Below are 97256 nucleotides of genomic sequence, written 5' to 3' on the forward strand. Positions count from 1 at the left end.
GCCAACCCACGCGGCAGGCGCACCCGTTCGCCATCCACATCGGCCCCGGCGTCGCGCCAGCGCTCAAGCGCGGCGGGGTTGTCGACGAAATTGACGCCGATCTCTTCCAGCACGGTTTCCGCGTTGGCCTCGATAATGTCGAGCGCCTCGTCGGTCAGCACCTCGAAATTCGGAATGTTCCGCTCGATATATTTTGCGGTCTCGATTCTCACCGCCGAGCGCTCGGCCCGGCGCGCGGCCCCGCCGCCTCCCCGGCCCCTGCGACGCGCTGCTGCTTCTGCCATGGGTCATTTCCCCTAAACTGCGTATTTCTTTCAGTTCTAACGGCTGACGCGACCCGCTCGCCGAAAGATTGCGGCGCAATAGGGGGAAAAGCGACATGGAGGTGCGGTCAGACCCTCAAACTGGTCCCTTCGACCTGATGGCACCGTTTGGTCAGGCACGACTGCATGTTCGTCCTGCGCTCTAAGGAGTTTGAAATCCACGTCATCAAAGCGATTTCTGCATGCAAACCACTTGCCCGTCCAAATCGGTCTCGACCCATCCCAAACCGGCATAGAATCTGCGCGTTGCCGACATGCCGACGTGGGTGCGCAGGCTCAGCCGGCCATATCCAGCCTCACGCGCCATCGTCTCCGCCAGACGCATCAATTGCCCTCCGATGCCGGTGCCCTGCGCCTGGGCAGAGACCGCGAGATTGGCAACCATCAGAGCGTTTTCCTGCCTTACCAGAACAATGACCCCCAAAAGCACCTCCGCCCGTTCGGCCAGTTGCACGATGTCCTCGCGGATATGCGCGTCGAGCCCCTCGGTCACATCCGGGATGCCGCTCAGCCGTGCGCGTTCGGCGGCATAGGCAGAGGTGATCACCTTGACCAGTTGCGGCAAATCCGCAGGCACTGCCGCGCGCAATCGAATATCGGTCATCACCCTCTCCTCCGGCTGTGCCCAAACTGCCTGAAATCCCTTGCGCTTGCCAGCTCTGCGACCTAGTAGCTGGGCCATGAGCCAGACATCCCATGACCGCCTACTTATCATCGACTTCGGCAGCCAGGTCACGCAGTTGATCGCCCGCCGCCTGCGCGAACTGAACGTCTATTGCGATATCCACCCCTATCAGAAGGTCACGATGGATTTCGTGCGTCAGATGGGACCAAAAGCCGTGATCTTTTCCGGTGGGCCCGACAGTGTCACCCGCGAGGGCAGCCCGCGTGCGCCGCAGGAGATCTTTGACTATGGCGTGCCGATTCTGGGCATCTGCTATGGCCAGCAGGTGATGATGCAGCAGTTGGGCGGCAAGGTCGAAGGTGGCAAGATCTCGGGCGGTGGCGGCACGGCGGAATTTGGCCGCGCCTTTGTCACGCCCGAAGACAACCTGCCCCTGCTGGAGGGCTGGTTCACTGACGGCGATGAACAGGTCTGGATGAGCCATGGCGATCATGTCAGCCAGTTGGCACCCGGCTTCCGGGTCTACGGCACCTCGCCCAACGCGCCTTATGCGATCACCGCCGACACCGCGCGCAACTTCTACGCGGTGCAGTTCCACCCCGAGGTGCATCACACGCCGCGCGGCGCGAAGCTGTATGAGAATTTCGTGCGCCTTGCCGGGTTCAGTGGCGATTGGACCATGGGTGCCTATCGCGAACAGATGATCGAACAGATCCGCGCGCAGGTGGGCGACAAGAAAGTGATCTGCGGTCTTTCAGGGGGCGTCGATTCTTCGGTGGCTGCGATCCTGATCCACGAGGCAATCGGTGATCAGCTCACCTGTGTGTTTGTCGACCACGGGCTCTTGCGCAAGAACGAGGCGCAGGAAGTCGTCGCCATGTTCCGCGACAATTACAACATCCAGCTGATCCACGCCGACGAATCCGAGCTGTTCCTGGGCGAGTTGGACGGCCAGTCCGACCCCGAAACCAAGCGCAAGATCATCGGCAGGCTGTTCATCGACGTGTTCCAGAAACATGCCGACACAATTGATGGCGCAGAGTTTCTGGCCCAAGGCACGCTCTACCCCGATGTCATTGAATCGGTGAGTTTTTCCGGCGGCCCTTCGGTCACCATCAAAAGCCACCACAATGTCGGCGGCCTGCCCGAGAAGATGGGCCTGAAACTGGTCGAACCGCTGCGCGAGCTGTTCAAGGACGAGGTCCGCGCGTTGGGCCGCGAGTTGGGCCTGCCACAGAGCTTCATTGGCCGTCACCCCTTCCCCGGCCCCGGTCTGGCGATCCGCTGCCCTGGCGAGATCACCCGCGAAAAGCTGGGGATTCTGCGCGAGGCGGATGCGATCTATATCGACCAGATCCGCAAGCACGGTCTCTATGATGAGATCTGGCAGGCTTTCGTGGCAATCCTGCCGGTGCGCACTGTCGGCGTGATGGGCGACGGGCGCACCTATGACTATGCTTGCGCGCTGCGCGCGGTGACCTCGGTGGATGGTATGACCGCGGATTACTATCCGTTCAGCCACGAATTCCTGGGCGAAACCGCCACACGGATCATCAACGAGGTCGGGGGCATCAACCGCTGCACCTATGACATCACCTCGAAACCGCCGGGCACCATCGAGTGGGAATAACTGGAGCGGCGTCATGAGAAAGTGGTGGTCCCGGTTACGCAAAAGATCGGCGCGTGCCGGGCAATCGGCGACCTCGTCCGCACATTATGACCTTGGCCTGTCTTCGGGCAAATCCGCTGATCAAATCGTTGGCCTCTCGGTGCGCGAATATGGCAGAATGGGGAATAACCTTCTCCAGGTCAGTAGTGCACTTTTGCTGGCCCGTAGCCTCGGGTTGCAATACGTTCAGGTTCCCAACACAGAACTGATCAAGATCGAAGCACAAAAAACGGTCAAGGGTCTGACGTTTCTGCCACCTTCTTATAACACCCAAAAACTTGGGGGATTTCTGACGAGCAACTTCTACCAGGGACCTCGTCTGGAGCGGTTGGGGATACGAATGCCCGAACGTAGAAAAATCCTCAAAAAATATTTGGTGGAAGCCGCCAATATCCCCCTTCCGCAAGCCGAGCCCGAGGGCTGCTTGACCATTCATCTGCGCTCTGGTGATGCCTTCAAGAAGGACCCACACCCGGATTTCGCGCAACCACCGCTGGCCTTCTACCAGATGGCAATTGATGATGCGCGTGAAAGTCAGAAAATTAACAGGGTACGGTTGGTCTATGAGGACACGCGCAATCCTTGCGTGGAGGCCCTGCAAACGTATCTAAAGCAAACAGGATTGACCGTCCTGCTCCAAAGCGGAACGCTGCACGAGGACCTCAGCGTATTGATGTCGGCGCGCCACCTCACCTTTGGCTATGGTACCTTTGGCGTTGGCGTTTGCCTGCTCAGCGACGCAGCTGAAACGGTGCGGGTTTTTGGTGCCAGCGGCCCCGCATATGAACAGTTTGACCATTTGACAAGCACCGAGGCATGGGGTGACATTAGTGGCCGTTATCCCCGCATCGGCGAGTGGAAAGCCTCGCAGGATCAGTTGGATCTTATGCTCCAACTCCCCAAAAAGGAAATCGGTCCGCTCGACCTTTCGGCAAGTGCACAAATTCGTGCACCGGACTGGTGGACACTACCGGATACAGAAATCTGACGGTTCACGGCCGCGATCCAGTACAAGTGATCTGATCCGGACCGCGTCGTCGCTGCAAATCGAGGGAAAACACATGGTCAAGCCGGGTTGGTTGCGACGCAAGCAGGAAAAGAGAAAGAACAAGGGCTACTTTGCTCTCAATGAGCTGGACAGAAAAATCGAGCACTACTTGGATTTCGATGGTGGATTCTATGTCGAGCTGGGCGCCAATGACGGGATCACCCAGTCAAATACCTATCGCTTGGAACGCTCGCGTGGCTGGAAGGGGGTTCTGGTGGAACCGGCACCGCATAACTATCTGAAATGCCTAGCTCAACGTGGCGAGAATAACGCGGTTTTTTGCGGTGCCTGCGTCGATTTCGACTATTCCGACCGGTTTGTGGAGATGGTGTATTCCAATCTCATGAGCGTCAGCCTCGGCCTTGAAAGTACAATCGAAGATCCGTTGGACTATGTGGAGCGTTCCAAGGTTCATCTGCCCAAGGCTGAAACGAATTTTCGATTTGGGGCACTGGCGCGGACGCTTGAAGCGATCCTGACCGAAGCGCAAGCTCCCAAGCAGATCGACTTTCTTTCGTTAGACGTCGAGGGAGCCGAGATCGCGGTTCTGAAAGGGGTCAACCACCAGAATTATCGATTTAGCTACATGTTGGTCGAACATTGGAACTTTGATGAGTTGTCCCAATATCTTGGACCACTAGACTATGTTCTTGAGACGCAGCTTTCCAATCACGATTACCTCTTCAAAGATGCCTCCTGATCCGGTGCAGACCACCGTGCAATACGCATCTGATACGCCATACTACTTAGGCGAAAACGGCCAATGGGGAGCAGCCTTTTGAGCGCCCCAAACGTTCTTTGCGCGGCGCTCTGGATGACAGGGGCAATTGCCTCATTTACCTCGATGGCAATCGCGGGTCGGGCGGCGGCCAGCATCCACGACACGTTTGAAATGATGATGTATCGCAGCCTGATTGGCGTGATCATCGTCTGCGCAGTGCTTACCTGGACCGGAACCTGGCACCGGGTCAGTCGCGACCGGCTCGGGCTGAACATGGCGCGGAACCTGGCGCATTTTACTGGACAGAACCTCTGGTTCTACTCGCTGACACTGATCCCGCTGGCGCAGGTCTTTGCGCTTGAGTTTACCACGCCGCTCTGGGTGATTCTTCTGGCGCCGCTGTTGCTGGGCGAACGGATCACACTGCCCAAGGCGCTGGCGGTCGGGCTGGGGTTTCTCGGCATTCTCATTGTTGCGCGCCCCGGCGCAACCCCGCTCAATTCAGGAATAGTGGCGGCGGCGAGCTGTGCGATTTTCTTCGCGCTCACGATGATTGCGACCAAAAGACTGACGCGCACCGAAGGGATCGGCAGCATCCTGTTCTGGCTCACCAGCATGCAACTTGTTCTGGGTCTGGTTGCCTCGGGCTATGACGCAGAGATTGCCCTGCCAACCGCTGAAACGATTCCCTGGCTGATTCTCATCGGCGTTTGCGGGCTGACCGCGCATTTCTGCATCACCAACGCACTCGCTATTGCACCGGCAACAATTGTGGTGCCATTTGACTTTGCACGGCTGCCTGTTATCGCTATCGTCGGCATGCTAGTGTACAATGAACCAATTGATATTTGGGTGTTTATTGGCGGTCTGTTGATCCTTGCCGCCAACTATGTGAATGTCAGAAATTCCCTTACGTGATTGGTGCAGAAATGCAACCAAACTGAAGTTTTTGCCGTTAGGTAAAAGTTGACCGTGTAATTTTCTTTCTGATAGCCGATTGTGCACAAAACATAAGAACTGCTCAAACAGGGATCAGAGATGAAAAAACCACTCATGGCGCTCGCAGCCGCAGCGCTCGCCCCTACAGTTGCATCCGCTGGCGGACTTGACAGAACGGGTCAGCCTGTCGACCTCATTTTTGAGGAGGGCAACTATGCTCAGGCCTCATTTTTCCGCATCAATCCTGATGTGACGGGGAATGACCTCACGGCTGAACAAACGCCCTCAGGTGACATCGCGCCCGGTTTTAATCAGGTAGCCGCTGGCCTGCGATATGAACTTACTGATCAATTGTCCGTGACACTGATCTATAATCAACCGTGGCAAACCGACGTGGCCTACCAGCTTCCATCAGGAGATCCCTCGCAACCGGGCTCTGTAAGACTTGGTGGCACATTCGCAGAGGCCGACTCGGACGCGCTCACGGCTATTTTGCGCTACAAGTTCGAGAACCGCTTTAGCGTTCACGGCGGCGTACGTTATCAAGAACTTGATGGCAGCCTAGGGCTTCAGGGAACCGGTTACGGAGCATTTAGTGGCTACCAAATCGACCTCGCCCGCGATGGGGCCTTCGGCTGGTTGGTCGGCGGTGCCTATGAGATCCCGGAAATGGCGCTGCGCGTTGCTCTGACTTATCAATCAGCTATTACGCACAATTTCGCATCGACCGAGACATCTCCGTTATTCGGGACAATCAACTCCTCACGTGAAGTCAAGACTCCGCAATCGGTCAACCTGGATTTTCGATCCGGGGTCGCCAAGGACACGCTGGTTTTTGGTAGCATACGTTGGGTAGATCACAGCCAGACACAGTTGAACTCAACACCCGTTGGGCCAATCCCGAGCGTAGGACTGATCGACATCGTCAACACCACCACCTACCGGCTCGGCGTTGCGCGCCGCCTGAACGAAAACTGGGCCGCGTCGCTGGCATTTGGCTATGAGCCGCGCGATTCAGACGATCTTGTTTCGCCGCTTCTGCCCGCGAACGGGTTCAAAAGCGTGACAGTTGGCCTTCAATACACCGACGACAAAATCAAGGTCAGCGGCGGCGTCCAGTATGCGGTGCTCGGCGATGCCTTTGCCGAGACTGGTACTCCGGATCGGGCGCAAGCCGACTTTACAGATAATGACGCGCTTTCCTTCGGCGTAACGGTTGGCTTCAAATTCTAAAGCTCACCATATTGGGCGCCCGGCCACGGGTCGGGCGCCTTTTCTTTGGCCTGAACAACCTGGTTGCGGATGAACTTGACGCAATAAAGGTGTCGGCGATTGACCCTTCCCGTCCAGCCCACTAGCAAAGGCCAAAACTCGGGATTGCGGGATATGCTTTACTCCACGGCTCAGGACTGGCGCGACGCGACGCGCAAGAAGGTGCTGTTTTTCGGTATGTCCGGCTTGGGCAAGACATATCTCAGCAACATCCTGCGAGCGGGCGGCGACTGGTTCCATTACTCGATCGATTACCGCATCGGCACCCGGTATATGGGTGAATATATCACCGACAATGCCAAGGCGCAGGCGATGAAGGTCCCCTTCCTGCGCGATCTGTTGCTGTCGGATTCGATCTATATCGGGTCAAACATCTCGTTTTCGAACCTCACCCCGGTTTCGGCCTATCTGGGCAAGCCCGGCGACCCGTCCAAGGGCGGTCTGGCCATTGCCGAGTATCGCCGTCGCCAGGAACAGTTCCGGCAGGCCGAGATACACGCGCTGCTCGACACGCAGTATTTCATCGACCGGGCCGAGCGGCTCTATGGCTATCCCAACTTCATCTGCGACACGGGCGGGTCGATCTGCGAATGGGTCGATCCCGACGACCCGAAGGATCACGTGCTGTCCGAGCTTGCCAAGGATACGCTGATGATCTGGCTCAAGGGTGATGAGGCCCATACGGACGAGTTGATCCGCCGCTTCGACAAGGACCCGAAACCGATGTCCTATCAGGCCGAGTTCCTGAGCCAGATGTGGGACAGCTACTTGTCAGACCAAGGCTGCGCGCCCGATGCGGTGGACCCGGATGCCTTTGTGCGCTGGACCTATGCCAGGGCGCTGGCCCATCGGCAGCCGCGCTATGAGGCGATGGCGCGCAATTGGGGTATCACCCTGACTGCCGATCAGGTGTCCACGGTGCGGGATGCGGCAGATTTTGACGCGCTGATCGCTGACGCGCTTGCGCACTGATCAACCACCACAGGCCGCCCGCACCTGCCAGATTGCCCCTTGCGCGTTCAGCAAGCTATAGCCCGCCCTGTACACCCCGTCAGGGTCCACGATAGCGATGGCACGTCCCTGCCCCAGCAGATTCAGAAACGGGGCCGAAGGGGGCAGATCACTGGTCAATTCCCCGCGTCTGCTGTGAAAGGCCAAGGGATAGGCACGGCCATCGATGCTGATCTGGAACACGCCCTCGCGCGCCCTGAGGCCATACAGCATCAAATAGCTGTCGCGCCCGGGGATGCACTGGAAATACAGCCCCTGCCCGCTACCATCCGCGGCTGCCAGACCGGCCGACCATGTCTGGCCATCCGCCGCTTTCCCCGCAGACCAGCCCTGAGCCACAGGTGCGGGCGTCACGGGCTGATATTGCGGCCCTGTACAAAGCCTGCTCACGCATTGGTGATAGATCGCGCTCTGGGCCCCCGGAGAGTTCGCCAGACAGCGCCAGATACAGCGCTGCAACTCCATCGGATCGCCATGCTGCGCCATGACAGGCGGCGCGCACAGCATCAGCGCCAAAAAAACCAATCTTTTCATTCCGGTCCCCTCTCGCCGGTCTACCCCGATTGAGAGGCCACAGTCCTGTGCTGTCAAGCGTAACGAGGCTTGGCACCACCGGCTGCCCGGACTATCTAGCCCAGACATGTTCGCAACAGAGCCTCTATCATGCCCATCAAGATTCCCTCAGACCTGCCCGCCTTCGACGTCCTCAGCCGTGAGGGTGTCATGGTCATGGCCGAGGATCAGGCGGCGCGCCAGGATATCCGTCCGCTGCGGATCGGGCTCTTGAACCTGATGCCCAAGAAGATCCAGACCGAGAACCAGTTCGCCCGGCTTATCGGTGCGACGCCCCTGCAGATCGAACTGAGTCTGATCCGCATGTCCGAACACCGCACCAAGACCACTGCCGCCGAACATATGGCCGAGTTCTACCGTCCGTTTCAGGAGGTCAAGGACGAGAAGTTTGACGGTCTGATCATTACCGGCGCCCCAATCGAGCATCTGGAGTTCACCGACGTCACCTATTGGGATGAGCTGGTCGAGGTGATGAACTGGACCCAGACCAACGTGCATTCCACCTTCGGCGTCTGCTGGGGCGGGATGGCGATGATCAACCATTTCCACGGTGTGAAGAAACACATGCTGGACTCCAAGGCATTCGGCTGTTTCCGGCATCGTAACCTGGAACCTGCCTCGTCCTTCCTGCGGGGCTTTTCGGATGAGTGTTTCATCCCCGTCAGCCGCTGGACCGAGATGAAACAGGAAGAGATCGATGCGGCAGATGGCCTGCGCACCCTGTTGGGCAGCGATGAGGTTGGCCCCTGTCTGGTGCGCGACAGGGCGCATCGCGCGCTCTATATCTTCAACCATTTCGAATATGACAGCGATACGCTGAAACAGGAATATGACCGCGACGTCGCCAATGGCACGCCGATCAATGTGCCGTTGAATTATTACCCTGATGATGACCCCTCGAAAGATCCGCAGAACCGCTGGCGCAGCCACGCGCATCTGCTCTATGGCAACTGGATCAGCGAAATCTACGAGACCACGCCCTTTGACATCGGCCATATCGGCCTTACCTCCACCGATCTGAGGGCCTGACCGGAGATGCGCGTGCTGGTGATCATCCTACTTGTTCTTGGCGCCTTCTGGGCGCTGACCCTGTGGCTTGCCAACCGTAACGAGGCGCGGGCCGAGGCCAGCCACCCGCCCCGGGGCGAACTGCTCCAGGTGGATGGCCATCAGGTTCATGCCGAGGTGATGGGCGAAGGCCCCGACGTGGTGCTGATCCACGGCTCGAACGGCAATACCAACGACATGACCTATCGCCTTGCCCCGGCTCTGGCGGATCGCTACCGGGTCATTGTCTTTGACCGTCCCGGTCTGGGCTATTCCGATCCGCTCAACCCCAAGGGCGCGACCATCACCGAACAGGCAACGCAGCTGATGAAAGCCGCAGAGCAGCTTGGTGCGGACAAACCCATCGTGGTCGGTCAAAGCTATGGCGGTGCGGTGGCGCTCGCCTGGGCGGTGGAACATCCCGATCACATCGCCGCGCTGGTACCGATTGCCGGCGCATCGAACCCCTGGGATACCGAGTTGGAGCTGTTCTACAAGCTCACCGCCAACCCGATCGGCGCGGCGGTGGTGAATCCGCTGATCACGGCCTATGTGCCGCAATCCCTGGTCGAGGATACCTTTGTCGATGTCTTCGCCCCGAACCCGATGCCCGAGGATTATGCCGACCACTTTGGCCCCGGCCTCAGCCTGCGCCGCAACTCACTGCGCGCCAACGCGCTGCAACGCTACAACCTGCTGGGTGAGATCGAGGAATTGGCCCCGCATTATCACGAAATCTCGGTCCCGACCGAGATCGTGCATGGCACGGACGACACGGTTGTGGGGCTGGAAATCCATTCGCAGACATTGGTTGAGCAGATCCCCGACGCTGTTCTCACCAGTCTGGAGGGAGTGGGTCATATGCCGCAGCATGTCTCGGTCCCCGAAGTGGTCGACGCCATTGATCGTGCCGCCAAACGGGCGGGTTTGCGTTAAGCCCCTTAACATTCCATAGTGCGTGTACGAGCAATTCAGGAGGCACGGAATGTCTCGCAAAAACAAGGGCGAAATCGCCAAGTTCATCGCCGAGGACGCGCCGGGCCATCTGCGCAAAGCGCTGGAAAAGGCCGCCAAGGACGACATCATCACCGACAGCTACCCCTATAGCGAACGCATGGGGCGCAAAGCCTATGACACGCAGATGGAGGCGCTGCAGATCGAGCTGGTCAAGCTGCAATCCTGGGTCAAGGAAAGCGGGCAGCGCGTCGCGGTGATCTTCGAGGGGCGCGATGCCGCCGGCAAGGGCGGCACCATCAAGCGGCTGCGCGAGAACCTCAACCCCCGTGGCGCGCGCGTGGTGGCGCTGACCAAACCCTCGAATACCGAGAGCAGCCAATGGTATTTCCAGCGCTATATCGAACATCTGCCCTCGGCCGGGGAAATCGTGTTCTTTGACCGCAGCTGGTACAATCGTGGCGTGGTCGAGCATGTGTTCGGCTTCTGCACCAATGATGAGCGCGAGCGGTTTTTCCGTCAGGTCCTGCCACTGGAAGAGGGCCTGGTGAATGACGGGATCAACCTGTTCAAGTTCTGGCTGAATGTGGGGCGCGGCGAACAGTTGCGCCGCTTCCGGGACCGGGAGACCGATCGGCTGAAGCACTGGAAGCTCAGCCCCATCGACGTGCAGGGCCTTGGCAAATGGGACGAATATTCCAGCGCCATCAGCGAAACCCTGACCCGCAGCCATTCCGCCTTCTCGCCCTGGACCATCGTGCGCTCGGACGACAAGCGCCGGGCAAGAATTGCGGCGATCCAGGCGGTGCTGCATGGGCTGGATTACGACGACAAGGACGCGGACGCGCTTGGCGACGTTGATGGCAAGATCTGCGGGGGCCCCGATATCTGGGATGGCTAAACGCGGCTATCATCACGGCAACCTCAAGCAGGCCCTGATCGAAGGGGCGCTGGTGCTGATCGAGGCGCGCGGACCCACCGGTTTCACGCTCTCCGAAGCTGCCAAAACCGCAGGCGTGACGCCCGCAGCGGTCTATCGCCATTTCGAAGGCCGCGAAGACCTGATCGCCGAAGCCGCGCGTCAGGGGTTCGAGATGTTCGCCGACCTGATGCAGTTCGCTTACGACAAGGGCCAGCCCTCGGCGCTGGCGGCTTTCGAGGCCACGGGCCGTGCCTATCTGGCCTTTGCCCGCAAGCATCCCGGCCACTATATCGCGATGTTCGAAAGCGGCATCTCGGTCAACCGCACCCCCGCACTGGCCGACGCCGCCGCCCGCGCCAAGGCGGTTCTGGAAAAGGCCGCGCAAGAGCTGTCGGAACACATCCCGCCGGAAAAACGCCCCCCCGCCTCGATGGTCAGCGCCCATATCTGGGCGATGAGCCACGGCGTGGTCGAGCTATACGCCCGCAACACCGGCACTGCCTCACCTTTCCCGCCCGAGGATCTGCTGGAATCGGGCGTGGGAATCTACCTGCGCGGTCTGGGGCTGATCTCGCCCGACGACTAGGGCTGGAACCGTGAGCGGGTCTGCCCGGCGCGCAGATCGGCACTGACATTGATTAACTCCATCTCGCCCATGCCCTTGATGTCATAGGCACCGATATCAGAGACTTGAAACTCGTCGATCAAGTCGTATTTCATCGATTCCGGCGCCACGATCTTCATCGGGTGGGCAAAGATCTGCAGTCGCGCCGCCATGTTCACTGCCGGGCCGAACACGTCATAGACGTATTTCTGGATGCCCACCACCGAGCCCACTGCGGCCCCTGATCCCAGACCGATCCGGGCGCGCCATTTATGCGGGTGGCTTTCGTTGCGCCGTTCCAGATAGCGCAGGAAACGGATGGCACAATGGGCCACTGCCGTGGCGTGATCGGGGGTTTCGTCGGGCATGCCCGAGACCGCCAGATAGGCATCGCCAATGGTCTTGATCCGCTCGCAGCCATATTGCTCGACGATCCGGTCGAAGGCGGTGAAGATGTCGTTCAACTCGCCCAGCGTGATCGTCGGATCGGTCCTGGCGGCGAAATCGGTGAAATCGACGAAATCCAGCATCACCACCGAGACATTCTTGTAAAGCTGCGGGGTGACCACGCCAAAGGTCTTGAATTCCTCATAGACCGAGCGCGGCATGAGATTGAGCAGCAAGCGCTCCACCCGCTCCTTTTCGCGTTCCAGCTCACGCGTGTTGCGCTCGACCATGGTCGAGTAGCTGTCGATCATGTTTTCCAATTCGCGAATGCGGGTGATGTTCTGACATTCCACGATCAGCAGCGGCTCTTCGGTGCCGCTGGACAGCGAAATATTGATCGCAAAGATCAGCGTCCGGCGGCGCGGCTTGATCTCAAGCTCGACCGAATAGCGCTGACCGGTCTCGCGCACCTGATCCAGCGCTTCCGTGTCAAGCTCTCCCAAGACCGAGGTCAGCGTGGCGTCGGGGTCCGGGGGGCCGAACCATTCCGCAAAGGGCTCATTGTGGAAGACCAGCCGCAAATCCGAGGCTCGCGCCAACGCCACGCCCACGCCAATCGCGCGCAGCAGGTGCTCGTTGATGGCCGAAATGCTCATCCCGCCTCGCGGGTCACGATGACCGAGCGCTTGGCCTCGACGGCGGCCAATGCGGTATCGACGTCACCTTGGGGCATGCCATGTTCCAGCAGAGCCTGCCCCAACAGCCGCGCCACCTCGTCGAAATCCCCATGCGTGATGCCCAGCGTTCGGTGCACCACCTCAAGCCGGTCGTCACTGAACGAGGCCGGCCCGCCCAGAAGCGATGAAATGAACTTGGTCTGATGATCGATCAGGCGCGGCATGTCGACATCGTCGAAATGATGGCCGATCTCTTCGGAATCCAGCACCATCTCATAAAACTGCAGCACCACCCGGCTCACGGTTTTGAAGCCGCCATGCTTTTCGTAGATTGACTGCGCCATTGTTGATGCCCTGATCCGCCCGCCCGGAATTGAGCCCCAACGATAGGTCACTTCTCGCAAAATGTTAAACATTTTGAGCATTTGCCGGATTTTCGCCTTCCGGTTGCGCTCTCGAGGCATCGCCATGCCCCCGCAAAAAGAAAGGCCGCGCATCTCTGCACGGCCTCTCAAAATGGTCAGATGGCTCCGGCTTAACGCTTCGAGAACTGGAAGCTCTTACGCGCTTTGGCCTTACCGTATTTCTTACGTTCCACGACGCGGCTGTCGCGGGTCAGGAAGCCCGCGGCTTTCAGAGCGCCGCGCAGCGACGGATCATAGAGCTGCAGCGCTTTCGAGATGCCATGCTTGACCGCACCGGCCTGACCGGTCAGGCCACCGCCCTTGACGGTTGCGACAACATCGAATTCACCTTCGACACCCGCCACCTGCATGGGCTGGCGCAGGATCAGCTGCAGAACGGGGCGTGCGAAATACACGTCCTGATCTTTGCCGTTCACAGTCACCTTGCCGGAACCGGGCTTGATCCAGACACGGGCAACCGCGTCCTTCCGTTTGCCGGTGGCGTAAGAGCGGCCCAGCTCGTCACGCACGGGTTCGCGCGCAACAACTTCTTCGGCCACGGTTTCAACGCCTGCGACGGCGCTCAGCTCTTCGAGAGTATTGATCTGATCAGCCATCGGTCATTAGCTCCGGGTGTTTTTCTTGTTCATGGACTTCACGTCCAGAACTTCGGGCGCTTGCGCCTCGTGGGGATGCTCGGCACCGGCATAGACACGCAGGTTGGTCATTTGCGTGCGCGCCAGACGGTTGCCCGGCAGCATGCGCTTGACCGCCTGGGTCACGACGCGCTCGGGGTGTGCACCCTCGAGGATCTGCTGTTTGGTGCGCGACTTGATGCCGCCCGGATGGCCAGTATGCCAGTAGAAGTTTTCGTCGCGCTTCTTGCCGGTCATCTGGATTTTGTCGGCGTTGATCACGATGACATTGTCGCCCATGTCCATGTTCGGGGTGAACGACGGCTTGTGCTTGCCACGCAGGCGCATGGCGACGATCGAAGCAAGACGGCCCAGAACAACGCCCTCGGCGTCGATCAGGATCCACTTCTTGTCGATGTCTGCAGGTGTTGCAGAAAAGGTTTTCATGGCAGGATAGTCCTGTTTGATGTGAAAGACCGCCCCCTTACGGAGCGGCCCGAATTCGATGGAGGGGGTTTAGACCTGACCGACATCCGGGTCAATACGCTGCAATCTAATTTTTCGACACATTAACAATGGGTTATAAAATAGGTATTATTTTACCCCATACCTCACTCCATTTTCCTGCCCTATCTGTAGAGTATTGGCCAGCACATCACAGAAACCACTGCCGGAGGCCTCAATGACATCACTGAACGAGACCCTTGCCAGCTATGGCGCGGCGTGGCGGGAAAGCGACCCCGACACGCGGCTCGCGCATCTCGCGGCCTGTTTTGCCGAAACGGGCCGCTATGTCGATCCAAGCGCGGATGTGACTGGGCGCGCTGCGTTGAGTGATCATATCGGAAAGGTTCTGGCAGAGTTTGGTGGCCGTGTGGAGCTGACCAGCGCGCCGCAGCACCATCACGGCATGGTCCATTTCACGTGGCGCATGGTGGCGGGTGATATGGTCATGATCGCGGGTCGCGATTTCGCCCGTCTGGATGCAGAGGGGCAGATCGCCGAACTGGTGGGGTTCTTTGGGGAGCCAGAGGCGCTGGGGTGAAAGGTCAGACCCCGATCCGTTCGGGTGGATTGTCCAGCAGATGGCGCAGGCGAGTCATGGCGGCCTCGAACGTTTCCAGGCTGACACCGGCATTCACCGCCAGCCGGACCGCATGCGGGGTTCGGGTGGTGCGGCTGGCAAATTCCTCGGCCGAGCGGATCTGGATGCCCTCGGCCTCGGCCGCACGGCAGAAGGACGCCGCACGCCAACCCTCCGGCAAGGTCAGCCACAGAAACGGCACTGGCGAGCGCCAGTTCAACTGATAGGCCCCCAGGATATTCACAGCCGCCTTGATATAGTCACCAGTCACGCGCTGCAATTCCTCCAACATGGCGTCCAGTTGCGGATGGGCGAGCAGTTTTGCGGTCAGATCGGTGAGCGGCGTGGCCAGCCCAAAGAACCCGTGCTCAACCGCCCGGCGCAGATCGGCGATATGCCCGTCCGGCGCGACGGCGACCCCGATGCGCAGCGCCGGCGTGATGGATTTCGAGATCGAGGTCACGAACCAGGACCGCTCCGGCGCCAGCACGCGGTAGCTCGGCGCATCGGCGGGCATGTGGCGGTAACAATCATCTTCGAGAATATAGAAATCACGCTGCCGGGCGACCCGCACCAAAGCCTCGCGCCGTTCAAGCGGGGTGAACAGGCAGGTGGGGTTGTGGACCTCGGGCGAGGTGCAGAAGATTTGCGCATCATGGGCGCGCGCGGCAGCGTCCAGCGCCTCGGGTATGACGCCATGTTCATCCATGGCAACCGGCACCACCTCGGCGCGCAGCAGATCGGCGGCCCGTCTGAAGCCGGGATAGGACAGTTCCTCGACCAGAATGGCCGGACGCCTGCCCCGCAGCACCGCCTGCATGATCAGCGAAACGGCATTCTGGCCGCCATTGGTCAGAACCACGTCACCTTCCCGAATGCGCCCGATCGGCGCGCGCGACAGCCATTGCACCGCCGCCCGCCGCGCCGGCAGGGACCCGGCACGGCTGGGGTAATGCATCAGGCCCGAGGGCGGGTCCTGCGCGATCTCGCCCAGCAAGTGCCGGATCAGTTCTGACTGACCCACGCCGGGCAGATGCGGCGAGAACAGATTCACCGTGTACCCGTCACCGCCCTCGCTATTATGTGCAATGACATCGACCTCGATGGGGGCAACACCCACCTGATCAGTCTTGGGAGGAGCCACAAATGTACCCCGCCCGACCTCGGCTTGTAACAATCCCTCATCGGTGAGTATCGTATAGGCCCGCGCAACGGTGCCAGGCGTGATGCTCAATTGATACGCCAGTTCGCGCACCGGAGGCAGCTTTGCGCCGGGTTGCAACACCTTGTCTTCGATTGATTTTCTGATCGTGTCGGCCACAAGTTTATACTTGGGGCCTCTCTCGCGCGGCAGGGTGTCGGGCCAAATTGTACCCATTACAATCTTTCCTTTGATTTGGCACAATACAGAATGTACCCATACATCATATCCTCTATTATTCGCATTGTGTCAATACAATTGAAAGGACCTTACCATGACACACGCTTCGCAGAACCCAGCCCTGACGCTCCTCAACGCCAGCCCCCGGCTGCCGCTGCTGGCCGCCCTGGCGGTCCGTTTTGCGGCGACCGTGACACGGTGGGAACAACGGCGCCGCACCCGCGTCAATCTCAGCTATCTTGATGACCGGCTTCTGTCCGATGTCGGTCTGACCAGATGGCAGGCGGACCGGGAATCGGCCCGCCCCTTCTGGGATTACTGACCAACTCCCCGTCCCGATCCGGGACCTCCAGACTGGCCGGGCTTTGCCCGGCCTTTTTTCAGCCCGCCTGCGCCGCGGCAGACCCGACAGGCGGGATCGAATAGGTCATCGTTGCACGCGCAACCGGCGCGTCGCTGCCCTCGGACAGGATCAGAACATCGCCCACCGCCAGACTGCGCCCAAGCTTGAGCAGGCGGCATTGCGCGATCATCGGCACATCACCGCGCGGCTTGCGCATGAAATCCATCGAGCAATTCGTGGTCACCGCCAGCGCCTGCCGCCCCAGCCGCGCCAACACGATCGCATAGACACTGACATCGGCCAGCGCGAACATCGACGGGCCTGACACCGTGCCGCCGGGGCGCAGATGCCGCTCGGCGGTGAGCAGCCGCATGGTCACGTGATCCTCGGACAGCGCATCGATTGCGAAATCCGCGCGCACCTGCGGAAAGATTTCGGCCAGATACTCTGCCAGTTCTTCCTTGTTCATCTTCAGTGACATGCTTCCCCTCCGCCCTGCTGACGCATAGAGTTGGCGCGGAACAGGGGTGAGGACAAGATGGCAATTCTGGAACGACATGACAAAGATGCGGTCGCGCATCTGCGGCTGAACGCGCCCGAGCGGCTCAATGCGCTGTCAGACGAGATGCTGGGTGCGCTGCAGGACACGCTGGACCGGATCGGCGAAGACAGGACCGTGCGCGCGGTGGTCCTGTCAGGGGCTGGCAAGGCCTTCTGCGCCGGGCATGACCTGAAACAGATGACAGCGGGGCGACAGAACGAGGATGGCGGCAAAGCCTATTTCAAGGATCTGTTCGACCGCTGCGCCCGGATGATGATGACCGTGCAGGCGATCCCGCAACCGGTGATCGCGCAGGTCCACGGCATCGCCACCGCCGCTGGCTGCCAGTTGGTGGCGACCTGCGATCTGGCCATCGCTGCCGAGGACACCCGATTCGGCGTCAATGGCGTGAATATCGGCCTGTTCTGCTCAACCCCCATGGTTGCGCTGACCCGCAACATCCCCCGCAAGCACGCGTTCGAGATGTTGACGACCGGAGAGTTCATCGGCGCCGCGCGCGCCGCCGAGTTGGGGCTGATCAACCGCGCCGTGCCTGCGGACAAGCTGGCAGACGAGACCAACGCACTGGCCCAGACCCTGACCCAAAAGCTTGGCACAGCTGTGAAAATCGGCAAACGCGCCTTTTACGAGCAGCTTCAGATGCCGCTGGATCAGGCCTATGCCCATACCGGAAGCGTCATGGTAGAAAACATGCTGCACCGCGATACCGAAGAGGGTATTGCCGCCTTTATAGAGAAAAGACCCCCAGATTGGAGACAATGAGTGTAACGTCACACAATTATTTTAGCATTGTTTCGAAATTCGCACTTTTAATCTGGGCGAGACTGTGTCAAAGCTAGGGCATGGCGAAAGCCAAGGATAGTTTTGGGTCGTTGTAGGTGGAAGGTCCCTCCTGGTCAGTTCTCTCGCTGACTTCGACATTCCCGCCACGACGACCCCAAATCCTCCCTCCCCTAAAATTCACGTCTGACGGCCGCTCGCAGCGTTGCGTCTGCATGCGCCCTGCCCTATGTGGCAGCCCATGACAGAGAGATTGCATATCGTGGGCGGCGGCATGGCCGGGTCCGAGGCGGCCTGGCAGGCGGCACAAATGGGCGTTCAGGTCGTGATCCACGAGATGCGGCCAAAGGTGGGCACCTTTGCCCACCAGACCGGCAATCTGGGCGAAATGGTCTGCTCGAACTCGTTCCGCTCGGATGATGATGAACAAAACGCCGTCGGCCTGCTGCATTGGGAGATGCGGGCGGCAAATGGCCTGATCATGGCCAGCGCCGATCAGCATCGCCTGCCAGCAGGCGGCGCATTGGCGGTGGATCGCGAACCGTTTGCCGAAACCGTCACCGCGCGGCTGCGCGCGCATCCCAATGTCAGCATCTCTTATGAAGAGGTCACCGATCTGCCCGAAACCGGTCAGTGGATCTTTGCGACCGGCCCGCTGACCTCGCCCGCCCTGGGCGAGGCGATCCGGGCCGAGACCGGGGCCGAGGCGCTGGCCTTTTTCGACGCCATCGCACCCATCGTCTATGCCGAGAGCATCGACATGGAAAAAGCCTGGATGCAGTCGCGCTATGACAAGGGCGAGACCGAAGAAGAGCGTACCGCCTATCTCAACTGCCCGATGGATCGCGACCAGTATGAGGCCTTCATCGACGCGCTGCTGGCCGCTGACAAGACCGAGTTCCACGAAGGTGAAACCGCCGGTTATTTCGACGGCTGTCTGCCGATCGAAGTGATGGCCGAACGTGGCCGCGAAACCCTGCGCCACGGGCCGATGAAGCCGGTGGGCCTGACCAACCCGCATCAACCCGAGATCAAGGCCCATGCGGTGGTGCAATTGCGCCGCGACAACGCATTGGGGACGCTCTTCAACATCGTCGGCTTTCAGACCAAGATGAAATATGGCGCGCAGACGGATGTGTTCCGGATGATCCCCGGCCTGGAAAACGCCAGCTTTGCCCGGTTGGGCGGCATTCACCGCAACACCTTCATCAACTCGCCCACCCTGCTGGATGACCGGATGCGTCTGAAGTCGCGCCCCAATATCCGCTTTGCCGGGCAGATCACCGGGGTCGAAGGCTATGTGGAAAGCGCCGCGATGGGCTTGCTGGCCGGGCGACTGGCGGCGGCTGACATTCAGGGCCACACCCTGCCGACCGTCCCGCAGGACAGCGCCATGGGCGCGCTGATCCATCACATCACCGGCGGAGCCGAGGCCAAGACCTTCCAGCCGATGAACGTCAATTTCGGCCTGTTCCGCCCGGTCGAGGGGCTGAAAGGTGGGCGCCGGGGCCGCAAGGACCGCTACAAGGCCTATACCGACCGTGCCAAATCGGCCTGGCAGGGCTGGCTGGCGCAATGCGCGCTGGACGCGGCGTGATCTGCACGCTTATTCTTGCTGCATGCCAGATAAATTCCTCGCCAAGACCTACGGGCTGAGTTCCGCCGAAGAAACCCGCGACCATTACGACAAATGGGCCGCCAGCTACGAAAGCGAGGTGGAAGAGAACGGCTATGTCACACCGGGCCGCATCGCCGACGCGCTCTGGAGCAAGTTGCCTGAACCGCAAACCCCCATCCTCGATTTCGGCTGTGGCACCGGCCTGTCCGGCCTCGCCCTGCGCCGCGCCGGGTTCGAGGTGATCGACGGGCTGGACCCCTCGCCGGAAATGCTCGACGGCGCGCGGGCCAAATCCGCCTATCGCGCGCTCGACCTGCTGGATGTCAACGACCCTGCACCCGTTGCCAAAGGCGCTTACAAGGTGATCACCGCCATCGGCGTTCTGGGCACCGGTGCCGCGCCACCGGCCACGTTTGACGTGCTGATGAATGCGCTGGAACGCGGCGGCCTGCTGGCCTTTTCCTATAATGACCACACCCTGGCCGATCCCCACTTTACCGGCAAGCTCAACGAGTGGCTTGATTGCGGCGCGGCGCGCCTGCTGTTTCGCGAACACGGCCCCCACCTGCCCGGTCAGAATATGGGCGCCGATGTCTACGTGCTTGAAAAAGCGTGAGCCTGACCACCCGTTTTGCGCCTTCGCCCACGGGACCGCTGCATCTGGGCCATGCCTATTCAGCGCTGTTGGCCCATGACATGGCGCGAGTCGCGGGTGGTCGGTTCCTGCTGCGCATCGAAGACACCGACACCAGCCGCGCCCGCCCGCAATGGGAGGAGCTGATCTACAAGGATCTCGCCTGGCTGGGCCTGACATGGGAAGAGCCGGTGATGCGGCAATCCGATCAGTTGGAACTCTATCATACGGCGCTTGAGCAATTGGCCACGCGCGGGCTGGTGTTCCCCTGCTCCTGCCGCCGCAGCGACATTCGCGCCGCACTCTCGGCCCCGCAGGAAGGCGCGCCGCTGGCACCGGGCGTCTATCCCGGCACCTGCCGCCACCGTCCCATGCGTGAACGCAAGCAGGGCGACGCGATCCGGCTGAACATGCGCGCGGCGGTGCAAGACATCGAGATGCCTGAATTCACCGAGACCGGCCCCAAACATGCGGAGTCGCACCAGTTGGACCCCGAGCGCCTGATCTTGGAAATCGGCGATGCCGTGCTGGGCCGCAAAGAGATTGAGACGGTTTCTTACGTGTTGGCCTCGGTCATTGATGACGCGGCGCAAGGCATCACCTGCATTATCCGCGGCGAGGATCTCTATCAGATCACCTTCCTGCAGGTTCTGCTGCAGGGCCTGCTGGACCTGCCCACACCCGAGTATCACCACCACCGTCTGATCCGCGACGATCATGGCAAACGGCTGGCCAAGCGCGACGACGCCCGCGCCATCGCCAAATACCGCGCCGAGGGGGCCACCCCGCAGGATATCAGGCGGATGGTCGGGCTCTAGAGGCCTCAGGCCATTGGCGCCATCAGCTCGCGTTCGGTCCCGTCATTTACAGAGGTATAGAAACAGCTGCGCCGGTTGGTATGGCAGGCCGCGCCGGTCTGGTTCACCACGGCCAGCAGGCAGTCGCGGTCGCAATCGACCCGCAGATCGACCAGTTCCTGTACATGGCCCGAGGTTTCGCCCTTGACCCAGAAGGCCTGCCGCGAGCGCGACCAATAGGTGACCCGGCGACCTTCGAGCGTGCGCGCCACAGCCTCTTCATTCATCCACGCCATCATCAGCACTTCGCCGCTTGTGGCATCCTGCGCGATTGCCGGGATCAGCCCGTCGGCGTTATAGGTCAGGGTCTTGGGGTCGAAATCCATCTGCGAAAACCTTTTGCATCCCGGAATTGGCCCCTTATGTATGGGGAACGCATAACGAGGGAAAGCCATGTCCGGCGAAACCGATCTGATCAAGCTCTATTCAGGCCGCATTCTGGCGCTGGCTGCCGATATTCCGCATCTGGACCGGCTGGCCGACCCCGATGCCACTGTCAAGAAGCGCTCGCCGCTCTGCGGGTCGACCGTGACGGTGGATGTAAAGACGAAGGACGGGCGCATCGCCGAATTCGGGCAAGATGTGAAAGCCTGCGCGCTTGGGCAGGCCTCGGCCGCCGTTGTGGGCGCGGCCATAATCGGCACCACCCGCGATCAGGTGGAAACCGCCCGTGATCAGCTCAAAGCCATGCTGAAGAATGACGGCCCGGCCCCGGACGCACCTTTTGACGGGCTCGAAGTGCTGATCCCGGCGCGTGAATACAAGAACCGTCACGCCTCGATCATGCTGGCGCTGGAAGCTACAGCCGAAGCCATGGCGCAAGCCGAACAGGCCAACTGCGCCTGACGGTGGCCTTGCCCCTCGCGCTTCGTTAACGTCGCACTGATATCGGAGGGGACGCCTTGGAAGACCTGCTGGACCGTTTCGTGACCTTGTGGGTGGTGATCGACCCGATCGGCACCATTCCGGTCTTTATCGCCGTCACCGCCGGGCTTGATGCCGCCACCCGCCGCCGCACCGCGCGGCAGGCGGCGATGGTCAGCGTGGGCGTGCTGCTGTTCTTTCTGCTGCTGGGGCAGTTGCTGATTGACGCGCTTGATATCGGGCTGAATTCCTTTCAGGTCGCGGGCGGGATCGTACTGTTCCTGTTCGCGCTCACTATGATCTTTGGCGAATCGAAACCCGAATCAGATCAACGCCTGGTCGAGGCCGACAAGGCCGCCCATGTCCGCAAGCAGAACCCGGCTATCTTTCCTCTGGCCGTGCCCTCGCTCGCCTCGCCCGGCGCGATGCTGGCGGTGGTGATGCTGACGGATAACGAACGGCACGGCATTGTCGATCAGGGCATTACGGGGCTGGTGATGATCATAGTCATCGCCGCCGCTTATGTGCTTATGTTGTTTGCGGAGCCGATCATCCGCGTGATCGGTCATTCCGGTTCCGCCATCATCAGCCGGATCATGGGCATGATCCTGGCCTCGGTCGCGGCCAACGCCGTGTTATCCGCGCTGATCAACATCATCCAGACCGGCAAGCTCTGATCCGTACAGGACCTCCAGATGATAAAAAAACCGCCGCTCCTCCCGGGCGGGAGAGGGCGGCGGCAGGAATGCGTTTCTCGTGTTGGGACCGAAGCGCCCGGCGGGGGAACGGGACATCCCCCTAAAGGGTTAAGGACAGGCAGGTCACCCTTTGCATCGGGATCGAACAGGATGCAGGGGCTTCGGCACGAGATCGCAGGCAGATACGGGTCAAAGACCGGGCATGTGCAGGGCAACCATCAGCATGACAACCAGCGAGGCCGCACCCAACGCATCCTGCAGGATGGTATTGCGGGAACGGGTCAGTGCAGTTTTGATCTGGGTCAGCATGGGTCACCTCCGGCTCAGGTCTTAAGTATTTGTTGACCTTTTGTTCTCATTTTCGGCGCCCCGTGTAAAGAACTTTATGAGAACATTAGTGAACTTTTTGCGATTCTGCACGCTAACCGGTTGAATTCATGGTTCTTTCATTCGGGCAGTTCTGGCCCCGTAACGGGGCTCTGCCCGTTCACCCCTGGAACCGTCCACCAGACGGTTTCCAAGACGCGGCTCACCCAACCGATATCAAACGGATCGCCTGATCCTGCCGCATCAGCCAGAGCAGCACGCGCGCCGCCTGCCCTCGCGCGCTTACCAGTTCCGGGTCGGCCTCAAGCAACGCGCGTGCATCCCGTTGCGCGACCGCCATCAGCGAGGCCTGCCGTTCAAGATCAGCGATGCGGAACTTTGGTAGGCCCGATTGCGCGGTGCCGATCAGGTCTCCCGCGCCGCGCATCTCCAAATCGGTTTCGGCAATCCGGAACCCATCCTCGGTCTCGCGCAGCACCTCCAGCCGCCGCCGCCCGCTTTCGCTGACCGGGGCCTGATACATCAGCAGACAGGTCGACTCGGCCTCGCCCCGCCCAACGCGGCCGCGCAGCTGGTGCAACTGCGCCAGACCGAATATCTCGGCCCGCTCGATCACCATGATGGTGGCATTGGGCACGTTCACCCCCACCTCGATCACCGTTGTGGCCACCAGCACCTTGGTCTGGCCGCTCTGAAAGGCGGCCATTGCAGCGTCTTTCTCGGCGGGCGGCATCTGACCGTGCACCAGACCCACAATACCTTCGCCAAGGGCTGCGCGCAGGCGTTTGAACCGGTCCTCGGCCGAAGTCAGATCGACCAATTCGGATTCCTCGACCAACGGGCAGACCCAATAGCATTGCCGCCCCTCACCGATGGCCTGCCGCAACCGGTCAACCACCGCATCCATGTTCCGCGTGCTGATCACCGCCGTCTTGATCGGTTTGCGACCGGGAGGCTTTTCGTCCAGTACCGAGACATCCATATCGCCATATTGCGCCAGCGACAGGCTGCGCGGGATCGGCGTGGCGGTCATCACCAGCACATCCGCGCCCATGCCCTTTTCCGCCAGTTCCATCCGCTGACGTACCCCGAACCGGTGCTGTTCATCAACAATCGCAAGGCGCAGGTCGGAGAACGAGACATCCTCCTGAAACACCGCATGGGTGCCGACGAGGATCTGAATATCGCCCCGCGCCAGCGCATCAAGCTTACCACGCCGTTCCGCCCCTTTGTCGCGCCCGGTCAGCAACTCCAGCACCACGCCCGCCTCTTCGGCCAGCGGGCGCAACCCCTCCAGATGCTGGCGGGCGAGGATTTCGGTGGGGGCCATCATCACCCCCTGCCCGCCCGCCTCGACCGCGACCAGCAGCGCCATGAAGGCCACCAGCGTCTTGCCCGCGCCCACATCGCCCTGCAACAGCCGATTCATCCGGGTCTGAGCCGCCATATCGTCTGAGATTTCGGCGATCGCGCGGGTCTGCGCCTCGGTGGGTTTGTAGGGCAAACTGGCCAGCACGCGTGACTGCAACGCGCCGGTAGCGGCGCTGGAAATCCCGCGCCCCCTACGCTCGCGCCGCCGCGCCAGGGCCAGTGTCATCTGATGGGCAAACAGTTCATCATAGGCCATTCGCGCCCGCGCCGGGGCGTGTGGCAGCATGTCGTCCAGCCCGCGCGGCGCATGGCCCGCCTCGATCGCGGCATGCCAGTCCGGCCAGCTCTCGCGTGTCACCAAGGCCGGATCGATCCATTCCGCCAGATCGGGCGCACGGGCAACCGAAGCGCGAGCGGCCTTGAACATGGTCTTTTGCGTGACACCCTGCGTCAGATGATAGACCGGTTCGAAATCGGGAATATCCCCGGCCTCTTCCACCGGCAGCATATGGTCGGGATGCACCATCTGCGCCATGCCATCGAACAGTTCCAGCTTGCCCGAGATCACCCGCCGCGCGCCTTGCGGCAGGATGCGCTTGAGGTAGTCGCCGCGGGCATGAAAGAACACCAGTTGGAAATCCGCCTGCGCATCCTCCACATGCACCCGATACGCCCCACCCTTGTTGCGCGATGGGCGATGGGCGCCCACCGTCACCTCAACGGTCAGCGTCGCAGGTAGATCGACGCCCTTGATCGTGTCACGGCGGCGGCGGTCTACCACCGCATAAGGCAGGGAGAACAGGATATCGCGCGGCGCGGTGATCTCGGCCTGCGTGAGCAATTGTGCCGTTTTCGGTCCGACACCTTCCAGTGTCTCAAGCCCGGCAAAAAGCGGAAAAAGCTGTTCGGGACGCCCGCTCATGCGTCGCCGATGAGGTGCAGCCAGCCGTCCTCGTCCAAGGTTTCAATGCCCAGATCAGCCGCCTTCTTGGCTTTTGATCCGGCCCCCGGCCCCGCCACCAGCAGATCGGTCTTGGCCGAGACCGAGCCCGAAACCTTGGCCCCCAGCGCCTCGGCCCGCGCCTTGGCTTCGGCGCGGGTCATTTTTTCCAGCGTGCCGGTGAAGACCACGGTTTTGCCGGCAACCGGGCTTTCTGATGCGGGCGCTTCGGGCGGCACGATGCTCAGATGGGCGCGCAAGGCGTCAAAGGCCGAGCGTTCCTCGGTATTGGCAAAGGCATCCGACAGCGACAGGCCCAGCGTCGCGCCGATACCATCGATTCCGGTCAGATCCCCCCAGGCGGCGCCTGCCGCGTCCGGCACCTCGCATGTGGCCGTGGCGGCATCGCGGGCCTCCTTTATCCGCGCCCGGCGTCCTTCAGCCGCCGCCGCGATCCGTTCGGCCTCTTCCGCCTCATCAGCGGCGCGATGGGCCAGCGCCGCCGGGCGGGCCGTATCGACAGCATCAGCCATCGCATCCCAGTCCCGGTAAAACAGCGCCAGATCGCGCGCGCCGACCTCGCCCACATGGCGGATGCCGAGCGCGAAGATCAGCCGCGCCAGTGGGATGGTGCGCTTTTCCTCGATGGCCACAAAGAGATTGCTGGCCGAGGTCTCGCCCCAGCCGTCGCGGTTCTTGAGCCGCGCCAGATTCTGCGCATCACGTGTCTGCAACGTGAAGATGTCGGCGGGCGTGTTGATCGGCAGGACATCGTCGCCGTGGAACATCTCGACCTGTTTCGCGCCCAACCCTTCGATATCAAACGCCTTGCGCGACACGAAATGCTTGAGCTTCTCCACCGCCTGCGCCGGGCAGATCAAGCCACCGGTGCAGCGGCGCACCGCGTCGCCTTCTTCGCGGATCGCCGCGCTGTCGCATTCGGGGCATGTGGTTGGAAACTGATATTTTTCCGAATCTTCCGGCCTCTTCTTCAGGTCCACATCCGCCACTTTCGGGATCACATCTCCGGCGCGATAGACCTGCACCCAGTCGCCCACGCGGATATCCTTGCCGCCCCGAATCTCTGCCCCATTGGCATCCCGGCCCGCGATATAATCCTCGTTATGCAAGGTCGCGTTCGACACCACGACCCCGCCCACCGTCACCGGATGCAACCGCGCGACCGGGCTGAGCGCGCCAGTGCGGCCCACTTGAATGTCGATCGCCTCAAGCCGGGTCCAGGCCAGTTCGGCGGGGAATTTATGCGCAATCGCCCAGCGGGGCGTGGTCGAGCGGAACCCCAGCCGCCCCTGCAGGTCCAGGGCATCGACCTTGTAGACCACCCCGTCGATATCATAGCCCAAGGTGGCGCGTTGCGCTTCGATGTCGCGGTAATGGCTGATCATCTCGGGCACGCTTTCGCACAGCCGGGTCAGCGGATTGGTCTGAAACCCCAGCGCCTTGAGCCGGGTGATCGCCTCCATTTGCGTTTCTGCAAGAGGGCCCGACAGTTCGCCCCAAGCATAGGCGAAAAATTTCAAAGGGCGCGCGCGGGTGATCGCGGAATCCAGCTGACGCAGAGAGCCTGCCGCTGCATTGCGCGGATTGGCGAATACCTTTCCGCCCTCCTGTTCCTGCCTTGTGTTCAGGGCGTCGAAATCGGCATGGGTCATATAGACCTCGCCGCGTACTTCAAGCACAGCGGGGGCATCCGTGAGCGTGGCGGGGATATCCGAAATGGTCTGCGCATTTGCGGTGACATTCTCGCCCACCTCGCCATCCCCGCGCGTGGCGGCCTGTACCAGCCTGCCACCTTCATAGCGCAGCGACAGTGAAAGCCCGTCGATCTTGGGTTCTGCGGTGAACGCCAAATGCGCATCAGTTGAGAGGCCCAGATAGTTGCGGATCGAGGTAACAAACCCGCTCACATCCTCATCGTCAAAGGCATTGCCCAGTGACAGCATCCGCACCGCGTGGGTGACCTTGGAGAACCCGTCAGCGGCGCGGGCACCGACCTGATCGGACGGGCTGTCATCGCGTTTCAATTCGGGAAAGCGTGCTTCGATCGCTGCGTTGCGCCGCTTCAGCGCGTCATACTCGGCGTCGCTGATTTCAGGGGCGTCTGACACGTGATAGGCTTGGTTGGCGCGATCCAGCAAACCGGCGAGTCGCGCGAGTTCACCCTGCGCCTGATCTTCCGTCAGCTTGTCGACCGATATTGTATCTGACATGGCCTCGCCCCCGCTTGTGGATTCGGTCACAAGTGTTAGGACGAGGCCATCGTCAGGTCCAGACGTTGCGTGTGAGTGGTGGGGCCGCTCTGGACGGGCAGCCGGGGATAGTTTCAGGCGCCAACGGCCAGTTTGGATTGTGTCATGCTGTCGTCCTGCGGATCGCGTAGCACATAGCCACGGCCCCAGACCGTTTCGATGTAATTCTCGCCATCGGTCGCAACGCTCAGCTTTTTACGCAACTTGCAGATGAATACATCGATGATCTTGAGCTCAGGCTCGTCCATGCCGCCATAAAGATGGTTCAGGAACATCTCCTTGGTCAGGGTGGTGCCCTTACGCAGGCTCAGCAATTCTAGCATCTGGTATTCCTTGCCGGTCAGATGCACCGGCTGGCCATCCGCTTCGACCGTCTTGGCATCCAGATTGACCGCGATAAGCCCGGTCTGGATGATCGACTGTGAATGCCCCTTGGACCGGCGGATGATCGCGTGGATGCGCGCCACCAGCTCCTCACGATGGAAAGGCTTGGTCAAATAGTCATCCGCGCCAAAGCCGAAACCCTTGATCTTGTTTTCCGTGTCATCCGCGCCGGACAGGATGAGGATCGGCGTTTCGACCCGCGCCAGGCGTAGTTGACGCAGCACCTCATGCCCCTCCATGTCGGGCAGATTGAGGTCCAGAAGGATCAGATCGTAATCATAAAGCTTGGCCAGATCGATCCCTTCTTCGCCCAGATCCGTCGCGTAGACATTCAGGTTGGCATGGGTCAGCATCAGTTCGATGCTCTTTGATGTTGTTGGGTCATCTTCGACCAAAAGTATGCGCATGCACTGCTCTCCGTATCCTACAGAAACTTGCTCTCGGGATCACCGTGGACAAAAATGGTTAATCCAACGTTACCGTTAATCAAACTATCGTGTATCAACCTTAAGTTGTCTATATTTTTTCAGCGCGGTGACCTTCAAAGCCTTCTCGCCATGGGTTGCCGCGGCAGCGACCCAGCTGTTGAATTCCTCTTCGCTCAACCCATAGGTTTTCTGAGCCTCCGACTGCGTGATCAGCCCGTATAACACGCCCCGCACCACCGCGAATTTGCGGGAGGCCACCCATCTGCTTGTGCTTGCTGGCGGCAGGTCGGACCGCGTCATGATCGACCCGTCTGGCAGCGTGACCGAGCTTGGTCCTTCAACTTTGCGCAAAAACATCACCTTATCCCCTTTCTTGGCCCACAAACTGTTGCGCAGCATACTTAACGGCACATGAAACCGCCCCTTGAGAGTATCTAGGATTTTCCTATATTCTGCCGGTCTTTCACCGATCCGTAGGAGTCGCCCGATGGCGCTGGACAACGACACGCAGCTCAACTCGCTTGGCATCGCCAAACCGCCCTCGGAAACACGGGTGGTTGTCGCCATGTCGGGGGGCGTCGACAGTTCCGTTGTGGCCGCCTATCTGGCCGATCAGGGCTATGATGTGGTGGGCGTAACGCTGCAGCTCTACGACCATGGCGCGGCGCTGGCCAAGAAAGGCGCGTGCTGTGCGGGCATCGACATCCATGACGCGCGCCGCGTGGCCGAGGAACGCGGCTTTCCGCATTACGTGCTGGATTACGAAAACATCTTCAAGGACGCGGTGATCGACGAATTTGCCGACAGCTACCTTGCCGGGGCCACGCCGGTGCCCTGCATCCGCTGCAACGAGCGGGTGAAGTTCAAGGACCTGCTGGAAACCGCCAAGGATCTGGAGGCCGATTGCATGGCCACCGGTCACTATATCCAGCGCAAGTTGGGGGTGAACGGGCCGGAGCTGCACAGTGCCGAGGATGCCAATCGCGATCAGTCCTACTTCCTGTTCTCGACCACGCCAGAACAGCTGGATTTCCTGCGCTTTCCTCTGGGACATCTGCCGTCAAAGGACGCGACCCGCGAGATGGCCGCGCAATATGGGCTAGCGGTGGCGGACAAGCCCGACAGCCAGGACATCTGTTTCGTGCCCGATGGCAACTACGCCAGCGTGATCGAGAAACTGCGCCCCGGTGCGGCGGAACCGGGTGAGATCGTGCATGCCGATGGCCGGGTGCTGGGCAGTCATGAGGGCGTCATTCACTACACGATCGGCCAGCGGCGGGGCCTTGGCATCGGCGGGCTGAGTGAGCCGCTCTATGTGGTCAAGCTGGATGTGGATGCCAAACAGGTGGTGGTCGGCCCCAAAGAGCTGCTGGCCACGCGAACCGTTCCGGTGCGCGAGATCAACTGGCTGGGCGATGAACCGTTCACCTCACAAAAGGAATGGCATGTCTCGGTCAAGGTCCGCTCGACCCGTCCTCCGCGCGAGGCGGTGATCCGACCGCTGAGCGACACCAGCGCCGAGGTCGAATTGCTGAGCGCCGAGGAAGGCATCTCGCCCGGTCAGGCCTGTGTGTTCTATGAAACCGGCGGCAGCCGCATCTTTGGTGGCGGCTGGATCTGGCGCGGCTACTGAACCATATCTGTCCAGGTGTTGCTGAGGATGTAGATTCCGGCGCAGATCATCACATACGGCACGATCTTCTCCATCCGGCGGGCGATGCGTTCGGCAACACTGGTGGCACGCGCGCCTGCCAGCGCCAGCGCGGCGAGGGCGCAGACCGCCAGCGCAGCACCGATCAGCCCGGCGACACGGTAGCTTGGCGCGGAATCAGCCAGCAGCGGCGCCATTACGATGAAACTGTCCACAGACATGCTGAGAAACAGCAGCGTCGTCACCACCACCGATGCGCCTGCAGGAAGTGGTGAGGCTGGTGCCTCTGCATGTGAGGAAAACTGACGCCACAGCCCCCAGAGCCCGAGGCCTACAGGAAAGACGCCCAGATACCCTGCCCAATGCGGCACCGCATCACTGACCCCATAGGCAACAGCCATCGCGGCCACCAGCACCAGCATCTGGGCCAGCAGAAAACCCGCGACCGAGCTGGCCGCACCCGACACCAGCATCAGCGCGATCAGTGCCGCCAGATTGTCGAGATTGGTCAGCACCTGCGCCAGCGCGGCGGAGAGGGCAAAGATCACATGATCCAGCATCAGCCCTGCATCCGCTTCAGAACCGCGCCGGCCGCGCGCAGGCCCGGGGCCTCGCCACCCCGGCCCAGACGTTCCATCGTCTGAGTCATCGCCTCAGCCTGACCCGAGGGGTCAGCCTGCAGCGTCGCAAGCGCTGCGGCGACGTTTTCAGGGGTACAATCGAGGCCGAGGCATTCCGGCACAACGCGGCTCTCGCTGACCAGATTGACCAGCGTGACGGTGTCCAGCTTCACCATCCGCTCGGCGATCTTCTGGGTGAGCCAACTGAGCTTATAAGCGATCACCATCGGCGTGTTCTGCGCTGCCAGTTCAAGCGACACGGTGCCCGAGGCCGCCAGCGCCAGATCAGCCATCGCAAAACTTGCGCGTTTGCGCATCGCGGCGGCATCGCTATCCAGCCCGCGCGGGTCGAGGATGACGGGATTGCCCGGCCAATCGGCGGTCTGCGCCTGCACCAGTTCGACCACATGCGGCACCGCCGGGACCACCACGCGCATCTCGGGCCGATCTTTCAGAAACGCGACCAGCGCTGCGCCAAAAACCGGCGCAAGCCGCTCGATCTCGCCCCGCCGCGAGCCGGGCAGCGCCAGCAGCACCGGTGCATCGCCCAGTTCCAGGTCGGTCCGCAGTGCGGCGATCTCCTCCGCGCTGGCCACCGGATCAGCGGCCACGGGATGGCCGACGAAGTCGCATTCCATCCCGGCGCGTTCCATATAGGGCGGTTCGAAAGGCAGTAGCGCCAGCACGTGATCGATCACCTTGGCCATCTTGTCGGCGCGCCCCGGCCGCCAGGCCCAGACGCTGGGGGCCACGTAATGCACGGTGCGGATCGTGCTTTGCGCCTTGACCAGCTTGGCCACGCGCAGGCTGAAATCGGGGCTGTCGATGGTGATCAGCACATCCGGCTTCATCTCAAGCACCGCCTGCGCGGTCTCGGCGATGCGGCGTTTGAGGTGCAAGAATTTGGGCAGAACCTCGGTCAGACCCATGACGCTGAGTTCGGACATGGGAAAGCGGCTCTGCAACCCCTGCCCGGTCATCATCGGCCCGCCAATACCGTCAAACTCCACATCCGGCACTAACTGCCGCAATCCCTGCATCAGCGCCCCGCCCAGCCGGTCGCCCGAAGGCTCGCCCGCAAGGATGAAGACCCGCATTCAGGCGGCCCGTTCGCGCACGGTCAGAAACAGGCCGAGCCGGTTGCACTCCGCCACGACGCGAACCCGGTCCAGCACCATCACGCCGCCTTTTTCGATCACGATTCCCGACAGGCCGGCAGCAACGGCACTGGTCACCGTGTCGGGACCGATGGCCGGCAGATCGACACGTCGGTCCTGATCGGGTTTCGGCGCCTTGAACAGAATGCCGCCGCCCGCATCGGGACGCTGGGTCAGTGATTGCAGCATCCAGGCGGTGCCATAGATCCCTTCGATCGCCAGAGCCTGCCCCTTGGCTACCACACAGGCTTGTCCGACATCCGCAGCGCTCATCGCACGCACGATGCCAGCGCCGCGATCAGCATCGCGCAAATCCGCTTCGCTTGGCTGCACCTCAGTCAATGTGCCCAGCGGCGGCAACAGGTCGGGCGCGATCTCATCCGCTGCATGAACCGTAATACCTGCCTCTTCGAGGATCGAGATAACCGCACGCAAGGCGCTATCATCGCCGGACAGGATCGCCTTTTGCAGGATCGGCACCAGCGGCATGGTGGCGGCATCAATGCGCGACGGATCAATCGGAGGCCGCCCCACGGCACCCGCCATGCAAATCCCCGTCACGCCTTTGGCCTTGAGCTCTGCAATCAGCGTGCCCAACTGCTCGATCACAAAGGGGCGATCCACGTTCAGGTGATCGGGCAGGAACGGCTCCATCGCGCAGATGTAGGGGCGCTCGGGCAGAGAAGCTACAATCTCGTCCGGCAAGGCGCCGGTTCCGGCGATCAATGCCAGCATGGCTCAGCGCTCCGGCGTAAGGAAGGACCGGTCGCTTTGCCCGGTCACGAAATCGACGATCTGCTGGACATAGTCGCTGTCAGTGCGTTCGCCCAGACGTTTGGCCCGATCCTGGAAGGTGCCGTCGCCTTCGGACAGCTCCTTGAACGCTGCACGCAGGGCCGAGATATCGGCCCGTGACAGCCCGCGCCGCTTGAGCCCGACAAGGTTCAACCCGTCAAGCCGCCCGCGCTGCGCCTGCACCAGCCCGTAGGGGATCACGTCATTGGGCACCATGGTCAGCGCGCCGATGATGGCACCGCGCCCGACCCGCACCCATTGATGCAGCCCCGAAATGCCGCCAACGATCACGTCATCCTCGATCACGCAATGTCCGGCAGCACCGGCATGGTTCACCATGATCACGCGGTTGCCCATCTGCACATCATGGGCGACATGCACGCCCGCCATCAGCAGGCAATCATCGCCAATACGGGTCACCCCGCCACCACCTTCGGTGCCGGTATTGATGGTCACATGTTCCCGGATACGGTTGCGCTTGCCGATCACCAGCGACGTATTCTCGCCACCGAATTTCAGATCCTGGGGGATCTCTCCGATCACCGAGAAATTGAAGATCACGGTATCATCCCCAACCTCAGTGTCACCGGTTACGACCACATGGGATTTCAGCTCGACCCGGTCACCAAGCCGCACCTGAGGCCCGACCACACAGAACGGGCCGATGACACAGTCCTGACCGATCTGCGCACCCTCTTCGATGATGGCGCTGGGGTGGATGCCGCTCATGTTGTCTTTTCCATGTCCCAATCGACATAGGCTGAAAATTCGGCTTGTGCGGCCACCTCGCCTTCGACGGTGGCAACGCCGCTGAACTTGAAGATCTTGCCACCCTTCTTGCCGCGCACGGTCTGGACATGCATCTCCATCACGTCACCGGGCACCACCTTGCGGCGGAACTTGCACTTGTCGATGGACATGAAATAGATCAGCAATTCGGTATCGATCACATCGAAACCAACCCCCAGCATAACGCCGGCTGTCTGCGCCATCGCCTCGATGATCGTCACGCCGGGCATGATCGGGGTGCCGGGAAAATGGCCCTGAAAATGTGGCTCGTTCATGGTGACATTCTTGATCCCGCGCGACGAGGCATAGCCGTCGATATCCACCACCTTGTCGACCAGAAGAAAGGGATAGCGGTGCGGCAGAATACGCTGGATCAGCTGAATATCGGCGCTCTTGGTCTCTGATGTCATTGCGCGGTCGTCCCGTGGTTCATTCGTGTTGGAGGCGTCACTAGCAACAGATGCCCGCTTGGGCAAGCGAGCTAGCGTTCGATCTGCGTTTCCAGATCGGAACCATCGCCGATCGTCGCATTGATGCGGGCGATGGCATTGGCAGTAATATCGGTGGCGTTTGCGCTCAGAAACACATCCGAGCGCTCCAGTATCACGCCAGCCCCGGTATCGCGCATCAGTGTCTCCAACACCGGGCGGACGGCTTCGAAAAACACCGCCCGCGCCTTTTCGCGGTTGAGCGTCAAGGCGTCAAGCTTGGCCTTCTGGTTGACGCGATGCTCTTCCACTTTCCTGTCAAAGGCATCGGCAAGCGTGCGGAATACCTCTGGGTCAGTTTCGGCCCGGCGCTGCGTCAGGGCCTCTTCTTCGCGGCTCAGTTCCGCGATGATGCGCTCGTTTTCGGCGGAAAGAACAATACCCTCGGCTTCAAGCTCACTCAGCACCCGCTGGCCGAAATCGGATTCAGCAAAAAGCCTGTCAGCGGAAATGGTCAGAATTTGACCCGTGGGCAGACCGGTGTCCTGCGCGCCCGCTGGCGGTGCCCCCGCTAGGAGTGCAACCGCCAGCAACAGCGCAGCGCAGGGGCCGGATCTGCGCCCAAGTGCCATAGCAGATCAGAACCGCGCCTGAAGCGTCACGTCGAAATTCTGTTCCTTGTCAAAATCTTCTTTCTGCAACGCTTTGGAAAAGTTGAACCTCAACGGGCCAAATGGGGTTGTCCAGAGAATAGAGAAACCAACGACCTGTCTGAGCGACCCATCCGCCCCCACGATCGAGGCGCCGGCGGTGTCCACATTGTCGATGTTCCACAGATTTCCGAGATCATAGAACAGGCCCCCGCGGATCCCGTACTCCTCGGGCAGTCCCAACGGGAAATCAGCCTCAAGCCGTGCGACCGCGTAGTAGTTGCCGCCAATCGCGTCATCGACACCATTAGACAGATCGCGCGGACCGATACCCGCCGGATCGAAGCCGCGGAATGTGCGCGGCCCCAGCAGGAAACGGTCAATGGTGCGGCTGTTGCCATCGCCAAACCAGTGGAACGCGCCCAACTCGAGCGTGGCCTTGAGTGTCACCTCTTCACTAAAGGCCAGCCGCTGAGCGGTACTGCTGACGACAGCTTTGACATATTTGTCATCTCCACCCAGCCCCGCCGTGTCAACGTCCGCCCGGAACAGAACCCCAGCAGTGGGGTCCAATCCACTGCGGCGACTGTCATAGACATAGCTCAGCCCCAGCCCGCTTGCAGTACGCTTGCCCTGTGCGATTTCCGAGGCAATGACCGCTCCGACCGTCTGGTCATCACGCTGGCGCATTTCGCTCTGACCCCAGTCATAGCGGAACTGCATAGAGGACAGCTCGCCCACCGGGAACGTCACACCCGGCGTGAAAAAGACACGTCTTGTATCATAGTTAGAGAAACTCGAATCGCGCGCCGCGTATCCGAGAGCAAGATCACCCTGCAGATCACGACCAAGCAGATTAGGCTCGGTGAAGCTGAAGGTATAACGTTCAGACTCCTGCGCGGTTGACACATTCAGCGAAACCCGTTGCCCGCGACCAAGGAAGTTGTTTTCCGTCAGGCCGACTGCCAGACCAAACCCATCCGCCGCCGAGTAGTTACCGCCGAGGTTGAGCGACCCGGTCGGCTGCTCTTCGACATCCACATCGACAATGACCCGATCCGGCGTGGAGCCTTCGCGGGTTTCCACATCGGAATTGGCAAAAAAGCCCAATGCGCGAATGCGTTCCGCACTTTCACGGATTTCGCGCGGGTTGAACGGGTCGCCTTCGACCGTTCTGAACTGGTTGCGGATCACCCGGTCCAATGTCGTAGTGTTGCCCTCGATATCGATCCGCTCGACAAAGATGCGCGGACCGCGAACAAGCGCGAAATCCACATTGAGGCTCAGGTCGCGATCGTTGCGGGTGATCCGGGGTTCAACGCGCAGGAAATCAACACCGTTGCGCAAGCCGAGTTTCTCCAGGCGCGCTATTTCATTATCCACCAGCGACGGAGAATAGGTCACACCGCGCCGGACCTTGATCGCATCCAGATAGGGCGCAGGATCAAGACCTTCGATCTCGCTGGAGACGGTGATCTCACCAAACGAGAATTGCTGGCCCTCGGTGATGTTGAGCACCAGGAAGAACGCGTCCCGTTCACGGGTGAATTCCACATTCGAGCTGTTGACCCGGAAATCCACATAGCCGCGCGACAGGTAGAAGTCGCGCAATACCTGCTTGTCGAACTCGATTCGGTCGGCGATGAATGTGTCGGCCTGAATTAAGGTGCGCAGCAAACCGGCCTGTTTGGTCTCAAGCACCCGGCGCAGGCGGCGGTCGGAATAGTTGCGGTTACCGACGAAACTGATCCGCTCGACCTCAATCGTGTCACCCTCGGCAATCTCAAAAACTAGATCGACCCGATTATCATTGCGGCGGATGATGCGTGGCACGACCGTGGCGGCAACACGGCCCCGCGCGGAATAAACATCCGAGATCGCAACCGCGTCGCGTTCGGCCTGCTCAGGGGTGTAAACGCGGCGGGATTCCGACGAGACAACCTGGGTCAGAACGTCGTTTCTGATCCGCTTGTTGCCCTCAAAGCTGATCTGGTTGATCGTCGGGTATTCCACGACCTTCACGATCAGCGTGCTCCCGCGCGGGATCATCTCGACTGTTTCAAATACGCCACTGTCAAGCACACGCTGTACGGCGTCATTGAGCTGCCCTGCGCTCACTTCCTTGCCGGGTTCGATTCCCGTTCGGGTGATGATGGTCGAGGTTTCGATCCGCTCGTTGCCCTCGACCTGCACCGAATTGAAGACATAGGTCTGCGCCGCCGCCATGTCGGGCAGGGTTGCAAAAGCCGTTGTCGCCAAAAAGAAAATCGCTGCCAGTGCACGCCACAACATATTGCCGCCGCCCCGCACTCCGCCGCAGGATGTACCCGTCCCCGTGCCAGTCTTCATTTTATGTACTACCCGATTTCAAACCGCTATTTTTGCTTTTCAGTAGCGGGATTGAAGCGCGTTGTCAAAACACCAAAGGCACGCAACCTTTCGGTTTACGTGCCTTTTTGGATTATTGGTCGCCGAGAATCAGAAACTGTTGAGATATGCGCCCATGGCAAGACCCGCCCCAAGCGCGCCCAGAAACAGAAAACGGTCCCAGTTCAGCTCAAGCAACAAGCTGAGGCCGCGATAGGATTGCTGAAGTGCAGGCATGGCAAAACCCTCGAAAACAATGGCAATAGCCTAGTGCCGGAATATGGCGAGACTTGGGCAAGCTTGCGGCAAGATAGAGGATCGCCTCAGCAGAACAGGTCGTTGCTGAGGGCAAAGACCATCAGCCCCAGGATCAGCGAAATGCCTACCGTCATCAGCACCCGCAGCGCCATATCGCTGGGCGGTTTGCCCACGACCGCCTCATAGGCGTAAAAGACCAAGTGACCGCCGTCCAGTGCCGGGATCGGGAACAGATTCATCAGCCCCACCGCCGCCGACAGCACCGCAATGAACCAGATGAAGCTTTGCGCGCCCTGGCTTGCCATCGCGCCCGAAGTCTCGGCGATGCCGATGGGCCCAGAGATATTGCAGGTGCTGATCGCGCCGGTGATCATGTGCCAAAGGCCGGAAACCGAGCCGCGAATGATCCGCCATGTCTGTTCGGTACCCTCACCCAGAGCCTGTACCGGCCCCGCCCGCTCGGTCGCGGGCTCCAGCGCCATGCCGCCGACTATGCCGATCCGCCAATGGGTGACAAAGCCCCCTTCGGGCTGCGGCTCGTCGGTGCGGCGCGGAACAAGCGCGAACTCAAGCGTCTCGCCATCGCGCCAGACATCCAGCAGCAGCCCTTTGCCGTCTGATCCTTCGACCGCGTCCTTCAATTCTGAGAAGGCAAAGACAGGCGTCCCGTCAATGCCGGTGATCACATCGCCGGGTTTCAGGTCGATATCCATCGCGGCGCTGCGCGGCGCAACCGCGCTGACAAGCGGCGGGAAAAGCCAAGGTCCGCGCACCACCATGTCTTGCCCGTCACGTTTGACCGCATAGTCCAGCACCGGTCTGGGCTGGAGATCATCGATGAAATCGCTCCATGCTTCAGAATCACTGAACTGAGGCACCTGCGCGCCGTCAATGGCAGTGATCTGGTCCCCGACCTGCAACTCCTCGACAACATTCGGCAGCGGCTCGATTGCGGCTACGGTCAGCGGGTCGCTGGCAACGCCGCGAAACATGAAGATCGCGCCAAAGACGATGATCGACAGGATGAAGTTGAACACCGGCCCTGCAGCCACGGTTGCGGTGCGCGCCCAGAGCGGCGCGCCATGCATGGAGGCGCGCAAGGCCTTCGGATTGCCCTCGGACAGCGTCTGCATGGCCGCCTCATCTTTGCCAGAGGCCGCATTGGCATCGCCCAGAAACTTCACATAGCCACCAAAGGGCAGCAGCGCGACCTGCCAGCGCGTGCCGTGGCGGTCGACCCGGCTCCACAAGACGGGACCGAAGCCCAGCGAAAACACCTCGGCATGAATGCCGGACCAGCGCCCGACGATGTAATGGCCATATTCATGGACCGCGACGATCACCGAAAGTGCCAGCACGAAGGCTATGATGGTATAAAGAAGTCCGCCAAACTGCGGGATCATCCCAAGAATGTCCAAGTGTCTACCCTGCTCTTACGCCGATGGTTTCATCCGCCCGGATACGTGCGAGATGGTCCGTTTGCGTCACGTTATCAAGTGTCATTGGGGCATCAATAAGACCGGGATCGGCCTCAAACCGGTCAAGCACCGCCTCGACCGTTGCCGCCATGTCGAGAAATCCGATGCGTCCCGCGATGAAGTGATCCAGCGCCCGCTCCTTGGCGGCGTTGAACACCGCCCCTGACAGCCCGCCGCGCCGCATCACCTGCCGCGCCAGCGCCAGCGCCGGATAGCGGGCATCATCGGGCGCACGGAAATTCAGCTGCGCCAGCTGCGCCAAATCCAGCCGCGACACCGGCAAATGCTGCCGGTCAGGCCAGTTCAACGCATAGCCGATCGCATGGCGCATATCGGGTGCGCCCAGATGCGCCATCAGGGCTCCGTCGCGGAATCCGACCAGCGCATGGATGATCGATTCCGGGTGTATAATCACCTCGATCTGGTCAGGTGCGACACCGAAATATTCTTTTGTTTCTATTAGTTCCAGCGCCTTGTTGAACATGGAGGCGCTGTCGATGGTGATCCGCTGCCCCATCGCCCAATTGGGATGTGAGGAGGCCTGTTCCAGCGTCGCCTCTTTCAGCGCCTCCAACGGCCAGTCCCGAAACGCCCCACCGCTGGCGGTGATCACGATCCGTTCCACTGCCGAGATATCCTCGCCCACCAGCGCCTGAAACACCGCCGAATGTTCGCTATCCACCGGCAAGAGCCGCGCCGCGCGACGCCGGGCTGTGTCCAGCACCAGTTGCCCGGCACAGACCAGCGATTCCTTGTTGGCCAGGGCCAGCGTCGCGCCCTGCTCCAGCGCCATAAGCCCCGGCGCCAGCCCCGCCGCGCCGACAATTGCAGACATGACCCAATCAGCGGGCCTCGCGCCCGCTTCGATCAGCGCATCCGGGCCGGCCGCAACCTCGATACCGGTGCCCGACAGCGCCTCGCGCAGCGCCTGATAGTGCCCCTCATGAGCGGTAACGGCCAATTGCGCCTTCAGAGCCCGCGCATCTGCCGCCAGTTGGTCGATATTGGCGCCACCCGTCAGGGCCACCACCTCGAACCGTTCAGGGTTTCGGGCGATCAGGTCCACCGTGTTCTGCCCGATCGAGCCGGTCGCCCCCAGAATGGAAACGCGCCGCATCACATCGGCCCCGGCGCATAGAAAAGCCCCGCGATCAGAACAAAGAGCGCCGCCCCCATCATGCCGTCGAACCGGTCCAGAAAGCCGCCATGCCCGGGGATCAGGTTCGAGCTATCCTTGATGTGGCAATGCCGCTTGAGCGCACTTTCGGCCATGTCACCCGCCTGGCTGGCCATCGAGGCCAGCACCGAGACCAGCACAAATGCCACGCCAAACCCGGCCTGCATGGCCACCACAGCGCCCACCAACGCCGCTGCGATCCAGCCGCCGACAATGCCCGACCAGGTCTTTTTCGGGCTCACACGTGGCCAGAACTTGCGTCCGCCGATGGATTTGCCCACGAAGTACCCGGCCACATCCGTGACCACTACAACGCCAATCAGCCACAGCATCCAGCCAAAACCCATGTTCAGCCGGATCGAGATAAAGCCCAGCCCCGCCGCGCTGATCCACAAGGCAAACAGCGCATATAGTCCGCGCCGCGCAGGCATTTGCAGAGCCCCCACAACCACCGGGGCCAATAGCACCGGCAGTCTGAAGATCACGGGCAGATGATAGCTGAGCAGGATCGCAAACCCGGTCAGAATGCCAAGATGCAGGGCCTCGCGGCTTTTCTCAGGGGCGATGATCCGCACCAGTTCCCAGATCATCACTCCGCAGGCCGCCGCAATGAAGCTTTCAAACCACAGCCCGCCGAGCCAAAGCTCTACAGCGGCGATCGCAACCAGCACGATCGTCGAGACGACCCTCGCCGCCAGATCGGACCATTTGCCCTCGCTCATGCGCGCACCGCACCGAAGCGCCGGTCGCGGGTGCCATAGCTGCGACACAGGTGTCCCAGCTCATCGGCCGTGAAATCCGGCCACAACGTGTCGATGAACTCATATTCGGAATAGGCCGATTGCCAGAGCAGAAAGTTCGAGATCCGCGCCTCACCACTGGTGCGAATGACCAAATCGGGGTCTGGCAGCACGCAGGTATCAAGGTAGCGCGGCAGGGTTTCCTCGTCCACGTCGTCCGGGTTCAGTTTGCCATCGGCCACGTCATGCGCCAGACGCTTGGTGGCGCGGGCCACCTCGTCGCGACCGCCATAGTTCAGCGCGATGGTCAGGTTCACCCGTGCATTGTCGCGCGTCTTTTCCTCAAGCGTGTCCATCAAGGCGACCAGCTTGTTGTCCAGCCGCACCCGGTCGCCGATAAAGCGCACGCAAACGCCACGTTCGGCCAGGGCGCGGGTCTCTTTGGTGATGTAGCGGCGGAACAGGGTCATCAGCCCGGCCACCTCGACCTGGGTCCGCTTCCAGTTCTCGGTCGAAAAGGCGAAGATCGTCAGATATTCGATCCCCAGGTCGGGGCAGGCCTCGACCACCTCACGCACGCGGCGCGCGCCGGCATGATGCCCGAACAGGCGTGGCCGACCGCGCGCCTGCGCCCAACGGCCATTGCCATCCATAATGATCGCGACGTGGCGCGGGCCACCGGCCGTCTCAGATGAGGGATCCTTGAGCATCGGTGACGCGTTCACACCTGCATGATTTCGGCTTGTTTGGTTTCCAGAGCGGTATCGACGGCCTTGATCATCTCATCCGTCAATTCCTGCACCTCTGACTCCCAGAATTTCTGGTCGTCTTCCGACATACCGTCGGCCTTGGCCTTCTTGATCTGGTCCATTCCGTCGCGGCGCACGTTGCGGATGGCGACCCGCGCGCTTTCGGCATATTGGCCCGCCACCTTGCCCAGCTCGCGGCGGCGTTCCTCGTTCAACTCGGGAATCGGCAGCATGATGATCGTGCCGTTGAGCTGCGGGTTGATGCCCAGCCCGCTTTCGCGAATGGCCTTTTCAACCTTGCCGACCAATGACTTGTCCCAGACATTGATCGTCACCATACGCGGCTCGGGCACGTTCACGGTGCCGACCTGATTGATCGGAGTCGTCGCCCCATAGGCATCAACCATCACCGGCTCCAGCATCGAGGCCGAAGCCCGACCGGTGCGCAGCGACGCAAACTCGGTTCGCAGATTGGCCATCGAGCCATCCATGCGGCGCTTCAGATCATCGGTATCCAGTTCGAAATCTTCAGACATGCTGCCCACTCCCCTTGCTTCAGGTGCTGTTTTGACGGGTCATACGCCATCGGCTTCTGGATGTATAGCAATCATGAACCACATTCACAGCAAAGACGAGGCCGACCAGCCGCCCTATCTCCTACACAGATGGCAAACTTATCGTCGCCACCAGTTACGGCCCGCGAGCGAGCCGTTAAGGACCTACGGCTCGCTCCAGCAACCCGGCTTCAGCACTCGAGACCATTCAGGCTTCATGACCAACAGCTGCGGCCGAGATCTGCAATGCGGCTTCTTAGTGGGGTTCGTGAGCGGTTTCTGCCTCAATCCAACGGCGGAACAGCCTGATCTTGTTCAAATTTCTGCGCGCCTGCGGGTAGACCAGCCAATGCGCCATGCCATCTGTTGCAACCAGATCGAAGGGTTGGATCAAACGCCCGGAGGCGAGATCCTGGGAGAAAAACCGAGGCGATAGCATCGCGATCCCGTGCCCGGCCATCGCGGCCTGCGCCGCTTCGGTCTGTGAGGCCATCGAGGTTCCGGTCAGGCGGTCCAGCCCGGACGGGTCGCAGCCTGCAGCCTCAAGCCAGATGCGCCAATAGGAATCGCGCGGGCAGACCAGCGGATACTCCAGCAGGTCCTCGGGCGAGGATGGCCCTGCCCCCAGCGCGGGCCCAAAGACCGGCGTGAATTCGGTGGGCATCAGGCGATGTGCACGCAATCCCGGAAACCCGCCATCGCCGTACCGGATGGCGAGATCAATCTCGGAACGCGCGAAATCCGTTCGTTCCTCATTGGCATAGACCCGCACCGCGATCTCGGGATGTGCGATCTGGAACCGACCGATATTGGGCGCCAGCCAGTTCGCCGAAAAGGTCGGCGTCGCAGAGATGGTCAGGGTGGCATGCTGGTCGGCTTCGACCGTCTGAAACGCGGTGCGCATCAAATCAAACGCCTCGACCACCGATTTAGCGAGCCGTTCGCCATCGCGGGTCAGATGCACCTTGCGCGCCGCGCGGGCGAACAGGCGGAACCCCAGACGCTCTTCCAGCACCCGGATCTGATAACTGACCGAGGCCTGGCTCATGCCAAGCTCTTCGGCCGCGCGCGTAAAGCTCTGATGGCGCGCGGCGGCTTCAAAGGCCCGGATGGCGGCGAGAGAGGGAAGCACCTGCGCCATACATAAATACACCTTATGCTTTCATACTGTCTCTGCGTTTCACAAAACACCTGTTCTCAACAAATATTGAACACGGACCATAGCAGTAAATCAGAAAGCGTACCCCATGCATAGACTGGCTTTGGGCATCAAACGCCGCGTATCTCGCTGGCGTCCCCTGTCAACGCGGCCAAGACGGCGTCGCACGATCCATATCGACCAACTGGACGACCACATGCTCAGGGATGTGGGGTTGCCCCCCAGAAGCGACCGGTAGGCCCGCAGATCAGGCGTCCAGCTCGGTATCCCAATAGAGGAAATCGATCCAGCTTTCATGCAGGTGATTAGGCGGGAATCTCCGGCCGGTATTACGCAATTCTTCGGCTTGCGGCCGACGCGGGGGCTTGCGCAGGCTCATCCCCGCGCGGCGCAGGGATTTCGATCCCTTGCGCAGGTTGCAGGGCGCGCAGGCGGCGACCACATTCTCCCAACTTGTGACGCCGCCTGCTGCGCGGGGCACCACATGATCAAAGGTCAGATCGCCCTTGCTGCCACAATACTGACAGCGGAAACCGTCCCTCAGAAATAAATTAAAGCGCGTGAAGGCCACGCGCTTTTGAGGTTTTACATAGTCTTTCAGAACAACGACCGAGGGTATCCTGATTTCCGTCGACGGACTTCGGACAACCTCGTCATATTCCGCGACAATATCCACCCGATCCAGCCACGCGGCCTTGATGGCGTCCTGCCAGGCCCAGAGCGACAAGGGATAATAAGAAAGCGGCCTGTAATCCGCATTCAGCACCAGCGCCGGGTGCTGTTTCAGGGCGCCTGGTTCCCTGACAAATTCGGTCCTGAAATCGCCATCCATACCTGACTCTCCACTCGTCCTGCTCTGTCCTCTTGTGACATCAGGACGGGGAGCCCCGCCCCTGCCTTTGGTATAACTATATATCGTGGTCAGCCCGTGACAAGTCTTGAATTTCCACAACATATCGCCGTCTTGCTAGCCGGGTTCCGTAACAGGATCGTGACGGTTATCCACATGCTTGCCCACAGCAGCCGCGCCCGCTAGGACAAGGGCATGAGCTGGTTCATCCGTTTCAACAAACCCTTCGATGTATTGTCGCAATTCACCGACAAGGGCACCGAGGGTAGTCCGCGCCGGACCTTGTCCGAGTTCATCGATCTGCCCGGCGTCTATCCGGCCGGGCGGCTGGACCGGGACAGCGAAGGGCTGATGCTGCTGACCGATGACGGGCGGCTACAGGCCCGCATCGCCGACCCGAAACATAAGATGGCAAAGACCTATTGGGCACAGGTCGAAGGCATTCCGGATGACGCGGCGCTGAACGCGCTGAGAAAGGGCGTCCAGCTCAAGGATGGTATGACCCGACCGGCGCGGGCGCGGCTGATCGAGGAACCGGACAGTCTCTGGCCCCGGACCCCGCCGATCCGGGTGCGCAAATCCATCCCCGATAGCTGGATCGAAATCACCGTTCGAGAGGGGCGCAACCGGCAGGTACGGCGCATGACCGCCGCCGTGGGCCACCCGACCCTGCGGCTGATCCGTTGCCGGATCGGCGACTGGTCGCTGGACGGGCTTGAGCCCGGCAGATGGGAGGCACTGGCGCCGCCTGACAGTCCCCTGCGCAGGTGATACAATCGGGCATGACCGATACATTGCCTTCCGCCCCCGCCCCCTCCGCGATCCTCGAAGCGACGCTTTATGCCGAGGATCTGGATCTGGCCGAGGCGTTTTATGGCAAGTTGCTCGGGCTGGAGTGCATCCAGCGTATCGGTGAGAGGCACGTCTTTTACCGGGTCGGCCCTGCGGTGCTGCTGATCTTCAACCCGCACAAGACGGTCTTGCCGCCCAACAACCCGCGTCTGCCGGTGCCCGCCCATGGCGCGCACGGGCATGGGCATGTCTGCTTCACGCTGGATCGCGACGCAATCGAGGCAATGCGCAAGCGGCTTGCGGCCGCAAATGTCACAATAGACACCGAGTTCGATTGGCCCAACGGCGCGAAATCGCTTTATGTTCGCGATCCCGCAGGCAACTCGGTTGAATTTGCGGAAGGTTGGCTTTGGGGGGCCACGGAGTCGGGTTCGCCCGCCTAAACGGGCGTCTTTTCTCCGGCCTCGAAACGCGAGATATCGCGCGAGATGACACCGACAGACCCAAGGGTCGCGCGAAACTCAGCCATATGCGGCGTTTCGAAATGCGCTTGCAACGCGCTCAGGCTGTCCCATTCCTCGTAAACACGGAAGCGCGTTTCCGACCCGATCACCTGGCTGAACTCATAGATTCTGCAGCCGTCTTCCTTGAGGGTCTCGGCGACCATTTTCTGTACGGCTGCTTTCGCGGTTTCCACGCCGTCAGGCGCAATTTCGACAACTCCGGTAACAGTCAACATCCGATCTCTCCCATTCAAATCCGTCAAAGACTCAGTTTGTCGCGCATAAAGGCCAGCGCCACGCTCAAGCCATCCGGCGCGATCCCGTGACCGGTGCCTTTCATGACATGGGCATAGACTTCTTTGAAGCCTGCATCTTGCAGCGCCTCGGCGGCCTCGGGCAGTGATTGCGGCGGCACCACGTCATCGGCATCACCATGCACCAGCAGCACCGGCATGCGGCTGACCGCCTCGTCGCTGAGCGCTTCCGGGTTCAGCAGCCGGCCCGAGAAGGCAACGATCCCCGCCACAGGGTCCTCGCGGCGGGGCGCCACATGCAGGCTCATCATCGTGCCCTGGCTGAACCCGAACAGCACGACCTGCTCGGGCAGCACGTCCTCATCCACCATCAACGCATCGAGGTAGGCGTTCAGATCATCTGTGGCCGCCGTCATGCCACGCATGGCCTCTTCTTCGGACGAGCCGTCGATCCAGGGGATCGGAAACCACTGATAACCGCCCGGCATGCCGGGAATCTGCTCCGGCGCGTCAGGGGCCACAAAAAGCGTATCCGGCAGATGCTCGCCCAGCACATCGGCGAGCCCCAGCAGGTCGGCCCCGTTGGCGCCGTAGCCGTGCAGAAACACCACCACCGATCGTGTGGTGCCCGAATGCGGCTCTTTCCGGCCGGAGGTTAAAACGCGCGTCATCTGATCCCTTCCCTGTCCTTGGCCACGCGGTAATAGGCCCAGAGCACGCGGGCCGCAACCGACCGCCATGGCGACCAGTCCTCGGCCATCGCCCGAAGGTCTTTTTCCTTGGGCCGCTCCGGCAGGCCATAAAGATCCTTGGCCGCCTCCTGCAGCGCCAGATCGCCGGGTGCAAAGACATCGGCGCGGCCCAGCGAGAACATGGCGTAAATCTCGGCGGTCCAGGCGCCGACGCCCGGCACTTCGACCAGCGTTGCAATCACCTCATCGGAGGGTGTCTCGCGCAGGGAGGTGTAGTCTATCCGTGAGTCGGCCAAGGCGCGGGCATAGCGGATTTTCTGGCGGCTCAGCCCCACCGCCCGCAAGTCGTCGTCGCTGGCCCAGAGAATCTTGCGCGGCCCGGTCAGCTTCGCCGCCTTCATCCGGCCCCAAATCGCATTGGCCGAGGCGACGCTGACCTGCTGGCTGACAATGGCACTCAGAAGCTCGGCGAACCCGTCCGGTTTGCGCCGCAACGGCAGCGGTCCGGTCAGCGTCATGGCATGGGACATGCGCGGGCATTGCGCGGCCAGCCAGTCGGCCCCTTCGGCCACGCAATCGGGCGTTTCGATGATCCGTTCGCTTTGTGCCATCCCTGCCCGGTTCCCTTGCGCGTTGCTGCGGCACCGTAACCGCATTCACCGCGCGTGCAAGCGCTTGTCGCGCCACGCAATCGGGGATACGCATGCGGGCATGACAGATGCTCTCGCCCCTGCCGACGACCGTATCGCCCGCCGCAATGTTGTGGTTCTGGTGGCGGCGCAGGCCGTGCTGGGCGCACAGATGCCGATGATCTTCACGATCGGCGGCCTGGCCGGGCAATCGCTGGCCAGCAATGTCTGCCTGGCGACGCTGCCGATTTCCATGATCGTTCTGGGCTCGATGCTGGCGGCCACGCCGATGTCGGCGATCATGCAGCGCTGGGGCCGCCGCGCCGGGTTCATGCTGGGCGCATTGATGGGCGCGCTGGGCGGTGTGGTGGGGGCTTATGGCCTCTATCTGAGTTCGTTTCCGATCTTTCTAGCCGGAAGCCTGCTGACCGGCATCTATATGAGCGCGCATGGCTTTTATCGCTTTGCCGCCGCCGATACCGCCTCTGACGCGTTCCGGCCAAAGGCCATTTCCTACGTCATGGCGGGCGGGCTTGCGGCGGCGATTATCGGGCCTCAACTGGTGAAGCTGACCGCCACTGCCTATGTCATCCCGTTTCTCGGCACCTATGTGGCGGTGATCACGCTCAATATCGTGGGCTCGCTGCTGTTCCTGTTCCTCGACATCCCGCGCCCCGCGCCGCCTTCGGCAGACAGCCCCAAGGGCCGCACGCGGTGGGAGTTGATCAAGACCCCCCGGATCGCGGTGGCCGTGATCTGCGGCATGGTGTCTTATGCGCTGATGAACCTGGTGATGACCTCGACCCCGCTGGCGGTTGTCGGCTGTGGCTATGCCACAAACGATGCGGCGGATGTGGTCACCAGCCATGTGCTGGCCATGTTCATTCCGAGCTTCTTCACCGGCCATCTGATCGCCCGCTTCGGTGTCGAGAAGATCATGGCGCTGGGGCTGGTCATTCTGGCCGCCGCAGGTGTTGTGGCGCTGGAAGGCGTCGATCTGAACAATTTCTTCCTTGCCCTGATATTACTGGGCGTCGGCTGGAATTTCGGCTTTATCGGCGCCACCACGATGCTCGCCGCCTCGCATACACCCAGCGAGCGGGGCCGGATGCAGGGCCTGAACGACCTGCTGGTCTTTGGTGGCGTGACCTTTGCCTCGCTGGCCTCTGGCGGGCTGATGAACTGTTCAGGAGGCAACCCGGTTGAGGGCTGGACCGCCGTGAACCTCGCCATGGCACCGTTCCTGGTGCTGGCGGGCGGCGCGCTGATCTGGCTGATGCTGCGCCCGAAAGAGGAACTGGCCTGAGCAAGCCGCTCATCTTCAGTCACTCTGAACAGGTGCATCGGTCAGCCGCGCGGTGTACGCCCATGGGCAGGCGCTGACACGTTTGTTCGGTGCGATTTATCGTTCCAAGCACATCGCCGTTCGCCGGACAGCACTCCGGTGACAAAGCGCCTGCCCGCCGGAACGGGCATGCGCTGCCCGGCGGCTTCGCCTTGATTCCGCGCGAAGCAGCGCGCCGACCCAACACCTGAAATCAGCTATCACCACCGCCCCGTTGCCGCCTGCCACATCAGCCCGGCGCGTTTGCGAAACTCGCTTTGTCCCAGCGCCCCGTCAGCCACCCGTTCCGGCTGCGCCACCGCCTGTTTGAGAAGCGCCTCGGCCTGCCATCCGGCCAACAGCGCCGGGCGCGCCGCCGCAGAGACCGCATCCCGCTTGCCCCGCGCACGGTTCAGACGATCCAACCCGGTTCTGGCCAGTGCACGCACGCCCGCAGCCGTGCCATCCAGCAAGGGAATGCGCCCGCGCGCCTCAAGCTTGGGCACCGCGACAAGCCAGTTCGCAACCCCCACCGCATAGCCGTAATCGCGGACAACATCCGCATCTGCTGGCCCGAGGCTCTGGGTTGCAGCCACCATCAGTGCCCCGGCGCTGTGCTCCAGATAGGTGGTCAGATGCGCCTCATCCTCAAACGGGTCTTTGTAGATATCCCAGCGCCTTACTGAGATATACTGATCCAGATACGCCGCCAGTTCTGGCGACAGGATGTCTGCCAGCGGCGACACCACTTGATGCCGTCGGATGGTTTTGCCCCCGGCAATCTCTTCCAGCGCGTCGCGCCACCATTGCAGGCGCATCTCAGCGATCATCGCCTCCTGCGTGACCCAGGGCGCGCGCGCCACCTCGACATTCAGCGCATAAAGCGGGAACAGCACCCGGCGCGCCGCAACCGGCGCGGCCATGGCGGCCAGAAACCGGTCCGGATCGGCCTGCTCGACCAAAGCCGCGCAGGCTGTCAGGTCCGGGTCAAAGCTCATCGCGGCCGGACAAGCATCAGCGCATAGGCGATATGCTGGGGCGCGGCCTCCCACAGGGCAACCTCACGCGCGTTCATGTCCAGCATCTCGGCCATGGCAGGATCGGGGTTGGCGGCGCTTAGTTCGGCAATGCGCTGGCGCAGGGGGGTATAATAGTTTTCCCACCCCTGCCCGATGATCAGACGACGCCCAAGAATCTCATACTCCGCCGCCGCCACGCGGGCCTCAATCCCGGCCATATCGGTGATGTCCGGGTAGTCCTCCCAAAACTCACGCGCGGCCTGCGGCATCTCAGCGGCCAGTTTCACCGGCTCGGAAAAGGCCACAAACCCGCCCGGCCTGAGCGCGGAACGCCATGTCTTCAGCCCTTCGGTCACGCCCAGAAAATAGAGCGCGCCCGCGCACCAGATCAGGTCATGCGGGCCACCGGGTTCAGCCATATCCCCCAGCCGCGCCTGCACGCGGTCTCCGAAACGGGCGCAGCGCTGTTGCGCGCTGGTGACAAACCCCTCGTGCTTCTCCAACCCGACCAGCCGCGCTTCGGGCAACCGATCGGCGAGCGTTTCCAGATCAGCGCCGGGCCCGCAGCCCGCGTCACAGACCGAGATCGCGCCGCTGAGCCCGGTCTCGGCCAGAACCCAGTCCACATCTTCAGGGGAGCCCGGCCCTTCGCGCGGCAGGTCTTGATGGACTTTGAAGAAGGACTCCCAATCCATTATTCCGCCGCCTCGACGTGATGGATCAACTTCCAGCGGATCGCATCCAGCAGCGCCTCGAAGCTGGCATCGACTATGTTCGCACTGACCCCGACAGTGGACCAGCGCCGCCCGGCGCCATCCTCGCTGTCGATGATGACGCGGGTGACAGCCTCGGTACCGCCCTGGGTGATACGCACCTTGAAATCGACCAGCCGCATATCCTCCAGCACCGCCGAGTACTGGCCCAGATCCTTGGCCAACGCCTTGGCCAGCGCGTTGACCGGCCCACGGTCACTGCCATCCTCATCCAGCGATTCACTGACCGACAGGCGCTTTTCCCCATCAACCTTCACCACAACCACCGCCTCGGACAGGCTGATCATTCGGTTATACTTGTTCTTGCGGCGCTCGACCGTCACCTTGTAACGCTTCACTTCGAAGAGTTCGGGCAAAAGCCCCAACTCCTGACGCGCCAGCAACTCGAACGAGGCCTGCGCGGTGTCATAGGAGTAACCTTGGGCCTCGCGCTCCTTGATCCGTTCCAGAATACGCCCCAGCGCCGGATCGCCCTTGGTCACCTCCAGCCCGGCCTCGGCCAGACGGTTGCGCAGGTTCGACTGCCCGGCCTGGTTCGACATCGGAATGATCCGGTCATTTCCGATGACGGAGGGCTCCACATGTTCATAGGTCGAGGGGTTTTTCAGGATCGCGCTGGCATGCAGACCGGCCTTATGCGCAAAGGCCGACGCCCCCACATACGGCGCCTGCTTGGTCGGCACCCGGTTCAGGATATCGTCCAGCATCCGGCTGAGTTTGGTCAGCCCCGCCAGCGCCTCTGGTGTGACGCCGGTGTCGAACCGGCTGGCATAGGGTTCCTTCAGCAGCAGCGTTGGAATCAGCGAGGTCAGGTTGGCATTGCCGCAGCGCTCGCCCAGCCCATTGAGCGTGCCCTGAATCTGGCGCGCGCCCGCCTCGACGGCGGCCAGCGATCCGGCCACCGCCTGTTCGGTGTCGTTATGTGTGTGGATACCCAGCCGCTCGCCGGGAATGCCCGACGCGATCACCTCACCCACGATCCGCCCGATCTCGGAGGGCAGCGCGCCGCCATTGGTGTCACAGAGCACGATCCAGCGCGCGCCAGCCTCCAGCGCCGCATGGCAGACCGCCAGCGCATAGTCCGGGTTGTCGCGGTAGCCGTCAAAGAAATGTTCCGCGTCAAACAACGCCTCGCGCCCCTGCGTCACGATATGCGCGATCGAGGCGCGCACGTTTTCTGTGTTTTCCTCCAACGCGATGCCAAGCGCGTCGGTGACGTGGAAATCATGGCTTTTGCCAACCAGACAGACCGTGCCGGTGCCCGCATTCAACACGGCCGCCAACACATCGTCATTCTCAGCCGACCGCCCCGACCGCTTGGTCATGCCAAAGGCGGCAAGCCGCGCGCGTGTCTCGGGCGCGTCGGCAAAAAACGCGCTGTCGGTGGGGTTGGCCCCGGGCCAGCCGCCTTCGACATAGTCCAGCCCCAACTCGTCCAGAGCGCGGGTGATCTGCACCTTTTCAGGGGTCGAGAACTGCACCCCCTGCGTCTGCTGCCCGTCCCGCAGGGTGGTGTCGTAAAGGTAGAGCCGTTCGCGGGTCATCACACGCTCTCCAGCTTGGCGACGTCGAAATCGGGGCCCGGCACCAGTTCCACGCCCGCCTTGCTCATGCGCACCTCAAGACCTGCGGCCAGATAGGCGGTTTTCAGGCGATCCACCTCGGCGAAATCCTTGCTTTGCATCGCAACACTGCGTGCATCCGACAAACGAGCCTCATGCGCTGACAGGTCCAAATCATCAGCCTCGGCCCATGCGCCAAGCGCATCACTCAGCAACCCCAGCAACCGTGCCGAGGCCAGCAATTCCGCGGCCTTTCCATCTGCCGCCAGACGGTGGAGTTCTGCGAGGGCACCCGCCGTGTTCAGGTCATCACCAAGCGCGGCGATGATGGCGGGTGCCGCGCTGGCGGCGGGCTCGATGCCCGCTGTCAGCGCCCGCCACTTCCGAAGGGTTCCTTCCGCCTCTCGCGCCTTCTTCTCGGTCCAGTCCATCGGTTTGCGATAATGCGTCTGCAGGAACACAAACCGGATCACCTCACCCGGCACGCCCTTGTCCAGCAGATCGCGCACGGTAAAGAAATTGCCCAAGCTTTTGGACATCTTCTTGCCCTCGACTTGCAGCATCTCGTTGTGCAACCAATATCGCGCAAACTGCCCCTCCGGATGGGCGCAGCGGCTTTGGGCGATCTCGTTTTCATGATGCGGGAACATCAGGTCGTTGCCGCCGCCATGAATATCGAAACTGTCGCCCAGCAATTCATGCGCCATGGCCGAGCATTCGATATGCCAGCCCGGCCGCCCCCGACCCCAGGGGCTGTCCCACCCCGGCAGATCGTCGGTGGAGGGTTTCCACAGCACGAAATCCATCGGGTCTTCCTTGAACGGCGCGACCTCGACCCGTGCGCCCGCGATCATGTCATCCAACGAGCGGCCCGAGAGCTTGCCGTAATCCTCGTATTTGCGCACGCGGAACAGGACATGGCCTTCTTTCTCATAGGCGTAGCCATCCGCGATCAGCCCGTCGATCATCGCGATCATCTGGGCGATGAACCCGGTGGCACGCGGCATCTTGTTGGGCCGCAGCGCGCCGACCTCATCCATATCCTTCAGATACCAGCCGATGGTTTCATCCGAGCGCGCCTGAACCAGTTCCTCCAACGTGCCTTCAGCCCCGGCCTGTTTGCGCGACAATGCGGTTGCGTTGATTTTGTCATCCACATCGGTGAAGTTGCGCACATAGGTCACGTGATCGGCGCCATAAACCTGCCGCAGCAACCGATAAAGCACATCGAACACCACCACGGGCCGGGCATTGCCCAGATGCGCCCGGTCATAGACGGTGGGCCCGCAGACATACATCCGCACGTTGTCGGCATCGATGGGCTCGAAATCCTCTTTCCGTCGGGTTTTGGTGTTGTGCAGTCTGATACGTGTCATCGTCTCTTCCTCGGGCACGGCAAAGCAAGCGCGGTGGCGCGGGCTTAGCAACTTGTCTCAGGGAAGAAAACGAAAGAAACCGGCCCGCGTGATTGCTCAGCAGGGAATGCAGCAGATAATGGTGCAAATCGGTGTCATGGGTCTTGCATAGCGCCCCTTTGCCGAGATTTCAAGCGTGCTGCCTAGGGGGCTGCGGTGCTGTTTGTTTTGTGCTATCCTGCAACCACAGGGAGCTATGTACCAAATATGAACACCTCAAAAGCGATGTGGCCCACGGGACCGCAAAGGATTGACGACACTGCAGATAATGCCGCTTCGCAATCGCCTGACTCGGTGGTTGTTACACGTGATTCCGACTATTCGGCGCTGGTCTCAGACCTGCGCGGCAAACAGCAAAAATTCGAATCCAGCATCCACAAACATCTGCGCGAACTGGATCAGTGCCTGACCCGCCTCGAATCCGAGCAGGAGCATCTGACCCATTGCCGAACCCAGATTGCCGGCCACGAAAAGATTCTGTCCAGCCATCGTAAGAGCCTCAAAAGGGCACGATCTGACGGTGATAAGAAAAGACGCAAATCCATTGAAAAGACGATGAAAAGGGAAACCCTGGCCTATGAGGACAGCATGCGTCAGGCGGCCAAGCATTCCGCACGTATTCAGCGCGAGCTGAAGGCGGCCAAAACCTCGTTCGAAGCGGCCGGATCGGTGGGCAATCTGATCGCGGATGGAGACCTGAAGCTGCGCACCAACCTCTAGCCCATGTCGCGTGACAAGGTGAACCGCATCTGCGCCGCGCTGCCGGGGGCCGAACTGTCGGACCCTTGGGGTGGCGGTCATGATGCGTGGAAGGTGGGCGGCAAGATGTTCGCCTGTATCGGCACCGCCAATGACGGTGTGTCGGTGAAGACCCCCGATATCGAAACTGCCCAGATGTTGATCGAGGCAGGCATTGGCGCGCGCGCGCCCTATTTTCATCGCAGCTGGATCAAACTGGGCTGGGATACGCCCGAAGACGAGGTTCGACACCGGATCGAGGTTTCTTATGATCTGGTTCGCTCCAGCCTGACCAAGAAACTGCAGGCAACGCTGCCGCCGCGCGGCTGAGATTGACAAATCAGCACGCCTCTGTCCCTGTCCGCTGGACTGGGACTCAGGGAGATCGGGATGAAGCTGTCTCATCGCATCACGAATATCACCGGCGGCGGATCGGATGGTTGGGACGTGTTCAACAAGGCGCGGGCGATGGTGCGCGCGGGCGTGACCGTCACCGAACTGACCCAGGGCGAGCATGATATCCGCACCCATCCGGTGATCCTTGACGCGATGGACGCTGCCGCGCGGGCGGGAAAAACCGGCTATTCCAGCGTTCCGGGTGAGCTTGATCTGCGCGACACGGTTGCGGCCCGCATTCAGGACCGGACCGGCGTGGCGACCACGCGCGACAATGTGCTTATCACGCCGGGCGGTCAGGCGGCTCTGTTCGCCGCCCATAACGCGACCTGCGATCCGGGCGATACCGGCCTGTTCATCGATCCCTATTATGCCACCTATCCCGGTACGATCCGGGCCGCGGGCGCGGTTGCGAAACCGGTTCAGGCCCATGCCGAGGACGGGTTCCAGCCCCGCGCCGCTGATATCGACGCCGCCGCCGGAGGGGCCACCTCGTTGCTGATCAACACGCCCAACAACCCCACCGGCGTGGTCTATTCCCGCGAGACGCTGGAGGGGATCGCCGGGGTCTGCCGGGATCGCGATCTGTGGCTGATCTCGGACGAGGTCTATGACACGCAGGTCTGGGAGGGCGCACATCTCAGCCCGCGCGCCCTGCCCGGTATGGTCGAACGCACGCTGGTTGTCGGCTCGATGTCGAAATCCCATGCGATGACCGGCTCGCGCTGCGGCTGGGTCGTGGGACCCGAAGAGGCCATCGCAAATCTGATCAACCTCGCCACCCACACCACCTATGGCGTGCCGGGATTCGTACAGGCGGCGGGGAATTTCGCGCTGAATGCGGGCCGCTGGCTGGAAGACGAGGTTGCCGCGCCCTTCCGCCGTCGCCGCGCGCTGGCACAGGAGGTGCTGCAGGCCCAGAACGTGCTACGTCCGGGTCCGGCACAGGGCGCGATGTATCTGATGCTGGATATCCGGGCCACCGGCATGAGTGGCGAAGACTTCGCCTATGCCCTGCTGGACGCCCATCACATCGCAGTCATGCCCGGCGAAAGCTTTGGCCGCGCCGCAGCGGGTCATATCCGTGTGGCAATGACGGTGGAGGATGAGGCGTTTGCGACCGCGCTGAAAACGATTTGCGATTTCGCCGTGGATATCGCAAATCAGCGCGCCGCCGAATAGGCCGCGCGCGCTGTAATCACAAGCGGATCAGAACCGGAAAGTTGTGCGCAGATTGAACGTATCGGTGTCGAAATCACCGGACGCATCGTTCAGGTCACTGAAATTATGGCGCAGAATCTCGCCGCCAATCTCCAGCCGGTCGGTCACCGGAACCGCGATCCCGATGCCATAGACCGCGCCAGTGTCGCTTGCACCCGAGGTTTCGGCACGGGCTGCGCCGACCACCACATAGCCCAATGCGTTGCCGAAATCATATCCGCCACGCAGCTTCAGCCGCCCGATATAGTCAAGCTCCCCCGCGGACCCGCCCAGATTGATATTGGTGCGGTTATATTCAAATTCACCGCCCAGGACGAAGCTGCCAAAATCGTAGTCATAGCCGATATGCGGACCAAAGCTGACATCATTGCCGCCAGTGCCACCCGGGCCATCCACATCGGTATACCCCAGCGCAAAGCCGCCATACACACCGGTCCAGTCCTCAGCCAGCGCCGGTGTGGCGCAGGAGAGGGTCAGAGCGATACATATTGGGAGGGCGTGCCTCAACTCCGAGCTCCAATCTCAACCATAGACCCGTTGTCGCCCGACATAGGCGAACACGTCATGGGTGCGTTCCCTTGAAACATGGTTGACCCGAATTGCGCTTTCAAGGAACCGAATCCGCATGTGAACATATGTGAACACTATAGCACGTTTCGTGTGCTGGGCGCAAAAAATCGCTCAAATCCACCGGGTTAATGGTCGCAAACAGAACAGAACATGGGCTGCATTCCTGTCAGGATTACCTGAAACGGGAGGGTCTGAATGCAAGGCGAGTTGTCCAAGATTGGTCTCGTCAGCCGAACCATCGGCGCCGATCGCGGGCGTGCTGCGCGCGGGCGACCCCAATCTGTCTGACGATTTCGCACAGCCTGCATCTCAGACAATTTGGACCCTTCAGACCCATGAACGAACAAACCAGACCCTCTTCGCGCAGTGGCGGACGCGCCGCGCGCCGGGCCGCGCGTGCCAGCGCCCTGCCCGATCACCTCCGCCCCATACGCCCCGGCATGGAAGGCGGAACGCTGAAACCGCTGAGCCGGGACGGTGTTGAAAGCATCCACCGTGCAGCACTCGACGCGCTTGAACAGATCGGCCTGGCCGACGCGCCGCCAAGCGGTGTCGAATATCTGACCAAAGCCGGCTGCATCCTCGGCGACGATGGCCGCCTGCGTTTCCCCCGCACACTGGTCGAGGATACGCTGGCCATTGCCAACCGCGCGGTCACGCTGTGCAGCCGCGATGGCAAGACCGACCTGGACCTCAGCGGTCCGCGCGTGCATTACGGCACCGCCGGGGCCGCCGTGCATATGGTCGATGTGCATGGTCGCGAGTACCGCGATTCCACGGTGCAGGACCTGCATGATGCAGCAAGGATCTGTGACCAGCTCGACAATATCCATTTCGTGCAGCGCCCGATGGTCTGCCGCGATATCGTCGACAACCGCGAGATGGACCTGAACACGATCTATGCCTGCTGCTCGGGCACGTTCAAACATATCGGCACCTCGTTCACCGACCCCGATTACGTCGCCCCGGCGCTGGAGATGCTGCACATGATCGCGGGTGGCGAGGGCAAATGGCGCGAACGCCCGTTTGTCAGCAATACCAACTGCTTCGTCGTCCCGCCGATGAAATTCGCCACCGAAAGCTGTCAGGTGATGGAGCGTTGCATCGAAGGCGGCATGCCGATCCTGCTGTTGAGCGCGGGCATGGCCGGGGCCACCGCGCCCTCGACCGTGGCAGGCGCGATCGTGCAGGCCGTGGCCGAGTGTCTGGCCGGGCTGGTCTATGTCAACGCGGTCAAGCCGGGCCATCCGGCGATTTTCGGCACCTGGCCCTTCGGCCTTGACCTGCGCACCGGGGCAATGTCGATCGGCTCGGGCGAGCAGGCGCTGCTCAGTTCAGGCTGCGCACAGATGCATCAGTTCTACGGTCTGCCCGGCGGGGCCGCCGCAGGTGGATCGGATTCGAAATTGCCCGACATGCAGGCAGGGTGGGAGCAGATGTGTTCCAACGTGATGGCCGGGCTGTCGGGGCTGAACATGGTCTATGAGGCGGCAGGCATGCATGCCTCGCTGCTGGGCTTCTGTCACGAAAGCCTGATCCTCGGGGATGACCTGATCGGTCAGGCGCTGCGCTGCGTGCGCGGGATTGAAGTGACCGAGGAAACGCTTGCGCTCGACCAGATTGCCGAGGTTTGCCTGAGCGGGACCGGGCATTACCTGGGCACGGGTCAGACACTGGACCGGATGCAGGCGGATTATGTCTATCCCACCCTGGGGGATCGCACCTCGCCCAAGGAATGGGCGGAACTGGGCAAGCCGGACCTGCTGGACAAAGCCACGGAGCGCAAAGAGATGATGCTGGCGCAGCCATCGCAAGCCCGTTGGGACCCGGTGCTGGACATGGCGCTGCGGGAGCGGTTCAACATCCACCTGCCCGCTTAAAAAAGAAAGGCGGCGGGCGCAAATAGCGACCGCCGCCGGACCGGAGTGGTGGGTTGTTACCGGCCCCTGCCCCTTCTCTTGGGGATCAGCCTTCGGTCGCCGGGATCAGGCCCGCTTCCTGCGCGGCAGACACTTCGGCCTCATCCAGCGCGCCATCGGCGTTCACGTCGATCGCGTTGAATCCGTCAGCGGACATTTCGGGGAAGACGGCCTGCACCTCATCCAGCGTCCAGACGCCATCGCCATTTGCATCCACTTTTCCTGCGGCCCATGCAAGGGCGGGCAGAGACACGGCAATCGCAAGCAGCGCGGTCGTTTTGGTCGGTTTCATTGGATCACTCCTAATTATCGTTTTTTAACGCGTTCCTTTTTGGAACACGGACAGAGAAACCGAACTGGGAAACGCCGTCACCCACCCGCGTGAGTTGCGACTATTTCAGGCCACTCGCCGCCGGATTCGCATGTGTGACTGCGCGGCAGACCGCACGACCAAGTCAGCGGAGATTTGCTGAGCGGAACCTGACGAATTGCATCGGGGAATTTGGGCAAGCCTCTGCCGAAACCCGCTAGGATTGCGACAAAAAAGAAGGGGGGCTTGCACCCCCCTTTCTGAGTTTCGCCGTTCAGGCTCATCTAGTTTACCGCCCGTGTTTTATTGCCTGCGGCCTGAACGTCGTTAGGGGCGAGCGCACCCGCCCCGGATGAGAGTGGGAGGACCGAACTTCCGCCCCACCCTAGCTCGTCGGGGTCAGGCGAACATGTCGCCTGCACCCCTACACGCCTTCTCTGGCGCGATTCTCTTAAACGTTGTCAGGCGACCCGAGCCATGAGTGGCTTGGTTTCACGGCAGGTGTTTTCCACAGAGTTGCGGAGTTTTCTGAGGTTAAGTCTTGGGACAACTCTGTACTTACCCGCCTGAAATTGATCGCCTGATACGCCCGTGTTTCCTTTCGTCTATCCGACCTCCCCCGGTTGGACCCGGTTCTTCCAAGCCCCCCGCTTGCGGGAGATCCATCGGGGGCCGGTGCATCGCGACACCGGTCCCCTCAGTTTCCTCAGCTACAGCCGCTGGTGCCGCCGCAGGTGTTGCACTTCATGCAGGTGCCGTTGCGCACCAGCGTGTAGTTTCCGCATTCGCCGCAAGGATCGCCCTCGTAGCCCTGCATCTTGGCCTTGGTACGGGCATCCATGCTGACCGTGCCGGTGCTGAGCGCGGTCTCGGTCGCCGCTTCTGGCACCAGCGTGCTGAGCGCCTGCACCGGGTCCGCCGCTCCGTCCAGCGCGACGCCGCCCATGGTCTGGCCGCCGTTCAGCACTACCAGTTCCTGCGGCAGACGTTTGCGCAGATAGCCGGTCGAGCTGATCTGTTTCAGCACTTCCAGCGATTTGGAGGCCGCCGTCTCGCTGATCTCGGTGACGTTGGACACGCCCTCTTCCTCGCCCCGGCCCAGATCGTCAAAGCTGGCGCCTTCGGGTTTCACATGGGCCAGATCGGTGCGGTCCAGATAAGACACGGCAAGTTCGCGGAAGATATAGTCGAGGATCGAGGTGGCGTTCTTGATGCTGTCATTGCCCTGCACCATGCCTGCCGGTTCGAACTTGGTGAAGGTGAAGGCATCAACGAACTCTTCCAGCGGCACGCCATATTGCAGGCCGACCGAGACCGCGATGGCAAAGTTGTTCATCATCGCCCGGAACCCGGCGCCTTCCTTGTGCATGTCGATGAAGATTTCGCCCAGATTGCCGTCTTCATACTCGCCGGTCCGCAGATAGACCTTGTGGCCGCCGACGATCGCCTTCTGCGTATAGCCCTTGCGCCGCTCGGGCATCTTTTCGCGGTGCGATTTGACGACTTCTTTGACCACCACCTTTTCGATGATCTTCTCGGCCAGCACAGCGGCCTTTTCCTGGGTCGAGCCGCTTTCCAGCACCTCGGCCGCTTCATCGTCATCCTCGACCAGCGCTGCCGCCAGCGGTTGGCTGAGTTTCGAACCGTCGCGATAAAGCGCGTTGGCCTTGATGCCGAGGCTCCAGCTCAGTTCATAGGCTTTCTGGCAATCCTCGATGGTCGCATCATTGGGCATGTTGATCGTCTTGGAGATCGCGCCCGAGATGAAGCTTTGCGCCGCCGCCATCATGGTGATGTGGCTGTCCACGTTCAGGAAGCGCTTACCCTTCTTGCCGCAGGGATTGGCGCAATCGAAGATCGCGTAATGCTCCTCGCTCAAGTGCGGTGCGCCTTCCAGCGTCATGGTCCCGCAGACATGGTCGTTTGCCGCGTCGATATCGGCCTTGGTAAAGCCCAGATGGCGCAGCAGGTCGAAGGTCGGGTCATTCAGCTTGGCCGCCGGAATACCCAGCACGCCGGTGCAGAAATCCTCGCCCAGCGTCCACTGGTTGAAGACGAAGCGGATGTCGAAGGCCGAGGCCAGCGCGGCATCCACCTTGGCCAGTTCATTGGCCCCGAACCCATGCCCTGCCAGCGAGGTGTGGTTGATCCCCGGCGCGTTGCCGATGGTGCCGTGACCCACCGCGTAGGACACGATTTCTTCGATCTGGGCGCTGGAATAGCCCAGCTTTTCCAGCGAGGCCGGAACCGAGCGGTTGATGATCTTGAAGTATCCACCGCCCGCGAGCTTCTTGAACTTGACCAACGCAAAGTCCGGCTCGATGCCCGTCGTATCGCAATCCATCACCAGACCGATGGTGCCGGTGGGCGCAATCACCGTGGCCTGCGCGTTGCGGTAACCATTCTTCTCACCAAGGCTCAGCGCCTCGTCCCAGGCGGTCATGGCCAGTTGCACCAAACGCGGATCGGGGCAGTTGTTGTGATCCATCGGCACCGGCTTGACGCTCAGCTTTTCATAGCCGTTCACCGCGCCATGGGCGGCGTTGCGGTGATTGCGGATGACCCGCAGCATATGTTCGGCATTACGCTCGTAGCCCGCAAACGGCCCCAACTCACCGGCAATCTCGGCCGAGGTGGCATAAGCCACGCCCGTCATGATCGCGGTCAGCGAACCACAGAGCGCACGGCCCTCGTCGCTGTCATAGGAATAGCCCATGTTCATCAGCAGACCGCCGATATTGGCATAGCCCAGACCCAGCGTGCGGAAGTCATAGGACAGTTGCGCGATTTCCTTGGACGGGAACTGCGCCATGGTCACGCTGACCTCCAGCGTCAGGGTCCACAGACGGGTCGCATGGATATAGTCCTCGGCCTGGAACTCACCATCCTTGAGGAAGGTCAGCAGGTTCATCGAGGCCAGATTGCAGGCGGTATCGTCCAGGAACATGTACTCCGAACAGGGGTTTGAGCCGCGAATCTCACCGTCTGTCGGGCAAGTGTGCCAGTCGTTGACCGTGTCGTGATACTGTATGCCCGGATCGGCGCAGGCCCAGGCAGCATGGCCGACCTTTTCCCACAGATCGCGGGCCTTGACGGTTCGGGACACCTTGCCATCGACGCGGTTGATCAACTGCCAATCGGCGTCCTTTTCGACGGCGGTCAGGAAGGCATTGGTCACCCGGATCGAGTTGTTCGAGTTCTGACCAGAGACCGAGTTATAGGCCTCGCTGTCCCAATCGGTGTCATAGGTGGGGAATTCGATGCTGGTATGGCCCTGCTTGGCATAGTCCAGTACGCGCTTGATATAGGTTTCCGGCACGGCCACGTTTTTGGCTTGGCGCACGGCGGCTTTCAGACTGTCATTGACCTTGGGGTCATAGGCATCCGCCTCGGCCCCGTCCCAAGTGCGGATGGCCTCGAAAATGCCGTTCAGCATCTTCTCGTGCATCTTCGATCCGGCAACGATCGAGGCCACCTTCTGCTCTTCGAGAACCTTCCAGTCGATGAAGGCCTCGATATCGGGGTGATCGGCATCCACGATCACCATCTTCGCTGCTCGACGGGTTGTCCCGCCTGATTTGATCGCGCCTGCGGCACGATCGCCGATCTTCAGAAAACCCATGAGGCCCGAGGATTTGCCCCCGCCCGAGAGCGGTTCACCTTCGCCGCGCAGGTGGCTGAAATTGGTGCCGGTGCCGCTGCCATATTTGAACAGCCGCGCCTCGCGCACCCACAGGTCCATGATGCCGCCCTCATTGACCAGATCGTCATCGACGGACTGGATGAAGCAGGCATGGGGCTGGGGATGCTCATAGGCCGATTTCGACTTGGTCAGCTTGCCGGTCTTGTGGTCGACATAGTGATGCCCCTGCGCCGGGCCGTCGATGCCATAGGCCCAGTGCAGGCCGGTGTTGAACCATTGCGGCGAGTTGGGGGCTGCGCGTTGAGTGGCGAGCATGAACCGCATTTCGTCGTAATAGGCCTGAGCGTCTTCTTCGGTCGTGAAATAGCCGCCCTTCCAACCCCAATAGGTCCAGGCACCGGCAAGACGATCAAACACCTGCTTGGAGGAGGTTTCGCCGCCAAATTCGGCGTCTTCGGCAGGAACCGAACGCCACAGGAACTCGGGCACATCCTTTTCGCGGACCTTTTTGGATGTGCTGGGAACACCGGCCTTGCGGAAATACTTCTGCGCGATCACATCGCTGGCGACCTGGCTCCAGGAGGACGGGATCTCGATATCGTCCAGGCGGAACACAATGGTGCCGTCGGGGTTGCGGATTTCAGAGGTCGCCGACACGAAATCCAGCTCCGCATAGGCGTCTTGTCCAGCCTTGGTAAATCTTCTTTCAATCTTCATTTCGGCAACCCCGGTTTGTCCGCATTTCTTATGTCGGGTCAGCGACCCAAATCCTCCCGGTCCGAGACCGGTCGCCAAAAACGGGACAAAGCACCCCGGCACCGCAAATCTGACGGTGCAAACGCGATCAGGTCGCGTCTTGCATGATGAATTGGTATTCTGTCCCGCCCGCTTTGCTGCCTCGGTATTTCCTACCATATTTAGTGGCTGCGCTGCTGGCCTACACAACTTGACGTATGTAGTCATATATCGTCAATGGAATTTTTGCATGAAAAGCCAACTATTTTTTGTTGACCGTCAGGTAAGGAATATCCGCTCTAAGCGGGCAGACGATTCCTCCACACCCCCGACCGAAGGGCCTATCTGGGCGTGGCGTAAGAATACCCCTTTAATTACAGAATGTTACTCATCAATGCGGCGCAAAGAACACAAAGATTAACAGTTCCGTTTTTCGAAATTATCCCCATCGTAACTGTTACTATTTTACCCTAGTCTTGGTCTCAGACCGGGACAAAAAGTAGATCGGAACAGCACGTGAAGCACTTCGGAATATCCGCCCTACTGATCCTGCTGGCCGCCTGCGCACCCCAAGATGTTGTGCCCGGGAAGAGCTCAGCCCGGTTCAACGAGTATCCGACACAGCTTTTCGACATCTTCGAACTGGCTTGCGACGGGCCGGCCTATACGTTCAATCGGCCTGAAAAAGACATCTATGAATGCCGCGAGTTGCTGCCCCCGCCCGAGGCTGCAGCCACCATTCTGGCCTATGACGGTTATCCCGAAGACTTGCCGCAACTGGTGATCCGGTTCAGCGCATCGCAATCCGCTCCGGGATATGTGGTGGATGCGGAACTGTTTCTGAATGTGCCGCAGAAAAAGGGGCTGGCGCAGCGCGTGGTCCCAGGTGATCCGCGAATCAATCGCAAGATGTCCAGCCTGCTGCGTATGGCGGGTGGCGTCCCGGTCGCTCCTGACGTGCCAGCAGACCCCGGTTAACGCACCCTGCTCTTGGCGTGACTCGCGCGCGATGCGCTGCCCATCAGTCTTTGAGCGCAATTTGGTCCAGGAACCGGCCCCCAGCGCCTGCACTGCGTGCAAGGCTCACAGCTGAGAATCTTCGGGGTCAGACAGGGAGAAGGCGTTCAGGGTCACGGAGAAGCACCCTCACATGACCAGGCGGCGGGACCATCGGCAAAAACCTCGTGCCGCAGCACGCTACCTGGCGCGATTCCATATTTTCTCGCCAGCCCGCCATTTATTTCCAGCACTGAAAACACGCCGGTGCCGCCATCTATTGCCGTCAGATCGCCGGGAATCGCCTGATGATGCACATGGGTCACGGTTCCGGTCGAATCAACAAAGATCATGTCGAGCGGGATCAGCGTATTCTTCATCCAGAAGGACGCCCGTTGAGGCTGCTCATAGACAAACAACATCCCCGCGCGCTGCGGCAGGCTTTCGCGGAACATCAACCCGCGCGAGCGCTCCTGCGGGGTGTCGGCGAGTTCAACCTGAAACCGCAGTTCCGATCCATCGCTGCGCAACTGAACCACATCCTCACGGCAGGCTTCCGCCCATGCCGAAGACCCCGAGATCATCATGAGGGATGCAAGCAGCGCCTTGAGCGGGGTCACTGGCCACCCTTGGTGGAAATCGCGGTTTCCCAGGCCAGCACCTCAGCCGCCATACGGCCCCGCTTGCCGTCGATCACCCGCATGGCGATCGCTTCTCCTGGTTGCAGATCGGCAAGGCCCGACTGGCGCAGCACTTCGATATGCAGGAACACATCTTCGCCCCGGCCAAAGATATTGGCAAAGCCAAACCCCTTGCCCTTGTCGAACCATTTTACCCGCGCGGGCTCCATCGGCGTTTCCTGAATGATGCCGGTATCGAGATGTTCGAAATCCGACAGCACCAGCGTGTCATCCCGTTCGGGTGGCGCGATGGAGAGCACTTCGACTGCCTGAACGCCACGGTCGGTGCGATGAGTCATGATCTCGATCGCCGCACCGTCAGCGACAGAGCTTTGCCCGAAATTCCGCAACACATTCACGTGCAGCAGGATATCCGGCCCACCTGAGTCAGAGACGACGAAGCCATATCCCTTGGCCGGGTCGAACCACTTCACCCGACCACGTATGTGGGACATCCCGCCTAGATCTTCTGCCACAGAGCGTTCCATAGTTAAGAGAGAGTTAACATTCGTGTTAAGATTTGCAGGATTCTACCCTCCACATTCAAGTTAAAAAAGAAAAGAGCGTACATATTTGTGCATTTACCGTCATATTCGTCTCATGGATTGAGCCGTTCTATCTTCCAGTCTTTGTCCGTGCCTTCGCGCCGCCAGACAAACCTGTCATGCAGGCGAAACGCGCCATCGGCCCAAAACTCTATCTGGCTGGGAATGATCCGGTAGCCACCCCAAAACGGTGGTCGTGGCGGGTTCGGACCCAGCCTTGCTGTCACCTTTGCCACCTCGGCCATCAATGCCGCGCGGCTTTCAAGTGGTTGCGACTGCCGTGATGCCCAGGCCCCCAATCGGCTTTTGAGCGATCGCGACGCATAATATTCATCCGCAAGCAGCCCATCCTCGCGGCTGACTGCCCCCCGCACACGGATTTGCCGCCGTAGCGATTTCCAGTGTAGCACAAAGGCCGCCTTGCCTGCACCGTCAAGTTCGTGGGCCTTGGCGCTGCCGTAGTTGGTGTAAAAGACAAAAGCTGCTGGCTCGATCTCTTTCAGCAGAACCATACGCACATCGGGCAGCCCGTTAGAATCAACCGTAGCGAGTGCGATGGCATTGGCGTCATTGGGTTCCGACGTTTCGGCCTCGGCCAGCCACTGGCGCGCAAGCGCAAAGGGATCGTCCCCCGCAAAAATGCCGCCCCGCTCACTCATTGTCTTCTCCGATACGATCCCGTTTTGAACCCTAAGCGCAGTTGTGCCTGTCGGCAAGCGCGCGTCGCACTTGATGCCCAAAGGTCAATGGCCTAAACCACAAGGTCATAACGACAGGCGGAGAACCGAACATGTCAAATCAGTTGATGGCTGGCAAACGCGGCCTCATCATGGGACTGGCGAATGACAAATCCATAGCATGGGGCATCGCGCGCGCGCTGTCCGAGGCAGGGGCAGAACTCGCATTTTCCTATCAGGGCGAGGCGCTGAAGAAACGGGTGGACCCGCTGGCCGCGCAATTGGGCAGCGATATCGTGCTGCCTTGCGACGTGGGCGACGAAAGCTCGATCGATGCGCTGTTCGAGACCCTGTCAGAGCGATGGGGCAAGATGGATTTCGTCGTGCACGCGATTGGTTTTTCTGACAAAAATGAACTTCGCGGCCGATATGTCGACACCAGCCGGGCGAATTTCAAACTGACCATGGATATCTCGGTCTATTCCTTCACCGCCGTGATGCAGCGGGCCGAAAAGCTGATGAGCGATGGCGGCAGCGCCGTCACACTCACCTATTACGGGGCCGAGCAGGTGATGCCGCACTATAACGTGATGGGCGTGGCCAAGGCCGCGCTTGAGGCGTCGGTGAAGTATCTTTCCGAAGATCTGGGCAAGGACAATATCCGCGTCAACTCGATCTCGGCGGGGCCGATCAAGACGCTGGCGGCCAGCGGCATCGGTGATTTCCGTTACATCATGAAATGGAACGAGCACAACTCGCCCCTGCGCCGCAATGTCAGCATCGATGATGTCGGCAATTCCGCGCTCTACCTGCTCAGCGATCTGAGCTCGGGTGTCACGGGCGAGAACCTGCATGTGGATGCGGGCTATCACGTGGTCGGTATGAAGGCGGTCGACGCGCCGGACATCGAAAAGAGCTGACCCGGAATGGGCTGGGAACATCTGGTTGCCTTCAACCTGACGCTGCTGGCGGCGATCCTCAGTCCAGGACCGGCCATGCTGTATTTCGTGCGCCAGACCCTCAGCCAGGGGCGGCGCACGGGGATCTATGCGGTTCTGGGGTTGGGCAGCATGGCAGTCTGCTGGACCATAACGGCGCTGCTGGGGTTGGATGCGGTGTTCCGTCTCTTTCCCTGGGCCTACGCAATCTTCAAGGCCGCCGGTGCGCTCTACCTGATCTACATCGCGTGCAAGACATGGCGCGCGGCGCGTGATCCGCTGGGCGAGATGCCGGTGCCCCCTGCCCGCGCCTTTCTGGGTGGCGTTCTGGTCAACCTGGCCAACCCGAAATCGATACTGTTTGCCGCCGCCCTGCTGGTGGTGATCTTTCCGCCCGGCCTGACGCTGGCTGACAAGGCGGTGATCGTGCTCAATCACCTGATGGTCGAGTGGCTGGTGGGCGGGGGTCTGGTGCTGCTGCTCTCGACAGGGCGGGCCCGTCAAGGCTATTTGCGCGCCAAACCAACGCTGGACCGGATCGCGGCGGGAATCATGGGCCTTCTCGGCCTGCGCCTGCTGCTCAGCCGATAATATGAGGAACACCCGATGACCGACCGCCTGCCCCACGAAAAAGGCTTTCACATCAGTTGGGATCAGATTCACCGCGACGCGCGGGCGCTGGCCTGGCGGCTGGACGGGCAAGGCCCTGACGATGGTGGCTGGCGCGCTGTGGTGGCGATCACCCGTGGTGGCATGGCCCCGGCGATGATCGTCAGCCGCGAGTTGGACATCCGCACCGTCGACACGATCAGCGTGCGCTCTTACCACCATCAGGATCAGGGCGAGGCCGAGGTGCTGAAATCCCCCGATGCCGCGTTGATGGGCGATGGCGAGGGCATCCTGATCGTCGATGATCTGGTCGATAGCGGCAAAACGCTGGAACTGGTGCGCAAACTCTACCCCAAGGCGCATTTCGCCACCGTCTATGCCAAACCGCAGGGCCGCCCGACCGTGGACACGTTCATCACCGAGGTCAGCCAGGACACCTGGATATTCTTTCCGTGGGATATGGCCCTGCAATATGTCGAGCCCTATCGCGGCACCGATTGAGCATCTGCATGGCCCAGACCCGCACCGCCACGACCTTTGCGCCCCCGGTGATGGAGGCGCGGCGCTGGCTCGAAGGCGTGGAGTTTCCGCCCGAGCGCCCCTTGATTAACGTCAGTCAGGCCGCGCCGGTCGATCCGCCGCCCGAAGCGCTGCGCAAAGCGATGGCGGAGTTTGCCGTGACCGAGGACGCGGCGCATCTTTACGGGCCGGTGCTGGGCAATCCTGAATTGCGGGCGGAACTGGCGCGTGAAATCTCCGACCATTATGACGGGCAGGTCCGCGCAGATCAGGTGGCCATCACCTCGGGCTGCAATCAGGCCTTTGCTGCCGCCATCGCCGCGATCACCGGCGAAGAGGATGAGGTGATCCTGCCAACGCCATGGTATTTCAATCACAAAATGTGGCTGGACATGGCTGGCGTGACCTCTGTACCGTTGCCGACCGGCGATGATTTGCGACCCGACCTCGATGCGGCCCGCGCCCTGATCACAGACCGCACTCGCGCCATCGCACTCGTCACGCCGAACAATCCTGGCGGTGTGGAATATCCCGCAGACCTGGTCCGCGCCTTTTACGATCTGGCCGCTGAGCACGGCCTGCGCCTGCTGGTTGACGAAACCTATCGCGATTTCGACAGCCGCGAGGGCCCTCCACACGGATTGATGGGATTGCCCGACTGGGACAAGACGCTGGTGCATCTCTATTCCTTCTCCAAGGCCTACCGCCTGACTGGGCACCGCGTCGGCGCGCTGGCAAGCAGCCCGGCGCTGCTGGGTGAGATCGAGAAGTTTCTGGACACGGTCGCCATCTGCCCCGGCCAGATTGGCCAATATGCCGCGCTCTGGGGGATGCGGAACCTGCGGCAATGGCTGGCGGGCGAGCGGCATGAAATCCTCGACCGCCGCGCCGCGATCGCCGAGAATCTGCCCCGGCTTGACGACCGCGGCTGGCGGCTGTTGGGTCTGGGGGCGTATTTTGCCTATTTCGAACACCCGTTCGACATCCCCTCGGACGAGCTTGCACCGCGCCTTGTGCAGGAGGCGGGCATCCTTCTGCTGCCCGGCACCATGTTCATGCCCGAGGGCGACCCGGCGGGCCGCAAGCAACTGCGCATCGCCTTCGCCAATCTCGATCGCGCAGGCATCGGGAAACTCTTCGACCGGTTGGCGAATCTGCCCTTCTGAACTTGCCCCCCGCCAGCGCCCGTCGTAGACAGTGCGGCAAGTCAAAATCCCGGTCTGAACCGGAGGTGAGGGAGCGCCATGGCCGCAGTCGCCAAGAAGATGTCGAAAACGTTTGTCTGGATCCTGATGGGTCTGTTGATGGTCGGTCTTGCCGGGTTCGGCGCGGTCGATATGCTGGGCACCGCCCGGACCGTGGCGACGGTCGGCGACGAGACCATCAGCATCGATGAGTATTATCGTGAATTGCAGGGTGAAATCAGAGCGTTGCAACAGCAGACCGGGCGAGGCCTGACCATGTCGCAAGCGCGCGAACTGGGTCTGGATCAACTGGCCCTGTCGCGGCTGGTCGCACTGGCTGCGCTGGATCACGAGGTGACACAGCTGGGCGTATCGCTTGGGGACGAAAACCTGCAGCAGGAAATCATGGAAATTCCTGCCTTTCAGGGCGTGAATGGCGGCTTTGACCGTGAAGCCTATCGCTTTGCCGTCGAGCAGGCCGGGCTGAGCGAATCCGAATTCGAGGACAATCTGCGTAAAGAATCCGCGCGCACGCTGGTGCAAAGCGCGCTGATCTCAGGCGTTTCGATGCCCGACACCTTTGCCCAGACGATGACCGATTTTGTCGGCGCACGGCGCAGCTTTACCGTCGCCACCCTTGGGGCTGACCAGTTGCAGACCGAAATCACCACGCCCACCGAAGCACAGATATCGGACTATTACGACACCAATATCGATCAGTTCACCCTGCCCCGCACCAAGCGCGTGACCTATGCGCTGCTCTCGCCCGAAGCGATGCTGGATCAGGTCGAGGTCGACGAAGAGTCGATCCGCAATCTTTATGAGACGCGCGAAGCCGAGTTCAACCAGCCCGCGCGCCGCCTGGTGGAACGTCTGGTCTTTTCTGATGCCGAGGCCGCGCAATCCGCGCTGGCGCAGATCGAAGTGAACGGCACGAGTTTTGAAAAACTGGTCGAGGATCGCGGCCTGACCATGGTCGATGTGGATCTGGGCGATCTGTCCGCCACCGAACTGGGGGATGCCGCCGACGGGATCTTTGCCGCCGAAATCGGCGCGGTGGTCGGCCCCCTGCCCTCGGATCTGGGCCCGGCGCTTTATCGCGTCAATGGCACGCTTGAGGCGCGCGAAACCCCGTTCGAAGAGGTCGAAGCCGAATTGCGCGATGAGCTGGCCGCAGCCCGCGCCCGGCGCCTGCTGGAAGGCGAGGCCGAAAACCTCAACGATCTGCTGGCCGGTGGTGCCACGCTGGAAGAGTTGGGCGATGAAGCCGGGATGGAGGTTGGTCAGATCGACTGGACCGAGGAAAGCTCGGACGGTGTGGCCGCTTATGACGGCTTCCGCGCTGCCGCGTCCAATGTGCAAGAGGGTGATTTCCCCGAGATCGACTTCCTCGAAGACGGTTCGCTTTTTGCGCTGCGTTTGGACGAGGTGCTGGAGCCGCGCCCCGAACCGCTCGAGCAGGCGCGCGAGAGCGTGATCGCCGCATGGCAACAGGCGGAAACCGAGGCCGCGCTTGCCGAAATGGCCCAAGGGACGGCGGATCAGTTGGAAGCGGATGGCGATTTCACCGCCACCGGCCTGCCTGTCCGTGTCGAGAATGGCCTGACCCGCACTGCTTTCCTGGACGGCACCCCTGCCGATTTCATGACTCAGGTCTTTGAGATGGAGCCGGGCGAACTGCGGGTGATCTCGGGCCCCGATCAGGCGCAGATCGTGCGTCTGGACGAGGTTCTGCCGCCCGAAGAGAACTATGAGTTGAACCAGATGCGTCAGGCACTGGGCGCACAGATGGACCAGACCCTGGCCCGGAACCTCTTTGATGCATTTGTGCGCGACGCCCAGACCCGCAGCCGCCCGACGGTGGACCAGCAGGCACTGACGGCGGTGCACACGAATTTCTAGGGCAACGCAGATGGCCGTCATCCCCGAATACGATGCGTTCGCCCGTGCCTATGAGGCGGGCGAAAATCAGGTGGTCTATGCAAGGCTTGCCGCCGATCTGGATACGCCCGTCTCGCTGATGCTGAAGCTGACCGGCGCGCAGAAAGATGCGTTCATGCTGGAATCGGTGACCGGTGGCGAGGTGCGCGGGCGGTATTCGATCATCGGCATGAAGCCCGACCTGATCTGGCGCTGCCATGGCGAGACCTCGTCGATCAACCGCTCGGCGCGCTTCGACCCTGACGCCTTTCAGGCGCAGGACGGCAATCCGATGGACACGCTGCGCGCATTGCTGGCCGAAAGCCGCATCGACCTGCCCGACGACATGCCGCAGGCCGCAGCCGGGCTCTTTGGCTATCTCGGCTATGACATGATCCGTCTGGTCGAGCATTTGCCAGATGTGAACCCCGACCCGCTGGGCCTGCCCGACGCGGTGATGATGCGCCCCTCGGTCGTGGCGGTGCTGGACGGCGTCAAGGGCGAGGTTACGGTGGTTTCCCCCGCTTGGGTCAGCGATGGCCAATCCGCGCGTGCGGCTTATGCACAGGCCGCTGAGCGGGTGATGGATGCCGTGCGCGATCTGGAACGCGCCATGCCCAGCGAAAGCCGCGATCTGGGTCAGGCGCATGAGGTCGCGCCGCCGGTGTCGAACTTCACCAAGCAGGGCTATCTGGACGCGGTCGAGAAGGCCAAGGAATACATCCGCGCGGGCGATATCTTTCAGGTCGTTCCGGCGCAGCGCTGGACGCAGGAGTTCCCGCAGCCGCCCTTCGCGCTCTACCGCTCGCTGCGGCGCACCAACCCCTCGCCCTTCATGTTCTATTTCAACTTCGGCGGGTTTCAGGTGGTAGGCGCAAGCCCCGAGATCCTGGTGCGGGTCTTTGGCGACGAGGTCACCATCCGCCCCATTGCAGGCACCCGGCCCCGGGGTGCGACGCCGGAAGAGGATCGCGCCCATGAGGTCGATCTGCTGGCCGATCAGAAGGAGTTGGCCGAACATCTCATGCTGCTCGATCTGGGCCGCAACGATTGCGGGCGCGTAGCCAAGATCGGCACCGTGCGCCCGACCGAGCAGTTCATCATCGAACGCTACAGCCACGTGATGCACATTGTCTCGAACGTGGTGGGTGAACTGGATGAAAGCAAAGACGCGCTGGATGCCTTCTTTGCCGGGATGCCCGCTGGCACCGTGTCAGGCGCGCCCAAGGTGCGCGCGATGGAGATCATCGACGAGCTGGAGCCGGAAAAACGCGGCATCTATGGCGGCGGCGTGGGGTATTTCTCATCGGGCGGCGACATGGATATCTGCATCGCCCTGCGCACCGCGATCGTGAAGGATCGCAAGCTCTATATCCAGGCCGGTGGCGGCGTGGTCTATGACAGCGACCCCGAGGCCGAGTTCATGGAAACCGTTCACAAATCCAACGCAATCCGCCGCGCGGCTGAGGACGCGGCGCGCTTTACCGGCGGCGGCAACGGCTAGGGGCCGACCGCCGCTTCGGGATCACTCCGCGCCTTGCGTTAACACGGCAGAAACCGGAGCCAGCGCAACACGGCTGGCGCGGTCCTGCAACCCCCAGAGCAGCAGCGCCGATACCGTGTCGGGCCGCACCCGGCCCAGCATCACGACGGCCCCCTCCTGCCCGGCGCGGAACGCGGCCTGATCAAGGAAGCGCCGCATTACGGTAGGCGTCTGGCCCGCCCCGTCAAAATCGCGGAACACCACGGTCGAGGGCACGCCCTCGCGCGCGGCGAGTTTCTGCACCGTGTTCAGACCCTTGCCTTGCGTGATCAGCCCTCGCCCCGTCCCACCTGCAATCGCGGTGATCTGATCCGACAGCGGACGGTTGCCCTGAATACCCGTGCGCGTGCCTTCCAGCAGCGCGACCGTTTCGGGCACCGCCTCCATCCAGACCGACAGCGACACTTCGGCATCCTGCGCGGTGGCGGCCAGCGGCATATCGGTCAGCATCACCACCTCAAACCCGGCGGCGCGGTGGCTGGCCATTTTTTCGGCGGCGTCAGGCTTGGTCGGATCGACGGCAAAGGTCAGCGGATAGGGAAACTCGCGCAAGGCCTCGACGCCCAGGGCGGCATCATCATCGATCAGCACGATCGACATCAGCGGCTTTTCTTCGGGGTTGTCGAAGCCCACAGCGTAGGCCGAGATCGGAGGCTCACCGCCGAGTTCTCCGACCCCCGGTGCCGACACGGTCTTGTGGCGATCCGTCAGAGGCACAACCGGCGTGCCGATTCGTGTACTTGTCTCTGATCCGGTGCCCTGTCGAACGGGCGGCAGAGCGGCGAGCCGGGGCGAATCACTTTCGGTCTCGGCCGCTTCGGTTTCAACCTCTGGAACCAGCGGCGCTTCGGGCTCAGCGGCGGGCAATTCGGGCGCGGTCGGGGGCTGCTGGCCCTCTGGCGCCTGTGGGGTGATCAAGGCGGGCGGTGTTGCCTCGGCCAGCACCGACGGCTCTCCGTTTCGGGTGACCACGGGCGGTTCGGCAGGTTCAGGCGCGGGTGGTTCCGGTGCCTCGGTCGACACGCTGGGAGTCTCGTCCTGCTCCGGAATTGCCGGGGCCTCGATCGCCGCAGTTTGCGAGACCGGTTTTTCCGCCTCGACCTCCAGTTCAGGGGCGGCGCCCGCTTCGGGGCCGGTCAGACCGGCGGTTGTCTCTGTAATATCTGGCTTGTTTCCCGGTTGCGTATCCGCCCCGGTGCTGGCCGCGATGGTGTCGCTCTCGTTCTCGGGTCCGTCAGGTGCGCGCGGCGCAACATCGACCAGATCGGCGTCCGGCCCGGGCTGGGCCACATCCACCTCTGCCGCCTCCGGTTGCGCAGGCACCGCCGTGGGCGTCTCACTCGCAACCTCGGGTTGGGGCGAAAGCGGCATCAGCAGAGACGCTCCCACGCTTACACATAGCACAACCGCCGCACCGGCCAGCAGTCCTCCGAAAAATCCGCCCATATCCTTGTCGCCTCTTTCGTGCTCTTCTTATGGTATTGCCCGGCTTGCGCTCTTGACGCTGCGCGGCAAGCCTGAACAAGTATGCCCACACTATACTGCGGCGGGGCCGGTCCTCGCCAGCCCTTAATCAACGAGCTGACATGCTGCTGCTGATCGATAACTACGATTCCTTCACCTACAACCTCGTTCACTATCTGGGCGAGCTTGGGGCCGAGATGGTGGTGCGCCGCAACGACGCGCTAGACGTGCAGGAGGCGATGGGCATGAAGCCGGATGGCATCCTGCTCAGCCCCGGTCCCTGCGACCCGGATCAGGCGGGCATCTGCCTGGCCCTGATCCAAGCCGCCGCCGAAACGAAAACGCCACTCATGGGCGTCTGCCTAGGGCATCAGTCCATCGGTCAGGCCTTTGGCGGCAAGGTGGTGCGCTGTCATGAGATCGTGCATGGCAAGATGGGCATGATGCAGCACAGCGGCAAAGGGCTGTTTGCCGGGCTGCCCTCGCCGTTTGAGGCGACGCGCTATCATTCGCTGATTGTCGAACGCGAGAGCCTGCCGGACTGTCTTGAGATCACCGCCGAGCTTGAGGATGGCACCATCATGGGTCTGCAGCATCGCGACTTGCCGATGCATGGCGTGCAGTTTCACCCCGAATCCATCGCCTCGGAACACGGCCATGCGCTGCTGCGCAATTTTTTGGACGAGATGAAGGTTCCCGCATGAGCGACGCGCTGAAGCCGCTGATCGATGCGGCTGCCAATGGTCCCCTGTCGCGGGCGCAAGCCGAAGCGGCGTTTCAGGTTCTCTTTGATGGCGAGGCAACGCCCAGCCAGATCGGCGGGTTGCTGATGGCGCTGCGTACGCGGGGCGAAACGGTGGATGAATATGCCGCCGCCGCCGCCGTGATGCGCGCGAAATGCCATGCGGTGTCCGCGCCCGAAGGTGCGATGGACATTGTCGGCACCGGCGGGGATGGCAAGGGCACGCTCAACATCTCGACCGCGACCGCTTTTGTGGTGGCCGGGGCGGATGTGGTGGTGGCCAAGCATGGCAACCGCAATCTCAGCTCGAAATCCGGCGCGGCGGATGCGCTGGGGCAGATGGGCATCAACGTGATGATCGGCGCGGAAGTGGCTGAAAAGGCGCTGAAAGAGGCTGGTATCTGCTTCATGATGGCCCCCATGCACCATCCGGCGATCGCCCATGTGATGCCAACCCGGCAGGAACTGGGCACCCGCACCATCTTCAACATTCTGGGGCCGCTTACCAACCCTGCAGGTGTGAAACGACAACTGACCGGCGCGTTTTCCCGTGACCTGATCCGGCCCATGGCCGAAACGCTGGGACAGCTCGGATCCGACCGCGCCTGGCTGGTGCATGGCTCGGACGGCACCGATGAGCTGACCATCACCGGCATCAGTTGGGTCGCAGCGCTTGAGGATGGCGTGGTGAAAGAGGTTGAACTACATCCCGAAGATGCGGGCCTGCCGGTGCATGCGTTCGAAGAGATCATCGGCGGAACGCCGGAAGAGAACGCGCGCGCCTTCAACGCCTTGCTCGATGGCGTGCCCTCGGCCTATCGCGACGCCGTCTTGCTGAACGCGGCGGCCGCGCTGGTGATCGCCGAAAAGGCGAGCGACCTTCGGGAAGGTGTTGAAATCGCAGCAGAAAGCATCGATAGCGGTAAAGCGCGCGACAAAATCTCGGCCTTGGCCAAAATCACACAGGACGCCTCATGACGGAAACCATTCTGGACAAGATCAAGGCCTACAAGCTGGAAGAGCTTGCAGCCGACAAGGAAGAGACCTCGCTTGATCGGATGGAGTCGCTGGCCCGCGACGCCGCGCCGGTGCGGCCATTCCTGACCGCGCTGCGCGAGGCCAAACGCAGCGGCTACGGGTTGATCGCCGAGATCAAGAAAGCCAGCCCGTCCAAGGGTCTTATTCGTGCCGATTTCGATCCAGCAGCGCTGGCCGCAGCCTATGCCGCTGGCGGCGCGACCTGCCTGTCGGTTCTGACAGACACGCCCAGTTTTCAGGGCGCAAAGGAGTATCTGAAACAGGCCCGCGCCGCCTGCGACCTGCCCGTTCTGCGCAAGGATTTCATGTATGACCCCTATCAGGTGGTCGAGGCGCGGGCGCTGGGCGCAGATTGTATCCTGATCATCATGGCCTCGGTCGACGATGAGCAGGCCGCCGAACTGGAACAGACCGCCCATGACTGGGAGATGAACGTGCTGATCGAGGTTCATGACGCGCATGAATTGGAACGCGCCGCCAAGCTGACCAGCCCGCTGATCGGCATCAACAACCGCAACCTGCACACGTTTGAGACCTCGCTGGACACCACGCGCACGCTGTCCAAACTGGTGCCCTCGGACCGCACCATCGTCTGCGAAAGCGGGTTGCACAGCGCCGAGGAACTGGCCGATATCGCCCGCTATGGCGCGCGGTGTTTCCTGATCGGCGAAAGCCTGATGCGTCAGGACGATGTGGAAAAGGCCACCCATGACCTGCTGGCCAATCCACTGGTGCCCGGAGCCATGTGATGGCACTGACCCATTTCGACAGCAAGGGTGATGCCCATATGGTCGATGTCTCGGATAAGGAGATCACCCACCGTATTGCCGTAGCCCGAGGTCACGTGAGCATGCAGCGCGAAACCTTTGATATCATTTCAGAAGGTCGCGCCAAGAAGGGCGATGTTCTGGGTGTCGCACGTCTGGCAGGCATCATGGGGGCCAAGAAGACCCCCGACCTGATCCCGCTCTGCCATCCGCTGCCAGTGACGAAGGTCGCCGTTGAATTGACGCTGGACCCGGACCTGCCTGGTGTGCAAGTCGAAGCCACCGTGCGCACCACGGGCCAGACCGGCGTCGAGATGGAGGCGCTGACGGCGGTGTCTACGGCAGCGCTGACGGTCTATGACATGACCAAGGCGGTGGATAAATCCATGCAGATCGGCGGCATTCGCGTGGTTCTGAAAGACGGCGGCAAATCAGGCCGCTACGAGGCACAATGATCTCTGTCGACGAGGCCCGCGCCCATCTGTTTGACCTCGTCTCACCGCTGGAGGTCGAGACCGTCCCGCTGGCACAGGCTGCAGGCGGGGTTTTGGCCCGCGATGCGGTTGCGACCCGCGACCAGCCGCCCTTTGCGGCCTCGTCGATGGATGGCTATGCGATGAATTCGACCGAGGTCGAGCTGCATGCCATGTTCAAGGTGATCGGAGAAGCCGCTGCAGGTAAACGCTTTTCCGGCGGTGTGAAGCCGGGTCAGGCGGTGCGCATCTTCACTGGTGCGCCGATGCCCGAGGGCACGGATTTTGTCGTCATTCAGGAAAATACCGAACAGCGCGGCGATCTCGTCACCATCACCGATGGGCCGGGCACCAAATCCAATGTCCGCCCCGCAGGTGTCGACTTCCGCATAGGCGATCGCCTGACCGCCCCGCGCCGCCTGACCCCGTCGGACGTTGCCCTGCTCGCGGCCATGAACATCCCCGACGTACCTGTGACCCGTCGCCCGGTTGTTGCCCTGATCTCGAACGGCGACGAGTTGGTGATGCCCGGCGATATCCCCGGCCCGGATCAGATCATCGCCTCCAATACCTTTGGCCTGAAGGCGCTGCTCGAAGAGGTCGGCGCGCAAGTCCGGATGTTGCCGGTGGCGCGCGACACCACTCGCTCGCTCAGCACCGCGCTGGAATTGGCGGTAGGTGCCGATGTGGTGATCACCATCGGTGGTGCGTCTGTGGGCGATCACGATCTGGTCGAAGAGGTCACCGGCACGCTCGGGATGCAGCGGTCGTTTTACAAGGTGCTGATGCGCCCGGGCAAACCGCTGATGGCGGGTCGCTTGGGGGATGCGGCGATGATCGGTCTGCCGGGAAATCCGGTCTCTGCCATGATTTGCGGGCATATCTTCGTGGCCCCGCTGCTGCGCCATATGCAGGGCCTGCCCGACCCGCTGCCCCAGATGTACAGCGCCACGCTGACGAAAGCTCTCACAGAAAACGGACCGCGTGCGCACTACATGCGGGCCATGATCGATAGTAACGGCATCGCAGCGGCGGAGGATCAGGACAGCTCACTGCTGCGGGTTCTGGCGAGCGCCAATGCGCTGATCATGCGCCCGCCTCAGGACCCGGCCCGCGAGGTCGGAGAGACGGTCAGCTACATCCCGCTCTGAGTGCTTGTGTCAAACGCATTGACACAAAACAGGAACATGCGTAGAACAAATGTAAACGCATGGAGCAGAGGTGTGCGCAATGCTGACCAAGAAGCAGTTGGATTTGCTGGAGTTTATTCACAAACGTCTACAGGCTGATGGCGTCCCGCCCAGTTTCGACGAAATGAAGGTGGCGCTGGACCTGCGGTCGAAATCCGGCATCCACCGGCTGATCACCGCACTGGAGGAGCGCGGCTTCATCCGCCGTCTCGCCCATCGCGCCCGCGCCATCGAGATCGTGAAGCTGCCCGAAAGCCTGGGTGGTGAATCGACACTCGGATTCCAACCGCGTGTCATCGAGGGCGACCGCCCCGACATGCCGCGCCCGGCCAATACCGAACCGGTTGCCGTTCACGCGATGGAACTGCCCGTGATGGGCCGCATCGCCGCCGGTGTCCCGATCGAGGCGATCAGCCATGTGTCCAGCCATGTCTCGGTGCCCGGCACGATGGTGTCCGGCACCAGCGAGCATTATGCGCTTGAGGTCAAAGGCGATTCGATGATCGACGCGGGCATCAACGACGGCGATATCGTGGTGATCCGTGAAAGCGGCGCGGCTGACAATGGCGATATTGTCGTGGCGCTGGTCGAGGATCAGGAAGCGACGCTGAAACGCTTCTTCCGCCGTGGCAACGCCATCGCGCTTGAGGCTGCAAACCCGGCCTACGAAACCCGCGTCTTCCCGGAAGAGAAAGTGCGCGTTCAAGGCCGTCTGGTCGGGTTGATCCGCACTTACTGACGCCTGCGCCCTGCCCCTTTGGCGCGCGTCCCGTGCCAAAGGCGCTGCTGTGTGGCCTTGCTTGCGGCGATCTCGCCAGTGTTGCTGATCGACAGGCTGCCGGTTCTGCGCAGCTTGGCAGGATCGAAGATGCGGCAGCCGCCGGACAGGTTCAGTGGCACGGCTGTCACGATGATCTGGTCCGCCGCACATTCGGTCACCGCTTTTGCAGCCCGTTTGCCGGAAACATGCATGATCTGCCAGGACCCGAACTGCATCTGTGGCAGTGATCCTTCGCCAGTATCCCAGCGAGTCGCTGCGGCTGCCTGATCCTTGCCGTCGCCATCATTTTCCAACCACACCTTGGCCACGAACCCACTGCCCCTGGCCCGGCTGAGCACCCTACCCGTCTCGGTCATCACGCCGACCAGCTTGCCGCTATCGGCAATCAGCACTTGAGGGCGTTCAGCCCCGGCCCAAATCCCGAAGGCACAGAGCACCGGCAGAACACCCACCCATCGCAATCGACCTTGCCACAAGATCACAAAAAGCGCGCCCAATGACAGGAGCGGCAGAACCATTGGGCCGGGGCTGACCACAAAGCCGCGCGCGCCCTCCAAGCCAGCCACGTAGTGGGCGACCCCCAATATCCAAGTCAGGCCCAGCCCCATCAGCTTCAGCCCGATCCAGCCCAGCCCGAAGGGCGACAGGCAAAGGGCCAGAACCGCCGCAGGAATCACCAAAAGCCCCATCAGCGGCACCGAGAGCAGATTGGCAGGCAGGCCATAATGCGCGATGGCATTAAAATGCGCCGCCGCTACCGGCGCGGTGGCGAACCCCGCCACGGCGGAGGAGATGACGACCCCCGCCGTCGGTTTCAGCCACTTGGGCAACACCGAGACCTCCCACCCCCGGATCGCGCCAAAGACCGCGACCAGCGCGGTGGTTGCGGCAAAGGACATCTGGAACCCGGGGCCGAGCAGGGATTCAGGCCGCAGCGCCAAAACGATCAACGCCGCCATGGCCACGGCGCGCAGCGAAATCGCACGGCGGTCCACCAGCACCGCACAGAGCATGACCGAGACCATGACAAAGGCGCGCTCGGTTGCGACATTGCCACCCGAAAGCGCCAGATAGACCGCCGCCGCCAGCAGCGCGCCAATCGCGGCCAGCTTCTTGACCGGCCAGCGCAGCGCCAAAGGCGGGATCAGGCAGAGCCCGAACCGCAAGGCAGCAAAGACAAAACCGGTCAACAACCCCATATGCAGCCCTGAAATCGCAAGCAGATGCGCCAGGTTGCTGGCGCGCAGCGCATCGAGCGTGGCCAGACTGACGCCGCTGCGGTCGCCGGTGGTCACGGCGGCGGCAAACCCACCGACATCGCCCGGCAGCACCTGCCTGATATGGCTGGATACCGCCATGCGCAGGGCAAAGATCCGCATCCCCAGATGGTCCAGGTCGGGCGGCGCCACAGTCAGAACCGGAACGCGCGTATAGCCCACCGCGCCGATGCTCTTGAACCAGGCATGGCGGCGAAAGTCGAACCCGCCGGGCTCGACCGGGCCTTGCGGGGGTGACAGATGCCCGGTGGTCATGACCTGTTGGCCCGGCACCAGCTGCGCAACGGCATCCCCGTGCAGCGACATACGGACCCGCCGCGGTGTTTCATCCGGGGCGACACGCAGCAGCCGCACCCGGTCCAACGTGACACGTGGCGCATCAGACGCCGATCGATCCAACCCGACCACGCGCCCCTCAACCGGGCCGTAATAGTGCCAATCCAGCACCGGCCCGGCGACCTGATGCGCGCGGTAGCCCGACGACAGGAACCCGATAGCCGCAAGGGCCAACGCCGCGCCGAGCGGCGTCCATGCACCCGGATGGCGCCGCGCGACCCAGATGCCCGAAAACCCCGCCAGCGCCACTGTCAGATAAAATGCGCGGGACGGCTCCTGCGGCAGCAGGAAATAAGCGCCGATCCCCAGCGCCATGCAGACCGGTGCCCAAGGAAACAGGTATCCGCGTTGCGCCAGCAGCGCCGCCTCGATCCGCGCCAGAACGCGCATGCTTGCTCCTGTCCGTCCGGCTCGTTATTCAGACGGCAACGCTATCTCCCACATGGTTACCAAAAGGTAAAAGGCATCAATGTCTGATCAGGTTGTCACCCGTTTCGCCCCGTCTCCGACCGGGTTCCTGCATATCGGCGGCGCGCGCACGGCGCTGTTCAACTGGCTTTATGCCCGTGGCCGGAGCGGCAAGTTCCTGCTGCGGATCGAGGATACCGACCGCGAGCGCTCCACCCCCGAGGCAACAGCGGCGATCCTGCAGGGCATGGCGTGGCTGGGCCTTGACCATGATGGCGAGGTGATCAGCCAGTTCGAGGGGGCCGAGCGTCACGCCGAAGTGGCGCGACAGTTGCTGGCTGAGGGCAAGGCTTATAAGTGCTTCTCTACCCAGGAGGAGATCGCCACTTTCCGAGAGCAGGCAAGGGCCGAAGGCAAATCCACCCTCTTCCGCAGCCCGTGGCGCGAAGCTGATCCCGCGACCCACCCGGATGCGCCTTACGTGATCCGCATCAAGGCACCGCAGGAGGGCACGACCGTCATCCGCGATCAGGTGCAGGGCGACGTGACCATCCGCAACGAGCAGTTGGACGATATGGTTCTGCTGCGCTCGGACGGCACGCCAGTCTATATGCTGGCCGTGGTTGTGGATGATCATGACATGGGCGTGACACATGTGATCCGGGGTGATGACCACCTCAACAACGCCGCACGGCAGATGATGATCTATCAGGCGATGGGCTGGGACGTTCCGGTCTGGGCGCATATCCCGCTGATCCACGGGCCCGACGGCAAGAAACTGTCCAAGCGTCATGGTGCGCTCGGGGCGCAGGAATATCAGGCGATGGGCTACCCCGCCGCCGGGATGCGCAACTATCTGGCGCGGCTGGGCTGGAGCCATGGGGATGATGAGTTTTTTACGGACGCGCAGGCGCGCGACTGGTTCGATCTGGGGGGAATCGGCAAAAGCCCCGCCCGGTTCGATCTTAAGAAACTGGAAAACCTCTGCGGTCAGCATATCGCAATCTCAAGTGACGCTGCGTTGCGGCAGGAAATCGAAGCCTATCTGGCGGCAGCAGAACAGCCCGCATTGACGGAAACACAATCAAACAATCTTGAGCGGGCGATGTTCTGCCTCAAGGATCGTGCGCGCACCTTCCCTGAACTTCTTGAAAAAGCGGCGTTTGTTCTGGCATCACGGCCCATTGCGCCGGATCAGAAGGCCAGCAAGGCCCTAAATTCTGTATCCGACGGTATACTGAACGATTTGACGCCGCATCTGCAAAATGCTAGCTGGTCGCGAGAAAGCTTGGAGGAGACCTTAAACGCCTTCTGCGAGGCGCGCGAAACGAAGTTTGGCAAACTGGCCGGACCTCTTCGCGCCGCATTGGCGGGCCGGTCTGCAACACCTTCGGTGTTTGACATGATGGTCGTTCTGGGTCGTGAAGAAACCCTGGCCCGATTGGCAGACGCGGCGGAACTGGCCCGGTCGTCCTGACAGGGGCTACGCCTCCCCGATAACCCGGCTTGCGCGGCCCCCGCGCGAGCAACATCCGCACGGTTCTGATGCCTCCGTCTGGCACCATTGACGTGTTTAGAAGAGGAAGGGACATAATGACTGAAAACAAGAAATCGGCCACGCTGAACGTACATGGCGAAACCTATGAATTGCCGATCTTCTCGCCGACCGCCGGACCGGATGTGATCGACATTCGCAAGCTTTATGGCACTGCAGGCGTTTTCACCTACGATCCGGGGTTCACCTCAACCGCAAGCTGCGACAGCACCATCACCTATATCGATGGTGACAAGGGTGAATTGCTGCACCGTGGCTATCCGATCGACCAGTTGGCCTCGAAGTCGCATTTCCTCGAAGTGTGCTATCTGATGCTGTATGGCGAGTTGCCGAACGCCTCGGATCTTGAGAAATTCGAAACCACCATCACCCGCCACACGATGCTGCACGAACAGATGCAGTATTTCTATCGCGGGTTCCGCCGGGATGCGCACCCGATGGCGATCATGGTGGGTGTTGTCGGCGCGATGTCGGCCTTCTATCACGATTCAACCGACATTCATGATCCGCATCAGCGCGAGGTCGCCTCGCACCGGCTGATCGCCAAGATGCCGACCATCGCGGCTTGGGCCTATAAATACCATATCGGTCAGCCGTTTATCTATCCGCGCAACGATCTGGATTATGCGTCGAACTTCCTGCGCATGTGCTTTGCCGTGCCTGCCGAGGAATACGAAGTTAACCCGATCCTCAGCCGTGCGATGGACCGTATCTTTACCCTGCATGCGGACCACGAACAGAATGCCTCGACCTCGACCGTGCGTCTGGCCTCGTCCTCGGGCGCGAATCCGTTCGCGTGTATCGCCGCTGGCATCGCCTGTCTCTGGGGTCCGGCCCATGGTGGCGCCAATCAGGCCTGCCTTGAAATGCTGGGCGAGATCGGGTCCGTTGATCGCATCCCTGAATTCATCAACCGCGCCAAGGACAAGAGCGATCCGTTCCGCCTGATGGGTTTTGGCCACCGGGTCTACAAGAACTTCGATCCCCGCGCGACGGTGATGAAGCAATCGGCGGATGAGGTTCTGGATCTGCTGGGGATTGAAGACAACCCCAAGCTACAGGTCGCCAAGGCGCTGGAGAAACAGGCGCTGGAAGATCCGTATTTCGCCGAGAAGAAGCTGTTCCCGAATGTCGACTTTTATTCGGGTATCATTCTTGAGGCGATGGGCTTCCCCACATCCATGTTCACGCCCATCTTCGCGCTCAGCCGCACCGTGGGCTGGGTCAGCCAGTGGAAAGAGATGATTGCCGACCCACAGAACAAGATCGGTCGCCCGCGCCAGCTCTATCTGGGCGAGACCAAGCGCGACTACGTGGATATCGAAAAGCGCTGATCCCGCTTTTACCCTTCCCAAAGGCCCTGCACTATGCGGGGCCTTTTTGCGTGCGCGCGCCCGCGAGCCGGTATATTCGACGAGAAACCAAGACATTTGTGAGCCGTGAAACGGCGTGCGATACTGACCGCATGGCAAAATTTCAACACTCGGCGTGCGGCCGGGCAAGAGGGGTGTGATGGTCGAGATCGAGTGCTTTTGGGAATGTAACGACGGCCTGGGTGAGACACCCATCTGGGTTGCCGAAGAGAACTCGATCTACTGGGCGGATCACGTCGCCCCCCACATCGATCCAACCGACAATCGACGGCCTTCACTGCGCCGGTTGAACGTCGCCACCGGCGCCCGCAACACCTGGCAGATGCCGGAGCAGGTTGGATCATTTGCGTTTCGCGTCGGCGGCGGGCTTGTTTGTGGTGCGAATTCCGGCTTCTGCACCATCGACCTTGAAACCGGTGCGTTCGAGAAAATCCTGGACCCGGAACCCAAGATGCCCGGCACGCGTCTCAACGACGGCAAGACTGACCGCCGGGGTCGGTTCTGGTGCGGCAGCATGGACTCGCATCTCGCCGACGCCTCCTGCCAAATCTACTGCCTTGAACCGGACCTCACCTGCCGCAAGGCCGCCGAGGACTACTCCTTTGTCGTGAGCAACGGGATCGCCTTCGACCCCGAGGACACAAGGATGTATTTCGGCGACACGTTCGGAGGCATGATCTACGTGTTCGACTTTGACATCGACGAGGGGCGTATCCACAACCAACGACCATTCTTTTCGCTTGAGGGTCGCAAGCCCGCCATTGTTGACGGCGCGACGGTCGATGCCGAGGGGTATTACTGGTTCGCCTTGAATCTGGGCGGCAAGATCTTGCGGGTCGATCCCAATGGCCGCCTTGATCGCGAGATCGACATGCCGGTGCGCAGCCCCACCTGCGTGGCATTTGGCGGTGACAATTACGAGACGCTTTTCGTCACCTCGCAACAGGCGTTTCTGACGCCGGAAGAACTCGCGCATCACCCGTTGCCCGGCAGTGTTTTTGCCATTCATGGACTCGGTGTGCGTGGCCTTCCGGAGCCGCGATTTGGAGGCTGACGGCGCGGCTACATCATTGCGGCAGGCGATTGCGAGGTGAATACCCGGATGTAGTCGCCGGGCGACGAGCCTGCCCAGTAGACCCAGAGTCGGAACGGGTCCTCCTCTTCGATCCAGACATAGTCGCCGGGCTCAAGACCGCGCAGGTCGGTGCTGATGTAATTGACCGAGGTGTTGGCCAGAAAATCCGTGGCATCCATCGACGCAGGCAGCGCTGCCACACCGAGAATCGGCGCGTCGAAATCCACATAGCCGTAGTGGATTCCATTATAGCTGTCGAAAAAGACATAGTGGCTGGCGACCACCATGCCCGCCGGAATCTCGCCGCCTTCGCCGCCGATATCAACCCGGATCGGAGCGTCCAGCGTGATGTTCTGATCCTCGTCAAAGGCATAGAGATTGTCGGTATTGAAGTTGTCGGCCCCCACATCGAAGGGCGTGGTCGTATCAAGTTTGACGAACGCCCCCGACCCGCTTTGCCGCAGGATGCGTCCGTCCAGAACTGTCGCAAGCGCCTGCTGGGACCCCATAGCGCAAAGCAGCGCCGCCATCAGTGATCTTTTCATTCGGCACTCCCCCATCTCCCCTTACGTGTTAAGCGGGCCTTGCCTCGCCGACCAGCATCGCTGGCCATTCTCGCAGAAACGTGAAATTCGCCCGCTCAGAACAGGCTCAGCTGATCCCCAGCCTGCGGCGGGACCGCAAAAAGGTCGGTCCTGAGCGGCGGGGCCTCTATCGACAGGCCAAGCCTGCGGCAGGTGGCCCTGAACCGTTGCGCCACCATTTCGGCATAGGGTCCCTGCCCCTGCATCCGGTGGCCCCAGCGCGCGTCATATTCTTTGCCGCCATGCATCTCGCGCAGCCGCGCCATCACGCGTGCGGCCCGGTCCGGGTAATGTTCGGCCAGCCATTCCTGCCAAAGCGCCGACACCTCGCGCGGCAGGCGCAGCATGATCCAGCTTGCGGTCGTCGCTCCGGCCTCACCCCCCGCCTGCAAGAGCGCCTCAAGCTCATGATCGCTCAACCCCGGCACAAGCGGCGAAGTCATCACGCGCACCGGCACACCTGCCTCACTCAGCCGCCGGATCATCGTGAGCCGCCGCGCAGGCGACGGCGCGCGCGGCTCCATCCGGCGCGACAGGTCCTTGTCGAGCGTGGTCAGCGAAACCCCGACCCGTACCAGACCCCTGGCAGCCATCGGTGCCAGAATATCCAGATCCCGTTCGATCAGCGCGCCTTTTGTGACAATTGCCACCGGATGGTTGAAATCGGCCAGCACCTGCAGACAGGCGCGGGCAATGCCGTGATCGCGCTCGACCGGTTGATAGGGGTCGGTATTGGTGCCGATCGCCATGGTCGCCACCTTGTACCGCCGCGCCGACAATTCCCGCCGCAGAACCTCTGCCGCGTTGGGCCGTGCCACCAGAACACTCTCGAAATCCAGCCCTGGCGACAGCCCCAGATAGGCATGGGTCGGGCGCGCAAAACAGTAGACACAGCCATGCTCGCACCCGCGATAAGGATTGATCGAGCGGTCAAACGGCAGATCGGGCGAGCGGTTATAGCTGATCAGGCTGCGCGCCTGTTCCATTCGCAGCTCGGTGCGCAAGAGCGTCGCCTCTTCGGCGATCTCCCATCCATCCCAGACCTCTTCGCGCGCCATCTCGAACCGCCCAGGCGCGTTCGAAACCGCACCGCGACCCGGTTTGCGCTGCGCGGAAAGAGGGGTAGATTGATCCATGCACCAAGATTAGAACAAACCAAGAACAATCACAACAAACACATCATCTTCCTGCAAATTTCTCATTTCCGGATTTTGGAATTCATCTCTATAGGTCGGTTGTAGCGTCGGCAGTGTCGCAATTAACGCAGTCCATTTGCGGCCTTTTGCGCAAAAAGAACCAAGAAATAACCTAGGGTCACACACCCGTAACACCGAGGAATCGCGCGTATGTCGGAAGAAGATGACATCATCCTGTCGGAACTCGACGACGAAGAACTGGTTCAGCAGATGTTCGACGACCTCTATGACGGTCTCAAGGAAGAGATCGAAGAGGGCGTGAACATCCTGCTGGAGCGCAAATGGATGCCCTATGACATCCTGACCAAGGCGCTGGTCGGTGGCATGACCATCGTTGGTGCCGACTTCCGCGACGGCATCCTGTTTGTGCCCGAGGTGTTGCTGGCCGCCAACGCGATGAAGGGCGGCATGGCCATCCTCAAGCCGCTGCTGGCCGAAACCGGCGCACCGCGCGTGGGCAAGATGGTGATCGGCACGGTCAAGGGCGACATCCACGATATCGGCAAGAATCTGGTATCGATGATGATGGAAGGCGCGGGCTTCGAAGTGGTCGATCTGGGCATCAACAACCCGGTCGAAAACTATCTGGAAGCGCTGGAAAACGAAGCGCCCGATATTCTCGGCATGTCCGCCCTGCTCACCACCACGATGCCTTATATGAAGGTTGTGATCGACACGATGGTCGAACAGGGGATACGCGATGACTATATCGTGCTGGTCGGTGGCGCACCGCTAAACGAGGAATTCGGCAAGGCCATCGGTGCCGACGCCTATTGCCGTGATGCCGCCGTCGCGGTTGAGACGGCCAAGGATTTCGTCAGCCGCAAGCACAACCAACTGTCCGCCTGACGGCACGTTTCCGAGAACACGCAGATCGGGGCGGGCCGCAATCGGCACCGCCCTTTTCTTTTGTCCGCCCCAACACCAGATAGGCCCAAAGGAGAGATGACCATGCAACCAAACCCCGTGATTGTCCTGCTCGCCATTGCTGCGATTGGCCTGACGGTCCGGGCTGGCGCCTGATTTCGGCCGAGGGGACAGACCAGCCATGATCAGCGATGCGGAACTGACCCAGAAAGGCCTGCCAGCGCGCGGCGAGGGGCGGGTTCTGCTGATCGCCTGCGGTGCGCTGGCGCGCGAGATCCTCGCCCTGATCAAGGCCAATGGCTGGTCGCATATGACCCTGACCTGCCTGCCTGCGATCTATCACCTCCACCCCGACAAAATCCCGCAGGCGGTTGAAGACGCGGTGCTGAAGAACCGCGATGAGTATGACGACATCTTCGTGGTCTATGCCGATTGCGGCACCGGCGGGATGCTGCATTCGCTCTGCGACCGGCTGGGCGTGCAGATGGTTGCCGGGCCGCATTGCTATTCCTTCTTCGAAGGCAATGATCGCTTCGCCGAACTGGCCGAGGACGAGTTCACCGCCTTCTACCTCACCGATTTTCTGGTGCGCCAATTCGATGCCTTCATCTGGAAACCGATGGGGCTCGACCGGCATCCAGAACTGCGCGACATGTATTTCGGGAACTACACCAAGCTGGTCTACCAAGCCCAGATCGACGACCCGGCGCTGACAGAAAAGGCCCGCGCCTGCGCCGAGCGCATGGGCCTGGAATTCGAGCGTCGCGTCACCGGATATGGCGACCTGAAAACCGCCCTCGCCGCGCTCGACCGCGACCCCGCTTCATCCGGCTGAAAATATCCGAGGAGGCAAAGCCCTCTGCATGTATCAGGCGTTTTCCGCCGCCACGTCCCGGATACGCTCGATCATCGAGCGCAACCCGTTCGAGCGCTGCGCCGACAGATGGTCGTTCAACCCCAACCGTTCCAGTTCGGCCCGCGCATCGATTTTCGGCACCTCACCCACCGGCGTGTCGTTATAAAGCGCGCGCAAAACCGCAATCAGGCCGCGCACGATCAGCGCATCGCTGTCGCCGTCAAACCGGAACATCCCGTTCTCGATCACCGGATGCAGCCAGACCTGACTGGCGCAGCCATGCACCTTGGTGGCGGGTACTTTCAGCGCGTCATTCAGTGGCTCCATCGCCTTGCCCTGATCGATCACATGGCGATAGCGATCTTCCCAGTCGTCGAGAAACTCGAAATCCTCGACAATATCTTCAAAGGCTGGGCTGGCCATTGGCATGCTCCGTCATCTGGCAGGTCTGAACCGTCACCTAAGCGCGCCCTGCCCGCCTGTCCAGACCCGCGATGGGTTTTCAAGCGCCGCCGGATAGGCTAACCGGTTTCAAGGCAAGATGAATTGACCGGGGCGGTTGCAGATGCGGGTTTCATTGACAGTTCTTCTGATCGGATCACTGACGCTGGGCGCGTGCAGCGCGTGGCGCGAGTCGCGTGTGAACCCGTCAAACTGGTTCGGTGGGCCGGAGCCGGCACCGGTCAATGTCGACAGCGAAGGCTCGGTCAACCCGCTGCTGCCGTCCGAGGATGACAGACTCGGCCTCTTCGATCGGCCGGACCCGGTAGACGCCTCTGTCCCGATTACGAAAGTGACCGCAATGCGGGTCGAAAAGACCAATACCGGCGCGATCATCTATGCCACCGGTGTCGCCCAGCGTCAGGGCGGCTTTGACGCGGTTCTGCGCCGCAACCGGTCCGAGGAGAACACCAAGAACGGTGTGCTCAGCTATACGTTCCGCGTGGTCTATCCCCAACAGGCAACACCGCAGGGCGACGAAGATTCGCGCACCATCCATGATGCGGTCTCGGTCTCCAATGAAACGCTTGAGGGTATCCGCCTGATCCGGGTGACCGCCGAGCAGAATGCCTTGGAATCGCGTCGCCGCTGATCCGGGCTCAGAGCGCGACGACCTTCACGCTCTGACCCTTGGCCGAGAGCGCGATCTGCCCGTCACATAACCGCAGCGCGTCCTCACCGAAGACTTCATAGCGCCAGCCCGACAAGGCGGGCACATCGCGCTCGCCCGCCGCGATCAGGTCGAGATCGGCGCTGGGTGCGATCAGCTTGGCAGCCACACCAGCGCTTTCGGTCTTGGCCTTCAGCAACACCCGCAGCAGATCGGCCAGCGCCGGGTTTACCTGCAGCTTGTCGCGGCTGCGATCAGGCTTGGGCATCTGGTCGGGCGGGCAGTTCACCCCGCGCTTGACCGCCGCCAGAATCCCATCGGCGATCGGCCCTTTGCGGGCTTCGCGCAACAGCAGGCGCGAGCCGCCCAGATCTGAGGGGTTGCGCGGCTTGGTCGAGGCCAGCTCGATCAGTGCGTCATCTTTGAACACGCGGTTGCGCGGCACATCCTGCGCCTGCGCGTAGCCTTCGCGAAACTTGGCCAATTCCCGCACCACCGCCAGAAACTTGCCGGAATTGGTGCGCGTCTTGACCCGTTGCCAGGCGTGTTCGGGCTGCACCAGATAGGTGGCCGGGTCGGTCAGAACCTGCAATTCCTCGGTCACCCAGTGGCTGCGACCGGATTTCTCAAGCTCGGCCGCCAGATATTCATAGATCAACCGCAGATGGGTCACATCGGCCAGCGCATAGGTCTTTTGCGCCTCGCTCAGCGGACGGCGGGACCAGTCGGTAAAGCGCGAGGATTTGTCGACGCCCTCTTTTGCGATCTTGCGCACCAGCGTCTCATATCCCACCTGATCGCCAAAGCCGCAGACCATGGCCGCCACCTGAGTGTCGAAAAGCGGCGTGGGAAAGACCTGTGCGTTGATCCAGAAAATCTCCAGATCCTGGCGCGCGGCGTGAAAGACCTTGACCACATCCTCGTTGCGGAAAAGGTCATAGAGCGGTTCAAGCGACAGGCCATCCGCCAGCGGATCGATCAGCACGGCGTTCTCGTCGCCTTCGCCGGGAAAGGCCATCTGCACCAGACACAGGCGCGAGTAATAGGTCCGCTCGCGCATGAATTCGGTGTCTATCGTCACATAGGGATGTTGGGCGGCAGCGGTGCAGAAGGCGGCCAGCTCTTGGGTCGTTGTCAGTGTTTTCATTCGGCTCGGATGCCCTGTTCTTCTTGTTGTCGCATTCGCCCCTGTTCCGACATGCCGGAACCCCAAGGCTGAGCATACGCAGAACGTCGCCTAACTGCAATTGCTCGCGTAACAGTGATTTGAAGGCCGTCAATCCAGAAAAACCGGGCTGCGATCACCTGCCGCATAGCGGCGCAGCACCGCTGGGTAAAGGCGGTGTTCCTGCACCAGGACCCGCGCCGCCAGCGTCTGAGGCGTGTCGCCGGGTTCAACAGGCACCCGCGCCTGTCCCAGAATGGGGCCATCATCCAGCGCCGCCGTGACCTCATGCACGGTGCAGCCATGTTCATCATCGCCGGCCTCAAGCGCGCGGGCATGGGTGTGCAGCCCCTTGTATTTGGGCAAGAGCGACGGGTGGATATTCAGCATCCGCCCTTCGAACCGGGCCACGAAATCGGCTGTCAGCACCCGCATGAACCCGGCCAGACACAGGATATCCGGCGCGCTATCCAGCAGGGGTTGCAACAAAGCGGCCTCGAACGTGGCACGGTCGCCCTTGAACGGCCGGTGATCGACACTGGCAACCGGCACGCCACGCGCCGCCGCTTTGGCAAGCCCGCCTGCTTCCGGGTCGTTGGACAGAACCAGACAGGGCCGCCCCGGATGATCGCCGGCCATGCTATCGAGCAGCGTCAGCATGTTCGACCCGCCGCCCGAGATCAGGATCGCGACCCGTTTGGGACTCACAGCAGCTTGCCCTGATAGGCGATCCCGCTTTCGCCCGTCACATGGCCCAGAACGGCAACGCTTTCGCCCTGTTGGCGCAGCAGGTCCGCCAGGGCGTCGGCGCGATCAGCGGCGCAGGCCACCACCATGCCGATGCCGCAATTGAAGGTCTTGAGCATTTCTGCTTCAGCGATCCCGCCCGTCTGGGCCATCCAGTGGAAGACCGGCGGCAGGTCCCATGCGCCCAGATCAATCACCGCGCCCATGCCCTCGGGCAGAACACGCGGCAGGTTCTCGGTCAGACCGCCGCCGGTGATATGGGCCAGCGCATGCACGCCACCTGCCCGGATCGCCGCCAACACCTGCCGCACATAAAGCCGTGTCGGCGCCAGCAACGCCGCCCCCAGCGAGCCGTCAGCCCAGGGGCAATCGGACTCCCAGCCCAGCCCCGAGATCTCGACCAAGCGCCGCACCAGCGAATAGCCGTTGGAATGCACCCCGTCCGAGGCCAGTCCCAGCAGCACGTCGCCCTCCTGCACGCCCTCGGGCAGCGCGGTGCCGCGCTCCATCGCGCCCACGGCAAAACCCGCGAGGTCAAAATCACCCTCTGGGTACATGCCCGGCATCTCGGCGGTTTCGCCACCGATCAGCGCGCAGCCCGAGCGTTCGCAGCCTGTTGCAATGCCTTCGATGATCCGCGCGGCCTGATCGGTCTCCAGCTTGCCGGTGGCAAAGTAATCCAGGAAAAACAGCGGCTCGGCCCCCTGACAGACCAGATCGTTGACGCACATGGCCACCAGATCAACGCCAACGCCATCTACCAGACCGGTGTCGATCGCGATGCGCAGCTTGGTGCCGACCCCATCGGTGGCAGCCACCAGAACCGGGTCGTCATATCCCGCGGCCTTGAGGTCGAACAATGCGCCGAACCCGCCCAGCCCGCTCATCACGCCGGGGCGGCTGGTGCGCTTGGCGGCCGGCTTGATCCGGTCGACCAGAGCATTGCCCGCATCGATATCCACGCCTGCATCCGCATAGGTGATGCCGTTCTTGCCCGCCGTCATGATCGCGTCCTCGTCATTGCCTGCGCGCGGGTTAGTCCATTGCGCGCGCGCATGCAACGGTCAGGCTTGACGCGACCCGCGATCCTGTTAGGCATGGGCCTCAGGCGGGCCTGTAGCTCAACGGTTAGAGCAGAGCGCTCATAACGCTTTGGTTGGGGGTTCAAATCCCTCCAGGCCTACCAAAATTCCCGCTAACATATTGATAATAAACAAAGTCATTCCCCCATGGGGTGGAAAACCGGGGTTTAAGGAAATCATAGGGTTAGCCGGTCGATTCCCCCATGTTTCCAACCGTCAAAATATTTCCGGGGGTTGGAAGTTAACCCTGCCACGCCTGAGCCGCCTCGCGAGCCACGTGCTTCAACTGCTCACCGGTAAACCGGGCTTTGCGCCGTTTGACCCTCCAGCGCCCGTCACAGGGTCGGTGGCGGTGTCTTTCGCGCGGATCGTGGCGTCAAAGCCGAACTCAACAAGCAATTCATCGGCCACAGCCGCCATTTCCGCATAGAATGTCATGGGAACCCCAATCTTGATCTTTGCGACCGCAGCGATTTCTCCGTCTATCTTCGGCGCTGACGAAGAATAGCCGAGCCCGTAGTCTCTCCAATGGTGGACAGGAATGAGCCCTCAAAGGTGTTGTTTTTCTTGTTGTAAGTAAACTCGAGCTGTCCGTGTCCAAGCCTCGATGAAAACTGTTCTTCGAAGGAGAACCAGACCTTCCCGCGTTCGCGCTTGATCAATTCAAGAGTTAGCGTGGTTCTGTCTGGACCCTTTGTTGGCTCACCTTTGAATTCCTCTTTGGTCCCCCCGCCGAAAATCCTCAACTCGCCCGACTGACGGCTACATGTCTGAAACATGGATAACGCGAATTGGCTAGTCTCATTGGGGTCAACTGCATCAATGTTCGATCTACCCACAGCGGTTTCAAGTTCCCATGGTCCCTGTAGATAGAAATTCGGGCATGCGGTTAGGCTATAGAACAGCCAAAATGTCGCTGCCACGCCTGTGATAGCTGCCCCCAGCAGACCGATTAACTCCACACCTGAACGAAATCGATCAAACCAGATCATTATCAGTCTGTACAAACAAGAAGCTTAGCCTTCAGTTCTTCCAGCGCGCCCACAAGGGCCATGCGCTGCACCTTTGTCAGCCCGGAATAGGCATCCATGTGAACGCCGCCGCCATTCAACAGGGAAACCACAGCAACCGCCGATATCTCCCCGCAATAGCGCTGCCCCTGAAGCTCGTCACACACAGCGCCAATTGCCTCTTGGTCGGGCTTTTCTGCCCTGTCCTGGGCCAACTGGATAACAGGTTTCTCTTTCACACGCGCATATTAGGCACAGAGGCCGCTTTTTGTCCAACTCGCCCAGATGTATAGGGCATTAGCAGCCGATCAACCCCTGTGTACTCAGGGCGCATCAACGCTGAACTGTCTTTGTAGGTCGCTTCGGTCTCGATCACGTCCACTTTCTTTCGCTCAGATACAACTGAGCCGGTCGAAACCGTGGCAAATGGATCAGCGCCGTTCTGGATCAGATAGGCCATCTCCATTTGCGCATTCTTGACCGGCGTCGGGATGCTGTCCGCAGGCACCGGAAAGCCATCGACATAACGCGCGATGTAACGTGGCCACTGAAGTGCCTGATCCGCAGAAACTCGGTAATCCAGCCAATTGTGACCCGCATCATTCACTATCGCTGCGCGACGAAGATTGATCTCGTCTGTGATGTCATTCAGCGTCAGACACCATCCCATGGCCTCCGCATAAGAGCGATACTCAGCGAGGGTTGCATAGCTGTCGGCTGATGCGCCGCCGATGGTGGTGTCTAGGGCCATATCAGAGGTCCGTGAACATCACGTTGGTGAGCAATTCGCGCAGATCGGCAACCTTGCCTTCTGCGTCATCAATGCCGTGCTCTGCCAGATACGCCAGCACCTTGGCCTTCGGCATCTTTGCGATGGATTCGCGTGTGATCGGTTCGACCTGATCGACAGGCCGGAACTTGGCGTCAATGATCTTGAAGCCTTGCTTGCGCAATTCTGCTTTGCGATCCGGCGCAACCGGATGCGGTTCGTATGCAATTTTCATGGATGTCTCCGTTAACGCCAAGTTGGGGACCTGTGCTATTCTTGAAGGAACAGTACGCAGCGACTCATTTGTTCTGATTTTTCTGAGGGATACAGATTATGAGATTAGCCTTGATTGGCATCGCGCTAATTGTCTTTGGGCTCCTTGGGGGCCTTTACCTGTTTTTTGTCTTCGATTGGACTGCCGAAATCCCAGCAGACAAAGGCAAAATGCTCCACGAATTGTTCAAATTCTCGATTGCGACGATGATCGTGGGCGGGGCTGGTTTGCTTTATCAGTACCTTCAGTCCGAATACGAAGCGCGACGGGCACGCAGAAGCTTTCTGGAGGAGTTCCTGAGAGAGGTGACAACATCTTATAACCGAATCAAGTTTATTCGCAGGAAACTTAGACGCGAGATGGTCAGAGCAGACGGAGGCGAATTCCATATTTCAATCGCCGATTATCAAAAGCTCATGGATGAACTGAACCTCGGTCAACTAGAATTGGAGCAATTCGCGAGGATTATGGAAAGCGACCCAGAACCACTGAGAGAGGTGGCAAAAGATGGCGTTAGTCAGGTCAGAACTGCTGAACACTACCTGAGGAAGGTCACCAAAGAGTATGAGAACAGGGTTCTCAATGAAACCGACGACGGAAAATCATACAGAGTGACACCCAACACAAGGCTGCTTAAATGGGCCGCAGCCCGAAAAGACAGAGCGGGCGACGAGTCTGTCCACCAACAGCATTTCACCCCTCTCGACAATTTCTACAAAAAACTTCGCGAGGAGATAAGTGGTCGAAAGGGCAAAGACGCTCCCAATCCCAAAACAACAAAGACCTCCCGTAGCTGGTCTGTATGACCTGGAGAAGGGGCCAGTTACCCGGCCCCTCAGATGCCTTACTGAGTATTCAGCAGAACACCGGCGGTGTTCTTGTCGTCGGTTGCAACCTTGTCCCAGTTGGTTCCGGTCGCAAGCTCGACATCAGTCGGAGACGCGCCGCCGTTTGCCTTGTCCCAGGAATAGCCCTTGACCTTCGAGTTGAAGGTGTATTCGGCTTGGAACGTGCGAGCGATGTTTTCGTTGCCGTTCGAGGTCTCGATATTGGTGAACAGGTCACCGTTATCTTCGATTGCAACAGCGCCAGCCGACAGACCCAGTGTATGGTAGGTGTCTGGCGTACCAGTTGTGATCAGATCCGCACTGTCGGTCATCACCAACGGACGACCGAAGCCATCCTCCATCACGGCGATGGTGCCGATGTCGAACAGACGGTTCGTGTTGGTGAGGTTTTCGCCGTATAGATCAGTCATGACCTTTGAGTGAAGCACCCACACGACGATATCGCCCATGCGGTCACCGAACTTACCAGCGGCAGTCACAAGGCCACCACGTGTGGCGGTACCTGCGGTGCCATCGTGGATAACCGCAGCGTTGTTACCGACAGCGGCGACCGCCGAACGGACGGCGGAGTTGATCATATCGCCAACCATGCCGCGACCGAGTTGTTCGCCGATCACGACGCCTGCCTCATCCGGGGATTTCTGAATCCACGAAAGCTGCTGAGGCTCAAAGGCAATCGGAGGCGTGCCGCCAGCGATCTTGACGCCGGTGTGTGCTTCCTGAGCAAGAGCAACGGCAGCTACGGCCCCGGAGCCATATGCATCACGACGACGGGTCAGGCCCGCAATCTCCTTCCAGAAGGTTTCGGTGCTGTAGTCGCCCTCGTTCTGAGCTGCGACCAGGGTGATTGCGCCACGGGTTGCCTCATTGAAGAGGTCGACCTGCTGCGCGATGGTTTCGGTAGCCGAGCCGTAAGCGTACTGCTCGAATACCTGCATGTTTGAAAGAGCCATTGGTTATCTCCTCAACTGGCTTTTTTCTGTTTCAGGAATTCGGCCTTTTCCTTCGCGGTCTTTGCTTCCGCCCAGGATTTGGCACTTGTACCGGCCCTGCCGTTCGGAGTAGCGGCCCCGCCACCACTCGCATCTGTTCCGCGCGTCAGGCGCATAATCGCCGGATTTGCGGTAAGGTCTGCCTTGAGATCATCAAGGTTGGCCTTGAGGCCGCTGGTTTCCTTATCAACTGCCGCGCTAACCTGAGCTGCCGAGTATTTATCGACATCCAGCACGAATTTTCCGCCATCTTCGGCGTAGAACGCCTGATTCGCCTCGTCCACGCCTTCAAGCGTGTCGAGGATTGCTTTAATAGCCATCCTGAACCTCTGGTTTGATGGTGACCGGCCCCGCCAGTCGGTTAGATGCCAGCCGCAGCAAACGCCGCTGGCTCAAGTTCCCGCATCGCCTCAAGCGTTAGCGGTCGAAAATTCCTATCCAGTTGCAGCGCTCGGAACCGATCAGCGGACAAACCGCCATTCCGCAATAGCTTGCCGCGCTCTGCCCCGATTACGCTGTCTTGGAAGGCCGCAGGCTGTGTCTTCAGCCATGCGTAGTAGTCCTGATTTGCCGGAACCCGCTCGATCCCGTCTGCGCCGCGAGCAATCTGCTCCCCGCTTCTGCCAAGAATGGACAGGCTATCCCTTACTCGCGGAACCGTCACAGACCGGCAGGAGATGTGCGCCGGCAGCCGTGGCCCCTCATCAATCGGGAATGTCTGCCCGTCCAGAGACCGGCAAATCGCGCTTGTTCGCCCATCCAGAACCGAAGCCCATTCTACACCGTCGATAATATCATCATTGCGCGAGTAACCAAAGCACACATCAAGCGCGCCATCTTGGCGGCACAAGAAACCGTGCCAACGGCTGTTATCGAGGTGCGCCCCGACGGCGTGGTTGTGATTGATCCGGTTGACAGGCAAAAGCCCGTTGACCACGATCCAGATGGACCGGAGCCTTGGGGAGATGACTGACTTGGACGTAAAGCTCAAATACGTCTACCGGGAGACCCTGCCGAGCGGAAACACCAGATATAGATTTGAGAAAGCAGGACGGAAGGTAACCCTGAAGGGTGAGCCGGGAAGTCCTGAGTTCCTAGCGTCTTATCAGGCTGCTTTAAACAACCTACCCAAGACCGACAGGGCCGCTAAGAAGGGCTCAATCACATGGCTGGTGGGACTGTTCATCAGGCACCTTGAATCGCAAGTGGCCGCAGGACTGATAAGTCCCCTGACACTGAAGGGCCACAAGCAGTTAGTGTCCGAGCACGTGGTGTAATTTCCATGCCTTCAACGGTGTAATGCCGGGTGGCCATCGAGGTGTATGGTCGGGTGGAGTTTTACGACTTCAACCACGAACCACGCGAGGACCCCGATGACCAAACCAACCATGGACCT

Annotated in this window: 104 protein-coding genes and 1 tRNA gene (1 of these 105 only partly in view); 48 read left to right on the forward strand and 57 right to left on the reverse strand. The window is 61.2% G+C overall.

What is annotated here, in order from left to right:
• Both AB1E34_RS13190 and AB1E34_RS13195 read right to left on the reverse strand, forming a co-directional pair.
• Positions 1 to 284: the 5' end (the start) of a trimethylamine methyltransferase family protein gene (locus AB1E34_RS13190; protein ID WP_372572811.1), read on the reverse strand. It extends 1261 nt beyond the left edge of the window; 284 of the gene's 1545 nt are visible here — the first part of the coding sequence; it begins with the start codon at positions 282 to 284; the stop codon falls past the left edge of the window.
• A gap of 205 nt (positions 285 to 489) precedes the next feature.
• A complete protein-coding gene (locus AB1E34_RS13195) occupies positions 490 to 927 on the reverse strand; it encodes a GNAT family N-acetyltransferase (RefSeq protein WP_372572812.1) in 438 nt (145 codons plus the stop codon).
• A 76-nt stretch (positions 928 to 1003) separates the two neighbouring features.
• Here AB1E34_RS13195 and guaA point away from each other — a divergent pair, with 76 nt between their 5' ends.
• From guaA to AB1E34_RS13225, 6 genes are all read left to right on the forward strand, one after another.
• A complete protein-coding gene (guaA, locus tag AB1E34_RS13200; RefSeq protein WP_372572813.1) occupies positions 1004 to 2578 on the forward strand; it encodes a glutamine-hydrolyzing GMP synthase in 1575 nt (524 codons plus the stop codon).
• A 13-nt stretch (positions 2579 to 2591) separates the two neighbouring features.
• Positions 2592 to 3605 (forward strand): hypothetical protein, encoded by a 1014-nt coding sequence (locus tag AB1E34_RS13205; RefSeq protein ID WP_372572814.1) that lies wholly within the window; start codon positions 2592 to 2594, stop codon positions 3603 to 3605.
• 73 nt (positions 3606 to 3678) lie between these two features.
• Positions 3679 to 4365: an FkbM family methyltransferase gene (locus AB1E34_RS13210; RefSeq protein ID WP_372572815.1), complete on the forward strand. Its 687-nt coding sequence runs from the start codon at positions 3679 to 3681 to the stop codon at positions 4363 to 4365.
• A 114-nt stretch (positions 4366 to 4479) separates the two neighbouring features.
• Positions 4480 to 5304 (forward strand): DMT family transporter, encoded by an 825-nt coding sequence (locus tag AB1E34_RS13215; protein ID WP_372572816.1) that lies wholly within the window; start codon positions 4480 to 4482, stop codon positions 5302 to 5304.
• Positions 5305 to 5424: 120 nt separating this feature from the next.
• Positions 5425 to 6558, forward strand: coding sequence for an OmpP1/FadL family transporter (locus AB1E34_RS13220; RefSeq protein WP_372572817.1), 1134 nt, complete (start codon positions 5425 to 5427; stop codon positions 6556 to 6558).
• A gap of 153 nt (positions 6559 to 6711) precedes the next feature.
• Positions 6712 to 7569, forward strand: coding sequence for an ATPase (locus AB1E34_RS13225; RefSeq protein WP_372572818.1), 858 nt, complete (start codon positions 6712 to 6714; stop codon positions 7567 to 7569).
• Here the strand turns inward: AB1E34_RS13225 and AB1E34_RS13230 are convergent, their stop codons facing one another.
• Positions 7570 to 8142 (reverse strand): hypothetical protein, encoded by a 573-nt coding sequence (locus AB1E34_RS13230; RefSeq protein ID WP_372572819.1) that lies wholly within the window; start codon positions 8140 to 8142, stop codon positions 7570 to 7572.
• A gap of 129 nt (positions 8143 to 8271) precedes the next feature.
• On the opposite strand from AB1E34_RS13230, the gene metA reads away from it, so the two are divergent.
• Genes metA through AB1E34_RS13250 form a run of 4 tightly spaced genes read left to right on the forward strand, consistent with a single transcriptional unit; the run spans position 8272 to position 11690 of the window.
• Entirely contained in the window at positions 8272 to 9210 is a 939-nt protein-coding gene (gene metA / locus AB1E34_RS13235; protein WP_372572820.1) for a homoserine O-acetyltransferase MetA, read from the forward strand.
• 6 nt (positions 9211 to 9216) lie between these two features.
• Positions 9217 to 10164 carry an alpha/beta fold hydrolase gene (locus AB1E34_RS13240; RefSeq protein ID WP_372572821.1) on the forward strand — a complete coding sequence of 316 codons (948 nt, stop codon included), beginning with the start codon at positions 9217 to 9219 and terminating at the stop codon, positions 10162 to 10164.
• Positions 10165 to 10213: 49 nt separating this feature from the next.
• Entirely contained in the window at positions 10214 to 11083 is an 870-nt protein-coding gene (ppk2, locus tag AB1E34_RS13245; protein WP_372572822.1) for a polyphosphate kinase 2, read from the forward strand.
• Entirely contained in the window at positions 11076 to 11690 is a 615-nt protein-coding gene (locus tag AB1E34_RS13250) for a TetR/AcrR family transcriptional regulator (protein WP_306194490.1), read from the forward strand. The genes ppk2 and AB1E34_RS13250 overlap by 8 nt, the downstream gene beginning before the upstream one ends.
• Here AB1E34_RS13250 and AB1E34_RS13255 read toward each other — a convergent pair.
• From AB1E34_RS13255 to rplM, 4 genes are all read right to left on the reverse strand, one after another.
• Positions 11687 to 12751, reverse strand: coding sequence for an adenylate/guanylate cyclase domain-containing protein (locus tag AB1E34_RS13255; protein WP_372572823.1), 1065 nt, complete (start codon positions 12749 to 12751; stop codon positions 11687 to 11689). The genes AB1E34_RS13250 and AB1E34_RS13255 overlap by 4 nt on opposite strands.
• Complete coding sequence (locus AB1E34_RS13260) at positions 12748 to 13116, reverse strand: group I truncated hemoglobin (RefSeq protein ID WP_372572824.1); 369 nt, start codon at positions 13114 to 13116, stop codon at positions 12748 to 12750. The genes AB1E34_RS13255 and AB1E34_RS13260 overlap by 4 nt, the downstream gene beginning before the upstream one ends.
• Before the next feature lie 191 nt (positions 13117 to 13307).
• Positions 13308 to 13793 carry a 30S ribosomal protein S9 gene (rpsI, locus tag AB1E34_RS13265; protein ID WP_372572825.1) on the reverse strand — a complete coding sequence of 162 codons (486 nt, stop codon included), beginning with the start codon at positions 13791 to 13793 and terminating at the stop codon, positions 13308 to 13310.
• 6 nt (positions 13794 to 13799) lie between these two features.
• Positions 13800 to 14258 carry a 50S ribosomal protein L13 gene (gene rplM, locus AB1E34_RS13270; RefSeq protein ID WP_372572826.1) on the reverse strand — a complete coding sequence of 153 codons (459 nt, stop codon included), beginning with the start codon at positions 14256 to 14258 and terminating at the stop codon, positions 13800 to 13802.
• Between the two features lie 235 nt (positions 14259 to 14493).
• Here rplM and AB1E34_RS13275 point away from each other — a divergent pair, with 235 nt between their 5' ends.
• Positions 14494 to 14856, forward strand: coding sequence for a nuclear transport factor 2 family protein (locus AB1E34_RS13275; RefSeq protein ID WP_372572827.1), 363 nt, complete (start codon positions 14494 to 14496; stop codon positions 14854 to 14856).
• Positions 14857 to 14860: 4 nt separating this feature from the next.
• Here AB1E34_RS13275 and AB1E34_RS13280 read toward each other — a convergent pair whose 3' ends face one another.
• Positions 14861 to 16273, reverse strand: a complete 1413-nt coding sequence (locus tag AB1E34_RS13280; protein WP_372572828.1) for an aminotransferase-like domain-containing protein — start codon at positions 16271 to 16273, stop codon at positions 14861 to 14863.
• Positions 16274 to 16370: 97 nt separating this feature from the next.
• On the opposite strand from AB1E34_RS13280, the gene AB1E34_RS13285 reads away from it, so the two are divergent.
• Complete coding sequence (locus AB1E34_RS13285) at positions 16371 to 16598, forward strand: DUF1127 domain-containing protein (RefSeq protein WP_372572829.1); 228 nt, start codon at positions 16371 to 16373, stop codon at positions 16596 to 16598.
• A 58-nt stretch (positions 16599 to 16656) separates the two neighbouring features.
• Here the strand turns inward: AB1E34_RS13285 and AB1E34_RS13290 are convergent, their stop codons facing one another.
• Positions 16657 to 17100 carry a PaaI family thioesterase gene (locus tag AB1E34_RS13290; protein ID WP_372572830.1) on the reverse strand — a complete coding sequence of 148 codons (444 nt, stop codon included), beginning with the start codon at positions 17098 to 17100 and terminating at the stop codon, positions 16657 to 16659.
• A 57-nt stretch (positions 17101 to 17157) separates the two neighbouring features.
• On the opposite strand from AB1E34_RS13290, the gene AB1E34_RS13295 reads away from it, so the two are divergent.
• The 4 genes from AB1E34_RS13295 (at position 17158) to gluQRS (ending at position 21031) form a co-directional block, all read left to right on the forward strand.
• Positions 17158 to 17943 carry an enoyl-CoA hydratase gene (locus AB1E34_RS13295; RefSeq protein ID WP_372572831.1) on the forward strand — a complete coding sequence of 262 codons (786 nt, stop codon included), beginning with the start codon at positions 17158 to 17160 and terminating at the stop codon, positions 17941 to 17943.
• 259 nt (positions 17944 to 18202) lie between these two features.
• Positions 18203 to 19558: a methylenetetrahydrofolate--tRNA-(uracil(54)-C(5))-methyltransferase (FADH(2)-oxidizing) TrmFO gene (gene trmFO, locus AB1E34_RS13300; RefSeq protein ID WP_372572832.1), complete on the forward strand. Its 1356-nt coding sequence runs from the start codon at positions 18203 to 18205 to the stop codon at positions 19556 to 19558.
• Positions 19559 to 19580: 22 nt separating this feature from the next.
• On the forward strand, positions 19581 to 20195 hold the full coding sequence (locus AB1E34_RS13305; RefSeq protein ID WP_372572833.1) for a class I SAM-dependent DNA methyltransferase: 615 nt from the start codon (positions 19581 to 19583) through the stop codon (positions 20193 to 20195).
• Positions 20192 to 21031, forward strand: coding sequence for a tRNA glutamyl-Q(34) synthetase GluQRS (gene gluQRS / locus AB1E34_RS13310; protein ID WP_372572834.1), 840 nt, complete (start codon positions 20192 to 20194; stop codon positions 21029 to 21031). Before AB1E34_RS13305 ends, gluQRS begins: the two co-directional genes overlap by 4 nt.
• A gap of 5 nt (positions 21032 to 21036) precedes the next feature.
• On the opposite strand, the gene hisI is transcribed toward gluQRS, so the two are convergent.
• The gene (hisI, locus tag AB1E34_RS13315) at positions 21037 to 21396 is read right to left on the reverse strand and encodes a phosphoribosyl-AMP cyclohydrolase (protein WP_372572835.1); all 360 of its coding nucleotides are present in this window, start codon (positions 21394 to 21396) and stop codon (positions 21037 to 21039) included.
• A gap of 67 nt (positions 21397 to 21463) precedes the next feature.
• Here hisI and AB1E34_RS13320 point away from each other — a divergent pair, with 67 nt between their 5' ends.
• Both AB1E34_RS13320 and AB1E34_RS13325 read left to right on the forward strand, forming a co-directional pair.
• Positions 21464 to 21916 (forward strand): iron-sulfur cluster assembly scaffold protein, encoded by a 453-nt coding sequence (locus AB1E34_RS13320; RefSeq protein WP_372572836.1) that lies wholly within the window; start codon positions 21464 to 21466, stop codon positions 21914 to 21916.
• A 56-nt stretch (positions 21917 to 21972) separates the two neighbouring features.
• Positions 21973 to 22611: a MarC family protein gene (locus tag AB1E34_RS13325; RefSeq protein WP_372572837.1), complete on the forward strand. Its 639-nt coding sequence runs from the start codon at positions 21973 to 21975 to the stop codon at positions 22609 to 22611.
• A 550-nt stretch (positions 22612 to 23161) separates the two neighbouring features.
• Here the strand turns inward: AB1E34_RS13325 and recG are convergent.
• The 4 genes from recG to sciP all read right to left on the reverse strand — a co-directional run bounded on the left by recG (position 23162) and on the right by sciP (position 28709).
• On the reverse strand, positions 23162 to 25252 hold the full coding sequence (gene recG, locus AB1E34_RS13330) for an ATP-dependent DNA helicase RecG (RefSeq protein ID WP_372572838.1): 2091 nt from the start codon (positions 25250 to 25252) through the stop codon (positions 23162 to 23164).
• Entirely contained in the window at positions 25249 to 27501 is a 2253-nt protein-coding gene (gene ligA / locus AB1E34_RS13335; protein ID WP_372572839.1) for an NAD-dependent DNA ligase LigA, read from the reverse strand. Before ligA ends, recG begins: the two co-directional genes overlap by 4 nt.
• A 113-nt stretch (positions 27502 to 27614) precedes the next feature.
• Positions 27615 to 28331, reverse strand: coding sequence for a response regulator transcription factor CtrA (gene ctrA / locus AB1E34_RS13340; RefSeq protein ID WP_372572840.1), 717 nt, complete (start codon positions 28329 to 28331; stop codon positions 27615 to 27617).
• A gap of 84 nt (positions 28332 to 28415) precedes the next feature.
• Positions 28416 to 28709, reverse strand: coding sequence for a CtrA inhibitor SciP (gene sciP, locus AB1E34_RS13345; protein ID WP_372572911.1), 294 nt, complete (start codon positions 28707 to 28709; stop codon positions 28416 to 28418).
• A 130-nt stretch (positions 28710 to 28839) separates the two neighbouring features.
• On the opposite strand from sciP, the gene mnmA reads away from it, so the two are divergent.
• The gene (gene mnmA / locus AB1E34_RS13350) at positions 28840 to 29985 is read left to right on the forward strand and encodes a tRNA 2-thiouridine(34) synthase MnmA (RefSeq protein WP_372572841.1); all 1146 of its coding nucleotides are present in this window, start codon (positions 28840 to 28842) and stop codon (positions 29983 to 29985) included.
• Here mnmA and AB1E34_RS13355 read toward each other — a convergent pair.
• From AB1E34_RS13355 to AB1E34_RS13425, 15 genes are all read right to left on the reverse strand, one after another.
• Complete coding sequence (locus AB1E34_RS13355; protein WP_372572842.1) at positions 29979 to 30563, reverse strand: hypothetical protein; 585 nt, start codon at positions 30561 to 30563, stop codon at positions 29979 to 29981. The two genes, mnmA and AB1E34_RS13355, sit on opposite strands and share 7 nt — an antisense overlap.
• Positions 30563 to 31720 carry a lipid-A-disaccharide synthase gene (lpxB, locus tag AB1E34_RS13360; protein WP_372572843.1) on the reverse strand — a complete coding sequence of 386 codons (1158 nt, stop codon included), beginning with the start codon at positions 31718 to 31720 and terminating at the stop codon, positions 30563 to 30565. The genes AB1E34_RS13355 and lpxB overlap by 1 nt, the downstream gene beginning before the upstream one ends.
• Positions 31721 to 32515 carry an LpxI family protein gene (locus tag AB1E34_RS13365; RefSeq protein ID WP_372572844.1) on the reverse strand — a complete coding sequence of 265 codons (795 nt, stop codon included), beginning with the start codon at positions 32513 to 32515 and terminating at the stop codon, positions 31721 to 31723.
• A 3-nt stretch (positions 32516 to 32518) separates the two neighbouring features.
• Positions 32519 to 33304: an acyl-ACP--UDP-N-acetylglucosamine O-acyltransferase gene (gene lpxA, locus AB1E34_RS13370; RefSeq protein WP_372572845.1), complete on the reverse strand. Its 786-nt coding sequence runs from the start codon at positions 33302 to 33304 to the stop codon at positions 32519 to 32521.
• Entirely contained in the window at positions 33301 to 33774 is a 474-nt protein-coding gene (gene fabZ, locus AB1E34_RS13375; RefSeq protein ID WP_372572846.1) for a 3-hydroxyacyl-ACP dehydratase FabZ, read from the reverse strand. Before fabZ ends, lpxA begins: the two co-directional genes overlap by 4 nt.
• Positions 33775 to 33845: 71 nt before the next feature.
• A complete protein-coding gene (locus tag AB1E34_RS13380; RefSeq protein ID WP_372572847.1) occupies positions 33846 to 34424 on the reverse strand; it encodes an OmpH family outer membrane protein in 579 nt (192 codons plus the stop codon).
• A gap of 6 nt (positions 34425 to 34430) precedes the next feature.
• Positions 34431 to 36791 (reverse strand): outer membrane protein assembly factor BamA, encoded by a 2361-nt coding sequence (bamA, locus tag AB1E34_RS13385; protein WP_372572848.1) that lies wholly within the window; start codon positions 36789 to 36791, stop codon positions 34431 to 34433.
• 129 nt (positions 36792 to 36920) lie between these two features.
• Positions 36921 to 37046: a hypothetical protein gene (locus tag AB1E34_RS13390; protein WP_372572849.1), complete on the reverse strand. Its 126-nt coding sequence runs from the start codon at positions 37044 to 37046 to the stop codon at positions 36921 to 36923.
• An 86-nt stretch (positions 37047 to 37132) separates the two neighbouring features.
• Positions 37133 to 38485, reverse strand: a complete 1353-nt coding sequence (rseP, locus tag AB1E34_RS13395; RefSeq protein ID WP_372572850.1) for an RIP metalloprotease RseP — start codon at positions 38483 to 38485, stop codon at positions 37133 to 37135.
• Positions 38486 to 38489: 4 nt separating this feature from the next.
• Positions 38490 to 39662: a 1-deoxy-D-xylulose-5-phosphate reductoisomerase gene (dxr, locus tag AB1E34_RS13400; RefSeq protein ID WP_372572851.1), complete on the reverse strand. Its 1173-nt coding sequence runs from the start codon at positions 39660 to 39662 to the stop codon at positions 38490 to 38492.
• Positions 39662 to 40444, reverse strand: a complete 783-nt coding sequence (locus tag AB1E34_RS13405; protein ID WP_372572852.1) for a phosphatidate cytidylyltransferase — start codon at positions 40442 to 40444, stop codon at positions 39662 to 39664. Before AB1E34_RS13405 ends, dxr begins: the two co-directional genes overlap by 1 nt.
• Positions 40441 to 41172, reverse strand: coding sequence for a polyprenyl diphosphate synthase (gene uppS / locus AB1E34_RS13410; protein ID WP_372572853.1), 732 nt, complete (start codon positions 41170 to 41172; stop codon positions 40441 to 40443). The genes AB1E34_RS13405 and uppS overlap by 4 nt, the downstream gene beginning before the upstream one ends.
• Before the next feature lie 11 nt (positions 41173 to 41183).
• Positions 41184 to 41747, reverse strand: a complete 564-nt coding sequence (gene frr / locus AB1E34_RS13415) for a ribosome recycling factor (RefSeq protein WP_372572854.1) — start codon at positions 41745 to 41747, stop codon at positions 41184 to 41186.
• A gap of 274 nt (positions 41748 to 42021) precedes the next feature.
• Positions 42022 to 42906, reverse strand: coding sequence for a LysR substrate-binding domain-containing protein (locus AB1E34_RS13420; protein ID WP_372572855.1), 885 nt, complete (start codon positions 42904 to 42906; stop codon positions 42022 to 42024).
• 265 nt (positions 42907 to 43171) lie between these two features.
• A complete protein-coding gene (locus AB1E34_RS13425) occupies positions 43172 to 43756 on the reverse strand; it encodes an HNH endonuclease (protein ID WP_372572856.1) in 585 nt (194 codons plus the stop codon).
• Positions 43757 to 43969: 213 nt separating this feature from the next.
• Here AB1E34_RS13425 and AB1E34_RS13430 point away from each other — a divergent pair, with 213 nt between their 5' ends.
• Complete coding sequence (locus tag AB1E34_RS13430; RefSeq protein WP_372572857.1) at positions 43970 to 44545, forward strand: pseudouridine synthase; 576 nt, start codon at positions 43970 to 43972, stop codon at positions 44543 to 44545.
• 11 nt (positions 44546 to 44556) lie between these two features.
• Positions 44557 to 45009, forward strand: coding sequence for a VOC family protein (locus AB1E34_RS13435; protein ID WP_372572858.1), 453 nt, complete (start codon positions 44557 to 44559; stop codon positions 45007 to 45009).
• Here the strand turns inward: AB1E34_RS13435 and AB1E34_RS13440 are convergent.
• Genes AB1E34_RS13440 through AB1E34_RS13450 form a run of 3 tightly spaced genes read right to left on the reverse strand, consistent with a single transcriptional unit; the run spans position 45006 to position 46626 of the window.
• Positions 45006 to 45305, reverse strand: coding sequence for a putative quinol monooxygenase (locus tag AB1E34_RS13440; protein WP_372572859.1), 300 nt, complete (start codon positions 45303 to 45305; stop codon positions 45006 to 45008). The two genes, AB1E34_RS13435 and AB1E34_RS13440, sit on opposite strands and share 4 nt — an antisense overlap.
• A gap of 23 nt (positions 45306 to 45328) precedes the next feature.
• Complete coding sequence (locus tag AB1E34_RS13445; RefSeq protein WP_372572860.1) at positions 45329 to 45994, reverse strand: alpha/beta hydrolase; 666 nt, start codon at positions 45992 to 45994, stop codon at positions 45329 to 45331.
• The gene (locus tag AB1E34_RS13450; RefSeq protein ID WP_372572861.1) at positions 45991 to 46626 is read right to left on the reverse strand and encodes a DNA-3-methyladenine glycosylase family protein; all 636 of its coding nucleotides are present in this window, start codon (positions 46624 to 46626) and stop codon (positions 45991 to 45993) included. The genes AB1E34_RS13445 and AB1E34_RS13450 overlap by 4 nt, the downstream gene beginning before the upstream one ends.
• 100 nt (positions 46627 to 46726) lie before the next feature.
• On the opposite strand from AB1E34_RS13450, the gene AB1E34_RS13455 reads away from it, so the two are divergent.
• Entirely contained in the window at positions 46727 to 47950 is a 1224-nt protein-coding gene (locus AB1E34_RS13455) for an MFS transporter (protein WP_372572862.1), read from the forward strand.
• A 239-nt stretch (positions 47951 to 48189) separates the two neighbouring features.
• On the opposite strand, the gene AB1E34_RS13460 is transcribed toward AB1E34_RS13455, so the two are convergent.
• Genes AB1E34_RS13460 through cysS form a run of 4 tightly spaced genes read right to left on the reverse strand, consistent with a single transcriptional unit; the run spans position 48190 to position 52698 of the window.
• Positions 48190 to 48966, reverse strand: a complete 777-nt coding sequence (locus AB1E34_RS13460) for a squalene/phytoene synthase family protein (RefSeq protein WP_372572863.1) — start codon at positions 48964 to 48966, stop codon at positions 48190 to 48192.
• A complete protein-coding gene (locus tag AB1E34_RS13465) occupies positions 48963 to 49682 on the reverse strand; it encodes a class I SAM-dependent methyltransferase (protein ID WP_372572864.1) in 720 nt (239 codons plus the stop codon). The genes AB1E34_RS13460 and AB1E34_RS13465 overlap by 4 nt, the downstream gene beginning before the upstream one ends.
• On the reverse strand, positions 49682 to 51304 hold the full coding sequence (gene cimA, locus AB1E34_RS13470; RefSeq protein ID WP_372572865.1) for a citramalate synthase: 1623 nt from the start codon (positions 51302 to 51304) through the stop codon (positions 49682 to 49684). Before cimA ends, AB1E34_RS13465 begins: the two co-directional genes overlap by 1 nt.
• The gene (gene cysS / locus AB1E34_RS13475; protein ID WP_372572866.1) at positions 51304 to 52698 is read right to left on the reverse strand and encodes a cysteine--tRNA ligase; all 1395 of its coding nucleotides are present in this window, start codon (positions 52696 to 52698) and stop codon (positions 51304 to 51306) included. Before cysS ends, cimA begins: the two co-directional genes overlap by 1 nt.
• Positions 52699 to 52893: 195 nt before the next feature.
• Here cysS and AB1E34_RS13480 point away from each other — a divergent pair, with 195 nt between their 5' ends.
• Genes AB1E34_RS13480 through AB1E34_RS13490 form a run of 3 tightly spaced genes read left to right on the forward strand, consistent with a single transcriptional unit; the run spans position 52894 to position 55053 of the window.
• On the forward strand, positions 52894 to 53457 hold the full coding sequence (locus AB1E34_RS13480) for a hypothetical protein (protein ID WP_372572867.1): 564 nt from the start codon (positions 52894 to 52896) through the stop codon (positions 53455 to 53457).
• A 3-nt stretch (positions 53458 to 53460) separates the two neighbouring features.
• Positions 53461 to 53805 carry an MmcQ/YjbR family DNA-binding protein gene (locus AB1E34_RS13485; protein ID WP_372572868.1) on the forward strand — a complete coding sequence of 115 codons (345 nt, stop codon included), beginning with the start codon at positions 53461 to 53463 and terminating at the stop codon, positions 53803 to 53805.
• A gap of 60 nt (positions 53806 to 53865) precedes the next feature.
• The gene (locus AB1E34_RS13490) at positions 53866 to 55053 is read left to right on the forward strand and encodes a pyridoxal phosphate-dependent aminotransferase (RefSeq protein ID WP_372572869.1); all 1188 of its coding nucleotides are present in this window, start codon (positions 53866 to 53868) and stop codon (positions 55051 to 55053) included.
• A gap of 27 nt (positions 55054 to 55080) precedes the next feature.
• Here AB1E34_RS13490 and AB1E34_RS13495 read toward each other — a convergent pair whose 3' ends face one another.
• Positions 55081 to 55599, reverse strand: coding sequence for an outer membrane protein (locus AB1E34_RS13495; protein WP_372572870.1), 519 nt, complete (start codon positions 55597 to 55599; stop codon positions 55081 to 55083).
• A 398-nt stretch (positions 55600 to 55997) separates the two neighbouring features.
• Between AB1E34_RS13495 and AB1E34_RS13500 the strand changes: the two genes are divergently transcribed.
• Positions 55998 to 57542, forward strand: coding sequence for a trimethylamine methyltransferase family protein (locus tag AB1E34_RS13500; RefSeq protein ID WP_372572871.1), 1545 nt, complete (start codon positions 55998 to 56000; stop codon positions 57540 to 57542).
• A gap of 85 nt (positions 57543 to 57627) precedes the next feature.
• Here the strand turns inward: AB1E34_RS13500 and AB1E34_RS13505 are convergent, their stop codons facing one another.
• Together AB1E34_RS13505 and AB1E34_RS13510 are read right to left on the reverse strand one after the other, a co-directional pair.
• Positions 57628 to 57873: an EF-hand domain-containing protein gene (locus AB1E34_RS13505; RefSeq protein ID WP_306194565.1), complete on the reverse strand. Its 246-nt coding sequence runs from the start codon at positions 57871 to 57873 to the stop codon at positions 57628 to 57630.
• A gap of 724 nt (positions 57874 to 58597) precedes the next feature.
• Entirely contained in the window at positions 58598 to 62251 is a 3654-nt protein-coding gene (locus AB1E34_RS13510) for a vitamin B12-dependent ribonucleotide reductase (protein WP_372572872.1), read from the reverse strand.
• 534 nt (positions 62252 to 62785) lie between these two features.
• Between AB1E34_RS13510 and AB1E34_RS13515 the strand changes: the two genes are divergently transcribed.
• The gene (locus tag AB1E34_RS13515) at positions 62786 to 63247 is read left to right on the forward strand and encodes a hypothetical protein (protein WP_372572873.1); all 462 of its coding nucleotides are present in this window, start codon (positions 62786 to 62788) and stop codon (positions 63245 to 63247) included.
• A gap of 152 nt (positions 63248 to 63399) precedes the next feature.
• On the opposite strand, the gene AB1E34_RS13520 is transcribed toward AB1E34_RS13515, so the two are convergent.
• The 3 genes from AB1E34_RS13520 to pdxH form a co-directional block, all read right to left on the reverse strand.
• The gene (locus AB1E34_RS13520; RefSeq protein WP_372572912.1) at positions 63400 to 63852 is read right to left on the reverse strand and encodes a DUF192 domain-containing protein; all 453 of its coding nucleotides are present in this window, start codon (positions 63850 to 63852) and stop codon (positions 63400 to 63402) included.
• Positions 63853 to 63881: 29 nt separating this feature from the next.
• A complete protein-coding gene (locus tag AB1E34_RS13525) occupies positions 63882 to 64421 on the reverse strand; it encodes a cold-shock protein (RefSeq protein WP_306194570.1) in 540 nt (179 codons plus the stop codon).
• 122 nt (positions 64422 to 64543) lie between these two features.
• Entirely contained in the window at positions 64544 to 65149 is a 606-nt protein-coding gene (gene pdxH, locus AB1E34_RS13530; RefSeq protein WP_372572874.1) for a pyridoxamine 5'-phosphate oxidase, read from the reverse strand.
• A gap of 131 nt (positions 65150 to 65280) precedes the next feature.
• Here pdxH and fabI point away from each other — a divergent pair, with 131 nt between their 5' ends.
• The 6 genes from fabI (at position 65281) to trpE (ending at position 71841) form a co-directional block, all read left to right on the forward strand.
• Positions 65281 to 66087, forward strand: a complete 807-nt coding sequence (gene fabI, locus AB1E34_RS13535; protein ID WP_372572875.1) for an enoyl-ACP reductase FabI — start codon at positions 65281 to 65283, stop codon at positions 66085 to 66087.
• 6 nt (positions 66088 to 66093) lie between these two features.
• The gene (locus AB1E34_RS13540; RefSeq protein ID WP_372572876.1) at positions 66094 to 66696 is read left to right on the forward strand and encodes a LysE family translocator; all 603 of its coding nucleotides are present in this window, start codon (positions 66094 to 66096) and stop codon (positions 66694 to 66696) included.
• Between the two features lie 15 nt (positions 66697 to 66711).
• Complete coding sequence (gpt, locus tag AB1E34_RS13545; RefSeq protein WP_372572877.1) at positions 66712 to 67215, forward strand: xanthine phosphoribosyltransferase; 504 nt, start codon at positions 66712 to 66714, stop codon at positions 67213 to 67215.
• Positions 67216 to 67223: 8 nt separating this feature from the next.
• Complete coding sequence (locus AB1E34_RS13550) at positions 67224 to 68399, forward strand: aminotransferase (protein ID WP_372572878.1); 1176 nt, start codon at positions 67224 to 67226, stop codon at positions 68397 to 68399.
• A 78-nt stretch (positions 68400 to 68477) separates the two neighbouring features.
• On the forward strand, positions 68478 to 70319 hold the full coding sequence (locus tag AB1E34_RS13555; RefSeq protein ID WP_372572879.1) for a peptidyl-prolyl cis-trans isomerase: 1842 nt from the start codon (positions 68478 to 68480) through the stop codon (positions 70317 to 70319).
• 10 nt (positions 70320 to 70329) lie between these two features.
• Entirely contained in the window at positions 70330 to 71841 is a 1512-nt protein-coding gene (gene trpE, locus AB1E34_RS13560) for an anthranilate synthase component I (protein ID WP_372572880.1), read from the forward strand.
• Positions 71842 to 71862: 21 nt separating this feature from the next.
• Here the strand turns inward: trpE and AB1E34_RS13565 are convergent, their stop codons facing one another.
• The gene (locus AB1E34_RS13565) at positions 71863 to 73326 is read right to left on the reverse strand and encodes a divergent polysaccharide deacetylase family protein (RefSeq protein ID WP_372572881.1); all 1464 of its coding nucleotides are present in this window, start codon (positions 73324 to 73326) and stop codon (positions 71863 to 71865) included.
• A gap of 140 nt (positions 73327 to 73466) precedes the next feature.
• Here AB1E34_RS13565 and AB1E34_RS13570 point away from each other — a divergent pair, with 140 nt between their 5' ends.
• From AB1E34_RS13570 to lexA, 6 genes are all read left to right on the forward strand, one after another.
• Positions 73467 to 74048: an anthranilate synthase component II gene (locus tag AB1E34_RS13570; RefSeq protein ID WP_372572882.1), complete on the forward strand. Its 582-nt coding sequence runs from the start codon at positions 73467 to 73469 to the stop codon at positions 74046 to 74048.
• Positions 74045 to 75064, forward strand: coding sequence for an anthranilate phosphoribosyltransferase (gene trpD / locus AB1E34_RS13575; RefSeq protein WP_372572883.1), 1020 nt, complete (start codon positions 74045 to 74047; stop codon positions 75062 to 75064). The genes AB1E34_RS13570 and trpD overlap by 4 nt, the downstream gene beginning before the upstream one ends.
• A complete protein-coding gene (trpC, locus tag AB1E34_RS13580) occupies positions 75061 to 75873 on the forward strand; it encodes an indole-3-glycerol phosphate synthase TrpC (RefSeq protein ID WP_372572884.1) in 813 nt (270 codons plus the stop codon). Before trpD ends, trpC begins: the two co-directional genes overlap by 4 nt.
• Positions 75873 to 76346: a cyclic pyranopterin monophosphate synthase MoaC gene (moaC, locus tag AB1E34_RS13585; RefSeq protein WP_372572885.1), complete on the forward strand. Its 474-nt coding sequence runs from the start codon at positions 75873 to 75875 to the stop codon at positions 76344 to 76346. Before trpC ends, moaC begins: the two co-directional genes overlap by 1 nt.
• Positions 76343 to 77515, forward strand: a complete 1173-nt coding sequence (locus AB1E34_RS13590) for a molybdopterin molybdotransferase MoeA (protein ID WP_372572886.1) — start codon at positions 76343 to 76345, stop codon at positions 77513 to 77515. Before moaC ends, AB1E34_RS13590 begins: the two co-directional genes overlap by 4 nt.
• A gap of 79 nt (positions 77516 to 77594) precedes the next feature.
• Positions 77595 to 78293 carry a transcriptional repressor LexA gene (gene lexA / locus AB1E34_RS13595; protein ID WP_372572887.1) on the forward strand — a complete coding sequence of 233 codons (699 nt, stop codon included), beginning with the start codon at positions 77595 to 77597 and terminating at the stop codon, positions 78291 to 78293.
• On the opposite strand, the gene AB1E34_RS13600 is transcribed toward lexA, so the two are convergent.
• Positions 78287 to 80338 carry a ComEC/Rec2 family competence protein gene (locus AB1E34_RS13600; protein WP_372572888.1) on the reverse strand — a complete coding sequence of 684 codons (2052 nt, stop codon included), beginning with the start codon at positions 80336 to 80338 and terminating at the stop codon, positions 78287 to 78289. The genes lexA and AB1E34_RS13600 overlap by 7 nt on opposite strands.
• A gap of 79 nt (positions 80339 to 80417) precedes the next feature.
• Between AB1E34_RS13600 and gltX the strand changes: the two genes are divergently transcribed.
• From gltX to AB1E34_RS13615, 3 genes are all read left to right on the forward strand, one after another.
• Positions 80418 to 81833 carry a glutamate--tRNA ligase gene (gene gltX / locus AB1E34_RS13605; protein WP_372572889.1) on the forward strand — a complete coding sequence of 472 codons (1416 nt, stop codon included), beginning with the start codon at positions 80418 to 80420 and terminating at the stop codon, positions 81831 to 81833.
• 116 nt (positions 81834 to 81949) lie between these two features.
• Positions 81950 to 83245: a citrate synthase gene (gene gltA, locus AB1E34_RS13610; protein WP_372572890.1), complete on the forward strand. Its 1296-nt coding sequence runs from the start codon at positions 81950 to 81952 to the stop codon at positions 83243 to 83245.
• A gap of 178 nt (positions 83246 to 83423) precedes the next feature.
• Positions 83424 to 84338: an SMP-30/gluconolactonase/LRE family protein gene (locus tag AB1E34_RS13615; protein WP_372572891.1), complete on the forward strand. Its 915-nt coding sequence runs from the start codon at positions 83424 to 83426 to the stop codon at positions 84336 to 84338.
• An 8-nt stretch (positions 84339 to 84346) separates the two neighbouring features.
• On the opposite strand, the gene AB1E34_RS13620 is transcribed toward AB1E34_RS13615, so the two are convergent.
• Both AB1E34_RS13620 and AB1E34_RS13625 read right to left on the reverse strand, forming a co-directional pair.
• Positions 84347 to 84904, reverse strand: a complete 558-nt coding sequence (locus AB1E34_RS13620; protein WP_372572892.1) for a hypothetical protein — start codon at positions 84902 to 84904, stop codon at positions 84347 to 84349.
• A gap of 95 nt (positions 84905 to 84999) precedes the next feature.
• Positions 85000 to 86079, reverse strand: coding sequence for a PA0069 family radical SAM protein (locus AB1E34_RS13625; RefSeq protein WP_372572893.1), 1080 nt, complete (start codon positions 86077 to 86079; stop codon positions 85000 to 85002).
• Positions 86080 to 86289: 210 nt separating this feature from the next.
• Between AB1E34_RS13625 and AB1E34_RS13630 the strand changes: the two genes are divergently transcribed.
• Positions 86290 to 86988, forward strand: a complete 699-nt coding sequence (locus tag AB1E34_RS13630; protein ID WP_372572894.1) for a cobalamin B12-binding domain-containing protein — start codon at positions 86290 to 86292, stop codon at positions 86986 to 86988.
• Positions 86989 to 87187: 199 nt separating this feature from the next.
• A complete protein-coding gene (locus tag AB1E34_RS13635; protein ID WP_372572895.1) occupies positions 87188 to 87841 on the forward strand; it encodes a DUF1638 domain-containing protein in 654 nt (217 codons plus the stop codon).
• A 33-nt stretch (positions 87842 to 87874) separates the two neighbouring features.
• On the opposite strand, the gene AB1E34_RS13640 is transcribed toward AB1E34_RS13635, so the two are convergent.
• Positions 87875 to 88285: a SufE family protein gene (locus tag AB1E34_RS13640; protein ID WP_372572896.1), complete on the reverse strand. Its 411-nt coding sequence runs from the start codon at positions 88283 to 88285 to the stop codon at positions 87875 to 87877.
• 154 nt (positions 88286 to 88439) lie between these two features.
• Between AB1E34_RS13640 and AB1E34_RS13645 the strand changes: the two genes are divergently transcribed.
• Entirely contained in the window at positions 88440 to 88955 is a 516-nt protein-coding gene (locus AB1E34_RS13645) for a hypothetical protein (protein ID WP_372572897.1), read from the forward strand.
• A 7-nt stretch (positions 88956 to 88962) separates the two neighbouring features.
• On the opposite strand, the gene rnd is transcribed toward AB1E34_RS13645, so the two are convergent.
• The 3 genes from rnd to purM form a co-directional block, all read right to left on the reverse strand.
• Positions 88963 to 90120, reverse strand: coding sequence for a ribonuclease D (rnd, locus tag AB1E34_RS13650; RefSeq protein ID WP_372572898.1), 1158 nt, complete (start codon positions 90118 to 90120; stop codon positions 88963 to 88965).
• Between the two features lie 129 nt (positions 90121 to 90249).
• Positions 90250 to 90846, reverse strand: coding sequence for a phosphoribosylglycinamide formyltransferase (gene purN, locus AB1E34_RS13655; RefSeq protein WP_372572899.1), 597 nt, complete (start codon positions 90844 to 90846; stop codon positions 90250 to 90252).
• A complete protein-coding gene (purM, locus tag AB1E34_RS13660) occupies positions 90843 to 91889 on the reverse strand; it encodes a phosphoribosylformylglycinamidine cyclo-ligase (RefSeq protein WP_372572900.1) in 1047 nt (348 codons plus the stop codon). Before purM ends, purN begins: the two co-directional genes overlap by 4 nt.
• Before the next feature lie 106 nt (positions 91890 to 91995).
• Between purM and AB1E34_RS13665 the strand changes: the two genes are divergently transcribed.
• Positions 91996 to 92071 (forward strand) — tRNA-Ile (locus AB1E34_RS13665).
• Positions 92072 to 92249: 178 nt separating this feature from the next.
• On the opposite strand, the gene AB1E34_RS13670 is transcribed toward AB1E34_RS13665, so the two are convergent.
• From AB1E34_RS13670 to AB1E34_RS13690, 5 genes are read right to left on the reverse strand one after another with little or no spacing between them, the layout of a single operon-like run.
• Complete coding sequence (locus AB1E34_RS13670; RefSeq protein WP_372572901.1) at positions 92250 to 92405, reverse strand: hypothetical protein; 156 nt, start codon at positions 92403 to 92405, stop codon at positions 92250 to 92252.
• A gap of 44 nt (positions 92406 to 92449) precedes the next feature.
• Positions 92450 to 92959 (reverse strand): hypothetical protein, encoded by a 510-nt coding sequence (locus AB1E34_RS13675; protein ID WP_372572902.1) that lies wholly within the window; start codon positions 92957 to 92959, stop codon positions 92450 to 92452.
• Positions 92960 to 92961: 2 nt separating this feature from the next.
• Positions 92962 to 93216 (reverse strand): hypothetical protein, encoded by a 255-nt coding sequence (locus AB1E34_RS13680; protein ID WP_372572903.1) that lies wholly within the window; start codon positions 93214 to 93216, stop codon positions 92962 to 92964.
• On the reverse strand, positions 93213 to 93728 hold the full coding sequence (locus tag AB1E34_RS13685) for a DnaT-like ssDNA-binding protein (protein ID WP_372572904.1): 516 nt from the start codon (positions 93726 to 93728) through the stop codon (positions 93213 to 93215). Before AB1E34_RS13685 ends, AB1E34_RS13680 begins: the two co-directional genes overlap by 4 nt.
• A gap of 1 nt (position 93729) precedes the next feature.
• Positions 93730 to 93981 carry a hypothetical protein gene (locus AB1E34_RS13690; protein ID WP_372572905.1) on the reverse strand — a complete coding sequence of 84 codons (252 nt, stop codon included), beginning with the start codon at positions 93979 to 93981 and terminating at the stop codon, positions 93730 to 93732.
• A 98-nt stretch (positions 93982 to 94079) separates the two neighbouring features.
• Between AB1E34_RS13690 and AB1E34_RS13695 the strand changes: the two genes are divergently transcribed.
• Positions 94080 to 94826, forward strand: a complete 747-nt coding sequence (locus AB1E34_RS13695; RefSeq protein ID WP_372572906.1) for a hypothetical protein — start codon at positions 94080 to 94082, stop codon at positions 94824 to 94826.
• Between the two features lie 38 nt (positions 94827 to 94864).
• Here the strand turns inward: AB1E34_RS13695 and AB1E34_RS13700 are convergent, their stop codons facing one another.
• Both AB1E34_RS13700 and AB1E34_RS13705 read right to left on the reverse strand, forming a co-directional pair.
• Entirely contained in the window at positions 94865 to 95821 is a 957-nt protein-coding gene (locus AB1E34_RS13700) for a major capsid protein (protein WP_372572907.1), read from the reverse strand.
• An 11-nt stretch (positions 95822 to 95832) separates the two neighbouring features.
• Complete coding sequence (locus tag AB1E34_RS13705) at positions 95833 to 96180, reverse strand: hypothetical protein (RefSeq protein WP_372572908.1); 348 nt, start codon at positions 96178 to 96180, stop codon at positions 95833 to 95835.
• Between the two features lie 645 nt (positions 96181 to 96825).
• On the opposite strand from AB1E34_RS13705, the gene AB1E34_RS13710 reads away from it, so the two are divergent.
• The gene (locus AB1E34_RS13710; protein ID WP_372572909.1) at positions 96826 to 97137 is read left to right on the forward strand and encodes a hypothetical protein; all 312 of its coding nucleotides are present in this window, start codon (positions 96826 to 96828) and stop codon (positions 97135 to 97137) included.
• Positions 97138 to 97256: the final 119 nt, after the last annotated feature.

It is taken from the genome of Ruegeria jejuensis (genome assembly GCF_041537905.1).
Taxonomy (GTDB): Bacteria; Pseudomonadota; Alphaproteobacteria; order Rhodobacterales; family Rhodobacteraceae; genus Ruegeria_C.

Bases quoted from the DNA above. Each gene is read 5' to 3' on its own strand.
- AB1E34_RS13195 (WP_372572812.1), bottom strand. From the start codon at position 927: ATGACCGATATTCGATTGCGCGCGGCAGTGCCTGCGGATTTGCCGCAA.
- guaA (WP_372572813.1), top strand. From the start codon at position 1,004: ATGAGCCAGACATCCCATGACCGCCTACTTATCATCGACTTCGGCAGC.
- AB1E34_RS13205 (WP_372572814.1), top strand. From the start codon at position 2,592: ATGAGAAAGTGGTGGTCCCGGTTACGCAAAAGATCGGCGCGTGCCGGG.
- AB1E34_RS13210 (WP_372572815.1), top strand. From the start codon at position 3,679: ATGGTCAAGCCGGGTTGGTTGCGACGCAAGCAGGAAAAGAGAAAGAAC.
- AB1E34_RS13215 (WP_372572816.1), top strand. From the start codon at position 4,480: ATGACAGGGGCAATTGCCTCATTTACCTCGATGGCAATCGCGGGTCGG.
- AB1E34_RS13220 (WP_372572817.1), top strand. From the start codon at position 5,425: ATGAAAAAACCACTCATGGCGCTCGCAGCCGCAGCGCTCGCCCCTACA.
- AB1E34_RS13225 (WP_372572818.1), top strand. From the start codon at position 6,712: ATGCTTTACTCCACGGCTCAGGACTGGCGCGACGCGACGCGCAAGAAG.
- AB1E34_RS13230 (WP_372572819.1), bottom strand. From the start codon at position 8,142: ATGAAAAGATTGGTTTTTTTGGCGCTGATGCTGTGCGCGCCGCCTGTC.
- metA (WP_372572820.1), top strand. From the start codon at position 8,272: ATGCCCATCAAGATTCCCTCAGACCTGCCCGCCTTCGACGTCCTCAGC.
- AB1E34_RS13240 (WP_372572821.1), top strand. From the start codon at position 9,217: ATGCGCGTGCTGGTGATCATCCTACTTGTTCTTGGCGCCTTCTGGGCG.
- ppk2 (WP_372572822.1), top strand. From the start codon at position 10,214: ATGTCTCGCAAAAACAAGGGCGAAATCGCCAAGTTCATCGCCGAGGAC.
- AB1E34_RS13250 (WP_306194490.1), top strand. From the start codon at position 11,076: ATGGCTAAACGCGGCTATCATCACGGCAACCTCAAGCAGGCCCTGATC.
- AB1E34_RS13255 (WP_372572823.1), bottom strand. From the start codon at position 12,751: ATGAGCATTTCGGCCATCAACGAGCACCTGCTGCGCGCGATTGGCGTG.
- AB1E34_RS13260 (WP_372572824.1), bottom strand. From the start codon at position 13,116: ATGGCGCAGTCAATCTACGAAAAGCATGGCGGCTTCAAAACCGTGAGC.
- rpsI (WP_372572825.1), bottom strand. From the start codon at position 13,793: ATGGCTGATCAGATCAATACTCTCGAAGAGCTGAGCGCCGTCGCAGGC.
- rplM (WP_372572826.1), bottom strand. From the start codon at position 14,258: ATGAAAACCTTTTCTGCAACACCTGCAGACATCGACAAGAAGTGGATC.
- AB1E34_RS13275 (WP_372572827.1), top strand. From the start codon at position 14,494: ATGACATCACTGAACGAGACCCTTGCCAGCTATGGCGCGGCGTGGCGG.
- AB1E34_RS13280 (WP_372572828.1), bottom strand. From the start codon at position 16,273: ATGGGTACAATTTGGCCCGACACCCTGCCGCGCGAGAGAGGCCCCAAG.
- AB1E34_RS13285 (WP_372572829.1), top strand. From the start codon at position 16,371: ATGACACACGCTTCGCAGAACCCAGCCCTGACGCTCCTCAACGCCAGC.
- AB1E34_RS13290 (WP_372572830.1), bottom strand. From the start codon at position 17,100: ATGTCACTGAAGATGAACAAGGAAGAACTGGCAGAGTATCTGGCCGAA.
- AB1E34_RS13295 (WP_372572831.1), top strand. From the start codon at position 17,158: ATGGCAATTCTGGAACGACATGACAAAGATGCGGTCGCGCATCTGCGG.
- trmFO (WP_372572832.1), top strand. From the start codon at position 18,203: ATGACAGAGAGATTGCATATCGTGGGCGGCGGCATGGCCGGGTCCGAG.
- AB1E34_RS13305 (WP_372572833.1), top strand. From the start codon at position 19,581: ATGCCAGATAAATTCCTCGCCAAGACCTACGGGCTGAGTTCCGCCGAA.
- hisI (WP_372572835.1), bottom strand. From the start codon at position 21,396: ATGGATTTCGACCCCAAGACCCTGACCTATAACGCCGACGGGCTGATC.
- AB1E34_RS13320 (WP_372572836.1), top strand. From the start codon at position 21,464: ATGTCCGGCGAAACCGATCTGATCAAGCTCTATTCAGGCCGCATTCTG.
- recG (WP_372572838.1), bottom strand. From the start codon at position 25,252: ATGAGCGGGCGTCCCGAACAGCTTTTTCCGCTTTTTGCCGGGCTTGAG.
- ligA (WP_372572839.1), bottom strand. From the start codon at position 27,501: ATGTCAGATACAATATCGGTCGACAAGCTGACGGAAGATCAGGCGCAG.
- ctrA (WP_372572840.1), bottom strand. From the start codon at position 28,331: ATGCGCATACTTTTGGTCGAAGATGACCCAACAACATCAAAGAGCATC.
- sciP (WP_372572911.1), bottom strand. From the start codon at position 28,709: ATGTTTTTGCGCAAAGTTGAAGGACCAAGCTCGGTCACGCTGCCAGAC.
- mnmA (WP_372572841.1), top strand. From the start codon at position 28,840: ATGGCGCTGGACAACGACACGCAGCTCAACTCGCTTGGCATCGCCAAA.
- AB1E34_RS13355 (WP_372572842.1), bottom strand. From the start codon at position 30,563: ATGCTGGATCATGTGATCTTTGCCCTCTCCGCCGCGCTGGCGCAGGTG.
- lpxB (WP_372572843.1), bottom strand. From the start codon at position 31,720: ATGCGGGTCTTCATCCTTGCGGGCGAGCCTTCGGGCGACCGGCTGGGC.
- AB1E34_RS13365 (WP_372572844.1), bottom strand. From the start codon at position 32,515: ATGCTGGCATTGATCGCCGGAACCGGCGCCTTGCCGGACGAGATTGTA.
- lpxA (WP_372572845.1), bottom strand. From the start codon at position 33,304: ATGAGCGGCATCCACCCCAGCGCCATCATCGAAGAGGGTGCGCAGATC.
- fabZ (WP_372572846.1), bottom strand. From the start codon at position 33,774: ATGACATCAGAGACCAAGAGCGCCGATATTCAGCTGATCCAGCGTATT.
- AB1E34_RS13380 (WP_372572847.1), bottom strand. From the start codon at position 34,424: ATGGCACTTGGGCGCAGATCCGGCCCCTGCGCTGCGCTGTTGCTGGCG.
- bamA (WP_372572848.1), bottom strand. From the start codon at position 36,791: ATGAAGACTGGCACGGGGACGGGTACATCCTGCGGCGGAGTGCGGGGC.
- AB1E34_RS13390 (WP_372572849.1), bottom strand. From the start codon at position 37,046: ATGCCTGCACTTCAGCAATCCTATCGCGGCCTCAGCTTGTTGCTTGAG.
- dxr (WP_372572851.1), bottom strand. From the start codon at position 39,662: ATGCGGCGCGTTTCCATTCTGGGGGCGACCGGCTCGATCGGGCAGAAC.
- AB1E34_RS13405 (WP_372572852.1), bottom strand. From the start codon at position 40,444: ATGAGCGAGGGCAAATGGTCCGATCTGGCGGCGAGGGTCGTCTCGACG.
- uppS (WP_372572853.1), bottom strand. From the start codon at position 41,172: ATGCTCAAGGATCCCTCATCTGAGACGGCCGGTGGCCCGCGCCACGTC.
- frr (WP_372572854.1), bottom strand. From the start codon at position 41,747: ATGTCTGAAGATTTCGAACTGGATACCGATGATCTGAAGCGCCGCATG.
- AB1E34_RS13420 (WP_372572855.1), bottom strand. From the start codon at position 42,906: ATGGCGCAGGTGCTTCCCTCTCTCGCCGCCATCCGGGCCTTTGAAGCC.
- AB1E34_RS13425 (WP_372572856.1), bottom strand. From the start codon at position 43,756: ATGGATGGCGATTTCAGGACCGAATTTGTCAGGGAACCAGGCGCCCTG.
- AB1E34_RS13430 (WP_372572857.1), top strand. From the start codon at position 43,970: ATGAGCTGGTTCATCCGTTTCAACAAACCCTTCGATGTATTGTCGCAA.
- AB1E34_RS13435 (WP_372572858.1), top strand. From the start codon at position 44,557: ATGACCGATACATTGCCTTCCGCCCCCGCCCCCTCCGCGATCCTCGAA.
- AB1E34_RS13440 (WP_372572859.1), bottom strand. From the start codon at position 45,305: ATGTTGACTGTTACCGGAGTTGTCGAAATTGCGCCTGACGGCGTGGAA.
- AB1E34_RS13445 (WP_372572860.1), bottom strand. From the start codon at position 45,994: ATGACGCGCGTTTTAACCTCCGGCCGGAAAGAGCCGCATTCGGGCACC.
- AB1E34_RS13450 (WP_372572861.1), bottom strand. From the start codon at position 46,626: ATGGCACAAAGCGAACGGATCATCGAAACGCCCGATTGCGTGGCCGAA.
- AB1E34_RS13455 (WP_372572862.1), top strand. From the start codon at position 46,727: ATGACAGATGCTCTCGCCCCTGCCGACGACCGTATCGCCCGCCGCAAT.
- AB1E34_RS13460 (WP_372572863.1), bottom strand. From the start codon at position 48,966: ATGAGCTTTGACCCGGACCTGACAGCCTGCGCGGCTTTGGTCGAGCAG.
- AB1E34_RS13465 (WP_372572864.1), bottom strand. From the start codon at position 49,682: ATGGATTGGGAGTCCTTCTTCAAAGTCCATCAAGACCTGCCGCGCGAA.
- cimA (WP_372572865.1), bottom strand. From the start codon at position 51,304: ATGACCCGCGAACGGCTCTACCTTTACGACACCACCCTGCGGGACGGG.
- cysS (WP_372572866.1), bottom strand. From the start codon at position 52,698: ATGACACGTATCAGACTGCACAACACCAAAACCCGACGGAAAGAGGAT.
- AB1E34_RS13485 (WP_372572868.1), top strand. From the start codon at position 53,461: ATGTCGCGTGACAAGGTGAACCGCATCTGCGCCGCGCTGCCGGGGGCC.
- AB1E34_RS13490 (WP_372572869.1), top strand. From the start codon at position 53,866: ATGAAGCTGTCTCATCGCATCACGAATATCACCGGCGGCGGATCGGAT.
- AB1E34_RS13500 (WP_372572871.1), top strand. From the start codon at position 55,998: ATGAACGAACAAACCAGACCCTCTTCGCGCAGTGGCGGACGCGCCGCG.
- AB1E34_RS13505 (WP_306194565.1), bottom strand. From the start codon at position 57,873: ATGAAACCGACCAAAACGACCGCGCTGCTTGCGATTGCCGTGTCTCTG.
- AB1E34_RS13510 (WP_372572872.1), bottom strand. From the start codon at position 62,251: ATGAAGATTGAAAGAAGATTTACCAAGGCTGGACAAGACGCCTATGCG.
- AB1E34_RS13520 (WP_372572912.1), bottom strand. From the start codon at position 63,852: ATGATGATCTCGGGGTCTTCGGCATGGGCGGAAGCCTGCCGTGAGGAT.
- pdxH (WP_372572874.1), bottom strand. From the start codon at position 65,149: ATGAGTGAGCGGGGCGGCATTTTTGCGGGGGACGATCCCTTTGCGCTT.
- fabI (WP_372572875.1), top strand. From the start codon at position 65,281: ATGTCAAATCAGTTGATGGCTGGCAAACGCGGCCTCATCATGGGACTG.
- AB1E34_RS13540 (WP_372572876.1), top strand. From the start codon at position 66,094: ATGGGCTGGGAACATCTGGTTGCCTTCAACCTGACGCTGCTGGCGGCG.
- gpt (WP_372572877.1), top strand. From the start codon at position 66,712: ATGACCGACCGCCTGCCCCACGAAAAAGGCTTTCACATCAGTTGGGAT.
- AB1E34_RS13550 (WP_372572878.1), top strand. From the start codon at position 67,224: ATGGCCCAGACCCGCACCGCCACGACCTTTGCGCCCCCGGTGATGGAG.
- AB1E34_RS13555 (WP_372572879.1), top strand. From the start codon at position 68,478: ATGGCCGCAGTCGCCAAGAAGATGTCGAAAACGTTTGTCTGGATCCTG.
- trpE (WP_372572880.1), top strand. From the start codon at position 70,330: ATGGCCGTCATCCCCGAATACGATGCGTTCGCCCGTGCCTATGAGGCG.
- AB1E34_RS13565 (WP_372572881.1), bottom strand. From the start codon at position 73,326: ATGGGCGGATTTTTCGGAGGACTGCTGGCCGGTGCGGCGGTTGTGCTA.
- AB1E34_RS13570 (WP_372572882.1), top strand. From the start codon at position 73,467: ATGCTGCTGCTGATCGATAACTACGATTCCTTCACCTACAACCTCGTT.
- trpD (WP_372572883.1), top strand. From the start codon at position 74,045: ATGAGCGACGCGCTGAAGCCGCTGATCGATGCGGCTGCCAATGGTCCC.
- trpC (WP_372572884.1), top strand. From the start codon at position 75,061: ATGACGGAAACCATTCTGGACAAGATCAAGGCCTACAAGCTGGAAGAG.
- moaC (WP_372572885.1), top strand. From the start codon at position 75,873: ATGGCACTGACCCATTTCGACAGCAAGGGTGATGCCCATATGGTCGAT.
- AB1E34_RS13590 (WP_372572886.1), top strand. From the start codon at position 76,343: ATGATCTCTGTCGACGAGGCCCGCGCCCATCTGTTTGACCTCGTCTCA.
- lexA (WP_372572887.1), top strand. From the start codon at position 77,595: ATGCTGACCAAGAAGCAGTTGGATTTGCTGGAGTTTATTCACAAACGT.
- AB1E34_RS13600 (WP_372572888.1), bottom strand. From the start codon at position 80,338: ATGCGCGTTCTGGCGCGGATCGAGGCGGCGCTGCTGGCGCAACGCGGA.
- gltX (WP_372572889.1), top strand. From the start codon at position 80,418: ATGTCTGATCAGGTTGTCACCCGTTTCGCCCCGTCTCCGACCGGGTTC.
- gltA (WP_372572890.1), top strand. From the start codon at position 81,950: ATGACTGAAAACAAGAAATCGGCCACGCTGAACGTACATGGCGAAACC.
- AB1E34_RS13615 (WP_372572891.1), top strand. From the start codon at position 83,424: ATGGTCGAGATCGAGTGCTTTTGGGAATGTAACGACGGCCTGGGTGAG.
- AB1E34_RS13620 (WP_372572892.1), bottom strand. From the start codon at position 84,904: ATGAAAAGATCACTGATGGCGGCGCTGCTTTGCGCTATGGGGTCCCAG.
- AB1E34_RS13625 (WP_372572893.1), bottom strand. From the start codon at position 86,079: ATGGATCAATCTACCCCTCTTTCCGCGCAGCGCAAACCGGGTCGCGGT.
- AB1E34_RS13630 (WP_372572894.1), top strand. From the start codon at position 86,290: ATGTCGGAAGAAGATGACATCATCCTGTCGGAACTCGACGACGAAGAA.
- AB1E34_RS13635 (WP_372572895.1), top strand. From the start codon at position 87,188: ATGATCAGCGATGCGGAACTGACCCAGAAAGGCCTGCCAGCGCGCGGC.
- AB1E34_RS13640 (WP_372572896.1), bottom strand. From the start codon at position 88,285: ATGGCCAGCCCAGCCTTTGAAGATATTGTCGAGGATTTCGAGTTTCTC.
- rnd (WP_372572898.1), bottom strand. From the start codon at position 90,120: ATGAAAACACTGACAACGACCCAAGAGCTGGCCGCCTTCTGCACCGCT.
- purM (WP_372572900.1), bottom strand. From the start codon at position 91,889: ATGACGGCGGGCAAGAACGGCATCACCTATGCGGATGCAGGCGTGGAT.
- AB1E34_RS13670 (WP_372572901.1), bottom strand. From the start codon at position 92,405: ATGACATTCTATGCGGAAATGGCGGCTGTGGCCGATGAATTGCTTGTT.
- AB1E34_RS13675 (WP_372572902.1), bottom strand. From the start codon at position 92,959: ATGATCTGGTTTGATCGATTTCGTTCAGGTGTGGAGTTAATCGGTCTG.
- AB1E34_RS13685 (WP_372572904.1), bottom strand. From the start codon at position 93,728: ATGGCCCTAGACACCACCATCGGCGGCGCATCAGCCGACAGCTATGCA.
- AB1E34_RS13690 (WP_372572905.1), bottom strand. From the start codon at position 93,981: ATGAAAATTGCATACGAACCGCATCCGGTTGCGCCGGATCGCAAAGCA.
- AB1E34_RS13695 (WP_372572906.1), top strand. From the start codon at position 94,080: ATGAGATTAGCCTTGATTGGCATCGCGCTAATTGTCTTTGGGCTCCTT.
- AB1E34_RS13700 (WP_372572907.1), bottom strand. From the start codon at position 95,821: ATGGCTCTTTCAAACATGCAGGTATTCGAGCAGTACGCTTACGGCTCG.
- AB1E34_RS13705 (WP_372572908.1), bottom strand. From the start codon at position 96,180: ATGGCTATTAAAGCAATCCTCGACACGCTTGAAGGCGTGGACGAGGCG.
- AB1E34_RS13710 (WP_372572909.1), top strand. From the start codon at position 96,826: ATGACTGACTTGGACGTAAAGCTCAAATACGTCTACCGGGAGACCCTG.